At 68.1% G+C, this 113,241-nt stretch carries 103 protein-coding genes and 6 pseudogenes (1 of these 109 only partly in view); 56 read left to right on the top strand and 53 right to left on the bottom strand.

Features of this window, described 5'->3' with window-relative positions:
- The first annotated feature begins 569 nt into the window (after window positions 1-569).
- The 4 genes from DFQ14_RS14885 to istB are packed head-to-tail and all read left to right on the top strand — an operon-like array spanning window position 570 to window position 3,241.
- The gene (locus DFQ14_RS14885; protein ID WP_170206347.1) at window positions 570-788 is read left to right on the top strand and encodes a ribbon-helix-helix domain-containing protein; all 219 of its coding nucleotides are present in this window, start codon (window positions 570-572) and stop codon (window positions 786-788) included.
- Between the two features lie 28 nt (window positions 789-816).
- Window positions 817-1,182, top strand: a complete 366-nt coding sequence (locus tag DFQ14_RS14880; RefSeq protein ID WP_158546707.1) for a Fic family protein — start codon at window positions 817-819, stop codon at window positions 1,180-1,182.
- A 20-nt stretch (window positions 1,183-1,202) separates the two neighbouring features.
- Window positions 1,203-2,432 carry an IS21 family transposase gene (gene istA, locus DFQ14_RS14875; RefSeq protein ID WP_114453879.1) on the top strand — a complete coding sequence of 410 codons (1,230 nt, stop codon included), beginning with the start codon at window positions 1,203-1,205 and terminating at the stop codon, window positions 2,430-2,432.
- Window positions 2,432-3,241 carry an IS21-like element helper ATPase IstB gene (gene istB, locus DFQ14_RS14870; RefSeq protein WP_114453878.1) on the top strand — a complete coding sequence of 270 codons (810 nt, stop codon included), beginning with the start codon at window positions 2,432-2,434 and terminating at the stop codon, window positions 3,239-3,241. The genes istA and istB overlap by 1 nt, the downstream gene beginning before the upstream one ends.
- 485 nt (window positions 3,242-3,726) lie before the next feature.
- Here the strand turns inward: istB and DFQ14_RS14865 are convergent, their stop codons facing one another.
- Window positions 3,727-4,377, bottom strand: coding sequence for a GntR family transcriptional regulator (locus tag DFQ14_RS14865; RefSeq protein ID WP_420810178.1), 651 nt, complete (start codon window positions 4,375-4,377; stop codon window positions 3,727-3,729).
- Between DFQ14_RS14865 and DFQ14_RS22660 the strand changes: the two genes are divergently transcribed.
- The gene (locus DFQ14_RS22660) at window positions 4,330-4,455 is read left to right on the top strand and encodes a hypothetical protein (protein WP_420810176.1); all 126 of its coding nucleotides are present in this window, start codon (window positions 4,330-4,332) and stop codon (window positions 4,453-4,455) included. The genes DFQ14_RS14865 and DFQ14_RS22660 overlap by 48 nt on opposite strands.
- Window positions 4,456-4,573: 118 nt before the next feature.
- Here the strand turns inward: DFQ14_RS22660 and DFQ14_RS14855 are convergent, their stop codons facing one another.
- Together DFQ14_RS14855 and DFQ14_RS14850 are read right to left on the bottom strand one after the other, a co-directional pair.
- A complete protein-coding gene (locus DFQ14_RS14855; RefSeq protein ID WP_114453877.1) occupies window positions 4,574-4,930 on the bottom strand; it encodes a VOC family protein in 357 nt (118 codons plus the stop codon).
- A 428-nt stretch (window positions 4,931-5,358) separates the two neighbouring features.
- Window positions 5,359-6,186 carry a helix-turn-helix domain-containing protein gene (locus DFQ14_RS14850; protein ID WP_158546706.1) on the bottom strand — a complete coding sequence of 276 codons (828 nt, stop codon included), beginning with the start codon at window positions 6,184-6,186 and terminating at the stop codon, window positions 5,359-5,361.
- A 234-nt stretch (window positions 6,187-6,420) separates the two neighbouring features.
- Here DFQ14_RS14850 and DFQ14_RS14845 point away from each other — a divergent pair, with 234 nt between their 5' ends.
- Window positions 6,421-7,107: a DUF899 domain-containing protein gene (locus DFQ14_RS14845; protein WP_114453875.1), complete on the top strand. Its 687-nt coding sequence runs from the start codon at window positions 6,421-6,423 to the stop codon at window positions 7,105-7,107.
- A 100-nt stretch (window positions 7,108-7,207) separates the two neighbouring features.
- On the opposite strand, the pseudogene DFQ14_RS22370 reads toward DFQ14_RS14845, so the two are convergent.
- The 3 genes and pseudogenes from DFQ14_RS22370 to DFQ14_RS14830 all read right to left on the bottom strand — a co-directional run bounded on the left by DFQ14_RS22370 (window position 7,208) and on the right by DFQ14_RS14830 (window position 9,130).
- Window positions 7,208-7,741: pseudogene (locus DFQ14_RS22370) on the bottom strand (putative immunity protein).
- A gap of 139 nt (window positions 7,742-7,880) precedes the next feature.
- Window positions 7,881-8,825, bottom strand: a complete 945-nt coding sequence (locus DFQ14_RS21905; protein ID WP_141921330.1) for an SRPBCC domain-containing protein — start codon at window positions 8,823-8,825, stop codon at window positions 7,881-7,883.
- Window positions 8,822-9,130 carry an ArsR/SmtB family transcription factor gene (locus DFQ14_RS14830; RefSeq protein ID WP_114453874.1) on the bottom strand — a complete coding sequence of 103 codons (309 nt, stop codon included), beginning with the start codon at window positions 9,128-9,130 and terminating at the stop codon, window positions 8,822-8,824. Before DFQ14_RS14830 ends, DFQ14_RS21905 begins: the two co-directional genes overlap by 4 nt.
- Before the next feature lie 333 nt (window positions 9,131-9,463).
- Between DFQ14_RS14830 and DFQ14_RS14825 the strand changes: the two genes are divergently transcribed.
- On the top strand, window positions 9,464-10,393 hold the full coding sequence (locus DFQ14_RS14825) for an alpha/beta fold hydrolase (RefSeq protein WP_114453873.1): 930 nt from the start codon (window positions 9,464-9,466) through the stop codon (window positions 10,391-10,393).
- Window positions 10,394-10,648: 255 nt separating this feature from the next.
- Here the strand turns inward: DFQ14_RS14825 and DFQ14_RS14820 are convergent, their stop codons facing one another.
- The 3 genes from DFQ14_RS14820 to DFQ14_RS14810 are packed head-to-tail and all read right to left on the bottom strand — an operon-like array spanning window position 10,649 to window position 13,692.
- Entirely contained in the window at window positions 10,649-11,446 is a 798-nt protein-coding gene (locus DFQ14_RS14820) for a DeoR/GlpR family DNA-binding transcription regulator (RefSeq protein WP_114453872.1), read from the bottom strand.
- A gap of 18 nt (window positions 11,447-11,464) precedes the next feature.
- Window positions 11,465-12,430: a 4-hydroxythreonine-4-phosphate dehydrogenase PdxA gene (pdxA, locus tag DFQ14_RS14815; protein WP_114453908.1), complete on the bottom strand. Its 966-nt coding sequence runs from the start codon at window positions 12,428-12,430 to the stop codon at window positions 11,465-11,467.
- 35 nt (window positions 12,431-12,465) lie between these two features.
- A complete protein-coding gene (locus DFQ14_RS14810; RefSeq protein WP_114453871.1) occupies window positions 12,466-13,692 on the bottom strand; it encodes a four-carbon acid sugar kinase family protein in 1,227 nt (408 codons plus the stop codon).
- A 188-nt stretch (window positions 13,693-13,880) separates the two neighbouring features.
- On the opposite strand from DFQ14_RS14810, the gene DFQ14_RS14805 reads away from it, so the two are divergent.
- From DFQ14_RS14805 to DFQ14_RS14785, 5 genes are all read left to right on the top strand, one after another.
- Window positions 13,881-14,867: an aldo/keto reductase gene (locus DFQ14_RS14805; protein ID WP_114453870.1), complete on the top strand. Its 987-nt coding sequence runs from the start codon at window positions 13,881-13,883 to the stop codon at window positions 14,865-14,867.
- Window positions 14,868-14,892: 25 nt separating this feature from the next.
- Window positions 14,893-15,654: an HpcH/HpaI aldolase family protein gene (locus DFQ14_RS14800; protein WP_114453869.1), complete on the top strand. Its 762-nt coding sequence runs from the start codon at window positions 14,893-14,895 to the stop codon at window positions 15,652-15,654.
- Window positions 15,651-16,811 carry a sialidase family protein gene (locus tag DFQ14_RS14795; protein ID WP_114453868.1) on the top strand — a complete coding sequence of 387 codons (1,161 nt, stop codon included), beginning with the start codon at window positions 15,651-15,653 and terminating at the stop codon, window positions 16,809-16,811. The genes DFQ14_RS14800 and DFQ14_RS14795 overlap by 4 nt, the downstream gene beginning before the upstream one ends.
- Window positions 16,812-16,836: 25 nt before the next feature.
- A complete protein-coding gene (locus tag DFQ14_RS14790) occupies window positions 16,837-18,240 on the top strand; it encodes an Nramp family divalent metal transporter (RefSeq protein WP_246195624.1) in 1,404 nt (467 codons plus the stop codon).
- Window positions 18,241-18,779: 539 nt separating this feature from the next.
- Complete coding sequence (locus tag DFQ14_RS14785) at window positions 18,780-20,372, top strand: alkaline phosphatase D family protein (protein WP_114453867.1); 1,593 nt, start codon at window positions 18,780-18,782, stop codon at window positions 20,370-20,372.
- A gap of 191 nt (window positions 20,373-20,563) precedes the next feature.
- Here the strand turns inward: DFQ14_RS14785 and DFQ14_RS14780 are convergent, their stop codons facing one another.
- Entirely contained in the window at window positions 20,564-21,490 is a 927-nt protein-coding gene (locus DFQ14_RS14780; RefSeq protein ID WP_114453866.1) for a bifunctional DNA primase/polymerase, read from the bottom strand.
- Here DFQ14_RS14780 and DFQ14_RS21900 point away from each other — a divergent pair.
- Window positions 21,489-21,644 carry a hypothetical protein gene (locus tag DFQ14_RS21900; protein WP_158546705.1) on the top strand — a complete coding sequence of 52 codons (156 nt, stop codon included), beginning with the start codon at window positions 21,489-21,491 and terminating at the stop codon, window positions 21,642-21,644. The genes DFQ14_RS14780 and DFQ14_RS21900 overlap by 2 nt on opposite strands.
- Window positions 21,645-22,045: 401 nt before the next feature.
- The gene (locus DFQ14_RS14770) at window positions 22,046-23,563 is read left to right on the top strand and encodes an MFS transporter (protein ID WP_114453864.1); all 1,518 of its coding nucleotides are present in this window, start codon (window positions 22,046-22,048) and stop codon (window positions 23,561-23,563) included.
- Window positions 23,564-24,278: 715 nt separating this feature from the next.
- Here the strand turns inward: DFQ14_RS14770 and htpG are convergent.
- Complete coding sequence (gene htpG / locus DFQ14_RS14765) at window positions 24,279-26,183, bottom strand: molecular chaperone HtpG (RefSeq protein WP_114453863.1); 1,905 nt, start codon at window positions 26,181-26,183, stop codon at window positions 24,279-24,281.
- A 474-nt stretch (window positions 26,184-26,657) separates the two neighbouring features.
- Window positions 26,658-27,497, bottom strand: coding sequence for an aldo/keto reductase (locus DFQ14_RS14760; protein WP_114453862.1), 840 nt, complete (start codon window positions 27,495-27,497; stop codon window positions 26,658-26,660).
- A 1,223-nt stretch (window positions 27,498-28,720) separates the two neighbouring features.
- Between DFQ14_RS14760 and DFQ14_RS14750 the strand changes: the two genes are divergently transcribed.
- The 5 genes from DFQ14_RS14750 (at window position 28,721) to DFQ14_RS14730 (ending at window position 36,715) form a co-directional block, all read left to right on the top strand.
- Window positions 28,721-29,401 carry an IclR family transcriptional regulator gene (locus DFQ14_RS14750; RefSeq protein WP_114453861.1) on the top strand — a complete coding sequence of 227 codons (681 nt, stop codon included), beginning with the start codon at window positions 28,721-28,723 and terminating at the stop codon, window positions 29,399-29,401.
- 100 nt (window positions 29,402-29,501) lie between these two features.
- Window positions 29,502-31,823, top strand: a complete 2,322-nt coding sequence (locus DFQ14_RS14745) for a cytochrome P450/oxidoreductase (protein ID WP_114453860.1) — start codon at window positions 29,502-29,504, stop codon at window positions 31,821-31,823.
- Window positions 31,824-31,891: 68 nt separating this feature from the next.
- Window positions 31,892-33,238 carry an MFS transporter gene (locus tag DFQ14_RS14740; RefSeq protein WP_114453859.1) on the top strand — a complete coding sequence of 449 codons (1,347 nt, stop codon included), beginning with the start codon at window positions 31,892-31,894 and terminating at the stop codon, window positions 33,236-33,238.
- Window positions 33,239-33,542: 304 nt separating this feature from the next.
- Window positions 33,543-34,523: an SDR family oxidoreductase gene (locus DFQ14_RS14735; RefSeq protein WP_246195671.1), complete on the top strand. Its 981-nt coding sequence runs from the start codon at window positions 33,543-33,545 to the stop codon at window positions 34,521-34,523.
- Between the two features lie 230 nt (window positions 34,524-34,753).
- Window positions 34,754-36,715 carry an FAD-dependent monooxygenase gene (locus DFQ14_RS14730; RefSeq protein ID WP_114453857.1) on the top strand — a complete coding sequence of 654 codons (1,962 nt, stop codon included), beginning with the start codon at window positions 34,754-34,756 and terminating at the stop codon, window positions 36,713-36,715.
- Window positions 36,716-36,981: 266 nt separating this feature from the next.
- On the opposite strand, the pseudogene DFQ14_RS22655 reads toward DFQ14_RS14730, so the two are convergent.
- Window positions 36,982-37,125 (bottom strand): annotated as a pseudogene (locus DFQ14_RS22655) (oxidoreductase); the annotation flags it as partial.
- A gap of 57 nt (window positions 37,126-37,182) precedes the next feature.
- Window positions 37,183-37,340, bottom strand: a pseudogene (locus DFQ14_RS22060) (IS3 family transposase); the annotation flags it as partial.
- On the opposite strand from DFQ14_RS22060, the pseudogene DFQ14_RS22565 reads away from it, so the two are divergent.
- Window positions 37,341-37,610, top strand: a pseudogene (locus DFQ14_RS22565) (helix-turn-helix domain-containing protein); the annotation flags it as partial. It lies immediately after the preceding pseudogene.
- A 50-nt stretch (window positions 37,611-37,660) separates the two neighbouring features.
- Here the strand turns inward: DFQ14_RS22565 and DFQ14_RS14710 are convergent.
- From DFQ14_RS14710 to DFQ14_RS14695, 4 genes and pseudogenes are all read right to left on the bottom strand, one after another.
- A pseudogene (locus DFQ14_RS14710) lies at window positions 37,661-37,798 on the bottom strand (hypothetical protein); the annotation flags it as partial.
- A gap of 67 nt (window positions 37,799-37,865) precedes the next feature.
- Entirely contained in the window at window positions 37,866-38,294 is a 429-nt protein-coding gene (locus DFQ14_RS14705) for a type II toxin-antitoxin system VapC family toxin (RefSeq protein ID WP_114453855.1), read from the bottom strand.
- On the bottom strand, window positions 38,291-38,551 hold the full coding sequence (locus DFQ14_RS14700) for an antitoxin (RefSeq protein WP_114453854.1): 261 nt from the start codon (window positions 38,549-38,551) through the stop codon (window positions 38,291-38,293). The genes DFQ14_RS14705 and DFQ14_RS14700 overlap by 4 nt, the downstream gene beginning before the upstream one ends.
- Before the next feature lie 261 nt (window positions 38,552-38,812).
- On the bottom strand, window positions 38,813-39,229 hold the full coding sequence (locus tag DFQ14_RS14695; protein ID WP_114453853.1) for a CBS domain-containing protein: 417 nt from the start codon (window positions 39,227-39,229) through the stop codon (window positions 38,813-38,815).
- 217 nt (window positions 39,230-39,446) lie between these two features.
- Here DFQ14_RS14695 and DFQ14_RS14690 point away from each other — a divergent pair, with 217 nt between their 5' ends.
- Complete coding sequence (locus DFQ14_RS14690) at window positions 39,447-40,445, top strand: LLM class flavin-dependent oxidoreductase (RefSeq protein WP_246195625.1); 999 nt, start codon at window positions 39,447-39,449, stop codon at window positions 40,443-40,445.
- Between the two features lie 124 nt (window positions 40,446-40,569).
- Here the strand turns inward: DFQ14_RS14690 and DFQ14_RS14685 are convergent, their stop codons facing one another.
- From DFQ14_RS14685 to DFQ14_RS14655, 7 genes are all read right to left on the bottom strand, one after another.
- Window positions 40,570-41,040, bottom strand: a complete 471-nt coding sequence (locus tag DFQ14_RS14685; protein WP_114453852.1) for a hypothetical protein — start codon at window positions 41,038-41,040, stop codon at window positions 40,570-40,572.
- Between the two features lie 303 nt (window positions 41,041-41,343).
- Complete coding sequence (locus DFQ14_RS14680; protein WP_114453851.1) at window positions 41,344-41,973, bottom strand: trimeric intracellular cation channel family protein; 630 nt, start codon at window positions 41,971-41,973, stop codon at window positions 41,344-41,346.
- A 305-nt stretch (window positions 41,974-42,278) separates the two neighbouring features.
- Window positions 42,279-44,501, bottom strand: a complete 2,223-nt coding sequence (katG, locus tag DFQ14_RS14675; protein ID WP_114453850.1) for a catalase/peroxidase HPI — start codon at window positions 44,499-44,501, stop codon at window positions 42,279-42,281.
- Entirely contained in the window at window positions 44,494-44,934 is a 441-nt protein-coding gene (locus DFQ14_RS14670) for a Fur family transcriptional regulator (RefSeq protein ID WP_114453905.1), read from the bottom strand. The genes katG and DFQ14_RS14670 overlap by 8 nt, the downstream gene beginning before the upstream one ends.
- 318 nt (window positions 44,935-45,252) lie before the next feature.
- Window positions 45,253-46,101, bottom strand: coding sequence for a glycerophosphodiester phosphodiesterase (locus tag DFQ14_RS14665; protein ID WP_114453849.1), 849 nt, complete (start codon window positions 46,099-46,101; stop codon window positions 45,253-45,255).
- A 255-nt stretch (window positions 46,102-46,356) separates the two neighbouring features.
- Window positions 46,357-47,259, bottom strand: a complete 903-nt coding sequence (locus tag DFQ14_RS14660; protein ID WP_114453848.1) for a serine hydrolase — start codon at window positions 47,257-47,259, stop codon at window positions 46,357-46,359.
- On the bottom strand, window positions 47,256-48,146 hold the full coding sequence (locus DFQ14_RS14655) for a LysR family transcriptional regulator (protein ID WP_114453847.1): 891 nt from the start codon (window positions 48,144-48,146) through the stop codon (window positions 47,256-47,258). Before DFQ14_RS14655 ends, DFQ14_RS14660 begins: the two co-directional genes overlap by 4 nt.
- 108 nt (window positions 48,147-48,254) lie before the next feature.
- Between DFQ14_RS14655 and bla the strand changes: the two genes are divergently transcribed.
- Window positions 48,255-49,166 carry a class A beta-lactamase gene (gene bla, locus DFQ14_RS14650; RefSeq protein ID WP_246195626.1) on the top strand — a complete coding sequence of 304 codons (912 nt, stop codon included), beginning with the start codon at window positions 48,255-48,257 and terminating at the stop codon, window positions 49,164-49,166.
- Between the two features lie 100 nt (window positions 49,167-49,266).
- Here bla and DFQ14_RS14645 read toward each other — a convergent pair whose 3' ends face one another.
- From DFQ14_RS14645 to DFQ14_RS14630, 3 genes are all read right to left on the bottom strand, one after another.
- Window positions 49,267-49,605: a hypothetical protein gene (locus DFQ14_RS14645; RefSeq protein WP_141921331.1), complete on the bottom strand. Its 339-nt coding sequence runs from the start codon at window positions 49,603-49,605 to the stop codon at window positions 49,267-49,269.
- A gap of 523 nt (window positions 49,606-50,128) precedes the next feature.
- Window positions 50,129-50,920, bottom strand: a complete 792-nt coding sequence (locus tag DFQ14_RS14635) for an SDR family NAD(P)-dependent oxidoreductase (protein ID WP_114453844.1) — start codon at window positions 50,918-50,920, stop codon at window positions 50,129-50,131.
- Window positions 50,921-51,296: 376 nt separating this feature from the next.
- Complete coding sequence (locus tag DFQ14_RS14630) at window positions 51,297-52,433, bottom strand: cation diffusion facilitator family transporter (protein ID WP_246195627.1); 1,137 nt, start codon at window positions 52,431-52,433, stop codon at window positions 51,297-51,299.
- On the opposite strand from DFQ14_RS14630, the gene DFQ14_RS14625 reads away from it, so the two are divergent.
- Window positions 52,424-52,780, top strand: a complete 357-nt coding sequence (locus tag DFQ14_RS14625) for an ArsR/SmtB family transcription factor (RefSeq protein WP_114453842.1) — start codon at window positions 52,424-52,426, stop codon at window positions 52,778-52,780. The genes DFQ14_RS14630 and DFQ14_RS14625 overlap by 10 nt on opposite strands.
- A 240-nt stretch (window positions 52,781-53,020) precedes the next feature.
- On the opposite strand, the gene DFQ14_RS14620 is transcribed toward DFQ14_RS14625, so the two are convergent.
- The 6 genes from DFQ14_RS14620 to DFQ14_RS14595 form a co-directional block, all read right to left on the bottom strand.
- Window positions 53,021-53,797: a zf-HC2 domain-containing protein gene (locus tag DFQ14_RS14620; RefSeq protein WP_114453841.1), complete on the bottom strand. Its 777-nt coding sequence runs from the start codon at window positions 53,795-53,797 to the stop codon at window positions 53,021-53,023.
- 46 nt (window positions 53,798-53,843) lie between these two features.
- Window positions 53,844-56,162, bottom strand: coding sequence for a heavy metal translocating P-type ATPase (locus tag DFQ14_RS14615; protein WP_246195628.1), 2,319 nt, complete (start codon window positions 56,160-56,162; stop codon window positions 53,844-53,846).
- A 148-nt stretch (window positions 56,163-56,310) separates the two neighbouring features.
- On the bottom strand, window positions 56,311-57,327 hold the full coding sequence (locus DFQ14_RS14610; RefSeq protein WP_246195629.1) for a cytochrome c oxidase assembly protein: 1,017 nt from the start codon (window positions 57,325-57,327) through the stop codon (window positions 56,311-56,313).
- Window positions 57,328-57,401: 74 nt separating this feature from the next.
- Complete coding sequence (locus DFQ14_RS14605) at window positions 57,402-58,088, bottom strand: DUF5134 domain-containing protein (protein WP_246195630.1); 687 nt, start codon at window positions 58,086-58,088, stop codon at window positions 57,402-57,404.
- A 123-nt stretch (window positions 58,089-58,211) separates the two neighbouring features.
- A complete protein-coding gene (locus tag DFQ14_RS14600) occupies window positions 58,212-59,432 on the bottom strand; it encodes an FAD-dependent monooxygenase (RefSeq protein ID WP_114453838.1) in 1,221 nt (406 codons plus the stop codon).
- A 22-nt stretch (window positions 59,433-59,454) separates the two neighbouring features.
- Window positions 59,455-60,015, bottom strand: coding sequence for a TetR/AcrR family transcriptional regulator (locus DFQ14_RS14595; protein ID WP_246195631.1), 561 nt, complete (start codon window positions 60,013-60,015; stop codon window positions 59,455-59,457).
- A 212-nt stretch (window positions 60,016-60,227) separates the two neighbouring features.
- Between DFQ14_RS14595 and DFQ14_RS14590 the strand changes: the two genes are divergently transcribed.
- Entirely contained in the window at window positions 60,228-60,608 is a 381-nt protein-coding gene (locus DFQ14_RS14590) for a MerR family transcriptional regulator (RefSeq protein WP_114453837.1), read from the top strand.
- A gap of 169 nt (window positions 60,609-60,777) precedes the next feature.
- Here the strand turns inward: DFQ14_RS14590 and DFQ14_RS14585 are convergent, their stop codons facing one another.
- Together DFQ14_RS14585 and DFQ14_RS14580 are read right to left on the bottom strand one after the other, a co-directional pair.
- Window positions 60,778-62,259 (bottom strand): SulP family inorganic anion transporter, encoded by a 1,482-nt coding sequence (locus tag DFQ14_RS14585; RefSeq protein WP_420810175.1) that lies wholly within the window; start codon window positions 62,257-62,259, stop codon window positions 60,778-60,780.
- A 267-nt stretch (window positions 62,260-62,526) separates the two neighbouring features.
- The gene (locus tag DFQ14_RS14580; protein ID WP_114453901.1) at window positions 62,527-63,465 is read right to left on the bottom strand and encodes an ADP-ribosylglycohydrolase family protein; all 939 of its coding nucleotides are present in this window, start codon (window positions 63,463-63,465) and stop codon (window positions 62,527-62,529) included.
- A gap of 234 nt (window positions 63,466-63,699) precedes the next feature.
- Between DFQ14_RS14580 and DFQ14_RS14575 the strand changes: the two genes are divergently transcribed.
- Window positions 63,700-64,158, top strand: coding sequence for a nuclear transport factor 2 family protein (locus DFQ14_RS14575; protein WP_114453836.1), 459 nt, complete (start codon window positions 63,700-63,702; stop codon window positions 64,156-64,158).
- A 203-nt stretch (window positions 64,159-64,361) separates the two neighbouring features.
- On the opposite strand, the gene DFQ14_RS22350 is transcribed toward DFQ14_RS14575, so the two are convergent.
- Window positions 64,362-64,484: a hypothetical protein gene (locus DFQ14_RS22350; protein WP_257233724.1), complete on the bottom strand. Its 123-nt coding sequence runs from the start codon at window positions 64,482-64,484 to the stop codon at window positions 64,362-64,364.
- A 252-nt stretch (window positions 64,485-64,736) separates the two neighbouring features.
- On the opposite strand from DFQ14_RS22350, the gene DFQ14_RS14570 reads away from it, so the two are divergent.
- Together DFQ14_RS14570 and DFQ14_RS14565 are read left to right on the top strand one after the other, a co-directional pair.
- On the top strand, window positions 64,737-65,717 hold the full coding sequence (locus DFQ14_RS14570) for an exonuclease domain-containing protein (RefSeq protein ID WP_114453835.1): 981 nt from the start codon (window positions 64,737-64,739) through the stop codon (window positions 65,715-65,717).
- 191 nt (window positions 65,718-65,908) lie between these two features.
- Window positions 65,909-66,805, top strand: coding sequence for an SRA domain-containing endonuclease (locus tag DFQ14_RS14565; protein WP_114453834.1), 897 nt, complete (start codon window positions 65,909-65,911; stop codon window positions 66,803-66,805).
- A gap of 488 nt (window positions 66,806-67,293) precedes the next feature.
- On the opposite strand, the gene DFQ14_RS14560 is transcribed toward DFQ14_RS14565, so the two are convergent.
- Window positions 67,294-67,491, bottom strand: coding sequence for a MerR family transcriptional regulator (locus DFQ14_RS14560; protein WP_246195632.1), 198 nt, complete (start codon window positions 67,489-67,491; stop codon window positions 67,294-67,296).
- A 110-nt stretch (window positions 67,492-67,601) separates the two neighbouring features.
- Here DFQ14_RS14560 and DFQ14_RS14555 point away from each other — a divergent pair, with 110 nt between their 5' ends.
- Entirely contained in the window at window positions 67,602-67,847 is a 246-nt protein-coding gene (locus DFQ14_RS14555) for an HC3 family zinc finger protein (RefSeq protein WP_114453833.1), read from the top strand.
- A 7-nt stretch (window positions 67,848-67,854) separates the two neighbouring features.
- A complete protein-coding gene (locus DFQ14_RS21675; protein WP_141921332.1) occupies window positions 67,855-68,055 on the top strand; it encodes a hypothetical protein in 201 nt (66 codons plus the stop codon).
- Window positions 68,056-68,318: 263 nt separating this feature from the next.
- Here DFQ14_RS21675 and DFQ14_RS14550 read toward each other — a convergent pair whose 3' ends face one another.
- Complete coding sequence (locus DFQ14_RS14550) at window positions 68,319-69,680, bottom strand: NAD-dependent succinate-semialdehyde dehydrogenase (protein WP_114453832.1); 1,362 nt, start codon at window positions 69,678-69,680, stop codon at window positions 68,319-68,321.
- A gap of 289 nt (window positions 69,681-69,969) precedes the next feature.
- Between DFQ14_RS14550 and DFQ14_RS14545 the strand changes: the two genes are divergently transcribed.
- The 5 genes from DFQ14_RS14545 (at window position 69,970) to DFQ14_RS14525 (ending at window position 76,752) form a co-directional block, all read left to right on the top strand.
- The gene (locus DFQ14_RS14545; protein WP_114453831.1) at window positions 69,970-71,295 is read left to right on the top strand and encodes a PucR family transcriptional regulator; all 1,326 of its coding nucleotides are present in this window, start codon (window positions 69,970-69,972) and stop codon (window positions 71,293-71,295) included.
- A gap of 134 nt (window positions 71,296-71,429) precedes the next feature.
- Window positions 71,430-72,884 carry a class I adenylate-forming enzyme family protein gene (locus DFQ14_RS14540; protein WP_114453830.1) on the top strand — a complete coding sequence of 485 codons (1,455 nt, stop codon included), beginning with the start codon at window positions 71,430-71,432 and terminating at the stop codon, window positions 72,882-72,884.
- Between the two features lie 73 nt (window positions 72,885-72,957).
- Window positions 72,958-74,772: a DUF3556 domain-containing protein gene (locus DFQ14_RS14535; protein WP_114453829.1), complete on the top strand. Its 1,815-nt coding sequence runs from the start codon at window positions 72,958-72,960 to the stop codon at window positions 74,770-74,772.
- Window positions 74,769-76,232, top strand: coding sequence for a phytoene desaturase family protein (locus DFQ14_RS14530; protein ID WP_114453828.1), 1,464 nt, complete (start codon window positions 74,769-74,771; stop codon window positions 76,230-76,232). The genes DFQ14_RS14535 and DFQ14_RS14530 overlap by 4 nt, the downstream gene beginning before the upstream one ends.
- Window positions 76,233-76,245: 13 nt before the next feature.
- A complete protein-coding gene (locus DFQ14_RS14525; RefSeq protein WP_114453827.1) occupies window positions 76,246-76,752 on the top strand; it encodes a DUF1990 family protein in 507 nt (168 codons plus the stop codon).
- Window positions 76,753-76,863: 111 nt separating this feature from the next.
- Here DFQ14_RS14525 and DFQ14_RS14520 read toward each other — a convergent pair whose 3' ends face one another.
- Both DFQ14_RS14520 and DFQ14_RS14515 read right to left on the bottom strand, forming a co-directional pair.
- A complete protein-coding gene (locus DFQ14_RS14520) occupies window positions 76,864-77,268 on the bottom strand; it encodes a type II toxin-antitoxin system VapC family toxin (RefSeq protein WP_114453826.1) in 405 nt (134 codons plus the stop codon).
- Window positions 77,265-77,534 carry a hypothetical protein gene (locus DFQ14_RS14515; protein WP_114453825.1) on the bottom strand — a complete coding sequence of 90 codons (270 nt, stop codon included), beginning with the start codon at window positions 77,532-77,534 and terminating at the stop codon, window positions 77,265-77,267. The genes DFQ14_RS14520 and DFQ14_RS14515 overlap by 4 nt, the downstream gene beginning before the upstream one ends.
- A gap of 236 nt (window positions 77,535-77,770) precedes the next feature.
- On the opposite strand from DFQ14_RS14515, the gene DFQ14_RS14510 reads away from it, so the two are divergent.
- The 4 genes from DFQ14_RS14510 to DFQ14_RS14495 all read left to right on the top strand — a co-directional run bounded on the left by DFQ14_RS14510 (window position 77,771) and on the right by DFQ14_RS14495 (window position 81,705).
- Window positions 77,771-78,535, top strand: a complete 765-nt coding sequence (locus DFQ14_RS14510) for a crotonase/enoyl-CoA hydratase family protein (protein ID WP_246195633.1) — start codon at window positions 77,771-77,773, stop codon at window positions 78,533-78,535.
- Between the two features lie 109 nt (window positions 78,536-78,644).
- Window positions 78,645-79,790, top strand: coding sequence for a thiolase family protein (locus tag DFQ14_RS14505; protein WP_114453823.1), 1,146 nt, complete (start codon window positions 78,645-78,647; stop codon window positions 79,788-79,790).
- 212 nt (window positions 79,791-80,002) lie between these two features.
- Window positions 80,003-80,815 carry an enoyl-CoA hydratase/isomerase family protein gene (locus DFQ14_RS14500; RefSeq protein WP_114453822.1) on the top strand — a complete coding sequence of 271 codons (813 nt, stop codon included), beginning with the start codon at window positions 80,003-80,005 and terminating at the stop codon, window positions 80,813-80,815.
- Window positions 80,812-81,705, top strand: coding sequence for a crotonase/enoyl-CoA hydratase family protein (locus tag DFQ14_RS14495; RefSeq protein WP_114453899.1), 894 nt, complete (start codon window positions 80,812-80,814; stop codon window positions 81,703-81,705). The genes DFQ14_RS14500 and DFQ14_RS14495 overlap by 4 nt, the downstream gene beginning before the upstream one ends.
- Window positions 81,706-81,769: 64 nt before the next feature.
- Here the strand turns inward: DFQ14_RS14495 and DFQ14_RS14490 are convergent, their stop codons facing one another.
- Together DFQ14_RS14490 and DFQ14_RS14485 are read right to left on the bottom strand one after the other, a co-directional pair.
- Window positions 81,770-82,564, bottom strand: coding sequence for an SDR family NAD(P)-dependent oxidoreductase (locus DFQ14_RS14490; RefSeq protein ID WP_114453821.1), 795 nt, complete (start codon window positions 82,562-82,564; stop codon window positions 81,770-81,772).
- Window positions 82,561-83,433: a crotonase/enoyl-CoA hydratase family protein gene (locus DFQ14_RS14485; protein WP_114453820.1), complete on the bottom strand. Its 873-nt coding sequence runs from the start codon at window positions 83,431-83,433 to the stop codon at window positions 82,561-82,563. The genes DFQ14_RS14490 and DFQ14_RS14485 overlap by 4 nt, the downstream gene beginning before the upstream one ends.
- Window positions 83,434-83,793: 360 nt before the next feature.
- On the opposite strand from DFQ14_RS14485, the gene DFQ14_RS14480 reads away from it, so the two are divergent.
- Together DFQ14_RS14480 and DFQ14_RS14470 are read left to right on the top strand one after the other, a co-directional pair.
- Window positions 83,794-85,059, top strand: a complete 1,266-nt coding sequence (locus tag DFQ14_RS14480) for an acyl-CoA dehydrogenase family protein (protein ID WP_114453819.1) — start codon at window positions 83,794-83,796, stop codon at window positions 85,057-85,059.
- A gap of 389 nt (window positions 85,060-85,448) precedes the next feature.
- Window positions 85,449-86,819, top strand: a complete 1,371-nt coding sequence (locus DFQ14_RS14470; protein ID WP_114453817.1) for a phosphotransferase family protein — start codon at window positions 85,449-85,451, stop codon at window positions 86,817-86,819.
- 223 nt (window positions 86,820-87,042) lie between these two features.
- On the opposite strand, the gene DFQ14_RS14465 is transcribed toward DFQ14_RS14470, so the two are convergent.
- The 5 genes from DFQ14_RS14465 to DFQ14_RS14450 all read right to left on the bottom strand — a co-directional run bounded on the left by DFQ14_RS14465 (window position 87,043) and on the right by DFQ14_RS14450 (window position 92,155).
- The gene (locus tag DFQ14_RS14465; RefSeq protein WP_114453816.1) at window positions 87,043-88,107 is read right to left on the bottom strand and encodes a glutathione S-transferase family protein; all 1,065 of its coding nucleotides are present in this window, start codon (window positions 88,105-88,107) and stop codon (window positions 87,043-87,045) included.
- Window positions 88,108-88,293: 186 nt separating this feature from the next.
- Window positions 88,294-89,517: an MFS transporter gene (locus tag DFQ14_RS14460; protein WP_114453815.1), complete on the bottom strand. Its 1,224-nt coding sequence runs from the start codon at window positions 89,515-89,517 to the stop codon at window positions 88,294-88,296.
- Window positions 89,518-89,605: 88 nt separating this feature from the next.
- Window positions 89,606-90,784 carry a DUF3500 domain-containing protein gene (locus DFQ14_RS14455; RefSeq protein ID WP_114453814.1) on the bottom strand — a complete coding sequence of 393 codons (1,179 nt, stop codon included), beginning with the start codon at window positions 90,782-90,784 and terminating at the stop codon, window positions 89,606-89,608.
- Window positions 90,781-90,909 carry a hypothetical protein gene (locus DFQ14_RS22345; protein WP_257233718.1) on the bottom strand — a complete coding sequence of 43 codons (129 nt, stop codon included), beginning with the start codon at window positions 90,907-90,909 and terminating at the stop codon, window positions 90,781-90,783. Before DFQ14_RS22345 ends, DFQ14_RS14455 begins: the two co-directional genes overlap by 4 nt.
- A 346-nt stretch (window positions 90,910-91,255) precedes the next feature.
- Complete coding sequence (locus DFQ14_RS14450) at window positions 91,256-92,155, bottom strand: LysR family transcriptional regulator (RefSeq protein WP_114453813.1); 900 nt, start codon at window positions 92,153-92,155, stop codon at window positions 91,256-91,258.
- A 97-nt stretch (window positions 92,156-92,252) separates the two neighbouring features.
- On the opposite strand from DFQ14_RS14450, the gene mdlC reads away from it, so the two are divergent.
- Window positions 92,253-93,830: a benzoylformate decarboxylase gene (gene mdlC, locus DFQ14_RS14445; protein WP_114453812.1), complete on the top strand. Its 1,578-nt coding sequence runs from the start codon at window positions 92,253-92,255 to the stop codon at window positions 93,828-93,830.
- Window positions 93,831-93,885: 55 nt separating this feature from the next.
- On the top strand, window positions 93,886-95,127 hold the full coding sequence (locus DFQ14_RS14440; protein ID WP_114453811.1) for an MFS transporter: 1,242 nt from the start codon (window positions 93,886-93,888) through the stop codon (window positions 95,125-95,127).
- A gap of 41 nt (window positions 95,128-95,168) precedes the next feature.
- Here DFQ14_RS14440 and DFQ14_RS14435 read toward each other — a convergent pair whose 3' ends face one another.
- Window positions 95,169-96,167, bottom strand: coding sequence for a carbohydrate kinase family protein (locus DFQ14_RS14435; RefSeq protein ID WP_114453810.1), 999 nt, complete (start codon window positions 96,165-96,167; stop codon window positions 95,169-95,171).
- A gap of 49 nt (window positions 96,168-96,216) precedes the next feature.
- Window positions 96,217-97,215 (bottom strand): LacI family DNA-binding transcriptional regulator, encoded by a 999-nt coding sequence (locus tag DFQ14_RS14430; RefSeq protein WP_114453809.1) that lies wholly within the window; start codon window positions 97,213-97,215, stop codon window positions 96,217-96,219.
- 297 nt (window positions 97,216-97,512) lie between these two features.
- On the opposite strand from DFQ14_RS14430, the gene DFQ14_RS14425 reads away from it, so the two are divergent.
- The 13 genes from DFQ14_RS14425 to DFQ14_RS14365 all read left to right on the top strand — a co-directional run bounded on the left by DFQ14_RS14425 (window position 97,513) and on the right by DFQ14_RS14365 (window position 109,708).
- On the top strand, window positions 97,513-98,994 hold the full coding sequence (locus DFQ14_RS14425; protein ID WP_114453808.1) for a mannitol dehydrogenase family protein: 1,482 nt from the start codon (window positions 97,513-97,515) through the stop codon (window positions 98,992-98,994).
- A gap of 82 nt (window positions 98,995-99,076) precedes the next feature.
- Window positions 99,077-100,426 (top strand): ABC transporter substrate-binding protein, encoded by a 1,350-nt coding sequence (locus DFQ14_RS14420; RefSeq protein WP_114453807.1) that lies wholly within the window; start codon window positions 99,077-99,079, stop codon window positions 100,424-100,426.
- Window positions 100,423-101,325, top strand: coding sequence for a carbohydrate ABC transporter permease (locus DFQ14_RS14415; protein ID WP_114453806.1), 903 nt, complete (start codon window positions 100,423-100,425; stop codon window positions 101,323-101,325). Before DFQ14_RS14420 ends, DFQ14_RS14415 begins: the two co-directional genes overlap by 4 nt.
- On the top strand, window positions 101,325-102,263 hold the full coding sequence (locus DFQ14_RS14410; RefSeq protein ID WP_114453805.1) for a carbohydrate ABC transporter permease: 939 nt from the start codon (window positions 101,325-101,327) through the stop codon (window positions 102,261-102,263). Before DFQ14_RS14415 ends, DFQ14_RS14410 begins: the two co-directional genes overlap by 1 nt.
- A gap of 30 nt (window positions 102,264-102,293) precedes the next feature.
- On the top strand, window positions 102,294-103,424 hold the full coding sequence (locus DFQ14_RS14405) for an ABC transporter ATP-binding protein (protein WP_114453804.1): 1,131 nt from the start codon (window positions 102,294-102,296) through the stop codon (window positions 103,422-103,424).
- 17 nt (window positions 103,425-103,441) lie between these two features.
- Window positions 103,442-104,491 (top strand): NAD(P)-dependent alcohol dehydrogenase, encoded by a 1,050-nt coding sequence (locus DFQ14_RS14400; protein ID WP_246195634.1) that lies wholly within the window; start codon window positions 103,442-103,444, stop codon window positions 104,489-104,491.
- Between the two features lie 313 nt (window positions 104,492-104,804).
- Window positions 104,805-105,485, top strand: a complete 681-nt coding sequence (locus DFQ14_RS14395) for a DUF1990 family protein (protein ID WP_158546703.1) — start codon at window positions 104,805-104,807, stop codon at window positions 105,483-105,485.
- 239 nt (window positions 105,486-105,724) lie between these two features.
- Entirely contained in the window at window positions 105,725-106,381 is a 657-nt protein-coding gene (locus DFQ14_RS14390; RefSeq protein ID WP_114453802.1) for a maleylpyruvate isomerase N-terminal domain-containing protein, read from the top strand.
- Window positions 106,317-106,901 carry a MerR family transcriptional regulator gene (locus tag DFQ14_RS14385; protein ID WP_257233714.1) on the top strand — a complete coding sequence of 195 codons (585 nt, stop codon included), beginning with the start codon at window positions 106,317-106,319 and terminating at the stop codon, window positions 106,899-106,901. The genes DFQ14_RS14390 and DFQ14_RS14385 overlap by 65 nt, the downstream gene beginning before the upstream one ends.
- Before the next feature lie 79 nt (window positions 106,902-106,980).
- Window positions 106,981-107,385 carry an SRPBCC family protein gene (locus DFQ14_RS21890; protein WP_158546702.1) on the top strand — a complete coding sequence of 135 codons (405 nt, stop codon included), beginning with the start codon at window positions 106,981-106,983 and terminating at the stop codon, window positions 107,383-107,385.
- A gap of 22 nt (window positions 107,386-107,407) precedes the next feature.
- On the top strand, window positions 107,408-107,929 hold the full coding sequence (locus DFQ14_RS14375) for a 2'-5' RNA ligase family protein (RefSeq protein ID WP_114453800.1): 522 nt from the start codon (window positions 107,408-107,410) through the stop codon (window positions 107,927-107,929).
- Between the two features lie 102 nt (window positions 107,930-108,031).
- Window positions 108,032-108,361 carry a DUF3140 domain-containing protein gene (locus DFQ14_RS14370; protein ID WP_114453799.1) on the top strand — a complete coding sequence of 110 codons (330 nt, stop codon included), beginning with the start codon at window positions 108,032-108,034 and terminating at the stop codon, window positions 108,359-108,361.
- Between the two features lie 120 nt (window positions 108,362-108,481).
- A complete protein-coding gene (locus tag DFQ14_RS14365) occupies window positions 108,482-109,708 on the top strand; it encodes an FAD-dependent oxidoreductase (RefSeq protein WP_114453896.1) in 1,227 nt (408 codons plus the stop codon).
- 156 nt (window positions 109,709-109,864) lie between these two features.
- Here DFQ14_RS14365 and DFQ14_RS14360 read toward each other — a convergent pair.
- The 3 genes and pseudogenes from DFQ14_RS14360 to exaC all read right to left on the bottom strand — a co-directional run.
- A pseudogene (locus DFQ14_RS14360) lies at window positions 109,865-110,038 on the bottom strand (SDR family NAD(P)-dependent oxidoreductase); the annotation flags it as partial.
- Window positions 110,039-110,344: 306 nt separating this feature from the next.
- Entirely contained in the window at window positions 110,345-110,734 is a 390-nt protein-coding gene (locus DFQ14_RS14355) for a DUF779 domain-containing protein (protein ID WP_114453798.1), read from the bottom strand.
- Window positions 110,734-112,257: an acetaldehyde dehydrogenase ExaC gene (gene exaC, locus DFQ14_RS14350; protein WP_114453797.1), complete on the bottom strand. Its 1,524-nt coding sequence runs from the start codon at window positions 112,255-112,257 to the stop codon at window positions 110,734-110,736. The genes DFQ14_RS14355 and exaC overlap by 1 nt, the downstream gene beginning before the upstream one ends.
- Window positions 112,258-112,515: 258 nt before the next feature.
- Between exaC and DFQ14_RS14345 the strand changes: the two genes are divergently transcribed.
- Window positions 112,516-113,241 carry the beginning of a helix-turn-helix domain-containing protein gene (locus tag DFQ14_RS14345; RefSeq protein ID WP_114453796.1) on the top strand. 765 nt of this gene lie beyond the right edge of the window, so 726 of the gene's 1,491 nt are visible here — the first part of the coding sequence; the start codon lies at window positions 112,516-112,518; the stop codon falls past the right edge of the window.

Raw genomic sequence — 113,241 nt, 5'->3', positions numbered from 1 at the left:
GGTGAGGTTCGCACGGCTTGCATGTCGCCGGTTCCCGGCCTTGTCCGAGTAGGGGCGACGTCCCCAGTCCCGTTCCCCGCGTCGAGTGATCCTGGGGCAACAGTTCGCGAATGCGGTTGCGCAGGCGGGGCGACTCGGCTGCTACGTCGTCATCGAACCCAGCTGGCAGTACCTGCGAGACGAGGGGAGACCTTCGGCGCGACGCCACCGTCATCATCCTCTTTCACAGACAGTCGACCACTACTCTCGACCGTCCGCGCAAGCGGGAACGATATACCGCACGCTTTGTGATCGATTTTCACGTTTTTCAGCGGCGGTGCACTGTGATGTGACCGCCGCTTTTTGCTGCCTACGCGCCTCTGGACGCATTGATCAGGATGGTGGGCATGGCTGTGCTGGCCGCGCCTGTCGTGGTGTCTTCCGAAGTGATGCTGCAGACGTGGATCCTGTGCTGTCGCGTTCGACGGCCGCGCGGCCGATGCCGCTGGCCGGGCGGTGTTGGTGCGACCGGGACTCGACAGAACGGCGGTACCATGAGACCTTGGTGTCACAATGAAGGGTGGTATGTGATGTCCGAAACCACAGGACTGACTCTGCGGCTGCCCACCGAGATGGCCGAGGCGCTGCGCACGACTGCGTTCGCGACCAACACCTCGGTCAACGAGCTCACCAAACGAGCTATTGCCGACTACCTGCAGCAGCATGCCCGCACCGACACGGTTCGGGCTGCATTCGAATCGACACTGCAGCAGCATGCGGTGGCACTGGACAAGCTCAAGGACCTGTGACGTGGCCTGATACTTCTCGGCCGCCGAGGTGCAGGAGACGAATGTGCACTTCGTCGGCCCCTCGGGCCTTCGTGATTTCGGTTTGCTCGATACAGCTGTTGTGCGGCCGCAGTCCAGCGCGTTCGGTGGCGATGCATTTCCGACACTGCATGAAAAAGCTGCTGCACTGCTGCACGGGCTGGCCCGTAATCCTCCGTTCGTCGATGGCAACAAGCGCGCCGCCTGGTCGGCCACCGACGTGTTTTATCGCCTGAACGGGCATCTTCTGCATCCTGCTGAGCAGTGTGATGTTGTCGCGCTTGTCGTCGATACGGCCGAGGGGCAGCTCGATGTGCCGGCGATCACGTGTCGGTTCCGGTTGAATACTGACCCCCTGGTTCCGGGTGAAAGTTGACCCCTCTTGATCGTGAGGGAGTGCTCAACGTGGAGGACTGGGCGGAGATCCGCCGTTTACATCGGGCCGAGGGATTGTCGATCAAGGCGATCACCCGCAGGCTCAGGATTTCGCGGAACACGGTGCGCAAGGCGCTGAGCTCGCATGAGCCGCCGCGCTATGTGCGGGCCGGTGGTGGGTCGATCGTGGATGCGGTCGAGCCTCAGATTCGGGCGCTGCTGTCGGAGTTTCCGGACATGCCGACCAGCGTGATCATGGAGCGGGTCGGCTGGGGCCGGGGAAAGACGGTGTTTTTCGAGCGGGTGCAGCGGTTACGGCCGCTGTATCGGCCACCGGATCCGGCCTCGCGCACGGAGTACCAGCCGGGTGAGTTGGCGCAATGCGACCTGTGGTTCCCGCCGGTCGATATTCCGTTGGGCTATGAGCAGGTGGGGCGGCCACCGGTGTTGGTGCTGGTCAGTGGCTATTCACGGGTGATCGCGGCGGTGATGGTGCCGTCCCGGCAGGCCGGTGACCTGCTGGCCGGGCACTGGCGGCTGCTCAGCGGTTGGGGGCGGGTGCCGAAAGTGCTGGTGTGGGACAACGAGGCCGCTATCGGCAGCTGGCGCGGCGGCAAGCCGCAGTTGACGGAGACGATGGCGGCGTTTCGGGGAACGTTGGGGATCAAGGTGATTCAGTGCCGACCCGGCGATCCCGAGGCCAAGGGGCTGGTCGAGCGGGCAAACGGATATCTGGCGACGTCGTTTCTGCCCGGTCGCAGCTTCGCCGGCCCGGCGGATTTCAACACCCAGCTGGCCGACTGGCTGCAGCGGGCCAATCAGCGCCATCACCGCAGACTGGGCTGCCGCCCGAGCCAGCGGTGGGCCGCCGACCGGGCGGCGATGCTGGCGCTGCCGCCGGTGACGCCGACGGTCGGCTGGCAGCAGGCGGTACGGCTACCGCGCGATCACTACGTGCACGTCGACGGCAACGACTACTCGGCGCATCCGAGTGTGATCGGCCGCCGAGTGCAGGTCACCGCCGATCTCGAACAGGTGGTGGTCACCTGCGACGGCGCCGAGGTCGCCCGGCATGCCCGCTGCTGGGCCAAACAGCACAGCCTCACCGACCCGGCTCATGCCGCCGCCGCAGCACAGCTGCGCCAAGCCCGCCGGCTGAGCCCGGTACGCCCAGCCGAGGCAGCCGTGGAACACCGCTGCTTGGCCGACTACGACCGCCTGTTGGGCCTGGACGACGAGGAGATCGCCTGATGCCAACAAAGAAAACCCCCACCAGCAGCTCCGACGGCCGCAATGTCACCAGCGAACTGGCCTACCTCACCCGCACCCTCAAGGCCCCGTCGCTGGCCAGCGCGGTCGAGCGACTCGCCGAACGCGCCCGGACCGAACAATGGTCCTACGAGGAGTTTCTGGCCTCCTGCCTGCAGCGCGAAGTCGCCGCCCGCGAAGCCCACGGCGGCGAAGGACGCATCCGCGCCGCCCGCTTTCCCGCCCGCAAGTCGCTGGAGGAATTCGACTTCGACCACCAACGCTCGGTTGCCCGCGAAACCATCACTCACCTGGGCACGCTGGATTTCATCGCCGCCAAGGACAACGCCGTGTTCCTCGGCCCACCCGGCACCGGCAAGACCCACCTGGCCATCGGAGTCGGCATCCGCGCCTGCCAGGCCGGCCACCGCGTCGCCTTCGCCACCGCCGCCGAGTGGGTCGCCCGCCTGGCCGAGTCCCACCACGCCGGCACCCTGCAACACGAACTGACCAAGCTCGGCCGCATCCCGCTGATCATCGTCGACGAGGTCGGCTACATCCCCTTCGAAGCCGAAGCCGCCAACCTGTTCTTCCAACTCGTCTCCTCCCGCTACGAACGCGCCAGCATGATCGTCACCAGCAACAAGCCCTTCGGCCGCTGGGGCGAGGTCTTCGGCGACGACGTCGTCGCCGCCGCCATGATCGACCGGCTCGTCCACCACGCCGAAGTCATCTCCCTGAAAGGAGACAGCTACCGCCTCAAAGACCGCGACCTCGGCCGCATCCCCGCGGCCACCAAAACCAGTGACTAACCAACCCAGGGGTCAACATTCACACGGAAAGCCAGGGTCAACATTCGACCGGAGTTGACAATCACGAGCACGCTCAAAACCTGGGCGCATCCGATCGAGCTGCCGCCCCTGTCGTGAACCATCGCACTGTATACGTGAGGCCGCCGTACCCCTGAGCATTTGATCGCCGCGCTGCGCTGTGTCTACCACCATGCGGTGGCCGACGGGATCCTGTCCGAGGCAGACAATCCGGCCCGGCGGGTGGCAGCCGGTGTCACCGACGCTGATGCAGCACCTGCAGTCCCACGCCGAACAGCGCGGCATGACCGGTTCGAGAGCGGTCAGCTGCTGCGCTATCGCAGCGGTGAGCCGACCACCGCTCGGCGCTACGACCACCTGTGGGGGCGCCTCACCCCGCGATCATGCCTGAGTCGCCCCGGTGTGTCTGGAGGTGGTGTGTCCCGGGTTTGGCGGGTGTGGGGTGTTCTGAGCTGGAGCTGTGGTTGTTATCGGACGTTGCGTCGCAGTCGGACGCGGTAGGAGTAGTGCTCGGACAGGAAGTAGCTGACTGCGAGTTCGATGGATTGGTCTGCGGTGGTGTAGTACATGCGGTCGATGCGCAGCAGGGGGCGGTGGGGGCCGCAGCCGAGATGCCGGGCGATGTCGGTGTCGGCTGTGGCGACCGTGATGCTCTGTTCGGCTTCGGCGATCGGGTCGGTCAGCCGCTCGTCGAGCAGTCCGATGATGGTGGTTCGGCTGCGGGCTCCGACCTCGGTCAGTTCGGGAACCGTCTCGATGAGCTTGCCGACCGCCGGCGGGAGGTAGACGTTGGTCAGGCAGAATGCGATGTCCTCGTGCCGGCGGAGGAAGGCGAGCCGGTGCACCCGGTCGGATTGCAGGTGCAGCCTGCCCGCGGCATCGAGTTCGACCTTGCGTTGTAATGGGGAGACCAGTTCCAGGGTCGTGTCCAGGGACAAGCCCATGAGGTCATCGACCGAGCCGAACTGGCGCAGGTACTGCTCTTCGCGGGGCGCGGCGAGGGTGCCGCGCCCCGGCAACCGGTAGACCATGCCCTCGGCCATGAGGTCCTGGAAGGCGCGTCGGACGGTTTGCCTGCTGACCTGGTGCGATTCGGTCAGTTCGGCTTCGGTGGGCAGCCGAACGCCGTCGGGGTGCTCGTGCTGCAGGATCGCCGTGCGCAGCTCGCGCGAGCTTGCGACGAGCGGATCGGGTGAAACGGCACCACGACGCCGTTGCCGCGGGCGATGACCTGGCGGATTTCACCGGTGGTCAGGTCGCAGGAGTCGACCACGAGCGCGACACGGGGATCGGGGCCTCGGTGAGCACCGTTTCTCACGCGAGGTGGGCGAGCACGTTGATGACCGTTCCGCCGGGATCCTGGACGAAGAAGCGACGCACGCCCCAGGGCTCGTCCGTCAGCGGGTAGACGATGTGCAGGCCGCGTTCTACCGCGGCGGTGTGTGCGGTGTCCACGGCGGCGGGGTCACCGACATCGACGCCGAAGTGCGGTTCGGGATTTTCCATGCCCGGTGGCGGGATGATGACCTGTGCTGCCGGGTTGGCGGGCGAGGTGAGCCCGAGCACGGGGTCTTGCATGGCGACCTGCAGTCCGAGCACCTCGACGTAGAAGTCCCGGGAGCCGGCAATGTCGGTTCCCTCGGCATAGGGCACGATCCTGGTTGCTGACATGCGGGTGACCTCCTCGGCTGGTCTGGCAACGATGGGCGAGCGCGGGCCGCGGATGGGATTTGCCGGGGTTTGCCGGCCGGGCTGAGTGGGACGTCGCCCTCGATGCCGCTCGCGACGTCCGCGAAGCCTGCGCCGCGCTGCAATGCTTCGAGCTCCTCGCCGGTGTGTCCGTGGGTGGCTGGCGCCCGGACATGATCGGGCGGCTCCGGCCCGGGCGCGGTCGTGATGGCCAGACGACCACTGGGTGCAGGGACGCGGTCGACGTCGGTGCGCACGTCGAAGAGTTCCTCGAAGAGGAACGTGCTGGCGGTCACCGCGAGCGTGAATTCATCGTCGGGAAGGGGTGCGCGGACGCTGCACCGCTGTCGGTCCATGCCTGCCACGGTGCCGACCGGCAACGCGCGGGTCTTGGACGAATGCGAAACGCGCTACGTCGGAAGTGGCACGTGGTTGAGCTGCTCGCCTCGTTGCTGGAGATATGCGGTGGGCGAGAGCCCGCAGTGGGCGCGGAATTCGCGACTGAGGTGCGCCTGGTCGTAATAATCGTGCTCCAGCGCGAACGCCGACCAGCCGAGCCGTGCGGAGTCGTCGATGTCCGAGAGTGCCGAGCGGAAGCGCTGCAGCCGCTGGTAGGCCTTGGGCGAAAGCCCCACATCGGTGCGAAATACCTGCTCCACGCGGCGTGGGGTCCATCCCAAGCGCTCGCCGAGCCGGCCGATACCGTGCCGCCCCGGAGCGTCGGCGAGGCAAGCAGTCGCGGCGGCGGCCAGAGGGTGTGCGAGCTCGGCAGAACGGGCCAGCCGGTCGCGCAGAGCAGATTCGAGCGTACGGAGCCGTGTTGCGGCATCGGGTGCGGCGAGCACCTGCTCGCGCACCCGTTCCGCGCCGGCACCCCAAAGATCCTCCAACGCGACGTGGCGGCCGCAGAGCTCGTGCAACGGCGCGCCGACCAGCGGCCGCGCCGCACCGGGCCGGAACACCACCCCGAGGACATGCGACTGCTGGGCGGTGTCCAACACGTACGCGCGCTGGTACGGCCCTGCCACGACTACACCCGGATAGACCTGACCCACCCCGACGTTGTCGGGCAGTCGGAAACAATCCGCACGCAAGTTGATCATGAGCTCGACCGCACCGGTCGGCAGGCGCAGCTCCGCTCTCCGCACCGGCCTCTCGCCCTCGTGCAGCCAGAACGACTTCACGAACTTGCCCGTCAGTCCGCCGGGCGTCATCGACGTGAACATGGTGCTGGACACGCTAGCGTCAATCCTCGACCAGGACGAGCTGAGGACCTCTGTAGCTACCTCGACGGCCGCACAGCGTGCGGGCCGGTCCGCACCGCAGCGCATGATCCACGCGGCGACGAGCACGCCTCAGCCGTCGAAGGCCACGCCGCGCGACGTGGCCCGCACGGTGGGGCCCGGCCGATGAGTGTCGGCGTCCCCGGGAGTCCATCCCGGTGGACCCATCCGTAGCACCGGGAGGATGCGATGACGACGCACGCGGTCGGCACGCGCGAACAGTGGCGAGCCGCCTACGAGCGGCAGCTGGCGCAGGAGAAGGAGCTGACCCGACGGGCCACCGAGCTTGCCCGGCAGCGCCGGCAGCTGCCGTGGGTGCCGGTCGACAAGCAGTACTGGTTCGACACCACGGCCGGGCCGCGCACGCTCGCCGAGCTGTTCGACGGACGCTCGCAGCTGATCGTGCGCCACTTCATGCACGGGCCGAACACCCCACAGGGGTGCCCGGGCTGCACCTTCGAAACGGACAACCTGATCGGCGCGGTGCCGCACCTGGCGCGCCGGGACGTGACGTTCCTGCTCTCCTCGCGCTCGCCGCTGCCGGTGCTCACCGCCTACAAGCAGCGGATGGGCTGGGACGTCGAGTGGGTGTCCTCCGGCGGCAGCGACTTCGACGCCGACTTCTTCAGCTACATGCACGTCCCGACGTCACACCGGGACTACGGGACGGGCAGCGGCAGCATGCTCGACGTGATGGAACTGATGGCGCTGAGCTGCTTCGCGCTGCAGGACGGGGTCGTGTACCACACCTACTCGACCTACGACCGCGGCACCGAGGCGCTGAACGCGACCTGGCAGCTGCTGGACCGGGCACCCAAGGGCCGCGGCGAGGACTTCTCCGACTGGCCGCGCAAGCGCGACGAGTACCCCGCGTAGAGAGTCGGGGACACCCCGGTTGGCGGCCGCCGTTCAGCGCCGAACTCCGGCCGTGCGCACGGAAAGGATCTCCCTGCAGGCCGCTGGGATCCGATCGTCCTCAGGCGCGGAGAACGGCGTCGAGATCGCGAAGGAACTCTCCCGCGCGGCCGCCTCCGGGATGTGCGGCGGGCAGACGGCCGAGCACCGCGGTGACCGCTGTTGGCGCGTGATGACGCGCCCACTCAAGCGTCCCCGCAGTGCCACGCCAGCCTTCTCCGGAGGCCAACTCCTCTGCTCGTGCCGCATGTGCTGCCGCACCGAGAATGTGTCTCACCTGATGAGCGCTTGCCCGGGGATGCAGGTATGCAGCGGCGGCCGCATGGCTCGCCGCTCATGCTGCGTCGACCGCAGCGGGTGAAGCGGCTTCTCGTGCCGCTCTGTACACCGCCCACGCGCTCTGCCGCAGAGCGCCCGTGCGCCGGCCGCCCCTAGCGAAAGCGTGTGCTGCCTCGATGGCGTCGCGAGGGCGCGTGTCGACAGGACGGTTCTGCTCGAAGAGCGACAGCGCCCTGCGCGCACAAGCAGCCGCGTAGCCCGCGATCGCACGAAGTTCGTGCTCGCTCAGCTCGATCTTGCCTGGCTCGGTTGGCACGGCTCAATCCTGCCGCAGGTCGCCAATCGGTGCGGAGACGCTCTCAAGCGCTCCTCTCCGGCCACCGTCGACCACCGCCGGAAAGCCGAACCTCGGGCTCATGCGGTGATTGTGCAACTTGGATGGAGGGGTGTCCGGTTCAGGCGTGGGGATGCTGCGCGTAGGCGGCGCGTCCGATGGCGGGGTCGATGCCCCAGGTCGCGGCGTACCGCTCGTGCACGTCCGGCCAGGCGGCGAGTGCGGCGGCTTCGCTCATCGTCTGGCCGGCCACGAGGGCGTCGAGGCGGGCGAAGCAGCGGTCCCAGCCGGCGGCGGTCAGTGCGGCTTGGTCGCGGTCGGTGAAGGTGTGGGTGAACGTGAGCACGCACCCCTGGTCGGCGGGCCGCAGCTCGAACCGCAGTGTCCCGTCGCCGTGCCAGGAGCCGATCAGCACGTGTGGTGGCTCGCTGTGGCGGATCTCGAACTCGCCGGGGAACCAGTGGCGCAACTCGTCGGGCTCGGTCAGGGCGCGCCAGACTCGCTCGACGGGCTGGTCGTAGCGGCGTTCCAGGCGCAGCACCGGGCCGTCGTCGAGGGCGAGTCCGCGAAAGTCCAGGCCGGCGATGAACGCCCGCCCCGGAGCGGGGTCGAGCCCGAACTCGGCGGCGTAGCGCTCGTGACGTTGTCCGATCGGCTGGTGGGCGCGCTGCTCGGACAGCTGTTCACCGACCAGGTGCGCATCGAGCTGGTCGAAGTAGCACTCCCATCCGGCGGCGGTCTGCGCTGCCGGCACCGTCTCGTCGAAGACGTGGGTGAACACGAGCGCACAGCCCGCACCCTCGGAGCGCAGCTCGAACCGGAACAGCTGGTCGGCGAAGGTCCAGGCGATCACGTGCGGCGGATCGAGTTCGGTGATCCGTCCGGTCTGACCTCCCAGCTCGAACACCTCGCCCCTCTCCGGGGTCCAGTCGGCGGCAGCGGGCATCCAGCGTGCGAGCTCGGCCGGGTCGCTGACCGCCCGCCACACCCGCTCGACCGGATGAGCCAGGTGGCGCTCGAAACGCAGCGCAGGGTAGCCGTCGATGGTTTGCAGGATCGCGGTCATTGCGGGTTCTCCTCCAGGTAGCGTTCCAGTGCGTCGAGGCGGTCGGACCAGAAGGCGCGGTACGGCGCCAGCCAGTCGTCGACCTCGGCCAACGGTTCCGGGCACAGTCCGTACCAGCGCCGCTGGGCGTCATGGCGCACCGTCACCAGACCGGCCTCGCGCAGCATCCGCAGGTGCTTGGACACCCCGGGCTGACTCAGCCCCAGTTGGTCGGCCAGCTCACCCACGACACGCTCGCGAGTGCGCAACAGGTCCAGGATCTGTCGACGATGCGGGTCGGCGAGAACGGTGAAGGCGGTGGCCATGGCATTAATATGCTCTTGTAGTTATATAGCTGTCAAGAAATTTAACCAATCATGCGATATCCACGCCGCCCCCGAATTTTCAGCGGGGTCCAAGCCCCGTGCCACGGTGCGGCCGTTCTCAGCAGAGGCGAAGCACCTGCTCGGGCAAGATCTGCGAGAGGTGCTCTGCGGCGGCGACTGGCCGGGCACGGCCTGGTGTCGCCGGGTGCGCAACCGGTGCTCGGTGCTGCGACGTGGGAGAGGCAGGTTCGGCTCGGGGACCGATGAGTTCTCAGTTCTCGGCTGGTCTGCCCGTGATGCGGTTCGAGCTATGACGGGCGGGAGGCAGTCGCCATGACGGAGGACACGGCGCGGCAGCAGGGGTGGTCATCGGAGCAGTCCACCGAGCTGCTTGTGCGTGCTCGTGGTGTCGATCTGGGTGTGGAGACGTTCGGCGAGCCGGCCGATCCGCCGGTACTGCTGGTCGGTACTTCGATGCTGACCTTCCACGATGATTTCTGCCGGCTGCTGGCAGCGGGTTCGCGGTTCGTGCTCCGCTACGACCTGCGCGACACGGGGCGCTCCACGATGGTGGATCCCGACGCTCCGCAGTACACGCTGCGCGATCTGGTCGCCGATGCTGCCGGGCTGCTCGAGGCGCTTGAGGTGCCGCGTGCGCATGTGGTCGGATTCGGGGTCGGTGGCTGGATCGCTCAACTGCTGGCGCTGGACTACCGCGACCGGGTGGCCTCGCTGGCGTTGATGGCTACCCGGCCGACCGCGCCCGGGCCGGCTGATGCGGACCTGCCCGAGCACGCGCCGGAACTGATGGCGTATCTGAGCAGCGCGGCCGAGCCCGACTGGTCCGATCGCGATGCGGTTGTCGCGGCCATGGTCGACTGGGGACGCTGCTGTGCGGGTTCTGGTCCTTTCGAGGAGGTCTCGGTGCGTGAGCGGGCCGGCCGGATCTTCGATCGTGCGGTCGCGGCCGCACCACCGGGGGCGGATCCGCGTGCGGTGCAGCGCGCCAACCAGCTCGCGAGCACGTTCGCGGCCCTGGACTGCGGGCCGCGGTGGCGGGAGCATCTCGGTGCGATCACCGCCCCGACGCTGGTCCTCCACGGTGAGCAGGACCCGTTCTTCCCGATCGGCAACGGCGAGGCACTGGCCCGCGAGATTCCGGGCGCGGAATTGCTGCGGCTGGCGGGGACGGGTCAGGAGCTGCCTCGCCGAGTGTGGGACACCGTCGTGCCCGCTCTGCTGCGGCACACCGCTGCCGGTTGAGACAGTGGACGGGAGCACTTGCTCCGTCCTGTGTTGACTGTTCGGTTCCGTACCAGGTCGGCATCGAGGAAGACCGGCCTCGCAGGGCCCGGCCGAACTGGTCAGCGCCGGCCGGCGTCGTGGCACTCGTAGCGCTGGCGCCGGGTGTTGGATGCCTGAGAGCGGTGCTCGTGCCGAACGTGGCCGCAGGTAGGTGCCCGGAGCTGTCACCGATCCGGTCGCACCGGAGCATGAGTGCGCCCGAATCGGTCTCGATCAGTGCGGCTCCTCCCGTACCCGGCCGTCCGGGTCGACGACGACGACATCGATGCCGCGGGCGTGGAACGGGGCCGTGGCGGCGGAGTCGGCGGCGGTGTCGGTCACGAGGGTCCAACCGGGGCCGAACGGGGCATGTGCGTGGAACGGGTGGTGGCCCAGCTTGGCTGCGTGCACGAGGACGTAGGTGTGCTCGGCGCGTTGGCCCATGAGTTCCTTGAGCCGGGTCTGTTGCAGGTCTGCTTCGCAGATGCCGTGTTCGGCGGTCACTCCGTCGGCGCCGAGGAAGGCGCGGTCGAAGGTCATGCGTTCCAGAGCAGCCTCCGTGAGTGATCCGACGAAGCCCTGGCTGAGGGGCCGCAGGGTTCCTCCGAGGCATTCCACTCGCACGTTGGTCGCCTGGGCCAGTTCCTGCAGCACCGTCAGGCCGGTGGTGACAACGGTCAGGTCCCTTCTGGTGGCGAGTTCGCGAGCAAGGGCGCCGGTGGTCGTTCCCGAGTCGAGCAGGATTGTTTCGCCCGTGCGGACCTGGTCGGCGGCCCAGGTCGCGATCGAGCGTTTGGCTTCGAAGGCCTGTCCGCTGCGTTGGCGCAGTGAGGTTTCGTGGTGAGCATCCAGTGCCATTGCGCCGCCGTAGGTCCGTGCGAGATGTCCGGCGGACTCGAGCTGGGACAGGTCGCGGCGGATGGTCGATGCGGTCACCCCGAAGGTGTTCGACAGTTCCTCGACACTGGTCAGTCCGGAGGTGCTTGCCAGTCGCAGGATGGCAGCACGGCGGTCCCGTGCTCCACGGGGCATCGTTGCCTCCTGGGCTCGTCAGGTGTCGGCGGAGAGTTGCGCGGCCTGGCGGAGGGCCTCGATCATGCTATCGGCGGTCGCAGTGCCTGTGCCTGCGATGTCGAAGGCGGTGCCGTGATCGACCGAGGTTCGGATGACCGGCAACCCGACCGTGACGTTCACGCCCGCCTCGATACCGAGAACTTTGACCGGCCCGTGTCCCTGGTCGTGATACATCGCCACGATCAGGTCGTACTCGCCGCGCGTGGCGAGGAAGAAGGCGGTGTCGGCGGGAAGTGGTCCGCGCACGTCGATGCCGTCGGCCTGGAGCTTTTCGAGGGCAGGGGTGATCTGCTTTTCCTCCTCGCCATAGCCGAACAGGCCATTTTCGCCCGCGTGCGGGTTGATCCCGCAGACCCCGATCCTCGGGTGCGTGATCCCGGAGTCCCGGAGCGTGTGATTGCCGCGGCGAACGGTTCGCTCGACCAGGCCGGGCTCGATCGCGGCGACGGCGTCGAGCAGACCGAGGTGTGTGGTCACGTGGATGACGTTGACGGTGGGCGTGGCCAGCATCATCGACACTTCGTCGGTGCCCGTGAGATGCGCGAGCAGCTCGGTGTGGCCGGGATAGGTGTGGCCTGCCGCGTGCAGTGCCTCCTTGTTGAGCGGCGCCGTGCAGATTCCCTGCACGACGCCACGGGTGGCGAGTTCGCTGGCCTTCCGGACGTACTGGTACGCGGCCTCACCCGCCGACGAGGAGACGGCCCCCCAGGGGAGGTCGGCGGGCAGGAGTTCGAGATCGACAACGTTGATCCGGCCGGGGGCGAACACCGCGTCCGCAACCGATTCGATCGCGACGATGTCGGTGCGCAGCCCGAGGATCTCGGAAGCCCGACGCAGTCGTGCGGCGTCGCCGACGACGATGGGTCGGCAGCGCGACGCGGTGGCGTCGTCGACGAGGGCGCCGACGGTGACTTCGGGGCCGATGCCGGCTCCGTCGCCCATCGTCACGGCGATCACGGGGGTGGTGGACACGCTGCTCACTTGTTCAACCTTCCATTGACGTCGGTGGGGCGCAGATGTTCGACGATGCGGATCAGACTGTCGGTGTCCCCGAAGCTGCCGGGGCGGGTGACCACGGACGTTCCGCTCGGGGTGCGGCTGTGCACGGCACCGTGGTGGATCTGGGCCATCGGGGTGAGGCTGGTGATCGCCAGCGCGTCGAGCGCGCGGCGCGCGGTCTCACCGCCGGTGAGGACGAGATCGACCGGACGGTGGGTGCGCTCGACCGCTCGCGCGACGGTGGTGGCCAGTCCCTGCACGAGGTTCCGTGCGCGGGCGGCGCCGACCTGCTCGGGTGCGTCGATGGTCAAGGCGGCCGGTCCGCGTTCGAGCGCGGTGAGAATCCGTGCGAGGTCCGCATCGCGGGGGCCGCGGTCGATGAGCTCGCCTGCGTCGCAGGTGACGGTGCGTACCCCGCTTGCGGCCAAGGTGCGCACCTGGTCGGTGGCGCCGGGATCGGCGGTGCCGACGACGACGAGCAGCTGATGATCGGTGTTGCTTGCCGGGGCAGAGGGGCTCTCGGGCAGGTGCAGGCTGCGGCCGAGTGCGGCGGCCAGTCCGCCGGCACCGATGAGTCGAGCACCGGACAGGTTCGCGGCGGCGACGATCTCGTCGAGGTCGGAGTCGGTTCTGCTGTCGCAGATCGGGATGTCTCCGGTCTCGGCGCACGCGGCCAGCTCCGTGGACAGCCGTCCCGAGCGGACCGTCTCCAGCGGGATGCTGCGGCAGGGCAGTGGGTGGAACAGCTCGGCGACCGTGGCAGGTGGGTTCGTGTGCTCGGCCTGCCATGCGCCGGTCTCGTGCAGCGGAACCTCGTGCACGTGCAGCACACCGTCGACGACGGTGCGCCCGGCCGCGGGCAGCGCGGGGGCGACCACCACGGGGCGGGTGCAGGCGTTGCGCACCGTGGTGCCGGTGTTGCCGCGGAGCAACGAGTCGATCTTGAAGAAGACCTGCGGGTACCGGGAGGCGTGGTTCTGCAGAGCGGTGCGGGTGAGGTGTGTGGCTGCGGCGCTCGGCATCGCGCGGGAGTCGAGGTCCATGACCAGCACCGAGTGCGCATTCTGCGCAGTGAGCTGGTCGGGAGTGCGCACGAGTTCGATGCGTGCGGTGTGTGCGGGCGAGTGCAGGCAGGCGGCGGTCTCCGCCGCTCCGGACAGGTCGTCGGCGAGAGCGAGAACCCGGGGATGGGGGTGGGTGCTCACGTTCGCTTCCTCCTGATCCGGTCCGGACGGGCAAGTTCTGACCTGCTGTGGTGGCGATGTGCCGACGGTGACTGCCGCTCCATGATTGCGCGAATCACGCTATAGGTATTGCGCGAAGTGCGCAACAGTGTCAGGGTGATCGGCACAACACGGCCCGGGTGGTCGCCACTGTGTCGAAGGAGTCGCTCATGACCGTTGTGCCGGAAAGAACGCTGCCCGGTGTCGCCGTTCCCCTGTCGCCTCTGGTGCTCGGCACGATGACGTTCGGAGACACCGTCGACTCCGCCGGGGCGGCGCGCATGCTCGACACCGCGCTGGACGCCGGGATCTCCGGGGTGGACACCGCCAACGGCTACGCCGGCGGTGCCACCGAGGAGATCCTCGGCAAGCTGCTGCCGACGCGTCGGGACCGGATCGTGCTCGCGACCAAGGCCGGCATGCCGCATCCGGACGCCGGAGAGCATGCACCGCTGTCGCCCGAGGGGCTGCGCGCGAGCGTCGACGGCAGCCTCGTTCGGCTGGGCGTCGAGCAGATCGACCTGTTGTACCTGCACCAGCCGGATCGGAAGACCCCGCTGTCCGAGACGCTGGCGACGATCGCCCGACTCGTCGACGAGGGCAAGATCGCCGCGCTCGGGGTGTCCAACTTCGCCGCCTGGCAGATCGCCGAAATCAACCACTGCGCCGACGAGGTGGGCGCGCCGCGGCCTGTCGTCGCTCAGCAGCTGTACAACCTGCTCGCCCGTCGCATCGAGGACGAGTACGCCGAGTTCGCGGAGACGACGAACCTGCTGACGATGGTCTACAACCCGCTGGCGGGAGGTCTGCTGACCGGCCGCCACAGTTTCGGACACACACCGTCGTCCGGTCGTTTCGCCGATTCCCGCCTGGCGGAGATGTATCGGAAACGCTACTGGGACGAGCGGTTGTTCGACGCCGTCGAGCAGCTCACGCGCGTCGCGGACGACGCCGGAATCACGCTGGCCGAGTTGTCACTGCGCTGGCTGCTCAGCAAACAGGCCACGGCAGCGGTCCTGCTCGGAGGTTCCACGGTCGAGCACCTGCTGGCGAACGTCACCGCGATGTCCTCGGGTCCGCTGCCGCCGGACGTCCTCGACGCGTGCGACGCCGTGGGTGCGTTCCTGTACGGACCCATGCCCGCCTACAACCGCTGAGACTCGTCGAGAGGGAGGAACTGCTATGGCCGCTGCCGAGTTCGCGAGCACGTTGCGCGCCCGCGAGAAACTCATCGGCTACTGGGTTGTGCTGGATGCGCCGGTGGCCACGGAACGGATCGCCCGGCTGGGGTATGACTACATCGCCGTGGACGGCCAGCACGGTCTGCTCGGCTATTCCGGGATTCTGAACGCCATGATGGCCGCCGATGCCGGTGGCTCCTCGGTCGGTCTCGTCCGTGTCGAGGCCAACGAGGCCGGCGTGATCGGTCGCGCCCTGGATGCGGGAGCCGCCGGAGTCATCGTGCCGCTGATCGACACGGCCGCCGACGCGGCCGAGGCCGTCGCCGCGACCCGCTATCCGCCGCGCGGGCGACGCTCCTACGGCCCGATGCGTGCCGGGCTCCGGATCGGCCCACGACCCGCCGACACCGACAACAGCACGGTGGTCCTCGCGATGATCGAGACCCCGCAGGGACTGGCGAACGTGCGCGAAATCTGTGCGACCGACGGCCTCGACGGCGTCTACGTCGGCCCGTCCGATTTGTGCCTGGCCCTGGGCGGCGAATATCCCGGCGATCCCGCCGTCACCGACGCCTTCGAATCGGCCGTCGCCACGATCCGCAAAGCAGCCGAAGACGCCGGGATCGCAGCCGGTATCCACGTCCCCCACGGGGAACTCGCCGCGCAGCGCCTGGCTGAGGGCTACACCTTCGCCAGCGTCGCCTCCGACCTCGTGCACCTGGAGCAGGCCGCCATGACTCACCTGAAGGCGGCGACCTCATGAGCGAATTGACGACCGACGGCGTGCTCCGCGCCACCGACGACCCGTACCGCCACGACGCCTTCCTGCCCGCACCGACTCCCCAGTCGCACGCGGCGAACCTGATGCCCCTGCCCAGCGGTGCTCTTGGCTGCGCCTGGTTCGGCGGCACCCAGGAAGGGCTGCCGGACATCACCATCTGGTTCTCGCGACTCGGCTCCGACGGGGTGTGGTCCGAGCCGGTGCGGGTGTCGTCGGACCCGCACCGCTCCGAGCAGAATCCGGTCCTGTTCCCGCTGCCGAACGGGGCACTGTGGCTGCTCTACACGGCCCAGCACGCGGGAGATCAGGACACCGCCGAAGTGCGCGTGACGAGCTCCACCGACGAGGGACGGACCTGGTCTGCCGCGCGCACCCTGATCCCCGCCTCCGAGGAGTGCGGCGTCTTCGTCCGCCAACCTGTCGTGGTCCTGGAGTCGGGCCGGTGGCTGCTGCCGGTGTTCCACTGTGTCCGCCCGACGGCGGGCAGGTGGCGAGGCGACCACGACACGAGTGCGGTGCTCGTCTCCGACGACCAGGGCGCGACCTGGCACCACCACGACGTCCCGCACAGCACAGGGTGCGTGCACATGAACGTCGTGCCACTCACCGATGGCACTGTGCTCGCCCTGTTTCGCCGGCGCCAGGCCGACGCCATCTACGAGAGCCGCTCGAGCGACGGAGTGCACTGGAGCGCCCCGGCACCGACCGAGCTGCCGAACAACAACTCCTCGATCCAGGCCACGGCACTGCACGACGGTCGACTGGCGCTGGTGTTCAACGCCAGCAGCGCCGAGGACGCCACCGCACGCCGCGCCTCCCTGTACGACGAGATCGACGGCGATTCGATCACCGAGCCCTCGGCCTCGGAGGAGCCCGCCGGTGCCGCGTTCTGGGGTGCTCCCCGCGCGCCGATGACACTGGCGCTGTCCTCGGACAACGGACACACCTGGCCGGTCCGCCGCGATCTGGAGGTCGGCGACGGCTACTGCTTGACCAACAACTCCCGGGACGGCTTGAACCGCGAGCTTTCCTACCCCTCGATCACCCAGGCCGCCGACGGTGACCTGCACATCGCGTTCACCTATTTCCGCCAGGCCATCAAGCATGTGCGCATCGCCCCGGACTGGGCGGGCCTGTAAGCAACGGCATCGCAATGGAGCAGCCATGCGTTTCGATTCCACCGAAGAAGTCCCGTCCACAGCACCAACCGCCGGGGCGGCAGCGTCCGGTGGCCCGCCGAGTACCTTGCCCGGCTACCTCAAGAGCCTGGGGCCGGGAATCGTCGTGGTCATGTCGTGGTTGGGAACCGGGGACTTCATCAGTGCCTCGGTTTCCGGATCCATGTTCGGATATGCACTGATCTGGACTCTGCTGATCGCGGTGCTATCCCGCTACTTCATCGTGTCGTCGATGTCGAAGTACCAGCTGTGCAACGCTGTCGGCGACGAGACGATCATGGACGGCTACGGGCGTGTCTGGAAGGGCTTCCCGATCTACATCGGAGCGACGACCTGTGTGCTCGGATTCGTGTACGTGTCCTTTCTGCTCCTGGCCGCAGGCACCGCGCTCGATCAGCTGTTCAACGGCCTGATCTCGTTCGGCAGCTGGGGAGTCCCGTTCTGGGCTGCGGTGACCATCGCGATGGCTTTTTGGCTGGCTTCCCGCAGGAAGGGCCATTTCCGAGGTTTGGAGATCGTCGCCCAGATCACCATGGCCGTTCTCGTGGGCTGCTTTCTGCTGGCACTGGTCGGCACCGGCCTGGACGTCGGGAAACTGTTCGGGGGTCTGCTGTTTGAACTGCCGCCGGGCGAGGCCGGCTACATCACTGCCGTGAGCACCGCGGTCGGACTCATCGGTGCCGTCGGCGGATCGGCCGCCAACCTGCTCTACCCGTACCTGATGCACGAAAAAGGTTGGCGTGGCCAGGAGTACCGGAAGATGCAGCGGCTCGACCTGCGGTTCGGGACGCTGGTGATGTTCGGGCTCGTGCTCGCTGTCTGGGTGGTCGCAGCGGAAACCCTGCACGGAACGGGCGAGGGGGTGTCCTCGGCCGATGGCCTGGCGAACATGATGGACGAAGCGATCGGTCCGGCGGGGCCGCCCATCATGTGGTTCGCGGTCTTTTTCACGGTGTTCAACAACATCGTGACGCAGCCGCGCGTGTTCGTCCGGATGCTCATCGAATCGGTCCACAAATCGCGTCCCGCCAGGGTGGAGCGCATCAGGGTGAAACGCGACGTGGCCGGAGTGCCGGACAAGGAGATGTTCTCCTACGACCCGCTCTTCTGGGGTCTGCTGACCGTCATCATGACGGTGCCGATCGTCTTCTCGATGCCGTCCATGCCCGGAATGGTCGTCATCACCCTGCTGGGGAACTCGTTCAACGTGTTGACCGTCCCCGCGATCATCATCGGTCTGATCGTCATGACCTCACGACGCGACCTGATGGCGGCGGGCCATGCCAACAAATGGTGGGAGACCGCGATCCTCGTCGCGATCGGAGCGGTCGGCCTGTGGGCCACATACGAGCTCGGTGTCAGCGTCGTCAGCGCGATCACGGGAGGGTAGACATGCCGACCGGTTGTCTGCCCGTGCCGACGGGAGCCGGCGCAAGCACGAACAGGCCGGACGAAAGAGCCCGTGAGCTCCGTGCCGGAACAGCCGCACCCGCCACGATCGGGACACCACTGCGGCGAAGAGCATCCCGGCCGTCGGTCTGGTGGTGGATGGCTGGGGAACCGGCGTCAGTCGGCACGGATCCTCCCGGATGCACTGGCGAGGAAGCGGAAAACCTCGTCCGCGAGGGCGACGGGCATGGTGCTCGTCGCCCTCGCACGCTGGCCCCTCCTGGAAAGCAGTCGGCCTGTGGCCCGGGCGGGGAGTGCGGGTTCGTGCAGCGTGACCACACCGACCTGGATCCAACGGGGCCCGCGGACTGCGCGGCGGTGTCGATGTGGTCTCCCCTGTCGTCTCCGTTCGGTCCCGTGACCGAGAAACCCGAATGTTCACTCTTTCGTGGTTCGCGGATCAAGGTGGGCATGGCGTGATGGGACGTGCCCACCGTGTGTCGGTGGGTGGATGGCTTCAGCGATCTACGGAGGCAGCGCATGTCCGATCCCACCAGTTCCTCCTCGTCTGCTCGGTCGGCGTCCCGCCGGCAGGTGTTGCTGGCCGGCACCGCCGGTGCGGCCGCACTGGGCGCCTCAGCGCTGGGCACCTCGACAGGGTGGGCGAGCGCGCCCCGGGGCCGAGGACCGATCTCTGATCCGTTCCGTCTCGGGGTCGCCTCCGGTGATCCGCTGCCGACTGGTGTGGTCCTGTGGACCCGATTGGCTCCCGAGCCCTTGGCCGAGGACGGCCGTGGCGGAATGCCGGACCGGCCGGTGGCGGTGCAGTGGCAGGTGGCCGCCGATGAGCATTTCCGCGGCGTGGTCGCCGCCGGCACCGAACTCGCCCGCCCGGAGGAAGCGCACTCGGTGCACGTGGAGGTGGAGGGGCTGCGCCCCGACACCGAGTACTTCTACCGGTTCCGCGTCGGTGCGGAGATCAGCCCGGCCGGGCGGACCAAGACGGCGCCGCAGGCCGGTGCCCGACTGGATCGGTTCGCTTTTGCCATCGCCAGCTGTCAGGCGTGGTATCACGGCTATTTCAGCGCCTACCGGCACATGGCCACCGAGGATCTGGATGCGGTGTTCTTCCTCGGCGATTACATCTACGAGTACGGCATCACCGAGGAGAACCTGTGGCGCCACGGGGCCTCGGTCGGGCCGGCACACGGTCGGGAAACCAAGACCTTGGCGCAGTATCGGCTGCGCCATTCCTTGTTCAAAACCGACACCGATTTGCAGGCCGCGCATGCGGCGTTTCCGTGGGCGATCGTTTTCGACGATCACGAGGTGGAAAACAACTGGGCCGATGAGATCTCGGAGAACAACGACGCCCCGCAGAGGTTCCTGCGACGCCGCGCCCGGGCGCTGCAGGCTTACTACGAGCACATGCCGCTGCGCCGCAGCCAACGTCCACAGGGACCGGATGTGCAGCTGTATCGTCGGCTGACCTTCGGTGATCTGATGGACTTCTACCTGCTCGACACCCGCCAGTACCGCAGTGACCAGGTCGGCGACGCTCACCGGGCCGACCCGAACCGCACCTTGCTCGGTGACCGGCAGAAGGCCTGGCTGCGCGAGGCGGTGGCCGGGCCGACCGCGCGGTGGAATGTGCTGGCCCAGCAGGTGTTTTTCTCCCAGCGCGACTTCGTCGCCGGGGCGGACACGAACTTCAGCAACGATGCCTGGGACGGCTACGCCGTCGAACGCAACGAACTCCGCGACCACCTCGCCGCTACCGCCTCCAACCCCGTGGTGCTCACCGGCGATGTGCACGCCAACTACGTCGCCGACGTCAAGGCCGATTTCAACGATCCCGGATCGGCCACTGTGGCCACCGAACTGGTCGGGACTTCGATCACCAGCGGCGGTGACGGTCAGCACCAGCGTCCCGGTGACCAGGTGCAGCTGCAGGAGAACCCGCACATCACATTCCTCAACCGCCAGCGGGGCTATGTGCGCAACATCGTCACCCCCACCGAGTGGACCGCCGATTTCCGCACCGTCGATTACGTGACCCGCCCGGGCGCGCCGGTACGCACCCGCGCGAGCTACGTCATCGACAACGATCGGCCGGGTGCCCGGCCCGCCTGAGCCACCGACCGGGCCCGGCACGGTCGAGGAGCAGTACGCGATCCGACTCTGCTGCGTGCGCAGGACATCGCGCAGGTGCGGTGTCCCAGCGTGCGGTGTCGGGGAGATCGGTCTTCCGGCGCGTGGCGATCAGATGGCCAGAAGGAGGATCGTGGTGGCTCGCACTCGGGTCCGGTGGGCGGCGACGGTGCTTACGCGTGGGCGATGCCCCAGGCCAGCCCGTCGCGCAGGGTGGTTTCGAGCTCGTGGAGGGTGAAATCCTCGACGCCGAGGTGTGCCTGCGCGGCGGTGAGCAGCTGGTTCCAGGCGTCGTCGTAGTGCAGGTGGCCGGCGCCGACGAACCGGCCCAGCCCGGCTGCGGCCGACAGCAGCGTGCTGTGGCGTGTTCCGACCTCGGCCGCGTGGACTGCGGCGACGCGGCGGCGCACCACACCGGCAACGTAGGCATCGACCTGTCCGGGCGGCAGGTCGAGCTGGGCCGGTGGGGGAGGTGGTGGGGGAGTGAGCCGGTCGGCGAGCCACTCGGGCAGCGGCAGCAGCTCCTGCGGCGCGGTGGGATCGCGGCGGTAGTCGCCGTCGCGGCGGGTCGATCCTGCGGCGAGGATCAAGCCGCCCTGGGCGCGCACGTCGATCAGCGGGGCGAGCCCGGACGGGCCGGTGCTGCTGCGGATCGTCCCCGGTGCGGGGGCGTGGTAGTACAGGTGCCGCCCTCCGCTCGGGGTGAGCACGGTGTAGGTGTCCCACGGGGCGGACTGGCCGGCCTCCTCGGCGAGCCGGGCGAACACGGACGTGCCGTGGGTGAGGCCGTGTGGGGTGGTGGCTCCGTGGGCGTGGGCCTCGTCGAGGTCGAGCACGACGAGTGCGGCGGGGCCGGTGGCGATGCCGATGTTGTACGGGCGTCGGTGCCACCACTGGGCCAGCGTGCTCGGATCGGTGGTGGCCCGTTGGGGCCAGCCGCGGTGGCCGTCGGCGCAGACGCCGGTGCCGGGGCAGCGGTCGCGGTGGTGCAGCGCCGGAATCTTCGAGCGGGGCCGGACGGGCACGACGGGCCATCCGCGGTCGGCGGCGGCCAGGGCGGCCGCCAGCAGGCGCGGCGGTGAGCTGGGTGTGGTGGGCATGGCGCGTTTCCTTCCGGCAGCAGACTACGAGTGGGGCCTGACAGGGGCCGGTGGCGCGGCGGACTCGGTGTTGGGGCCGAAAGCCGGCAACCACGGGGACGTGGTCTGCTCACAGCGAGGTGGCGCACTGAGCAAGACGATGGGTCGCCCGTGAGGCGGGTGTTGCGCGGGGACGGTGACGAGGATGTGCCGTGGCCGCGCAAGCGGGCAACGAGCGTGTCGACCATCGCGGTGGTCTCCGCGCTCGCCCGACCGGGTGGGATCGCCGGCAGGCGGGACCTCGCCCGCAGCCGCCTGTGTCGGTCGGAGTGCCCGCCTCCACACCTGCGGGCCGCCGAAGGCAGTGCCGCTGGGCACGCGGGAGCGGCCGCGGCGATGGTTCAGCACCGAAGTGGCAGAGGCACCTCGGAGCTCGAGAACCGAGCACAGCTCCGGACGGTGGGTGTCGAACCATGACCGAATGCCGGCGGATTGACCTCGAGCGCACTCCAAGGTGAACAATCCCGGTCGTGCGCGCCGAGAGCAGGGCGGGCACCGGGCAGAGGAAAGGAACGTATGGATCCGTCGGTGGCCGGTCGGACGCAGGTCGATCGCAGTGCCTCGAGTCCGCCGCCCTGGGTGGTGCTGGCGATCGCCTGCCTGGGCCAGTTCTTGGTGGTGCTCGATGTGTCGGTGGTCAATGTGGCGCTGCCGGCCATGCGGTCCGGTCTCGAGTTGAGCCAGGCGGGGCTGCAGTGGGTGGTGAACGCGTATGTGATCACCTTCGCCGGTTTCATGCTGCTGGGTGGTCGGGCCGCCGATGTGTTCGGCCGCAAACGCACCTTCGTCACCGGGCTCGGTCTGTTCACTGTGGCCAGCCTGGCCGGTGGGATGGCGATGGCACCGTGGCAGCTCATCACCGCCCGCGCGATCCAAGGGGTCGGTGCGGCCGTGCTGGCCCCGGCCACCCTCACTCTGGTCACCGGCTCGTTTGCCGACGAGTCGGGTCGCACCCGCGCGATCGCCGTGTGGACCGCGGTCGGCGCCGGTGGTGGCGCGGCGGGCAGCCTCGTCGGTGGTGTGCTCACCGAATTCCTGTCCTGGCGCTGGGTGCTGCTGATCAACGTTCCGGTCGGGGCGCTGACCATGGCCGGTGCGGTGCTGTGGTTGGCCGAGCGTGGTGATCAGGTCCGCAAGCGGCTGGACCTGCCCGGTGCGATGCTGGTCAGTGCGGGCTTGGCGCTGCTGGCCTACGGCATCGTGCAGACCGAGTCCGCAGGGTGGACGGCGGTCGGCGCGCTGTTGCCGCTGGGCGCCGGGCTGGTGGTGCTGGCCGTGTTCGTCGTGGTCGAGGCCCGCTTGCGGGAGCCGCTGATGCCGTTGCACGTGTTTCGACTGCGTTCGGTGGCCGCGGCCAACGCTGCGATGCTGGCCGCGGGCGGGGTCATGTTCTGCATGTGGTTCTTCCTGACGCTGTACATGCAGCACGTGCTCGGCTACACACCACTGCGGACAGGCCTGTCCTTCCTGCCGCACTCGGTGAGCATCATCCTCGGCGCGCAGGCCGCACCCCGGCTGATGCGCCTGCTGGGCGCCAAGACCCTGGCCGTGGCGGGGGCGTTGATCGGCGCGGCCGGCATGGTCTGGCAAAGCACCATGACCGTGGACGGAACCTATCTCGGCACGATCCTCGGGCCCGGCATCCTCATGGCACTCGGCGCCGGGCTGACCGCCACACCCGTGGCCGCGGTCGCCACCTCGGGCGCCGGGCCAGGAGAAACAGGGTTGGTGTCCGGGCTGGTCAACACCTCCCGCCAGATCGGCGGTGCGCTGTCACTGTCGGTGCTGTCGGCGGTGGGCGCCGCCCACATCCACGGCAGCACCGACCCGGGCGTGCTGACCACCGGCTATGCGGCGGCCTTTGCGACGGGGGCCGCCATCCTGGCCAGTGCCGCCGTGCTGATGCTGGGCATACTGCCGGGCGCGCCGGCACACCAGTCGAGTGCGACCAGCACGGCCACCCGTCGAGACCGCAGCGGATCGGCCGAGCACACCGACTCGGACTCGGCACCGCTGCCCGGCCCGCCACGCTGACAGCGCGGCATACACGAACACTCGTCGACAGACTCCCCGGAAAGAAAGCGAGATCCCGTCGCCGCGGTAGGGATCCGTGCTTCTCGAGTGCCCGGCGTCGCGGTCATCCGGCACCGAGCATGGCGACAGAAAGGTTGGCGAGGCACTGGTCTTGGCGTGGTGGGCATGGGCTGAGCTCGTCGATCCGGTGGCGTTGATCCACGCCGCCACCGGGCGCGGCACTCCGGACGTCTGCCCCGTACTGCGTGGAGTCAGCGCTTCAGCTTCGAGGAACGGTGGCCGGTCGAGTATGGACTGAGAGCTCGACCGGCCACCGCCAAGGTCGTGCTGTGTGCCGTCACCGCTGCAGGCAGACGAGTTCCTCCCGCGGCACTGTGTGCAGTTGGTCCAGTCCGCGACACCTGGCTCGAGGCCTCCTGGCAGGACAGCGACACAGGACATGTCCGGTGACCACCCACAGTTCCCCGAGTCACCCACTCAGCCGTAGCCGGGTGGATAGTGCGCAGCTCACCCCGTGCCTTGCCGGTGGCTGAGCCCACAGCGATTCCTGCCGCGCCGTCGTGGCGATCCGCTCGAGCACGAGCGGGTGGAAACGGTTGGTGCGTGCACAGCCTCATCGGCGGGAACAGCCGGTCGGGGAGGAATGGCCTTGCCGCGGCGCCCTGCCGGGGCCGGGGAGCGACTGCTTTCCGGTCCCGGCAGGAGGCCAGAGCGGTTACAGCGTCCGGGCGAGCCTGTTGGCCAGCAGGGTGGTGAATTCTGCGGGTTCCCGGAGCTCACCACCCTCGGCCAGCAGCGCCATGCCGTGGACGAGTTCGGCCGTCTCCTTCAGCTCCTGACTCTCCCCGTTCTTGTCGTAGGCATCGCGCATCCCGCTCACGAGGGGATGGTTGGGGTTGACCTCGAGGATGCGTTTCACCGGCGGCATCTCGTGGCCCATGGCGCGGTACATCTTTTCCAGCGTCGGCCCCATGTCGTTGGTGTCGCCGACCACGCAGGCCGGTGACGTGCTCAGACGCGAGGACAACCGCACTTCCTTCACGTCGTCGGCGAGCTTGGTCGACATCCAGGACAGCACCTCGGCGAACTCCTGCTCCTGCTCGGCTCGCTCGCTGTTGGAATCGTCCTGCTCGTCGAGGTCGACCTGGCCCTTGGCGATCGACTGGAACGGCTTGCCGTCGAACTCCGGGACCGACTCCACCCACATCTCGTCGACCGGGTCGGTCAGCAGCAGCACTTCCAGGCCCTTGTCCCGGAAGGCCTCGATGTGCGGGGAGTTCTCGACCTTGGACCGCGAACTCCCGGTGATGTAGTAGATGCTGTCCTGGCCGTCCTTCATCCGCTCGATGTACTGGCGCAGCGTCGTCCTGCTCTCCGGATCGTGCGTGGACTCGAAGGAGGAGATCTCGAGGATCTGATCGCGGTTGTCGACGTCGCCCAGCAGACCTTCCTTGACGGCCTGGCCGAACTGGTCCCAGAACTTGGCGTAGCGATCCGGGTCCTCGGTCATCAGCTCCTTGACCGTGGAAAGCACCTTCTTGACCAGTCGCCTGCGCATCATCTGGATCTGGCGGTCCTGCTGCAGGATCTCCCGCGAGACGTTGAGGGAGAGGTCCTGGGCGTCCACCACGCCCTTGACGAAGCGCAGGTACTCCGGCAGCAGCGCTTCGCAGTCGTCCATGATGAACACGCGCTTGACGTAGAGCTGGACACCGCGCTTGGCATCGCGCGTGAACAGGTCGAAGGGGGCCATCGAGGGGATGAACAGCAGCGCCTGGTACTCGAACGTGCCCTCGGCCCGCAGGTGGATGGTCTCGAGCGGGTCGTTCCAGTCGTGGCTGATGTGCTTGTAGAACTCGCGGTACTCCTCCTCGGCGACCTCCTCCTTGGGACGGGCCCAGAGCGCCTTCATCGAGTTGATCGTCTCGATCTGTCGCGTGGTCTCGCCCTCGGAGTCGGTGCGCTCGACCTCCATCCGGATGGGCCACGAGATGAAGTCGGAGTATCGCTTGACGATGGTGGTGATCGTCGTGCTGTCGGTGTAGTCGAGCAGGCTGTCTTCCTGGTCCTCGGCCTTCAGGTGCAGCGTCACCGCCGTGCCCTGCGGAGCTTCGTCGACCCCCTCGAGGGTGTAGGTGCCCTCGCCGGTGGAGTCCCACCGGGTGCCCGTGTCCTCACCCGCCCGGCGGGTCAGCAGCGTCACCCTGTCGGCGACCATGAAGCTGGCGTAGAAACCGAGCCCGAACTGGCCGATCAGCTCCTGCGCGGCCGCGCCGTCCTTCGTGTCCTTCAGCTGTTGGAGGAGTTCGGCCGTGCCCGACTTCGCGATCGTGCCGATGAGCTCCTGGACCTCGTCGCGGGACATGCCGATACCGTTGTCGCGCACCGTCAGCGTGCGGTGCTCCCTGTCGGCCTCGATCAGGATGTGCAGGTCGGAGGTGTCCACCTCCAGGTCCTTGTCGCGGAAGGACTCCAATCGCACCTTGTCGAGCGCGTCCGAGGCGTTGGAAACGAGTTCGCGCAGGAACGTGTCCTTGTTCGAGTAGATGGCGTGGACCATCAACTGCAACAATTTGCGCGATTCCGCCTGGAATTCGAATGTTTCCGCCTGCGTGCTCACTGATCTCCTTTCCGAAAAATCACAATTCCTGCGCGTCGTGTCGCGTCGAACGACGACACCGGCACGGTCAAGATTATAGGAGCTCGCGCGAACGCGACAATCGCTCCGCTCCCGACACGCGTGATGCAGCCTGCGGCCGGCCACGGGGGTCGCAGCAGCGGAACCACCGGAACACACCGGGTGACGGCACGGCCCGATTGCCCGCACCCACGGAGGGATCCCCGACTTCCTGATGCGCCTTCGATGTCGCGCCGCTTCGCCCTTCCGTCGGATCCCAACGCCCAGCACGACTCCACCGCCACCGAACAACTCCGCCACTTTCTCGCCTAACCAGGCGGCGGGGGTCCGTCTGATGAACGGTTTTTCCGGCGGTTTGGTTGGGTGGGTTTCATCCGCCGGACCTGGTCAATGTGGCGTTGGAGGAGCTGGTCCGAGCCCGCTGCGGGCTGCCGGAGCCTTCCCCGGCACGCGCGACTACATCTCCTCGTGAACGTCCGGGTCTCCGCCAAACAGGCGCCCGTCGTCCCTGGCCAGCCCACTGATCGCCACGACTTCGGCATCGGTGAGTTCGAAGCCGAAGAGGTCGAGGTTTTCCCGCTGTCGCTGCGGGTCCGCCGACTTCGGTATGGGCAGCGCACCAAGCTGCAGCTGCCACCGCAGAATCACCTGCGCTGGCGTGACGCCGTGTGCAGCTGCGGCTTCGGCCACCGGCCGCTCGGCAAAAGGGACACTGCGTTCGCCCAACGGGCTCCATGATTGCGTCTGGATTCCCAGCTCGGCATTGACCTGCCGCATCGCGGCCTGCGGAAAGTACGGGTGCAGCTCGAGCTGGTTGACCGCGGGTGTGACACCGCTGTCATCTATGATGGCGCGTAGGTGCTGCTCGGTGAAATTGCTGACGCCGATGGAACGCGCCAGGCCCCGCTCGCGGAGATCGATCAGGGCGCGCCACGCTTCGACGTACCTGCCGACGCTCGGATTGGGCCAGTGGATCAGGCACAGATCGAGGTAGTCGGTCCCCATCTTGCGCAGGGACTCCTCGACCGACTTCACAGCCAGGGAGTGCTCGTGGTGCCGGCCGGGGACCTTCGTGGTGATACGCACGTCCTCCCGAGCCACGCTGGATGCGCGCACCGCCTGGCCGACTGCCTCCTCGTTGCCGTAGTTGACGGCGCTGTCGAGCAGCCGATAGCCGCTCTCCAGAGCGGCGCGCATCACCGCTGCCCCGTCTTCGTCACGCAGCGGGAACGTACCGAAGCCCACCACGGGCAGGGAGTTGCCGTCGTTCAGCTCGTAAGAACCGATCCCAGTCACTCACCCAGCTTAGCTTGACCCGCACTGACGAGGGCGGCGCGGGCTGCAGCGGTGCTGAGTCGGTCGACGGTGTCGCCGCCCTGGATGCGAGGGAATGAAATCGTGCCGCACCACCCCGCAGGTGCGCCTGGCTGTCCGAGCAGGCCACATCTGCCTTGCCGAGTTCGGATATCGGTGTTGTGCACCGCTGCAGCACTGTCCGCACCAGCAGTTCCCCGGTATCCGGCCGCGGTACGGGCACAGCGACACCAGTCGAAACTGTGCTCAGGTCGCTGGGGCCCGTGAAGGAAGGAAGCGGCCACCGGAGCGATGGTCCCGTGGATTTCACGCGCGGAGCAGGGTTTCGCGCAACGCGGCCGGGCTGTGTCCCTGCATCGCTGGCCAGAGATGACGGACGCGCTGGCGACACGCCAGGACCTCGCCGGAGATTCGTCCGCACAGGAGTCCACCTCTTCTTGCGGTACGCGGCCGGAGGCTGTCTCGGGCTGCTCTTCCTGCTGCATCGGCGGAAGGCGGGCGGAGATCCCACAGGATCGACGCACTCGCTCCGATTGGGGAGCGACACCGTTGTCGACGCAGTGTCGGTACTGAGGGAGTTCGTGGTTGTCGCGGGGTCGGCGGCCTTGGCCGGCGAGGTCGCCGGTGTCGGTGTGGCATGCGCGGGCCAGGCCCGCGCGTGGAAAGTGGGCGGTCACCTCCGATCACCCTCAGGCCCTTCTCTTTGTGCGCTGCACCAATCCGTTTGTGCGCCAATGAGGCAGCACAGTGGTGAAAATCGGTTCGCCGGACCATCACACGTGGACAGTGGCGTCAGGCGTTCTGTGGCCGTCGCGGTCAGACGGTTTTGGCTCTTCGACAATCCATGTGGGATCGGCGCGACTGGTCCTGTCGGAGGTGGTCGACGTGCTGGCGGCCAGGGTCGAAAGCTCGTCGTGGTCGCCCGAGTTGTGCGAGCTGCCTGCGACATGGTCCGGCGGTTTGGCCGACGGACGTGGTGGTGGTCCTGCTCGGAAGCAGCTCAGGGCAGGAGCTTTGGAAAATCAGCCCCGGCGGTTCTCCGGAGCGATACTCACCGGTGTTTCCGCTGTCCCGAATGGTCCTCGGACCCTGGCACCCGTTGCGGGTGGCCTCGGGCTCGGTGGCGGTGTTCTGGAGGCGCGGGACCACGCAGGCACAAACCCACCAGTCACTGATATCGCAGGATCGAGTGCGATAGTCGTGACATGTCGACGTTGCAAACCCTGGATCGCGGGTTGCGGACCCTGGACTTCGTGTCACTGCAGCCCAGCGGTGTGCTGGTCAGTGAGATCGCGGATGAGCTGGGCGTGCATCGCGCCATTGCCTACCGGATCGTGGGCACGCTGGAGAGCCACGGCCTTGTCGCCCGGGACGAGGGCGGCCGGGTACGCCTGGGCGCGGCGGTGGCGACCCTGTCCCGCAGGTTCGCTCCGCAGCTGATGACGGTGGGCCGCCCGGTTCTCACCGAGCTCGCCGACCGTACCCAGGCCACCAGCTTCGTGTCGGTGGCCGAGGGGGACGAGTGCGTCGTGGTCATGGTCGAGGAGGCCCGTGGCCAGGCGCTGCGGGTGTCCTATCAGGAAGGGGCTCGGCACCCGCTGCACCGTGGCGCACCGGGGCTGGCGATCTTGGCCACCCGCCCGGAGTCCCCGCACGACAGCGAGGACGTGCGCACCGCGCGGGAGCGCGGCTACAGCCTCACGCACGGCCAGCTGCAGGCCGGTGCCATCGGGGTGAGTGTCGGGCTGGTCGGTATCCCCGCGCTGGAGGCTGCCGGGATCGAGGCCTCGGTCGGGGTCGTGGTCCTGGGTGGGCTGGACACCGAGCGCGCGGTCCGCGAGTCCCGGGCGGCAGCCGTTCGGCTGAGCGCTCTGCTGGCCGGCTGAGCGCTCGGGGTTGACCGCGGGGTGTGAACTCGCTTACTTTCCAGGTGGTTTCGGTTAATGCACAGATGTGTGCGATATGAGAGACACCTGGGAGTTGTGTATGACGGGCGAGTCGGTCGCGCAGGGCTGTCCGGTGACGCCGCAGGGATGCCCGGTGTCGGACCGGGCGGCGGCGTTCACTCCCTTCGGTGACGAGTACCAGCACGACCCGGGGGCCGCGCTGGCCTGGGCGCGCGAGCAGGAGCCGGTCTTCTACTCACCCGAGTTGGGCTACTGGGTGGTGACCCGGTACGAGGACGTGAAGGCGATCTTCCGCGACAACATCACCTTCTCCCCCTCGATCGCGCTGGAGAAGATCACGCCCACGATCACCGAGGCCGACGAGGTGCTGCGCAGCTACGGCTACGCGATGAACCGGACCCTGGTGAACGAGGACGAGCCCGAGCACATGCCGCGCCGCCGGGTGCTGATGGAGCCGTTCACCGCTCCGGCGCTGGTCGAGCGCGAAGACATGGTGCGGCGGATGGCCAGGGAGGCCGTGGACGCCTTCGTCGACGACGGCGAGGTCGACCTGGTCACCGAGATGCTCTACCAGGTGCCGCTCACGGTGGCGATGCGGTTCTTGGGCGTGCCCGAGGAGGACATCGGCCCGCTCAAGGAGTACTCGGTCGCGCACACGGTCAACACCTGGGGTCGCCCGAATCCGGAGGAGCAGGTGCGGGTGGCGCACGCGGTGGGCAACTTCTGGCGGTACGCCGGACACGTGCTCGACAAGATCCGGCAGGACCCGAGTGGGCCCGGGTGGATGCAGTACAGCGTGCGCAAACAGGCCGAGCACCCCGACGTGGTCACCGACTCCTACCTGCACTCGATCATGATGGCCGGCATCGTGGCCGCCCACGAGACCACCGCGCACGCGGCCGCCAACGCCGTCAAGCTGCTGCTGGAGCGCCGCGAGCGGTGGGAGGAGCTGTGCGCCCGTCCCGCCCTCATCCCGAACGCGGTGGAGGAGTGCCTGCGCTACTCCGGTTCCGTGGCCGCCTGGCGCCGCGTCGCCACCACCGACACCGAGGTCGGCGGGGTATCCATCGCCGAGGGGTCCAAGCTGCTCATCGTGCAGGCCACCGCGAACCGCGACCCGCGGCACTTCGAGGACGCCGAGCGGTTCGACCCGCGCCGCGAATCCGCCGGCGAGCACCTGACCTTCGGCTATGGCGCGCACCAGTGCATGGGCAAGAACCTCGCCCGGATGGAGCTGCAGATCTTCCTGCAGGAGCTCACCACCCGGCTGCCGCACCTGGAGCTGGTCGAGCAGGACTTTCAGTACGTGCCCAACACATCCTTCCGCGGGCCCGAGCACCTGCGGGTGCGCTGGGATCCGGCGCGCAACCCCGAGCGGCACGACCCGCGGGTGCTCGAGGTGCGGCACCCGGTCACCATCGGCGAGCCCTCCAAACACGCCATCTCCCGGGCGATGACGGTGACCCGCGTGGAGCGGGTCGCCGAGCGGGTGGTTCGCATCCGGCTCGAGGAGCCGGACGGCAAGCCACTGCCCGCGTGGACCTCCGGCGCGCACATCGACGTGGACTGCCTCGACGGGGACGAGGTCCTCACCCGCCAGTTCTCGCTGTGCGGCCCGCCCGACGACCACCACGCGTATGAGATCGGTGTGCTGCTGGAGACCGACAGCCGTGGGGGCTCCCGCTGGGTGCACGAGAACGCGGTCGAGGGCGCGACCTTCCACGTCCGCGGCCCGCGCAACCACTTCCGCCTCGACGCGGACGCCGAGCGGCTGGTGCTGGTCGCCGGAGGAATCGGCATCACACCGGTACTGGCGCACGCCGACCGGGCGAAGTCGATGGGACTGGACTACGAGATCCACTACGCCGGCCGCGCGGCCGAGCACATGGCCTTCCTCGACCGGCTGCGGCGCGACCACGGCGACCGGCTGCACACCTACGTCCCCACCGAGGGCCACCGGATGGACCTGGCCCGCGTGCTCGCCGACGTATCCGCCGGAACCCAGGTCTACGCCTGCGGCCCGGACCGGATGGTGCAGGCGCTGGAGGAGCTCGCCGAGAGCTGGCCCGACCCCGGTGCGCTGCACGTGGAGCACTTCAGCTCCGCCCTCGGCGCGCTCGATCCCGGCGTCGAGCACGCCTTCGACGTGGTGCTGTCCGACTCCGGCCTCACCCTGCGGGTGCCGCCGGACAAGACCGTGCTGCAGACGCTGCGCGAGCACAACATCGACATCCAGTCCGACTGCGAGGAAGGGCTGTGCGGCTCCTGCGAGGCACCCGTGCTCGCCGGCGACGTCGACCACCGCGACGTGGTGCTCGGCCGCGGCGACCGCGCGGCGCACAGCAGGATGATGACCTGCTGCTCCCGCGCCTGCGGCGACCGTCTCGTACTGCAGCTGTGACCGACACACCGTGAACCCATCGCCTCCGACCAGGACATCGAACCAAGCCAGATGAGCAGGGAAGTGCCATGACACGTTCTGGACCCGAAAGAGCAGCCCCCGACCCCACCGCCGCAGCCGCCGCGGACAGTGGGGCACAACCGGTCACGCCCGTCCGAAGGGTCGCCGCGACCGCGCTGATCGGCTCGGTCATCGAGTGGTACGACTTCTTCCTGTACGGGGCCATGGCAGCGGTGGTCTTCAACCAGGTGTTCTTTCCCACCGCCGACCCTCTGGTCGGGACCCTCGTCGCGTTCGCCACCTTCGGTGTCGGCTTCGTCGCCCGGCCGATCGGGGGCATCGTCCTGGGCAACTACGGGGACAAGTTGGGCCGGAGAACAGTTCTGATGATCACGCTGCTGATCATGGGAATTGCCACGACGTTGATGGGGCTCATTCCCTCCTACGACGTCATCGGGATCTGGGCCCCGGCTCTCCTCGTCGTATTTCGCCTTCTGCAAGGCTTCGGCGCCGGTGCGGAATTCGGCGGAGCCACCCTCATGTCGGTGGAATACGCCTCCCCGTCCCGGCGCGGGCTGACCGGTTCACTGCCGGCCGCCGGAGTCATGGTGGGACTGCTGCTGGCCACCGGAGCGGTCGCCGCCTTCTCCTCGCTGCCCGAGGAGCAGTTCCTGACCTGGGGCTGGCGCATCCCCTTCCTGTTCAGCTTCATCATGGTCGGCGTGGGCCTCTACCTGCGGGCACGCATCAACGAGACCCCTGCCTTCGCCAACCTCAAGCAGACGCACACCGAGGTCAAGACCCCGGTTTTGGAGGCCATCCGCACCGAACCCAAGAACGTGCTCGTCGTCGTGGGCGGACGGATGGCAGAGCATGTCGTGCTCTACCTCTACGCGGTGTTCATGCTGACCTACGTCAGCCAGCAGCTCGATCTGCCCAGGACCACTGCGCTGGTGGGTGTCGTCATCGCCGGGCTGATCTCGCTGGCCACGGTCCCGCTGTTCGGTGCCCTCACCGACCGGGTCGGTCGGCGTCCGGTCTACATTGCCGGTGCTGTTCTCTCGGCCCTGTCGGCATTTCCGATCTTCTGGCTCGTCAACACCGAGTCCACCGCGCTGATCTGGCTGGCGCTCACGTTCGGCATCGCGGTCGGTTGGGCGGCGATGGTGGCCGCACAGTGCGTGTATTTCAACGAGCTCTTCCCGGCCCGCCTCCGCTACAGCGGAAGTGTGTTCGGCCGTGAGATCGCGTCGATCTTCGCCGGCGCCTTGGCTCCCCTGGTCGCCACCGCGCTGCTCGCCTGGGCGGGCGGAGCCGCCTGGCCGATCGCCGTCTACATCATCCTCATGTCCCTGATCACCGCGCTCGCTGTCTATCTCGGTCCCGAGACATACCGGAGGAACATCCTCAAATAGCCCCGGACGCTTTGCTGCAACGGAGAAAGCCGGCTCTTCACGATCTCGCCACCCACGACGCGGCCGGCAAGGCAAGCCGGAGAAGGAGGAGTCCGCCCACGATCTCCAGGAGTGCGGGCCAGCCAAAGCTCGCGCTCCCGGCCACGGAGGCCATGGTCGATGGTTCTCCTGGATGCCGTCACCACGTGGATAGGGGAGACTGCGGGGCGTCGATCGGCTGGGACGAGACGACGCCGGGCCTCCGAGGGGCGCGCGTGCTCGGACCGGACGCGCCGCAGGAACGCGGGTGAGGAGAAAGTTGACCGTGCCACGGAAGATCTCCGAATCGGTTGTGGTCCTCACCGGCGCGTCCAGCGGTATCGCCCGGGCCGCCGCACTCGCCCTCGCCGAACGCGGGGCGCGTGTCGTGCTCGCCGCCCGCAGCGAGGAATCGCTGCGGGCGGTCGTCGTGGAGTGCGAACGCGCGGGTGGCCGGGCACTGGCCGTGCCGACCGACGTCACCGACCAGGACGCGGTGAACGCTCTCGCCGAGCGCGCCGTCGAGACCTTCGGCCGGATCGACGTCTGGATCAACTGCGCCGCGGTGATCGCCTTCGGCGAGTTCGAGAAGACCCCGGCCGAGGTGTACCGACGCGTTATCGAGACCAACCTGTTCGGCACGATCCACGGTGCCCGCGCCGTGCTGCCCCACTTCCGCCGCCAACGCAGCGGGGTCCTGATCAACGTCGACTCGGTATGGGGAAGTGTCAGCTCGCCGTACGTCACCCCGTATGTGACCAGCAAGTTCGGGGTGCGGGCGTTCTCCGAGTCCCTGCGGGAAGCGATGCGGCTCGAACCCGAGACCCGTGACGTCCACGTCTGCATGGTCCTGCCGCAGTCCGTCGACACCCCGATCTTTCAGCACGCCGCCACCTACACCGAGCGTCGACCCAAGGCGATCCCCCCGATCGTCGGTCCAGGCCGGGTGGTGCGGTCGATCCTGCGCAGCATCGAGCACCCACGCCGGCAGCGCACCGTCGCCACCGCCGGTCATTTCCTCGAGTTCGTGCATGCCGCACTGCCCAGCGTGTTCAACCGGGCGGTTCCCAAAGCGATGAACCTGGCGGCATTCAGCCGCGAGCGAGTGATCAGTGGTCCCGGCAACCTCTTCGAGCCCATGCCCGAGTGGAACAGGGTGCAGGGAGGTTGGCGCCGGACACCGGTCCGCATCGCGCTCGGCGCGGGAGCCGCCACCGCCGCTGTCGGAGCCGCCCTCGCCGCCGCGCGGTCGATCCGTCGGTGCTGAACGAGCTGGGGGAGAGGGCATCGAGGAATGAGCAGCGGAGCGGCTGATGTGGGAACTCGGGCTCCGTGGCGTCTCGCGGAGCCCGGAACGAGTTCTTCATGGCAGAACGGTCTGTTCCCCAGGGCGTAACTGCCGCACGATGGGACACATCACCCGGTAGTTCGGGAGAGGGGGCGGCGGCTCTGCAGTCCGTCGGCCCGGGGAGTTCGATGCCCAGAGGAGCCAGATCAGTGCAGTTCTATCTCGACGGTTACAAGCCCGGTGACCCGTTCGTCGCGGACCCTCACCCGTCGGTGGCCGAGCGTCCGACCGGCCTGCCGGAGGAGGCCGATGTCGTGATCATCGGGTGCGGTCCGGCCGGGCTGCTGCTGGCAGCCCAGCTCGCCGAGTTCCCCGAGCTGCGCACCGTGATCGTCGACCGGCGGGACGGGCCGCTCGAGGTCGGCCAAGCCGACGGGGTCGCGTGCCGCACGGTGGAGATCTTCGAGACATTCGGCCTGGCCGACCAGCTCGTCCACGAGGGCTACCAGGTCAACGAGGTGACCTTCTGGCGACCGGACCCCGAGGATCACGGCTCGATCGTCCGCACCGGGCGCATCGACGATGTCGAGGACGATCTCTCCGAGATGCCGCACATGATCGTCAACCAGGCACGGATTCTGACCTATCTGCGCGACCACATGCGCCGCTCCGCCACCCGTGCCGAGCCGTTCTACGGGCTGCACGCCACCGACGTGCAGGTCGAGGACGACACCACCGCCGAACACCCGGTCACGGTCACGCTGCAGCACCTCGAGAACTTCGAGCCGACCGGCGAGAGCTCGACCATCCGCGCCCGCTACGTCGTCGGCTGCGAGGGCGCACGCAGCGCCACCCGGGAGGCCATCGGCCGCACGCTCGAGGGCGACGAGGCCAACCAGTCCTGGGGCGTGCTGGACGTCCTGGCCGTCACCGACTTCCCCGACATCCGGCTCAAGTCCACCATCCAGTCCGAGCAGGGCAGTCTCCTGATCATCCCGCGCGAAGGTGGCTACCTGGTCCGGCTCTACATCGAGCTCGACAACGACCGCGACGCCGAGATGCTGCACAACCGCAGCGTGATCCCGGAGAAGCTCACCGCGGTCGCCAACCGGATCCTGCACCCCTACAGCATCGACGTGAAGCACGTCGGCTGGTGGTCGGTCTACGAGGTCGGTCAGCGCCTGTGCGACCGCTTCGACGACGTCGGCGACTCCGAGGCCGGCACCCGCCTGCCGCGGGTGTTCATCGCCGGCGACGCCTGCCACACCCACAGCGCGAAGGCCGGGCAGGGCATGAACGTTTCGATGGCCGACGCCTGGAACCTCGGCTGGAAGCTCGGCACCGTGCTCAACGGGACTTCGCGGCCGGAGGTGCTGCGCACCTACTCCGCGGAACGCCAGCAGGTCGCCCAGGAACTCATCGACTTCGACCGCGAGTTCGCGGCGCTGTTCAGCGAGCGGCCGGATGACGATGAGGACGCCGACCCGACGCGGTTCCAGAACTACTTCCGCGACAAAGGCCGGTTCACCGCCGGCGTCGCGGTGCGCTATGGGCCCTCCGTCCTCACCGCGGCGTCACCCCGCCAGCACTTGGCGGAGGGCTTCCAGCTCGGGATGCGGTTCCACTCCGCGCCGGTCATCCGGCTGGCCGATGCCAAACCGGTGCACCTCGGTCACGCGGCCCGGGCCGATGGCGCCTGGCGCCTCTACGCGTTCGCCGACCCGGCTCACCCGGGCGCGCCCGACTCCCGGCTGCGGGCGCTGGCCGAGTTCCTGGCCTCGGAGAAGTCACCGATCGCCCGGTTCACCCCGTCGGAGGCCGACCCCGACTCGGTGATCGACGTGCGGGCCGTGCTCCAGCAGGGACATCGCGACGTCACCGTCGAGGATGTGCCACCGGTTCTGCTTCCCCGGAAGGGGCCGTTCGGACTCGTCGATTACGAGAAGGTCTTCTGCCCCGATCCGGCGACCGACATCTTCGAGCGGCGTGGCGTGGACCGGGAGCACGGAGCTCTCGTGGTCGTCCGGCCGGACCAGTACGTCGCGCACGTTCTTCCTCTCGACGCCCACCACGAGCTCGTCGACTTCCTGCGCGGGGCACTGGTCGAGGTCGGCACGCCCACCACCTCGTCCGACCGCGACGACGTCGGCGCGGTGACCGCTTCCCGGTAGCGGGATCCTCGCGCGCCGTCTCGGGTGACTCTCCCGTGGGCCCGGCCACCCGTCGGCCGGATCCGCGGTGCGAGGCTCCTTCTGCTGCCGGTGGCGAGGGACGAGCGGCACCGGGCTCGGCATCTATTCGGTACGTCCCATCGCGAGCATGCCCTTGAGGTCCAAATTGGCCTTGGTGCCGCCGTCGCAGAGAATGTCGACCCCGGCCCGGCGAGGTATCCAGGCTTGTCGCCGGCACAGAAGGCGAGCAGTTCTGCGATTTCCTCCGGGCTGCCGAATCGCTTGAGGGTAGCGTGGTCGAGCAGCTGTCCCGACCCGCTCTTCTCCTCGAGCCTACCCATCGCGATGTCGAAGGACCCCGGTGAGACGGAGAGAAGCCGCGCCCCCTTCGCGCCGAAAGTCGCCGCCATCTGCTGTGAGTACCAGATGACGAAGTTCTTGCTGAGTCGTCCCGGGTGTCCGGAGACTTATCGGTGTGGCAGCTCAGCGGTGGGCTGGGCTTGCTGGTGAGCGTAGTAGGCGGCTTCGAGCTCGACTGGGGGATGTCACCGCAGTGCTCGTATAGTCGGCGGTGGCTGAACCAGTCGACCCATTCGGCGGTCGCGAGCTCGACCTGCTCGACGGTGTGAGTCGTCCCGGGTTGTCCGATGAGCAAAAGCGCGAGGTGTGGCGGCGCTGGAAGCAGGGCGAGTCGCTCAGTGAGATCGGGCGGGCGCTGGGCCGAGTGGCCGGAGTGGTCCACAATGTCGTGTCCACCAACGGCGGCGTTGTGCCTGCCACGCGGACACGCTCGCCCGGTGCGTTGTCGCTGGCCGAGCGCGAGGATATCTCCCGTGGCTTGGCGCGGAAGGAGTCTTTCCGGGCGATTGCGGCTGGGCTGGGGCGCTGGCCGTCGATCTGGCCGGTGTCGATCAGGTGCTGACGCCGCCAGTTGTAGATTGTTTGATCACTGATATCGAGATTCGCCGCGACCTGTGCGACAGGCCTGCCCGCAGCAACGAGGTCGAGCACTTTGCGTCGGAACTCAGGTGGATACCGTCTGGGCACGCTGTCCTCCGTGAAGGTTGCTAGGTGATCAATCATCCAGCAACCCAACTCCGGACAACCCGAGGCAGATCAGACGGAGTCCACATGCCCAGGAGTACAAGACCTATTTGAGTGGGTTGATCCAGGTTATGTCGGGAAAGCGGGCGAAGTCGGTGTCGTTGGAGTGCATTTCGCCGTTGTTTTCGAGGGCGTAGGCGGCCAGTTGCGCGTCTGTGGTGAGGTTTCCGGCTGTTCCTGCTTTCTCGAGAAGGTCGAGTGCGGTCTGCAGGTGATTCGGCCCGGGGGTGAGTAGGTCGATGTTGGGCTGGGCGAGCCAGTCGTTGACGTAGCCGGTCGCGTCCGTGATGGCCAATGGGGATTGCAGGATGCGGGCGTTGGTGGCGATGCGCAGGAAGCCGAACACGGCTGGTTGGGTCAGGCCGATGCGGGTGGGGCTGTTGACGGTGCGCTCCCACCATGCGCGTGCGCGATCGTGGTGGGGGAATCCGGAGATGACGGCGTAGAGCAGGAGGTTGACATCGGGAATGATCATGATGGTTGCTGCGCGATGTGGAGGATCGCCTCGTCGTCGAGTTCGTCGGTCAGGCGATTGAACCCGGCAGGGTCGAACCCGGGCCGTACTGCCGAGTCGTGCGGAGTGAGGTGGTACGGCTCCTGCCGCTCGGGTTGCGGGCTCAGTGCACGCCGCAGTGCGTCGTTGATGACCTGCTTCATCGGCCGCCGGTCACGATGCACGGTGTCCTCGATCAGTTGAGCGACATCCTCGTCGATCGTCAAGGTGGTCCGCATGTATACCATCATGATGCTTTGGAGGTGAAGCGTCAAGGTGACGCGTTGACTCGCCAAAATGCCCGTGGAGGTGAGTCCACGCGCCGCCTGTGCTCTTCCGGACAACCCCATCCAGGCAGTCGTCGTTTTGCTGTGGCGCCGCGCGCCGCCTGCAGAGTACGGCCGCTGCCGATGTGGCGCCCGATCCTGGCCCATCGTCGGCGCTTGGCCTCGGGCAGCATCGACAGATCCCGGGTGTGGGCATCCACCTCGCGTTTGTGGTCAGCGGGAGATGTCGCTGACGACGCTGCCCGTCTGGGTTTCCGGCTGTTCCCGCGCGATGTCGGCTTGGGCGATCACTCCGATCACGCGCTGATCTCGGTCGAGCACCGGGATTCTGCGTATCCGGTGGCGCGACATCAGGGTCAGCGCTTCGTCCGCGGGGTGGCTGGCCCCCACGCACACCGGCTCGGAGTGAATGACATCCTGCACTCGCGTTTGCTCGGGGGCACCGCCGTCGGCCACACAGCCCACCACGATGTCGCGGTCGGTCAGGATGCCAATGGCCCGCTGGTCCTCATCGCAGATCGGTACGGAGCCCACACCGACGTCGCGCATCTTCGCCGCGACCGTGACCAGGGTGTCCTGGCCCTGGGCACACTCCGGATGTTGCGACATCAGCTCGCGCACGGTGGTCATCACCGCACCTCCCTCCCCCTCGGCCTTGTACCGGGGATACCCGGTGCCGCCCAATCACATGCAGATCCGATGTCGAGGCTGGTTGCAGGGTGCGGTAGACGGTCGGCCGGGACGCGGCGAACAGCTCGGTGAGGTCGGTGATGCTGTCACCGCCGACGGTTGAGCGACTCGGCACCGATCGGGAATCCGTGCGGCTTGCGCCGGTGTTGGCGCCGGTGTGACCGCACCATTGCGCTTTTCCGTCCTGGATCGTTCGCTCGTCCGCAGCGGGCGAAGCCCCTCGGAGTCGCTGTGCCGCACCGTCCGATTCGCCGTGGAAGCCGAGGCGCTCGGCTACCACCGGTTCTGGGTGGCCGAGCACCACGGGGTTCCGGGGGTGGCCGCTTCGGCTCCGACTGTGCTGGCCGCGGCGGTGGCATCGGCGACCTCGCGCATCCGGGTGGGCACGGGTGGGGTGATGCTGCCCAACCACCAGCCGCTCGTGGTGGCCGAGCAGTTCGGCGTGCTCGCATCGCTGTATCCGGGCCGGATCGACATGGGGCTGGGCCGATCGCTCGGGTTCACCGCGGCGGTGCGCCGAGCTCTGGGGCACGGCCGGGAATCCGCGGAGCACTTCGGAACGCAGCTCGCCGACCTGCTCGGCTACTTCGTGGGCGACCGGGACCCGCAGGTGCGCGCGATGCCGTCGGAGGGTCTGCGGATCCCGGTGTTCGTGCTGGCCACCGGGGCGGGCGCCGAGCACGCGGCACAGGCGGGGCTGCCGCTGGTGATCGCCGCCGTGCGCGGCGAGGAGGCTCTGCAGCGCTCGATCGAGCGCTACCGGCAGCAGTTCCGCCCGTCGCCGTGGTCGGCGCAGCCCTACGTGGTGCTCTCCCGGTCCGTCGCGGTCGCCGCAACCACCGAGCAAGCCCGTCGGCTGCTGGTGCCGGAAGCGTGGTCGACCGCGTACTCGCGCGTGCACGGTGCCTTCCCGCCCCTGGAGCCGGCCGAGGAGATCCTCGCCCGGCAGATGAGCCGCTGGGAGCAGGAGCAGTTCGATCGGGCGATGCGAGGCCACGTGTACGGCACCGGCGACGAGGTCGCCGACGCGTTGCAGTCGCTTGTGGACGACACCGGGGCCGATGAGGTGCTGGTCACCACCAGCGGTCATGACGAGGACGCCCTGCTCGACTCCTACCGCCGGCTGGCGCGGCTGATTCCCGAGGATCAGGCTTGAGACCGTGCCCGCCGACTCGGTCTCGTCGTCATACGGAGCACCGGTCGGGCCGATGACCGACCCCGGGACTCCACTGTGGAAACGCGTTCCCTCGCGTCTGGGGTCGGTTTCGAACGTACCGGGTCTACGTGCGGGGCAGGGTTTTGCGCAGCGCTGCGAGGCTTTGGCCCTGCATGGCTTTCGAGGCGACCGAGTCCGCGATCTGCCGGGGTGTCATGCGGCCCACCCCGGTGGGAGCGAGGTAGGTTTCCCCGCCGGGGCCGGTGATGTATTCCAGATGGGTCGCGACCAGCTGGAGTCGGGCGCGCCGGCCGCGTCCCGTTGCTTCCCAGCGTTCCACGCGGACCGCCAGAGCGCAGCAGGTGCAGACGAGCCGCCGCACGAACAGACCGTGCTCGTCGATGGCGGTGAACGGTTGATCGTGCACCCGTAGCGCGGGCCAGAGGTGACGGCCGCGTTGCCGACACGCCAGGATCGCCTCGGAGACGCGGTCGACGTAGGAGTCCACGTCCTCCTGGGGTGCGCGGCCGGAGCCGGTCTCCGGCTGCTGCTCCTGCTGAATCGACGGGAGTCGGGTCACGTTGTCTGCTGCCATCGGCCTCAAGGTACCTGCCCGCTGATGATCCGTCCTGGCAGCGGCCGAGTGAGCCTCGTCCTTGCTCCGGCCGGCTTCCGGCGAGCGGCCTGTTCCAGCCACTTGCGGTGGTGGCGTGGGTCAGCGGATGAGCTGTACGTCGATGTCGAGGTGGAGGTCGGCCCACGGCTGCTCGGCGGTGGCGACGGGTGGTGCCTTGCAGCAGAACCGTCAGGACAGCACCCAGGTCGCCGGCACTCTTCCGCCACGTCCTTCGGAAACAGGGCGTGAGCAGGCTGCGAGATCCGCGGACCCTGTTGGAGTTCAGTCGTGGCGGCCGGGCGGTGCGGGAGCCTGCAGGCCGAAGTGGACTCCGATCATTCGCACGGTGAAGCAGGTGGCGACCGCCGCCAGCGCGGCCGGTAATCCGTAGACGTCGGCGTGGATGGTGCCGACCGTGACCGCCGCGCCGAGCAGGGCGGGGATCGCGTAGAGGTCGCTTTGCAGCACCGACGGGATCCGCCGGACCAGGGTGTCGCGGATCGTGCCGCCGCCCACCCCGGTGATCGCGCCCAAAATGATCGCGGGCCCGATGCCCAGGCCGGCCCCGATTGCTTTGCTCGCGCCGATGACGGCGAACGTGCTCAAGCCGATGGCATCGAGCACGTTGATCGGCATCTCCAGTCGGTCCAGCCATTGGCTCAGGGCGAAGGCGAGCAGCCCGCCGCCGAGGGCCAGGGCCAGATACCGCCAGTCGCGGAAGGTGGCGGGAGGGACCGAGTCGATGAGCACGTCGCGCAGGATGCCGCCACCCAGCGCGGTGATCATGCCGAGAGCGACGACGCCGACGATGTCGAGCCGGGCGGCACGCACCGCGGTCAGCGCGCCGTTGAGCGCGAACGCGAACGTGCCGACGAAGTCCAACGCCAGCAGCAACGGCGGTTCGGTCGTCATACGGGCCTTTCCTCGAGGGACCCGCGCGTTCCCGGGCGGTGGCGGGCCGGCAGCAAAACCGGGTCAGGACGCACCGTAAGCCCTCCGGCGCCGGTCGGCGCTGGTGCGGGCCGCGGTTTGCGGCTGTCCCGGCGCGAGGAGAACCCCACGGTGCGGCGGACGTGCTGTACGGCAGTCGTGTTCCAGGGACTGCTCGTGCCGGGCGTACCGATGACACGACCCCGCCCATGCGGGCGGGGTCGTGTGCGCCTCTCCGGGCTGAGGACGTGTGGCTCACCCCTGACCGGGTGAGCCCCACGTCGGGATCAGGCGAGGTCGAACCGGTCGAGGTTCATCACCTTGTCCCAGGCCGCCACGAAGTCCTTGACGAACTTCTCCTCGGCGTCGTCGGACGCGTAGACCTCGGCCAGCACCCGCAGTTCGGAGTTCGAGCCGAAAACGAGGTCGACCCGGCTACCGGTCCACACGACCTGACCGGACGCGTCGCTGGCCTCGAAGGTCGTCGAGGACTCGTCGGCCGGCTTCCACGTGGTGCCCATGTCGAGCAGGTTGACGAAGAAGTCGTTGGTCAGCGTGCCGGGCTTGTCGGTGAGCACGCCCAGCGAGGACTGCTGGTGGTTCGCACCCAGCACGCGCAGGCCACCGACCAGGACCGTCATCTCGGGCGCGCTCAGGGTGAGCAGGTTCGCCTTGTCGATGAGCTGGTACTCCGCAGGCAGCGCGGTGTCCTTGCCGAGGTAGTTGCGGAACCCGTCGGCAGCCGGCTCGAGGTGGGAGAAGGACTCCACGTCGGTCAGCTCCTGGGTGGCGTCACCGCGACCCGGGGTGAACGGCACCTCGATGTCGAAACCGGCGGCCTTGGCCGCCTGCTCGACACCGACGCACCCGGCCAGTACGACCAGGTCGGCGAACGAGACCTGCTTGGCGCCGGACTCGGCGTTGAAGGACTGCTGGATGCCCTCCAGGGTGCTGATCACGGTGGAGAGCTTGTCCGGCTCGTTGACCTCCCAGTTGCGCTGCGGCTCGAGGCGGATACGGCCGCCGTTGGCGCCGCCGCGCTTGTCGCTGCCCCGGAACGTCGAGGCCGCGGCCCAGGCGGTGGAGACCAGCTGCTGCACGGTCAGGCCGGACTCGGCGATCCGCTGCTTCAGCGCGGCGATCTCCGTGGCGCCGACCAGTTCGTGGTCGGGCTTGGGGACCGGGTCCTGCCAGATCATTTCCTCGGACGGGACCTCCGAGCCGAGGTAACGGTCGACCGGGCCCATGTCGCGGTGGGTCAGCTTGAACCAGGCGCGGGCGAAGGCGTCGGCGAACTCGTCCGGGTTCGCCAGGAAGCGCCGCGCGATCGGCTCGTAGATCGGGTCGACCTTGAGCGAGATGTCCGTGGTGAGCATGTTCGGCGTGACCCGCTTCGACGGGTCGTGGGCGTCCGGGGCCGTGCCCTCGGCGGCGCCGTCCTTCGGGCGCCACTGCCAGCCGCCGCCCGGACCTTCGTAGCACTCCCACTCGTAGGCGAACAGGATCTCGAGGAAGCTGTTGTCCCACTGGGTCGGCGTGCCGGTCCAGGTGACCTCGAGCCCGCTGGTGATGGTGTCGGCGCCCTTGCCGGTGCCGTAGGAGCTCTGCCAGCCCAGGCCCTGCGCCTCGAGCGGGGCGGCCTCCGGGTTGGCCCCGAGGTTCGAGTCGGGGGCGGCACCGTGGGTCTTGCCGAAGGTGTGTCCACCGGCGATGAGCGCGAACGTCTCCTCGTCGTTCATCGCCATCCTGCCGAAGGTCTCGCGGATGTCGCGGGCCGCGGCGACGGGGTCCGGCTTGCCCTCGGGGCCCTCCGGGTTGACGTAGATGAGACCCATGTGGGTCGCACCCAGCGGCTTCTCCAGCTCACGCTGCTCTTCGTCGCCCGAGATGCGCTTGTCGCTGCCGAGCCAGGTGGTCTCGGAGCCCCAGTAGACGTCCCCTTCCGACTCCCAGGCGTCCTCCCGGCCGCCGGCGAAGCCGAAGGTCTCCAAGCCCATCGACTCCAGGGCCACGTTGCCACCGAGGACGATCAGGTCGGCCCAGGAGATCTTCCGGCCGTACTTCTGCTTGACCGGCCACAGCAGGCGGCGGCACTTGTCCGTACTGACGTTGTCCGGCCAGCTGTTGATGGGTGCGAACCGCTGCTGGCCGGAGCCCGCGCCGCCGCGGCCGTCGCTGACGCGGTAGGTACCCGCGCTGTGCCAGGCCGTCCGGATCATCAGCGGGCCGTAGTGGCCGAAGTCGGCGGGCCACCAGTCCTGCGAGGTGGTCAGGACCTCCTCGATGTCCCGCTTCACGGCGGCCAGGTCGAGGGTCTTGAACTCCTCGGCGTAGTTGAACTCCTCGCCCATCGGGTTTCGCTCGGCGGAGTTCTTGGCCAGGATCTTCAGGTTGAGGCGGTTCGGCCACCAGAAGTTGTTGCTGTCGCCCTGGGTCGGGTGCGGCAGCCCGTCGCCGTGCACGACCGGGCACTTGCCCCCGCTTTGTTCCGTGTCGGGAGTGTCAGTCACCGGGATTCCTTTCGGGATCAGTGGGGTGTTCGGGAACCATGCTGGGGGAACAGGCGGCGCACGTCCCCCAGAAGATGACCTCGGCTTCGTCGATCGCGAAGCCGTGGGGATCGGACTCGGCCAGACAGGGCGCGGCGCCCACGACGCAGTCGACGTCGGTGATCACGCCGCACGAGCGGCACACGATGTGGTGGTGATTGTCTCCGATGCGCGCCTCGTAGCGAGCCACGGAGCCCATCGGCTGGATGCTGCGCACCAGACCCGTCCTGGTCAGCGCATGGAGCACGTCGTAGACGGCCTGGTGGGAGACCTTGGGCAGTTCTCTGCGTACGGCGCCGATGATCGAATCCGTATCCGCGTGCGGATGATCGTGCACCGCCGACAGCACCGCTACTCGAGGACGCGTCACACGCAGCGCAACCTCGCGCAACATGCGTTCGAAGTCCGCCGTGGTCATTGGCACGCGTTGCAGTGTGGCCGACTTTCTGGATTCGCTCAAGAGTTGACACGGGATTCGTTTCGGGTCCCTCGTCATTCGGCAGTTCACGGCGGTCGCGGCCCTTGTCGGCACCGCGTCGAAAAACCGCGCCCTGTCAGGGCGCGCATACCTCCCCAATCTGAGCCGTGCTCGACCCGACGGCACTGATCCGGCAGCGGTACGGGGTCGGAAAGGGCGCAGTTGCTCCCTCCGCTGAGCACCGTGGCCACCCCGCCCGTTACCGGTGCCGCACCGGTCGCGGTGGGAGCGAACTCAATGCATCACGTCGTAGAGCACGTCCGGGCGGTTGCTGATGATTCCGTCGACACCGCGATCGAGCAGCGTGCGCATCCGGTCCGGATCGTCGACCGTGTACGGACTGATCGTCATGCCGTGCGCGTGCACCTCGGCGATGTATTCCGAACTCGCCTCGGAGTGGTGCGGGTTGACCTGATCGGAATAGGTGGCCACCTCGGCGAGCCGATCGGTGCTCGGGGCACCGAGGACACCGACCTCGACCTGCGGAAGCAGCTCGTGGAAGTGGCGGATGAAGCCCCAGTCGAAGCTTTGCACCACCAGATGCCGTCCGGTCGGATCGGGCCGGACCCAGTGCGGCCGCTGCTGCAGCTCGTCGGCGATTCGCTGCCCGATACCCGGGTACAGGTCGGGTGATTTCACTTCGAGGAGCAGTCCGGCCCGGGTGTGCTCGAGCAGGTCCAGCACCTCCGCCAGAGTCGGGACACGCTCCTCGGCGTACTTCGGGTCCTTCCACGAACCGGCGTCCAGGCTGCGGATCTCCGCGAGGGTGAAGTCGGCCACCCGCCACGGCGCACGATCGGGGTACTTCTGCTCGACGTCGGTGGTACGGGCCAGGGTCGTATCGTGGATCACGACCAGTCGGTTGTCCTTGGTTTGCTGGACGTCGATCTCGACGAGGTCGCTTTTCATCTCGACGCCCAGTCGGACCGCAGCCAGCGTGTTTTCCGGTGCGTAGGCCGAAGCGCCTCGATGGGCGATGTTCATGGCCTTGGTCTGGGGGGCGGTGCCGGCGGAAGCGACCGGTGTGGCAGCTACCAGGGCCAGCAGCGCACTTGCGGCAACGACCGCAAAGCGGTGCAGCATGCCTTTTCCTCTCTTGAGTGACAGTACTGTCGAACCATCCTGCTGATCACTGTTGAACTGTGCATGGTTCGCAGGTGTCATGACAGTGTCAACACCCTGAAGGCAGTACCGGCCGACTCGGGTGATTCGCTCCTGCTCGAGGAGGACCGGTGGGTGTCGCCGGTGGCACCGAGCCGACCCAGGCACCCACAGCTGCACGTCGTAGTGATCGAAGCCCCGGCCGCGGGTTTCCGGGGAGCACGTCCTTCGTCCGGGTCAGCTGTGTCGCAGGTGGTCGCGGAGGGTTCGCGCCACCCAGCCCATGAGTGTGTCGGCTTCGGGTTGGGTGGCCGCAGCCACCTGGGACTCGGTGAGTGCGGCGATGCCGAAGGTTTGCCCGTCGGCATGTTCGACGACGCCGACCTCGTGCCGCAGGTTGAGCAGGGTTCCGGTCTTCGACGACCACGTCGACGCATCGGAGCCGAATTCCGGCGCCAATCGGTGTCGTAGCAGGTTGTTGGCCATGAGTTCGCGGACGCGTGCACCGATGCTGCGATGGATCGGGGAGGGCGTCCACAGTGCCTGCAGCAGGTCGATGAAGGCTCGTGCCGAACCGGAGTTGGCGCGGGTGATGTCGAGCTGGGCCAGCGGGTGTCCGCGCCCGGTGGTGCCGGCGGTGATGGCCAGCGAGTGGGCGAGGGGCACCTCGGTGGCCCCGAAGCGTTCCGCCGGGGTTTCGGTGAGGTCGCGTATCCTGTGACGCGCCGTGATCCCGTGCAGATCCCACTGGTGCATCAGTCGTGTGACCTCGGCGGGTGAGGTGATGTCGAACAGGGCGTCGGCCGCTGCTCCGTCACTGATCGAGGTGCTCAGATACAGCAGATCGTCGATGGCCACGTGGGCTTCGTGACGGAATCGGCTCAAGCCGGTCGGGCCTGGGGTGGTGATGCGGCCGGGCTGCACTGCCACCGTGGTGGAGCCGTCGATGTCGCCACGGTGAATGCGTTCGAGTGTGGCGGCGGCGAGGGGGACCTTGATCAGTGAGGCGATCGGGTACGGCACGTCCGGATCGATGCCGATCTCGTAGCCGGAGCGCAGATCGCGCACGAGGAAGGAGCCTCGCAGCCCGCCACTGTCGAGCTCGGCCCGAAGACCTCGGATCAATGCTTCGGCGTTCACTCCGCCTCCTGCCTGTCCACTGTGACTCCGAGAGAGCGTGCGACGGCGTTGAACAGTCGGCTGCGGATGCGTTCGGCGTCGTCGGTGACAGCAGCCGCGATGCCGAAGCCACGCTCGAGCCGGACCTCGCCGATCGACCGCCACGCCATGTCGAGTTCGCGGGCCTGCGCAGCCGAACACACCAGCAGGTCCGCAGAGCCGAGAACGTCGGCTATCGCCGCGGTCAGCGACTCGGCGACGGCGACCTGAGCGGGATGTAATCCGACGGCGTCGCGGACCCGCATGAGGCGGTCCCGGATGTGCGGCACGTCGTCTTCCGGCTGGATCCAGATCCTGCGCCGTGGCACTCGGCGAGATCGTCCGACGCGCAGGGCTTCCAGGTGGACCGCGCGCGGGGGCATCGCAGCGGTACCGGCGAGACCCAAGGGCACGGTCCACGTTCCGGCATCGGCGGGCACCGCCGTGATGGCTGCCCGCACGTCGTGCGTGCGCACCAGCTCGGCGCGCTCACCCGGTGTGGCCGGGTGGAACTCGAGAAACAGGTCGTGCGCGCGGGCTTCGGAGTCGAGTTCGGCCAGGTCGCGCGTGGTGCAGGTTTCGGGGACGGCGATCCGCAGCGGGCGGGACTTGGCGCGCTGCGCGTCCTGTTCGATCGCGTCGGCGAGCCGCACCAGGCGCTGCGCCGAGGGCAGCATGTCCCTGCCGAACGGGGTCAGAACCGCCCGGCGGCTGGAGCGATCGAACAAGCGCTCACCGAGGTGGCGTTCGAGCGCCGAGATGCGGCGACTGGCCACCGACTGGGGAATGCGGGCGAGGGCGGCTCCGCGGGTGAAGCTGCCCGCCTCGCTCACGGCCACGAACGCTTTGCAGCCACCGACGAGATCCACGCGCGCAGTCTATGCGCTTTCGGCATCGAATCATCCGCTGGTGACTTGGACGGGATGACCCGGGGCTGCCGAGACTGTTCGCGACGATCAACGACGAAAGGAACTCCCGTGCTCATACGGCGCGTCCACCGGGCACTCCTGATCCCCCTGGCCTTCCTCGTGCTCGTCGGGTGCACCGGCGTCGAGGCCGACCCGCCTGCGCCCTCGACGACGTCGGCAGCCACGGCAGCCGAGGTCACAGCACTGCGCGAAGAGTTCGATCGGCTCGAACGCGAATTCGGCGCTCGCCTCGGGGTGTACGCCGTGGATACGGCGACGGGACAGGAACTCGCCTACCACGCTGACGAGCGTTTCGCCTACGCTTCCACCCTCAAGGCGCTGTTGGCAGGCGCGGTCCTGCGGCAGAACACGATCGGGGAGCTGAACAAGAAGATCACCTACGATCGCGGCGCTCTCGTGCCCTATTCTCCGATCACGAAAAAGCACGTCGCCAGTGGTATGACGCTGCGCGCCGTGCTCGATGCCGCTGTGCGCCACAGCGACAACACCGCCGGGAATCTCCTGTTCCGCGAAATCGGTGGCCCGCAGGGCCTGAACGCGGTGCTGCGCAGCATCGGCGACACGACCACCCGCGTCGCCCGGATCGAACCCGAGCTCAACGAGTTCACACCCGGCGACATCCGCGACACCAGCACCCCGCGCGCACTGGCCACCAGCCTGCGCGCGTTCACCGTGGGAGACGCCCTGGCGGCGGACGAACGCGCCCTGCTCAACACGATGCTGCGTACCACCACCACCGGCGATGAGCTCATCCGGGCGGGAGCACCGGCCGGGTGGCAGGTCGGTGACAAAAGCGGCGCCGCCGACTACGGAACCCGCAACGACATCGCCATCCTCCGGCCCCCGGAGGGCGCGCCCATCATGCTCGCGATCCTGTCCGACCGGAACACCCAGGACGCCGAGTACGACAACGCTCTCATCGCCCAAGCCGCCACGGTGGCACTCCGGGCCTTCCGGTGATCCGGGAGTCCAGAACATGGCGCCGACCTCAGCACGGCTGAGCGGTCTCGGTCCGGTGTTCTCGTGCCGGCATGGCCGGAAAGCAGATGCTCGGTCGGAACTACTCGCTGTTTCCGCCGCGACCGCGGGGTGGAGGAATCTCGTCGACCCCGCGGGCGCGGGCGGTTTTTCCGGCGCGCACGCGGGGGGCGGCGGGAAGCACGCGGCTCGGTGGCAGGTGTTCGTGTAGCTGGTGGCGGATGAGTTCGGCATCGGCCACGGTCCAGGTCACCACGATTTCGTCATCGCGTAGCCGGTCGCCGGCGTGGTCGAGCCACCGGTTGGCGTGGCGCACCACGCGGGCCGTTCGGCCGTGCTGACCGGCCAGTTCGGCGGCGATGGCGCACAGGTTGCGCCAGCGGCGGTGTTCGGCGTCGTTGGTGTCGCCAGTGGTCTGCACGGACACGAGCACCCCCAGCTGATCGGGAAACCACCTCCAGTGAAACGGGGACGGGGTCGGCCGAGGTACCGACAAACGGGCCAGACCGGCGTCCCCGCGCGGGCTTCACGGATCGGCTCGGGGGTGGTGCGGTGGCGGCTCAGGCGATGCCGAGGAAGACCACCAGGGCCCGGGACAGCCGCAGCATGTCCTCATCGGCCAGGTGACCGAGCCGAGTGTCGAGGTTCGCCCGCGGCATGGTGGTGGGCGCCGACCATCACCCAAGCCCGGCTGACCGCCATTGACGGTGTTCGAGTTCCCCTGAACCTCGAGGAGTGAATCGTGGCCGGTTCCAGGAGATGCCTGGTGTGTGAGCGCAGGGTGTGCCGACGCGGGGCGATTCCGACCCATCTGATCGGAGTCCTCGTTCCGACCAGGCACGACCCTCGCTGCCGGAGGGTTCTGCACCCCTCTCCTCGGATCCCGAGCCGGCGCCGCCGGTGGCCGTCGAACCGAGGCCACCCGGCGCCTGCCCGAATCCGGGTTACTGCCTGGAGCGCGGTTTGGACATCAGGTTGTGCGCGGCGGCTTTGACCTTGTCCGGCAGGATCGAGCTGGCCGCTCCCATGGCCTTGGTCGTTCCGGAGCCGGCGACGATCTTCTGCCTGCCCGCCATGAGCGCCTCGAATCCCTGCTGGGCGACCTGTGCGGGGTCGTCCTTCGGCCCCCGACCGATACGCGCGCTCTCCAGCCGGGCACGCCGGAAGAAGTTCGTGTCGGTCGGCCCGGGCTCCAGCGAGGTGATGGTGACCCGGGTTTCCTTGAGCTCGTCGGCGACCGCTTCGGCGAACGACTGCACGAACGACTTCGACGCGTTGTAGACCGCCTGGTACGAGCCCGGCATCATCGAGGCGATCGAGGAGGTGAACAGCATCTTGCCCTCGTTGCGGGCCACCATGTCGGTCAGCAGGCGCTTGGCCAGGTGCACGGTCGAGATGACATTGAGGTTGAGGACCGTGAGTTCGTCGGCGAGGTCGTTGTTCACGAACGAGCCGCCCTGGCCCACGCCGGCGTTGAGCGCGGCGGCGTCCACCGGCCGCCCCGTCGCGCCGATCGCGGCGTAGAGCTTTTCCACACCGTTGTAGTCGGTCAGGTCCGCCTGTACGGGTGTGACTTCGGCGCCGGTTTCCCGGAGCTTCTCGGCGGCCCCGTCCAAGCCAGTCTCCTCGGCGTTGATCAACAGATCGAAGCCGTTGTGGGCGAACTGCCTGGCCAGTTCATAACCGATGCCGCTGGAGGCGCCGGTGATCACGGCGAGTTGTTTGGTGTCTGCCATTGCTCGTGGATACCCACCACCACGGCCCGGTACTCCGAAGAGGTATGTCCCGGGGTTCGCGGAGTCGCGTTCCCGGCTCACATGCCACGCTGAGCATCCTGCGTTCGTAGTATCTCCTGGCGTCGTCAACAGCATCGAAAAGCAGAGGAACTGTCTGCCGAAGGGGTGGATCGAGTGAGCGGACACAAGTACGCGGCCACCGCAACGCGGGAAGGCAAGTGGTGGGTTGTCGAGGTCGACGATCTCGGAACAACTCAAGGGCGTAGCGTTTCCGAAGCTCGCGCCATGGCCCAGGATCTGGTGGCGACCATGCTCGATGTTCCGGCTACCGACGTCGAAGTTTCCGTCACGGTGGCGCTCTCCCCGGGCGGAGCGGTCAGTGGTGGTGGGCCAGTTCGGCGTGCGGGTCGTGTTCGGTGGTGGGGGCGGGGTCGGTGTGCACACCGGCTCGTCTCAGGCGGGGTACGGCGTGCAGCAGGCGGTGTTCGGCGTCGACGGCGATGGCGTGTGCGTCGATGACGGAGAGGTTCGGGTCGACGACCAGGTCGGTTTCGGCGTGTAGCTGGTGGCCGACCCAGCGCATCCGCACCGTGTCCACGGCCAGCACCCCCGGGGTGGCCCGCAATGTCTGTTCGGCGTGCTCGATCAGGGCGGGGTCGACGGCGTCGAGCGTGCGGGCGAAGACTTCCTTCGCGGCGCCGTAGAGCACGGAGACGATCGCCGCGGTGATCAGCAATCCGATCACCGGGTCGGCCCAGGCCCAGCCCAGCCAGGCGCCGCCGGCGGCCAGCAGCACGCCCAGGGAGGTGAACCCGTCGGTGCGGGCATGCAGCCCGTCGGCGACCAGGGCGGCCGAGCCGATCCGACGCCCCACGATGATGCGGTAGCGGGCCACGAGCTCGTTGCCGGCGAATCCGACGAGTCCGGCCGCGGCGACCCAGCCGATGTTGCTCATCTGCTGCGGATGAACCAGGCGGTCGATCGCGGTCCAGGCGGCCAGCACCGCCGAGGCGGACATCACCAGCAGGATCACCAGCCCGGCGAGGTCTTCGCTGCGCCCGAGCCCGTAGGTGAACCGGCGGGTGGCTGCTCGCCTGCCCAGCATGAACGCGACCGCCAGGGGAACCGCTGTGAGCGCGTCGGCGACGTTGTGCAGCGTGTCGCCCAACAGCGCCACCGAGCCGGTGAACGACACCAGGACAGCCTGGGCCACTGCGGTGACCATGAGTCCGGCAAACGAGATCCACAGCGCCCGCATCCCGACCCGGCTGGTCCGCACAGCTTCGTCGACGATGTCGGTGCTGTCATGACTGTGCGGGGTTACCGCGTAGACGACGCGCGACCACCAGTGCGCCACCCGGTTGCCCTCGGGACCGTGTCCGTGGTCGTGGTCGTGATGGTGGCCGGAGTTGTGCTCGTGGGGGTGCGCGGTCTCGTCGGTCACGGCGGCATCGACTCCCAGTGGTGGACAGCAGGCACCGAACAGCAGCACCATATGTGCCCATGTACGCACGCGACAATGCTGCAGGTGCCAGTACCGGGCAACAACTCCCCGCCGATGAGCTGGTGGAGGCCGCGGGCACGGCGCTGCGGATGCTGGCCGATCCCACCCGGTTGCGGATCGTGTGGCTGCTGCGCGAAACCGAGATGGACGTGGCCGGCCTGGCCGCTGCCACCGGGGCGGCCCGGCCTGCGGTCTCACAGCACTTGGCCAAGCTCCGCCTGGCCGGGCTGCTGCGGATGCGCCGGGAAGGACGCCGGGCGATCTACACCGTCCGCGGCGGCCACGTGCGGCGTCTGATCGAGGAGGTGGTCTCGGCCGCCGAGCATCACCTCACCGGAGCCCCCGACCACGACTGAACACGGCAGAACAGTGCACCGTGGCCGGTCAGGGCGAGACGGTGGTGCTCTCGGACCGGGTGGCGAGCCGCCATGCGGCTTGAGAGGTGCCGGTCGGCTGAGGTCGGCGACCATGCGGGCGTCGTCGATCCGTTCGGCACCGACTGCGCGAACGTTCGGCGGTCGTCCCCGTTCGGCGAGAGCCGAGCTGTTCGGAGAGCTCGAGGGCCGGATGCGGTCGCGCTCCGCGAGCACGGGCGCTCATGCGCTTTCGCGATGCCTCGCCGAGGGCGGTGCCGAACGTCTCCGTCGCAGGACCACCGGCTCGGGCGCCTCGTCGCCGTCGATGTCGGTGGACTGCTCGGGACGCCTCGCCTGCGGAATATCGGGACCGCTTTCCTCGCTGCGCAGCACCGCCAGACCGGCCACCAGCAGGACGCCGAGCAGTATCGGCAGGTGCGAGGCCACGCGGGCCGTGCTCACGTTGTCCAGCACCAGGTCGAAGCCGGACAGTCCGAACAGCACGCACGCGAAGCTGAGCAGGACCGGCAGGTGTGCGGTGGCGTGGTGGGCGCGCAGCGCGACCCATCCCAGCGCCACCGCGATCGCCGCGTTCCACGCCCCCGTCTCGTGGCTGATGTGCGGCATCGTCCCCCTGAAGGCGGGGCCCGTGTGCACGCTCACTCCCATACCGGTGAGCTGCAGCAGGGCCACCAGCAGCTGCACCGCCGCCACCAGTGCCAACATCCCGCGCAGCACCATCCGCAGCCGCCGCCCCGCCCGCCCGCGCAGGCGGTCGAGCCGGCGCGGCTGCCAGGCGGGCAGTACCGAGGCGGTCACGTCCGGCCCCGGCTCGGCGGGCAGCAGCCGGACCGACCGGGTGATGGCGGTCATCGCCTCGTAACGCTGCCGGCAGTCGGCACAGCCGTCGAGATGCGCTTCGGCCGCGAGCCACTCCTCCTCACCTGCCTCTCCGTCGAGCTCGGCGGAGAGGATCTCGGTCGTTTCGAGGCAGTCCACACGGTTCTGGTCGTACACGGCAGCCTGCGAGTTCCTTTCCCGCCTTGGAAAGTTCTGCGAGAACTCAGGGTTGTGGGGTGCTTTCGGGTCGGTTTCGCCGTGGCCGGGTGGGCTCCTCGGTCGGGGACGGTTCGGTGCCGAATTTGCGCAGGCGCAGGCTGTTGGTGACCACGAACAGCGACGACAGGGCCATGGCCGCGGCGGCGATCAGGGGATTGAGCAGGCCGAAAACGGCCAGCGGCAGGGCGGCGAGGTTGTAGCCGAAGGCCCAGGCGAGGTTGCTGCGGATGGTGCGCAGGGTGCTGCGGGCCAGTGTGATCGCGTGGGGCACGACGTCGAGCCGGTCGCGGACGAGGAGGACATCGGCGGCGTCCAGGGCGACGTCGGTGCCGGAGATCACGGCGAGGCCGAGGTCGGCGCGGGCGAGCGCGGGGGCGTCGTTGATGCCGTCGCCGACCATGGCCACGGTGCGGCCCTGGGCTTGCAGGGCGGCGATGGTGGTGGACTTGTCGGCGGGCAGGACTTCGGCCCGGGTCTCGTCGATGCCGACCGTGTCGGCGACGGCTCGTGCGGTGGCCGCGTTGTCGCCGGAGAGCAGCACGGTGCGCAGCCCGAGGCGGTGCAGCGCCGCGACCATGGGGGTCGCCGAGGGCTTGACCGTGTCGGTCAGGGCGAACACGCCCCGGGCTTGCCCGTCCACCGCCACGGCCACGGTGGTGCGCCCCTGGCGTTCCCAGTCGGCGCGTTGGGTGTCGAGTTCGGGGGGCAGGGCGCTGCCGCGCTCGCGCAGCAGCCGGGCCGATCCCACCAGCACCGCGTGACCGTCCACGGTTCCGCCGGCGCCCAGTCCGGACAGGCTGGTGAAGTCCTCCACCGCTGCCGGGGGGCCGAGTTCTTGCCGGGCCAGGGCGCTGATCGCGTGGGCCACGACGTGCTCGCAGGCGTCCTCGACGGCGCCGGCCTGGTGCAGCAGTGTGGCGGCGTCGGTGTCCGCGGTGGTGTGCAGGTCGACCACAGCCATGCGGCCGGTGGTCAGCGTGCCGGTCTTGTCCAGCACCACGGTGTCGATCGCCCGGGCCGACTCCAGCGCCTGGTGGCCCTTGATGAAGATCCCCAGCTGGGCTCCGCGCCCGGTGGCGGCCAGCAGCGCGGTCGGGGTGGCCAGGCCCAGCGCGCACGGGCAGGCGATGATCAGCACGGTCAGGGCTGCGCTGAAGGTCTGCTCGAGTGGCGCCTCGAGCAGCCACCAGCTCAGGAAGGTCAGCGTGGCCAGCAGGCACACGGCGGGCACGAACCATCCGGAGATCCGGTCGGCAAGCCGCTGCACCCGGGCCTTGTCGGTCTGGGCCTGCTCGACCAGTCGCCGCAGCTGGGCCAGCTGGGTGTCGGCGCCCACGCGGGTGGCGCACACCACGATCCGTCCGCTCGTGGCGATCGTGCCGCCCACGACCGAATCTCCCGTCGAGGCTTCGACGGGGACCGATTCGCCGGTCATCGTGCTGGTGTCCACGGTGCAGTGCCCGTGCAGCACGTCGCCGTCGGTGGCGATGGTCTCTCCGGGGCGGACCACGAAGTGGTCGTCGAGGCGCAAGTCGCCGATCGGGATGCGGTGTTCGTGGCCGTGCTCGTCCAGCACGGTCACGTCCTTGGCGCCGAGAGAGGCCAGTGCTCGCAGGGCTCCGCCGGCGCGGTGCTTGGCCTTGGCTTCGAGCATGCGTCCGGCGAGCATGAAGATGGTCACCGCGGCGGCCACGTCGAGATAGACCGATCCGGCCGGCTGCAGGAGCAGACCGACGAGGTCGTTGCCTGCGGTGGAGGTGTGGCGGTAGGCGAAGATCGTGTACACCGACCAGCAGGCGGCCGCGGTGATGCCGAGGGAGACCAGGGTGTCCATGGAGGTGGCACCGTGGCGGGCGTGCAGCAGGGCTTGGCGGTGAAACGGCCAGGCGGACCAGGTCACCACCGGCAGGGTCAGCGCCAGCAGCATCCACGGCCACCCGGGGAACCGCAGCGAGGGCACGAGGGCCAGTGTGATCGACAGGTTGGTCAGCGGCACCCCGCAGAGCAGCGCCACCATGAGGCGGCGCCACAGGTACCGGACCCGCTCCTGCGGGTCGGCCTCGTCCGGTGTGTCGGGTTCGACGACCTCGGCCTGGTACCCGGCTGTTTCGACCTGCTTGAGCAGCCGCTCCACGGGGACCTCGTTCGAGGTCTCGATGGTGGCCTTTTCGGTGGCGTAGTTGACGCTGGCCGACACGCCGTCGAGCTTGTTGAGCTTGCGTTGCACCCGCGTCGCACAGGAGGCGCACGTCATTCCCGCAACAGCCAGTTCCACCGAGCGCATCTCGGATCGGGACTGCTCGGGTGGCGACATCGAGGTCATCCGCATCTCACTTCCTTCGAGCTCTCCGTGGGCGAAGCGTGGCACCACGCGTCGCCCACGGCGCTCGTCACTGTGTCCGTCCCGACCGGCCGCGTCGTGCCGACGGTGGCGCTGTCCCGGGGCGCCGCACCGATGTGCGGGGGCGTCGTCACGGCTGGTTCTCCTGCTCGGAGCGGTGTGGGGAGGAGTGTCCCGGGCTGTGGTGCAAGCGGGCGAGCATGGCGTTGTAGTCGGCCAGTGCCTGCTCGTCGGCGTCGACGTCGTCGGCGTTGTCCAGCGCGGGCGCGGTACCCGTTGCGGTGTGGGTCAGGGCGCTGCGGCGGGCCGACTCCAACCACGAGCCGAATCCGGTTTCCGGGCCGCTGGTGCGCAGCCAGATCCTGACGGTGATCAACGCCAGGACGGCCATGGTGGCATCGCCGAAAAACCACATGATCGCTCCGGCGAGGTGTTGGTCGGCCAGCAGCGTCGGGCCCCATTCGGGCCGCGCCAGGCGGTAGGCCGGGGCGAAGGGCTGCGGGGCCATCATGAGCACGACCCCGACCAACGTGTCCGGCAGCATTCCCGCCATGAGCACCACCACCCGCAACGCGTGCGGGAAGTGCTGCCACCGGGTGGGTTCCCCTCCGAGCAGGGGCAGGAAGAGCAGGTAACCGCTGACCAGGTACAGCGCGATTTCGAGATGTTGTAGCCACGGGTGTTGCAGTCGTGCTTGGGCGAAGACCGTCAGGTGGGTGATCACCAGCACGGCGGCGTAGAACACGAACGAACTCGCGGGATGCGTGACCATGCCCACGGCGCGGGAGCGCAGGAACCGTTCACGTCGCTGCGAGGAGTCCCCGCCCGCGGCGACCCACAGCGACAAGGGGCGTCCCGCGATCAGCAGGATGGGCACGGCCATGATCAGCATCAGGTGCTGGACCATGTGCACCCAGACCAGAGCCTCGCTGTAGACGCCGATCCCGCTGTTGACCGCGAGGACGAACACGGCCAGCCCGGACAGGAAGGCCACCGTGCGCCACGCGGGCCACCGTCCATGACGGCGGTGCCTGGCCACGCCCGCCAGGTAGACCGCGGCCAGCACGGCCACGAGCACGTCCCACGGGGAGAGTTGCCAGGAGGTGAGCCCGGTGGCCCACGTCAGGGGCGGCAGATGCTGCGTCACGATACTCAAGCCTCACGGGTCTGTCGGGTCCGGCCGCGTCCGCTGCGAGCCCTGCTCGGCTACGGCTGTGGTGGCTACATTATGGCCAGCATGTAAGCCATGCCGGCTGCCATCACCGCCAACGTGACGCGCACCGCAACGGTGGAATGCGCGGTCAGCCCCACCACGGGGCCCGACGCGGTCTCCGGCGCGGGATCGTCCGCCAATGGTGTCACCGCGTGCTCGTGCTGCTGTGTCCGCTCCACCGCGGTCGGCGGCCCCCCGGCCGCGGCAGGGGCGGGGGCAGGGATCCGACGGGCAAACACCGGCAGTCGATCCCACACCCCGAAGGCCCATCCCAGGACCTGACCGCCCAGGTAGGCGACGAGCACCCAGGTCAACCACACCGGCCGGGCCGCCGGCGCCAGCAGCATGTACGCCATCGCGAACATGTCCACTGCGGACAGCAGCCACAGGGGGTTGAGCATCCCTTCGCGGCGCCGGAACACGGCGGTGGCGGCGGCCTCAGCGACCATGATGAACACGAACAGCACCAGTCCTGCCTGGTACAACGCGGGGTGCTGCATGCGGGGCAGCAGGTACATCAGCGCCATGCCCGCGGCCATCGCCGTATGCCCGATGTGCCACCAGCGGCGCTGTCCCGGCATCGCCACGGCGTGACCGACATGCGTCACGATCACGCCGCACAACGCCACCACCCACACGATCCGCAACCACATCGGTAACAGCGGCATGCTCATTGCTGCCATATCGCCGTGCACGTTCCGCTCCCTCGCCCCGGTTACTGCTCCGCAAGATGAACTCCGTCCGTCATACCCGTCGTGGGATGCGGCCGTTCAGTTCCCGGTGCGCTCCCATGAGCTGGGTCACGGCACGAGCCGGGTTCATGCGTGTCGTCCCCGGCTCAGTTCGGCGCCGGTCAGTTGCGGTGTGGCGCCGGCCTGGTGCAGCTTCGCGCGGAGCGAGGTGGTTTTGCCCGCCAGGGCCGTGGTGACACGGCGGTTGATCAGCGGGAGGCGCGACATCCGCAGCACGGCCCGGCGCATCTGCAGCTGCAGTGCTGTCTCGGGTACGAATGTGCGGGCGCCGGCACGGCCGACCTGCTGTTTTTCTTCCGCCACCGGGCGCCACAGTTCCTCGTACCGAGCCAGCGCATGGCCGATCGAGGGTGACCGGGCCAGCTGGTCGGCCAGCAGGTACGCACCGGCGATGCCCAGCGAGGCGCCTTGGCCTGCCACCAGCGAGACGGCAGAGCAGGCATCGCCGAGCAGCACGACTCGCCCTGTGCTCCAGCTGGGCATCTCGATCTGGGCGACCTGGTCGTAGTAGATCTCCGAGGGTGGTGGGCACCGGTCGAGTGCCTCGGGCACCACCCATCCCAGACCGCGGTAGGCATCGAGCACAGCTGCCCGGGCGTCGTCCGGCAATGCCGGATTCGGTGTGCGGTGCACGCCGAAGGCCACGACGCGTTCGTCGCCGAGAGCGTAGAAGCCCATCTGCCTGCCGGTGGTGTCGGTGAGGCAGGCCCGGTCCTGAACCGCTGCGTGGATGTTCGGGGAGTCGAACGAGAACGCCGCGGTGTGGAAACCGAGGTAGCGGAAGAACCGTGCCTCGTCGCCGAACACCATTCGGCGTACGGTCGAATGGATGCCGTCGGCTCCGGCGAGGAGGTCGGCCTCGAGTTCCGTGCCGTCGTCGAGCGTGATCCGGACTCCGTCGCCGTGATCGGTCACGGCGGTCGGGCCGGTGCCGAACCGCAGGTCCACTTCCGGGGGCAGCTGTTCGCGGAGCACGTGTTCGAGGTCGGGGCGCATGATGTTCAGCAGCGGCCCGGTGGTGAACTGCGTGGGCCGCACAGCGGCGCGGCGGCGCCCGTGCTCGTCGACGAAGTTCGCCTCGGCGATGTGGTAAGCGACCGCCTCGATCGCAGGAACCAGGCCCATCAACTCGGCCGCGTCGTAGCCCGGGCCGAAGAAGTCGATCATGTATCCCTGTTTCCGGGGACCGGGTGCCCGCTCCAGCAGCACGACCTCACCGCCGAGCGTCGAGATCCGGTTCGCCAGGGCCAGACCGGCGATCCCGGCGCCGCAAATGACCACCTTCATCAGTGTTCCTCCGTGGAAGTGCTCAGCTGACGAGCCTGCGCAGGACGGCCGTGACGGGGCCGAGGTCCGGTCCGGCACCCAGGCCGCGGTGCAGGATCAGACCGTCGACCGCAGCCAGCAGCACCTCGGCGGTCTCCTCGGGTGCGGACACCCCGTGCTCGCCCAGCCGGCGGCCGAACCGCTGCCGGAACCCCGTGATCATGCCGCCGATCTCCTCGCGGAGCCGCTCGTCCCGGGTGGCCGCCAGGTATGCCTCGATGAACAGCAGTGAGGCCGGATCCTCTCCGGTGTACTGGCCCGCCGAGGCGAGGATCGACTCGATCGCCTGAGCAGGGCTGCGTGCGGTGTCCAGGACATCCTCCACCTCGGCCAGTACCTGCCGCATGGAGTCGACCACGGCCTCGTTGAGCAAGGCGGACAGGGACGGGAAGTGGTAGTGCACCACGCTCGGAGTCACCCCGGCACGCTCGGCGAGGCTCCGGGTGCTCACCGCCGCCCAGCCACGCTCGGGAATGAGCTCGACCGCGGTGGCCAGCAGCCGTTGCCGCACCTCACGCCCGCGCTCCGCCGCCGGAGAAGTCACGTGCCCTCCTTGCAGGGCGATCGTCCTGAACAGTTGCCCTGTACGACTGCCCTGATACTAGGGTGTGGGTACGCCGAGAGCAACTCGTCGTGGATCGCCGGTCGTCGAGCGGGGGGCGTCCTGTGGTGGACGGACTTTCGAGGTAGGCGACAATCGGTGGCCGATGCGGTTGGCACGGGCATCGGTGTCATGGGTAGCGAGGAGAGGACGCGATGGTGAACGGGCACGTGCAGATCGGTGAGGTCGCTGAGCGCACCGGCCTGTCGTTGCGGACGATCCGCTACTACGAGGAGGTCGGCCTGGTGGTGCCGAGCGCGCGCAGCCAGGGCGGCTTCCGGCTGTACGCCGAGTCCGACATCGAACGGCTGGGTGTGATCAAGCGGATGAAGCCGCTGGGATTCCAGCTCGACGAGATGCGGGAGCTGCTGGGCATCCTCGACGCCGCCCCCGACGCCGAGTCCGGGCAGGAGCAGCGGCGCCGTCTGCGGGAATTCCGGGAGAAGGCCGAGCAGCAGTGCCGCAGCCTGCGGGAGCAGCTGGACATCGCCGAGGACTTCGCCGCCACGTTGCGCAAACGCCTGGCCGAGGACTGACCCCGGCAAGGCGTCTTCGTCGGTTGCCCGCAGCGTGCTTGGCCGCTGCCTGCGTATCCGAATGATCGGACTTCGGAGATGTGCGTGTCCACGCTGCCGGGCACGGCGGCGCGGGAAGGGACCGCACGGGCGGCAGCGAGAACGCGGTACCGCCCGTGCGGCGATCCGGTCAGTGGCCGCCGAGGGTGCCTGCCAGCGCGGCGTGGCGCTTCTCGCTGGACTTGTTCATGCCGGTGATGGTCAGCGTGGTGCCGCGGGACTCGTACTTGGTGGTGATCGCGTCGAGCGAGGCCACGGTGGAGGCGTCCCAGATGTGCGCCTCGGACAGGTCGATGACCACGTTGGCCGGGTCATTGGCGTAGTCGAACTGGAACACCAGGTCGTTGCTGGAGGCGAAGAACAGCTGCCCGGTCACCCGGTAGATCTTCGTGCTGCCGTCGGGGTCGAGCACGCTGTCCACGGACACCAGGTGGGCGACCCGGCGGGCGAAGAGCACCATCGCCACCAGGACACCGACGACGACGCCGATGGCGAGGTTGTGGGTGAACACGGTGACCGCCACGGTGGCGACCATGACCGCGGTCTCGCTCTTGGGCATCTTGCGCAACGTTTTCGGCTGGATGCTGTGCCAGTCGAAGGTGCCCACCGAAACCATGATCATGACACCGACCAGCGCGGCCATCGGGATGAGCGCGACCACCTCGCCGAGCGCGAGCACGAGGACGAGCAGGAAGATCCCGGCGAGGAAGGTGGACAGCCGGGTGCGGGCACCGGATTTCACGTTGATCATCGTCTGGCCGATCATGGCGCAGCCGCCCATGCCGCCGAAGAAGCCGGTGACGATGTTGGCCACGCCCTGACCCCAGGATTCGCGGGTCTTGTCGGAGTGGGTGTCGGTGATGCTGTCGACGAGCTTGGCCGTCATCAGCGATTCCATGAGACCGACCAGTGCCATCGCCAGTGCGAACGGAGCGATGATGGTCAGGGTCTCGAAGGTCAGCGGCACGGCGGGAATGCCGAGCACGGGCAGGCTCTCGGGCAGCGTGCCCTGGTCACCGACGGTGGGCACGGTCACGCTCGCGATGATGGTGAAGGCGGTGAGCACGACGATCGCCACCAGCGGCGCCGGGATCGCCGTGGTCAGCCGGGGCAGGCCGACCATGATGGCCAGACCGCCCGCGAGCAGCGCGTAGACGCTCCAGGGCACGTCGGTCAGGTAGGGCAGCTGGGCGGTGAAGATGAGAATGGCCAGGGCGTTGACGAACCCGACCATGACGCTGCGGGGCAGGAAGCGCATCAGCCGGGCGACGCCGGCCGCGCTCAGCAGTACCTGCAGGACTCCGCCGAGGATGACGGTGGCCACCAGGTACTCGACACCGTAGTCGCGGGCCACGGGGGCCAGGACCAGCGCGATCGCGCCGGTGGCTGCCGAGATCATCGCCGGCCGCCCACCGGCGAACGCGATCGTGACGGCCATGGTGAACGAGGCGAACAACCCCACCCGCGGGTCCACCCCGGCGATGATGGAAAACGAGATGGCCTCGGGAATCAGCGCGAGGGCGACGACGAGCCCGGACAGCACCTCGGTGCGCAGGACTCGGGGCGACAACCACGAGGGACGGGTACGCAGGACAGCAGGAAGCGACATCATCTTCTTTCGTCAGGTGGTGGAAGCGGAAAAGATCCCCAGGGGGAGCCACACCGACGGGGCTCCCAGCGAACGCGATCGACTCTACCCTGACGTCAGCGCAGGGATGGGAAAAATGTGATCCACGTCGGTCTGTGACGCATCTCCCCGTGTGCTCTGCAGATCCCTCTGGAGGGACGTGGCATGTCCCTGCGTGGAGCTCCATGATCGAGGCCCGGTTCGGTTCGCCTCGCGAGCGGTCCGGCCGGATCTTGGTAGTTGTGCGGTGAGTTATTGGGACGGGGACATGCGCTCGGCGAGGGTATCGGCGAGTTCGCCGATCTCGGTGGCCTGTTCGAGGCGCTCCAGCCACGCCGAAGGCAGCGCTTGGATGCCGGTGCGGGCCGTGGTCAGGGCGGCGGCCATGGAGGCGATGGTGTCGGTGTCGCCGCCGGCACGGAGGGCGTAGCGGATCGTTTCGGCGGGTTGGTCGGGGTACTGCAGGAAGGCCAGCAGGGCCAGCGGTACCGAAGTGAAGGCGGCGGCGTCGTTGCCGAGGTGACTTGCGGCGACGGCTGGTGAGGCGCTGTCGAGCAGGGTGCGCACCGTGTTCAGCCGCGTTCGCCAGTCGGTGCGTTCGACGGTGCGGGCGAGGTGGTCGAGGAAGGCTTGCCGGTCCAGGGGTGTGCCCGGATCGCTGTTCAGAGCCAGGAAGGCTGCGCAGGCCTGCAGCATGGCCCCGTGCCGGCCGTGGTGGTGGGCGTGGGTGACCACGGCGCTGCGGCGGGCGAGTTCGATGGCGTGGCTGGGGCCGGTGGCCACCAGGGCGATCGGGGCCACGCGCATGGCCGCCCCGTTGCCGTAGGAGCCTTGCCCGCCGAAGCAGTCCTCGGAGGCCTGCCGCCACGGGGTGCCGGTCAGGATGCGCTCGAAGATTTCGCGGCTGCCCGCGCCGTAGCCGCGCCAGGGTTCGCGGTGCCACTCCCGGGCCAGTTCGGTGGCCAGGGCGTCCTCGTCGACGGATACCAGGTTCGAGCGTGCGGCGAGATGGCGTGCCAGGACCAGCGTCAGCGCGGTGTCGTCGGTGTAGCGCAGCCGAGTAGTGGCACGTTCCTGCCGCACGAGATCATCACCGTCGACGCTGCGATGGCCTTCGAAAGCCGCTCCCAGGGCATCGCCGACGGCGACGCCGAGCAGGAGTCCGCGGGCCTTTCGCAGGCTGTCACTCATGCAAGTATTGTGCGCCGCTCGGGTGAGCAGCAGCAGCGGCCGATGCTGCAAACCCGCAGCAGCCCTCCCGGAGGGAGCTACTGGCAGACTCGGTGTTGCGGGCTGCAGTGGGTGTCGATCAGTGTCTGTGCGGCGGTTTTGGCGTGCTTGCCTGCGCGCTGTGGAGGACTCTGCAGGGAGGCTGCCACGATTGCGCTGTCTGCGAGAACGAGCGTTCTCTGTCGAGGGAGGATCATGACGGAACGGCCCCCGCTTCCACCGTTCACCGAGGCCACGGCTCGAGAGAAGGTCCAGACGGCCGAGGACGCCTGGAACACCTGCGATCCCGAACGGGTCGCGCTGGCCTACACCGAGGACTCGGTGTGGCGCAACCGTGACCGGTTCGTGACCGGCCGCGCCGAGATCGTCCGGTTTTTGCAGGACAAGTGGAGCCGCGAGCTCGACTATGCGTTGCGCAAGGAACTGTGGGCGTTCCAGGGCAATCGGATCGCGGTGCGGTACCAGTACGAATGTCGCGATGGGCAGGACCAGTGGTGGCGCTGCTACGGCAACGAGCTGTGGGAGTTCGCCGACGACGGGCTGATGCGGCGCCGCGAGTCCAGCATCAACGACGTGCCCATCGACGAGGCCCAGCGGCGCATTCACGGCCCGCGCCCACAGGCCGAACACGGAGCACCTCTCCCGCTGCAGTAGCCGCGTTCTGCGCAGGTGCACCGGGCGCAGTGGTGCAATGCCCACCCAGCTCCTGCACGCGTTGTGCGGGAGCGAGGCACCGGCTGAGCCGGGGACTCGGCCGTCGGCTCGGATGTGTTCGCACCGCCACTCGGGTCACTGTGGAATCCGGCGCCCGTCTCGGGCTCTGAACGTGGAACTGCGCCGTGGCTCCTTTGGGTGGTTCAGGTGCGGTGGATCTCTTCGACTTCGGCTTCGGCGGCTTCGGCTTCTTCCTGGGCGATTTCGGCGCGAATCGCAGCGTGCCTGGTGCGGCGAGCGGCCCGGGAATCGTCGAAGTGGGTCATGATCCGGCCTCCTTGTTCTCGAGGTGGTCGCGCAGGTCGGCCCCACGCGTCTTCACACGCTGTGACGCCGGAGAAGTCTTCCTGATCGACGATGACGGTGCGCGGCCGGCGGTGACGCGGACGCGCCGGCCATTCCGTCATGTCGTGCTGGTTCGCCGGTCGGCGTAGTGGTTTCGTTACCCGCCGGCTGCAATGCTGCGACGCCTCACCTCGAGGATGCCCATAGTGCTGCCTGCGCCCTCTGGAGGAGTGATGACCGGTCTCGACTTCGTCGCTGTCGATGTCGAAACGGCCAATGCCCGGCGTGGCTCCGTCTGTGCTCTCGGGCTCGCGGTGGTGCAGGGCGGGCAGGTGACGGACACGCACTCGTGGTTGTGCCGGCCGCCCGAACAGTTTGATCACTTCGATCCGCACAACATCGCCATTCACGGCATCCACCCCGAGCACGTCGCAGGCGAGCCGCCGTTTCACCAGCGCATGAGTGAAGCTCTTGCGGTGATCGGCGACCGGCCGGTGGTGGCGCACAACGCGGCCTTCGACGTGGGAGCACTGCGGGAGGCCTGTGACGCCGAAGGGCTGCGGTGGCCCACCCTGCGGTACGGCTGCACCCTCGTGTGGTCCCGGCGCGAACTGCAGCTGGCCAATTACCGCTTGCCCACGGTGGCCGGCGAACTCGGCATTTCCCTCGAGCGGCATCACGAAGCGTCCGAAGACGCCGCAGCGTGCGCGCAGATCCTGCTGGCCCTGGCCGGCAAGCGCGGCAGCCGGACGGTCGAGGACTTCGCGACCACCACGGGAACCCGGCTCGGCACCCTCACCTCGGAGAAGTGGCGCGGATGCGGAGTCGTGCCCACGAGCAACGGCCGCGGTGACTGGATCCGTCGGGATCCGGACATTCCCCCGGCCAACACCGAGGCCGATCCCGCCCATCCTCTCTACGGCCAGGTCGTCGTGATCACCGGGGACCTGAGCATCTCCCGGCAGGAAGCCTGGAGCGCCGTGGCCGAGACCGGCGGGATCCCGAACAAGGACGTCACCAAACGCACCACCCACCTCGTCATCGGCGACGGATTCACGGGCGGCTCCCTAGACGGGTTCACCACCGGCAAGGTGACCAAAGCACTGACATGGCAAAGCAAAGGACAGAAGATCGAAATTCTCACCGAAGCCGAGTTCACCGCGCTCCTCACCGGACGAAGCACTTCGGAGAACCACCAGGGCATGTCAGGGTGATCCTTCGGGGAAGAGCCATTCCACGAATGGAAGGCATGTGCAAAGTACAGGTGGTTGTGTTGGGCAATTCCACTTCTTATGAACCGGTCCTTGTTTCGTGGGATCGCGCCCGAATTACTCGGAGAGCTCGATAATGCTAGCACTTCCTGTATAGGTATGGGGAAGTCGATCAGAGAGGATGTCACGTGACAATGGGAGCACATGCATATCCGTGGGACATCACGGTTGGTGAAGTTGTTCGCCGCAGTCAGGTGCACGAGCGATTTGGTGGATCAAGGCAGTCAGGGATAGCGCCCGCGCCAAAGACGGGAAACATCTTACTCTTTACTGGAGAAGTGGGTAAGGAGTACGGCTACAACTTTGACGAATCCCGGGTCGATGGGTCCTTTATGTACACGGGTGAGGGTCAGGAGGGTGATCAGCAGCTGACACGAGGAAATAAGGCAATTCTTCGAGATGGCGTGGCATTGCGCCTCTTCGAGTCAGCCGGTCATGCACAAGTTCGATACTTAGGAGAGTATCAGCCGGATCCTGTTCAGCCATACTCTGTTGAGCAAGCCCCTGACCGCAACAGCGAAGTGCGCAACGTTCTCGTCTTCAGGCTCTGGCCGATTGACCAGGTCCCCTCTGTTGTCTCGGCCGAGGAACCTCAGGTCACAGAACTTCCCGTCGAGAGCCAAGATGCTGAGGCGCTTAATTCCAGCTCCATTGCTGGCGCCACGGAAGCAGAGCTCCGTAAAGCTGGACTTGTTCGGCGTTACCAATCGTGGTTAACCCAAAATGGTGGAGAGCTCGTCCGTCATGAGATCCAAGTACCTGGCACGGTGCGACCACTGTACACTGACCTTTTCGACAAGGTTACCGGCGAACTCATCGAAGCAAAAGGCTCAGCAGCGAGGCACTACATGCACCTCGCTCTTGGTCAACTCCTTGACTACGCGCGCTTTGTTGAGCACACAAGCTTGGCTATTCTCGTGCCCTCGCACCCCTCGAATGACCTTGTGCAACTGCTGGAAAAGCAGGGTATTAGCTGCATCTACGAATTGCCGAATGGCCACTTTGCTCGAGCGAGTTCACTCCCTGATTAGACACTGACCGTGCTGATGGGGCCGAGCACGGGTCCAGCACCACGGATGAAGCAAACAACGGAAGCTGGTCTGCATCCGCGTTGTCCGGTCCCTCGTTTGCCGGCTTTTGTGAGCAACTGACCCAAGGTCAGCTTGCGAGCCTTCGGGTTCGGAGCTCTGATCGCGCTCTCGGTGGTGCTCGTACTGTCCCCACTCGTGGCGACCGTGCACCGTGTTCCCTTCCGGATGATTGCTTCGCACTGCACGGCTGGATCGTGCACGTGGCAGAACCCGGAGGGCCGAGCTTCGATCGGGCATGGCTTACCGGCCTTCGTGGTTGCGGCGCACGTCATGCGTTCAGCTTGGCACAGCGGGGAACTTCCCGAAGGGAACGTAGCTTGGCTCTCCGGCCGGTCGCTTGGCTTCAGCTCTGGCAGGTTGCTATCGCCTGCCCACCTGCCTTCTGTGCTGCTTTCAGCGAGCTATGAGAAACGGTTACGAGGTGCGACCTACTCTCGGTCCTCACGCATCCTTCGGGAATGCTCCCGGAGTTGCTCCCTCGCCGTCTCCAGTCTGAACCGAGCCTGCCCGCCCGGTGTGTACAGCTCAGGCTCCAAAATCCCCGCACTGACATAGCGAGCGATCGAGCGGCGGCTTACGCCCAGCTCGTCGGCAAGCTGGCTGCTCGTCAGGAGTTTAGGTGCCACATGGCGACCGTGGCACGAATGGCTCAATTGCGCGTCGTTGTCTGTCCCCGTCCAGCGCTGTTGCGTTATGATGGCTCACATAAGTCACGTTGTCTCAGTTTGGAGAACTGGTGGCCAGCACGGACGCGAGCGCACTGCATTACTGGCATCCGATCCCTGCCGATGGCAGGCGGCACGCCTTCCGGGGTGGCCGCCGGTGGGATGGCAGGGCATCGGCCACAACCGTGTGCGGTGCCGAGGTCGCCATGGCGGCGGTGAGTGAGATGGATTGGATCTACCGGCCCACCTGCGGGTATTGCTGGCAGCGGCTCATCGACGAGCAACGCGAGCGCGACCGCGCGGCCGGTCGTGGATAGTGCGGGCATGACCAGCCGAGCAGCGCGTCTGGCGGTTCTGCTGCGCCGGGCGCAATGGGAACTCGACGATGTGGCTCATGCCTTGCCGGAAGGTCGGGTGAGTGGTGCGCAGTGCCGGACGTTGGCCGAGGGCTTGGAGCAGTTGGCCGGAGCGCTCCGGGACCATGCCGCAGACACATCGGAGAGCGCAGGCGTTCGTTCGCACTGATCAGGCAGCTCAGCAGGGCAGGAAAACACTCCGTTGGAGCGGCGAAACGGTGGCCGCTCCGGCGGACGGCAGTGCCATCGCCGTACTCGGCAGTTCTCGTGCCGCCGCCGTCTCTCACTCCGCAGTCGAACGAGGTCGCGCTGCGCAGCACGGAGGAACCGAGGTATGCCTGTGGGCAGATCCCCGTGGTAGCAGGATGACCGTGCTGTTCGTCCTCTCGGCAGGGCCGGCTCGGCAGAGCCGGCCCCGCCGGCCGATGTTGCCTACAGGCGGATGGACTTCTTGTTCATGAATTCCTCCATGCCGAGCGGGCCGAGCTCTCGACCGATGCCGGAACGCTTGATGCCGCCGAAGGGAAGATCGGCCTGCGAACCGCCGGCTCTGTTCAGATACACCATGCCCGCCTCGATCTGCTCGGCGACGCGGCGTGCTCGCTCCCGGTCGGTGCCGAACACGCTGGCGCCCAGCCCGAACGGTGTGTCGTTGGCGAGCGCGACCGCTTCGTCCTCGGTTCGTGCGCGGAAGACCAGCACGACCGGACCGAAGATCTCCTCGGTGTAGGCATCCATCTCGGGAGTCACGTCGGTCAGCACGGTGGCCTCCAGGTAGGCACCGGGCCTGTCGACGCGGTGGCCACCGGTGCGCAGCGTCGCGCCCTGACTGACGGCTTTCTCGACCTGAGCGGCCACCTCGTCGGCCGCCTCGGCGGAGGCCAGCGGCGGCAGCTTCGTCTCCGGGTCCGCAGGGTCACCCGGCAGGTAGTGCTCGGCCACGTGCTCGGTCAGCCGGTCGACGAACTCCTCGTAGATGTCGTCCATGACGATCATCCGCTTCGGCGCGTTGCACGACTGGCCACAGTTGCGCATCCGCGCCGTCGCGGTGGTCTTCACGGTGGCGTCCATGTCGTCGGTGTCCAGCACGATCAGCGGGTCGGACCCGCCGAGCTCCAGGACCGACTTCTTCAGATTCCTGCCCGCCTCGGCGGCGACGGAGATCCCCGCCTGCTCACTGCCGGTCAGCGACACCCCCTGGATGCGCGAGTCCGTGAGTATCCACGGGATCTGCGAGCTGGAGGCGAAGGTGTTCACATACGCGTCTTCGGGCACTCCCGCATCGTGCAGGATCTGCGCGATCGCGGTCGCCGACCGCGGGCAGATGGACGCGTGCTTGAGCAGGATCGTGTTGCCGAGCACCAGGTTCGGCGCCACGAATCTGGCGACCTGGTAGCACGGAAAGTTCCACGGCATGACACCGAGCAGCGCGCCGATGGATTCCTTCCTGATGACCGCCTCGCCGCCGTTGATCGGCAGCGGCTCGTCCGCCAGCAGCGTCGGACCGTTGTCCGCGTAGTAGTTGAAGATGTCGACGACGATGCCGATCTCGCCGCGGCCCTCGTTGATGCGTTTGCCCATTTCCTGCGTCATGATCGCGGCCAGCTCGTCGGCGCGTTCGGCGAACAGTTCCGCCGCACGCGAGGCGATCTTCGCGCGCTCGGCGACCGGTCGACGCCGCCACGACGCGTACCCGTGGTGGACGCGCTCGATCGCCGCCCGGACCTCCTCATCGGTGGAGTTCTTGATCTCCTCGACCAGTTCGCCCGTGGTCGGGTTGGTGACTGTGTACATGGAGCGTAGGCCTCCATTCTCTGCGGCACAGTGCGCGGATCAACACTAGCTCAGTAATAGCATACTGTATACACATTACGGTTGGTTCTGTGCGACCCGCCGGCTCGGGGGAGTGGTGTGCCTGCCCGCCGAGGCGCTGTCGCTCGCGGCGGACAATCTCGAGGAGTGCGTGAGCCGTTCTGCGAGACCTGTTCCAAGAGCGTTGTCGATGATGCACAATGCTCGTGCGAGGAACGCCGGGAAGGAGCGTCACCATGCACAGCGTGCCGCCGGTTCCGCGAGGTGCCGAATGAGCGGTGCGCTCGAGCGGCGCCTGGTTCCGGCCGACGATCCCGGCGCCGAGGAAGTGTTCTCGCTGGCTGCGCTGGTCAGCGCCCGTCTTCAGCACCGCTTCGCCGAGCTGAACGCGAGCATGAACACGGCGATCGAGGACGCGATCGAAAGCCTCGACGATCCCGAGCTGACCGACATGCTGCACGCCAGCGTCGAGGGCAACATCGCCACGATCCTGCACATGATCGGGAACAACATTCCGCTCGAGCACATGCAGCCGATCACCGCCGCGACCGAGTACGCGATCCGCCTGGCCCGCGCCGGTGTGCCCTCGGCGTCGCTGCGACGCGCCTACCACATCGGCTCCGACGACATGCTGGCCAACATGTTCGAGGAGATCCAGCAGCTGGATTGCTCGTCCGATCTGAAGCTGCGGCTGCTGCACCACCTCGCGGGGTGGATGCACAAGTACGTCGATTGGATCACGGGTGTCGTGCTGGACGCCCACGAGCAGGAGCGACGGGCACTTCTCGAGCGGGCTGCCAGTGAGACCTCGACACTCGTGCACCGGGTGCTCGAGCGCCACACGATGAATGCCGCCGAATTCGCGGCGAAGACGGGATACCGGCTCGATCAGACGCACATTGCGGCGGTCCTGTGGATCGAGGGGATCAGCCAGGGAGCCGACCAGGCCGACGTTCTCTCGTCGCTGGCCACCACGGTGGCCACGGCGCTGGGCAGCGTGGTCCCGCCCTTGTGCACGCCTGTCGACCGCAGCACGGCATGGGTCTGGATCGGGGGAGTGAACGCACCGTCGATCGATGCCGTCCGGTCGCACCCGGCCGTGCGCAAGATGCGCGGCATTCGGCTCGCGATCGGCAAGCCCGCACCGGGGGTCGAAGGGTTTCGCCACAGCCACGAGCAGGCCGAAGCGATCAAGGGCGTGGCGAGCGTTGCTTCCCCACCGCAAGGTCGCCTTGCGTACTACGGCGACGACGGCGTGGTGATCGTGGCCATGCTGGCCAGGGATCTCTCGGCGACGCGCCGCTGGGTGGGAGAGGTCCTCGGACCTCTGGGTGCCGACACCGAGGCTGCCGAGCGGCTGCGCGAAACCGTGCGCGTCTTCCTGCGCACCGGCGACAACTACGTGAAGACCTCCAAAGAGCTTGCGCTGCACCGCAACACCGTCAAGTACCGCCTCGAGAAGGCCGAGAAGGAGCGCGGTCGCCTGCTCGAGGACGGCCGGTTCGACCTCGATCTGGCGCTCCAGGTGTGTCACCTGCTCGGACACGTGGTGCTCAAGCCGCAGCCTGACTCGGCCGGTGTCACTCGGATGACTTGACCACCCGGTCTTGTGCATTTTCGCCAAATCGGCTGCTGAACTTCGTCGAAGCAGGCCGTAGGCGGACGTCCTGCCGCCCCTTAGTGTCATGTGCCACAGAGAATGCGGTGCACATCACACCGAGGAGTTGCACGATGTCTTTCGACTACCTGCCGTGGAACGCTCCTGCCGACGCGCAGGGGCATGTGGCGGTACGCGACGCTCGGGTGGAGCTGACCTACGCCGAGCTCGATGATTGGACTCGCGCGGTAGCCGGACAACTGGCCGGGCACGGGTTCGGCGCGGGCGACGTCGTGGCGATCATGCTGCCGAACCGGGTCGAGCTGCTGGTCACTTTGCTTGCCGCGTGGCGCCTGGGCGCGGCGGCGACGCCGGTGAACCCCGCGTTCACCGAGCAGGAGGCCACCTACCAGATCCATGATTCCGGCGCGAAACTCGTGGTCAACCTCGACGCCGACGCGCCCAGTGGCGGATGCCCGAGCATCGCCGTGGACGACCTGGTCCGCAACGGCGAGGGCCCGGACCCGGTCGCTGTGGTCGGCGACGAACTGAGCTTGCTGATCTACACCAGTGGTTCGACCGGTCGTCCGAAAGGCGTCATGCTCGATCATGCCAACGCCGAGGCGATGTCGTCGACGATGGCCGCGCACTTCGGTCTGACCAGCGATGATCACTGCCTGCTGGTGCTGCCGCTGTTCCACGTCAACGCCATCATGGTCAGTGCACTGTCGATTTGGCGTTCGGGCGGTCAGCTCAGCGTGGTGGGACAATTCTCGGCCGGTCAATTCTTCGACCACGTGGAAAAGCTGCGTCCGACCTATTTCTCGGCCGTTCCGACGATCTACGCCCTGCTCGCATCGCTGCCCGAGGACGTCCGCCCCGATACCTCATCGCTGCGGTTCACCGTTTGTGGTGCGGCTCCGGCATCGGAGGAACTGCTGCATCGTTGCCAAGAACGATTCGGCTTCGTCATGGTCGAGGGTTACGGCCTGACCGAGGGAACGTGCGCGTCCGCCTGCAACCCGATCGACGGAGTTCGCAAACCCGGCACCGTCGGGCCGGCGTTGCCCGGTCAAACGATCGGCGTCATGTCCGAGAGCGGAGAACTGCTGCCGGCCGGCCAACGCGGTGAGGTCGTCGTCGCGGGACCCACCGTGATGCGCGGCTACCTCAACCGCCCCGACACGACCGCCGAGACGATCCGGGACGGCTGGCTGCACACCGGCGACGTCGGTGTCCTCGACGAGGACGGCTATCTGCGCATCGTCGACCGCGTCAAGGACATGATCATCCGTGGTGGCGAGAACCTCTACCCCAAGGAGATCGAGACGGTCCTGACGAGCCTCGAGGGCGTGCTCGAAGCCACCGTCGTCGGCCGCCCCGATCCTGTCTTCGGAGAAGTACCCGTGGCGTACGTGTCGCTGTATCCGGATTCGTCGCTGACCGCGGATGACGTGCTCGAGCACTGCCGCCTGCAGTTGATGCGCGCCAAGGTTCCCGAGCACATCGAGATTCTCGAGGACCTGCCGAAGAACTCCGTCGGAAAGGTCGACAAACCTGCTCTCAGGAGCAGGCTGCAGCACATCTGACATTTCACTCCGCCTTCGACGACAACGCGAGCGTTCCTCGCGGTGACACCCCCTGCGCAATCGAGGAGCAGCAATGGGTTTCAAGACGGCAGACATGCCACCGGTCGACCCTGCGGCCTACGGCGACATGCCTTTCATGGATCGGATGCGTCTGCAGGCGACGCACTGGGCCGAATACGGATTCGGCAGTCCGAAGACGATGAACATGCTGTACGTGTACAAGCTGATCTTCTACGTTCTGGCCGGCGTCGCCATCGTCGGGATCACCACTCCCGGTCTGAGTTTCGGCGAATTCGGCGCCTGGTGGGGCGAACTGATCGTCTACCAGAAACTGATGGTCTGGACCATTCTGTTCGAAATCACCGGATACGCGTCATCGTCCGGCCCGCTGGCTTTCAAGTTCTCGCCGTTCACCGGTGGTTGGCGGTACTGGACGCGGCGGGGCACCCTGCGACTTCCTCCCTGGCAGAGGGCCGTTCCTTTCACCAAGGGCGACCACCGCACCACCTTCGACGTTGCGCTGTACTTCGCACTGCTGGCGACGTTGCTGTTCCTGCTGGTCAGTCCCGGTGTGACGACCGGTGCGCTGCCGGGCAGCGACGTGGGACTGCTGCCCCAGTGGGGTCTGCTGACCTACGTCGGCCTCATCATCGCGATGGGGCTGCGCGACCGCGTCGTGTTCCTCGCGGCCCGTTCCGAGCAGTACCTCGCGGTGATGTTCTTCTTCGGCCTCTTCAGCAGTCACGTCGACATGGTTCTTGCGGCCAAGGTCGCTCTGGTCACCGTTTGGTTCGGTGCCGGTGTCTCGAAGTTCGGGCGTCACTTCACCAATGTGGTCCCGCCGATGCTGAGCAATACGCCGTGGCTGACGTCCAAGCGGTTCAAGCGTTCGCTCTACCGCGACTTCCCCGACGACATGCGCCCCTCGAAGGTCACCTGGACCTTCGCGCACATCGGCGGCACCGTCGTCGAGCTGGTCCTGCCGCTGGTCCTGCTGTTTTCGACGAACATGGCCGTCACGTGGCTGGCGATTGCCGGCATGATCCTGTTCCACATCTTCATCACCTCCACCTTCCCGCTGGCGGTGCCGCTGGAGTGGAACGTCTTCTACATGTTCGCCCCCGTCTGGCTCTTCGCCGGTTTCCCGGCCGGTGACGGCTACGGCCTTGCCGATGTGAGCTCGCCGTGGATCCTGCTGCTGGTCTTCGCGGCCTTCGTGGCCTTCCCGATCCTCGGCAACCTGCGTCCCGACCTGGTGTCGTTCCTGCCGTCGATGCGCCAGTACGCAGGCAACTGGGCGTCGGCCCTGTGGGCATTCCGCGGTGACGAGGTCGAGAACAAGCTCAATCAGCACCTGACCAAGTTCAACGACAACCAGGTCGATCAGCTCTCCGCCGCGTACGGCAAGGAGGTCGCCGAGATCTTCATGCAGAAGGCGGTCGCGTGGCGCACTCTGCACAGCCAGGGCCGCGCGTTGATGTCGCTGATGATGCGGCACCTCGACGAGCTCGAGAACTATCGCATCCGGGAAGGCGAGTTCACCTGCACGACCCTCGTGGGGTGGCAGTTCGGGGACGCCCATCTGCACAACGAGCAGACCATCACGGCCGTGCAGCAGCGTTGCCACTTCTCCCCCGGCGAGTGCGTCGTCGTCTGGATCGAGTCGCAGCCCATTCACAGGAAAACCCAGGACTACAAGGTCATCGACGCGGCCGTCGGTGTCGTCGAGCGCGGGTACTACCATGTCGACGCCGCCGTCGAGGAGCAGCCGTGGCTGCCCAACGGGCCGATCGAGCACACCGTGACCTGGCGGATGCCCGGATACGAGCCGGCCGGGACGGCCTACTCCCACCCTGCGGTCGCCATGGATGCCAAGGAGAGTGCATGACCGACGCAGTGGTGGTGGGCAGCGGGCCCAACGGGCTCGCTGCCGCCGTCGTCCTCGCCTCCGAGGGCGTGCGGGTACGGGTACTGGAAGCGGCCGACACGATCGGCGGCGGCACCCGCAGCAGTGAGCTGACGCTGCCGGGGCTGCTCCACGACGAATGCAGCGGTTTCCATCCGTTGGCCGTCGATACGCCGTTCAGCCGGCAGTACGACCTGCAGGCTCACGGTCTGAGGTGGTTGTGGCCCGACGTGCAGTACACCCATCCACTCGACAACGGGCGAGGTGGCGCGGTCTACCGCTCTGTGGAGGAGACGGCCGCCGAGATCGGTGCCGACGGTGCTGCCTGGCGCTCGGTCTTCGGAGCACTGACCGAGCGCTTCGGCGGCATCACCGAGGACTTCCTGCGTCCGATGCTGCACGTGCCTGCGCATCCGCTGTTGCTCGCCCGGTTCGGAGCCTACGCGGCGATGCCCGCAACCCTCCTCGGGCGCCGCTGGTCCAGCCCGGAGGCGCGGGCACTGTTCGGCGGCGTCGCGGCGCATGCTCTGCGCCCCTTCGGCTCGCCGATGTCCTCGGCCATCGGGGTCGCGCTCGGCACCGCCGCCCATGCCTGCGGTTGGCCGGTCGCGCAGGGTGGATCGCAGGCGATCGCCACGACCATGGCGTCTCTGATCGAGAAGAGCGGTGGGAGCGTCGAAACCGGCGTGCGCGTCGAGTCCCTTGCCGAACTCGGCGCGCCCGACCTCGTTCTCCTCGACACGTCCCCGGCCGATGCCGTGCGCATCACCGGCGACCGGATGCCCCGGAAAACCGCCCGCGCCTACCGTCGCTACCGTCACGGGCCGGGCGCCTTCAAGGTGGACTACGCGGTCGAGGGGGGCGTGCCGTGGGCCCACGAACCGTCGCGCCGTGCCGGCACCGTGCACGTGTGCGGCTCGTTCGCCGAAACCGCCGCGGTGGAGCGGCAGGTGAACCAGGGCGTCATGCCCGACCGCCCGTTCGTGCTCGTCGGCCAGCAGTCCGTCGCCGACCCCTCTCGCTCGGCCGGAAATCTGCATCCCGTCTATACGTACGCGCACGTACCCAGTGGCTACACCGGCGACGCCACCGAGGCGATCACGGCACAAATCGAGCGCTTCGCACCGGGTTTCCGCGACACCGTGCGCGCCACCCACGTGCGCAGCACAACGGACATGTCCGTCCACAATCCCAACTACGTCGGTGGCGACATCGTCTCCGGAGCGAACAGTGCGTGGCAGCTCGTGTCCCGGCCGCGCGTGGCGCTCGACCCCTATGCCACCGGCATACCTGGCGTCTACCTCTGCTCGGCCGCGACACCTCCCGGTGCGGGCGCGCACGGCATGTGCGGATTCCACGCAGCCCGATCGGCACTCGAGTATCTGAAACACGGCACAGCCGGATCTGCGCGTGAAGCCCGAAAGAGCGCGCCGTCCGACTGAAAGGCAGACGACCATGGACCTCGAGCACTACCGGAGTCTTCCGCTGACCTATCGGGAACGGGGAGCAACGGAGGGTCGATTACCGCACGGCTATCGTCATCTCTCCGTACGACGCCGTGTGGGAACCGGCCGTGAGCTCTTCGAGACGCTTTCGCAGCATCTCATGCGCTGGGGCATGCAACGGGGCCTCGGGGTGGAGGTCGACACCACGAGTGCGCAGGTAGTACCGGATGCGGAACTCGTTCTGCGACGCGGCCCGCTGCGGATTCCGTGCCGGGTCGTCTACGTCGTGGACGAGCTCGACCGGCGCGGGTTCGCCTACGGAACGCTGCCCGGTCATCCGCTGGTCGGAGAAGAGCTGTTCGCCATCACGTACGATCCCGCCTCGGGAGATGTGTACGCCTCGGTCACCTCCTTCGCTCGCCCTGCCCACGCTTTGCTGAAAGCGTTGGGGCCTTTCGTCGGACTCGGGCAGAAACTCATGGCGCGGCTGTACCTGCGGAGGCTGGCCTCCACGTGACTGAATCGCCGTGGAAGCAACCGAGGTGTGCCAATGTTCTGAGGAATCCGAGCTGCACCGCTTTTCCGGCACTCCCCGTCACCGGGATGCGTGTCCCGGACAGTCCTGTTGCTACTCGCGTGGATCGATGATGGTGCACTGGAGGTCCGGGTGTTTGGTCAGTGCTTGGTCGCTGGTCAGCAGTGGCACCTGGAGGTATTCCGCGGCAGCGGCGTAGGCGGCGTCGTAGGCGGTCAGAGTGTGCCTGAGTTGCCAGACCCGCTCGTGCATCGCGGTCACGGGCACGAGGGTGATGTTGAGCTCGACCAGTGTGCGTCGTGCTGTGATCAGGGTGGGGGAGGGTTGGGGTTGGTTGTTGGCCATGCGCCGGAGGACGTTGAGCACCTCCATGCGGAGATGCTCGGGTCCGCTGAACTCGGTGAGCTCGCTCAGGCAATCGCGAACCGGGTCATTGCCCGGTCCGGGCAGCAATGCGTCGACCAGGGTCGAGGCGTCGATGACCGCATTGGTGATCACGAGTTCGTGCTCCGGTGTTGCTCGGCATCGCCGGCGTCCTGCTCGTCGCGCATCGCGCGGACTTCGGCGACGGAGTCCACGGGCGACATGTCGGGTTCCTGCGCGGCGATCCGGGCGAAGAGTGCGCGGTGGTGCTCACGCTGGGCCTGTTCGTGCAGAAGTGCGGTGACGTAGCGGTTCAGCGACGTGCCCTGGTTGCGTGCGGCTGTTTTGAGGATGTCCAGGTCGCTCTCGTCGACGTCACGGATGGTGAGCTTGCCAGTCACCTCTCCACAGTAGCAGGCATGGAAAGCAGTCACATAGTAGTGGCATAGTCTGACGGTATAGAATGCTGTCATCTGTCTCGCTTGGTTGCGCTCCGAGCCTGGGAGCACACACGGGGATGAGCGGTCGAACCGCCCCCCGGCGCCGAGTAGCAGTCTGCCTTGACTGTTTCGGGGGGTGGGGTGAGACTGAGGCGGCCGTTTCCGGAGGGCCCTGTGGGCGACAGAGGGGATGCCGCGTGAGTGACAGCGTGTTGACCGAATTCGGTGATGGTCTGGCCGTGATCACCCTCAACCGTCCGGAGGCGCGCAACGCCGTCGACGGCGCGGTGGTCGAGGGCATTGTCGCCGCGGTGGACGAACTCGAGTCCCGCTCCGATGTGACGGCCGGGATCATCACGGGAGCGGGTGGCACTTTTTGTGCCGGTATGGATCTCAAGGCGTTCTCCCGGGGAGAGCGCCCGTCGCTTCCCGGTCGGGGGTTCGGTGGTTTGACCGAGTGTCCGCCGTCGAAACCGTTGATCGCCGCTGTTGAGGGGTGGGCCCTGGCGGGAGGGTGCGAGTTGGCGCTCAGTGCCGACCTCATCGTGGCGGCCCGGGATGCACAGTTCGGCCTGCCCGAGGTCAAGCGTGGTCTTGTGGCCGCGGCCGGGGGTTTGCTGCGGTTGCCCAAGACGTTGCCGTACCAGCTGGCGATGGAGGCCGCGCTGACCGGTGATCCGTTCACGGCCGAGCAGGCGCAGGCGCACGGTGTGGTGAACACGGTGACCGAGCCGGGGCAGGCGCTGGCCGGTGCGCGCGAGCTGGCGGCGCGCATCGCCGAGAACGGCCCGTTGGCGGTGCGGGCGACCAAGCAGATCGTCTCGGGGGCCGTGCAGTGGACCGACGCCGAGGCGTTCGCGTCGCAATCCGAGATCGCCGCCCCGGTGTTCGCCTCCGCGGACGCGCAGGAGGGTGCCCGTGCTTTCGCGGAGAAGCGCCGACCGGTCTGGCGGGGCGAGTGAGCACGGAAGGAATCGAGCAGGCAGGGCGGCAAGTTCGGCGTCGGCGCGGTAGCGGCCGGGCCCGGATGGCCTCGGCCCGTGTGCAGGGGTTGCGAGCAAAGGAGGCGGTATGCGTGATGCGGTGATCGTGGAAGCGGTGCGGACTCCGGTGGGCAAGCGCAACGGTGCGCTGTCGGGGGTGCATCCGGTCGAGTTGTCGGCGCAGGTGCTGAGCGGATTGACCGCTCGGGCGGGGCTGGATCCTGCCGAGGTCGACGATGTGGTCTGGGGCTGTGTGGGCCAGGTCGGTGAGCAGACCATGGACATCGCCCGCAACGCGGTGCTGGCGGCGGGGTGGCCGGAAAGTGTCACCGGGGTGACCGTGGATCGGCAGTGCGGATCGTCGCAGCAGTCGGTGCATTTCGCCGCGGCCGGTTTGGTGGCGGGCCATTACGACGTGGTCGTGGCCGGCGGGGTGGAGTCGATGAGCCGGGTGCCGATCGGCTCCTCGGCGCAGGGGGCCGATCCGTTCGGCGAGCGGATGCTGCAGCGCTACGAGGGAGTCGTGCCCAACCAGGGTGTGGGTGCCGAGATGATCGCCCAGCGGTGGGGACTCAGCCGGGCCCGGGTCGACGAGTTCAGCCTGGCCTCGCACGAGAAGGCCGCGGCCGCCCAGGATGCCGGGGCCTTCGATGAGCAGATCCTCCCGGTGAGTCTGCCGGACGGCGGCGTGGTCGACCGCGACGAGGGGGTGCGTCGGGGCGGCACCGTCGAGGGGCTGGCCGGGCTCAAGCCCGCCTTCTGCGAGGACGGTGTGATCACCGCGGGCAACAGCTCGCAGATCAGCGACGGGGCGGCCGCGCTGTTGATGACCACGAGTGAGAAGGCGGCCGAGTTGGGGCTGCGTCCGGTGGCGCGGGTGCACACCGTGGCCCTGGCCGGTGACGACCCGGTGATCATGCTCACGGCGCCGATCCCGGCCACCCGTAAGGTGCTGGCCCGCAGTGGCCTGTCGCTGGAGCAGATCGGGGCCTTCGAGGTCAACGAGGCGTTCGCGCCGGTGCCGATGGCCTGGCTGGCCGAGATCGGGGCCGAGGCCAAACTGCTGAATCCGCATGGCGGGGCGATCGCGCTGGGGCACCCGCTCGGCGGTAGCGGTGCGCGGTTGATGACCACGCTGGCTCACCACATGCGCGCTGCTGGGGTGCAGTACGGGCTGCAAACCATGTGCGAGGGCGGCGGACAGGCCAACGCCACCATCCTCGAACTGCTGTGACGGTGTGCGCAGGAGAACCGGCCGGGGGCGAGCAGCGCTGCTCGCCCCCGGGTGAGGACGTCGAGGTGTACGGCTCCTTTTCTGCCGGGCCCGCACTCCGCGGAGCGGCCCGGCGCGACAATCCTCCACTCAGGACACCCGCCGGGTGAGGACTGCCCGGGGTCCGAGAGTGCTGCCGTGGGTGATGCCAAAAGGATCGGAGTGCGGAGGTCATGGCCATCAAGCCCGAGGAGCGAGCAAGCACGGAGCAGCCGGTCCTGACGGAGCGGGACGGGGCGGTGCTGACGGTGACGTTGAACCGGCCGCATCGCAAGAACGCGATCGATCGAGGGATGTGGTCGCTGCTGCACGAGGCGGTGTGCACGGCCCGGGACAGTGCCGAGGTGCGGGTGGTGGTGCTCACCGGTGCCGGTGGGGACTTCTGCGCCGGAGCCGACCTCGGCGGTGACGACGACACCCAGCACCCGTTGGACCGGATGGGCGGGATCAATGACGTGGCCATGGCCCTGCACGAGCTGGGCAAGCCGGTCATCGCGCAGGTGTCCGGGGTGGCGGTCGGCGCCGGGTGGAACCTGGCGCTGGGTTGTGACCTGGTGGTGGCCTCGCCGGAGGCGCGGTTTTCCCAGATCTTCGCGCGGCGGGGACTGTCGCTGGACTTCGGCGGTTCGTGGTTGCTGCCGCGCATCGTGGGGTTGCAGCAGGCCAAGCGTCTGGCGTTGCTGGGTGATTTCGTCGAGGCCGAGGAAGCTCGTGGGCTCGGTTTGGTGACCTGGGTGAAAAACCTCGAGGACATCGACGGTTTCGTCGCCGAGCTGGCACAGCGACTCAGCCACGGCCCACCGGTGGCACTGGCCCAGACCAAGGCGTTGCTCAACGAGAGCGTGGATCAGACGTTTCAGCAGGCACTGGCCGGTGAGGCACGGGCGCAGACGGTCAACTTCGCCACCGAGGACACGACCGCAGCATTTGAGGCCTTCCGAACCAAAACCGAACCGGAATTCACCGGACGTTGGGCGGTGCGATGAGTACCTACGAGCACATTTCCTCCGAGACCGCCGACGGAATCGCCACGATCACTCTCGATCGTCCGGAACAGCTCAACGCCTTCACCACGACGATGCGCCGGGAGCTGATCGAGGCCTTCGACGCGGTCGACGCCGACGACGAGGTCCGCGCGGTGATCGTCACCGGCGCCGGACGTGGTTTCTGCGCGGGCGCCGATCTCAGCGACGGGGCCGAGACCTTCAACGCCGATACCGGCGATGGGCAGCATCGGGCCGTGCGGTGGGAGACGGGCGAGATCGACGGGGTGCCGCGTGATGGCGGGGGCACGGTCGCGTTGCGGATCGCGGCCGCGCGCAAGCCGGTGATCGCCGCGATCAACGGCCCGGCCGTGGGGGTCGGTGCGACGATGACGCTGCCGATGGACATCCGGTTGGCCGGTGCCTCGGCCCGGTTCGGGTTCGTGTTCGCCCGGCGCGGCCTCGTGCCGGAAGCGGCCTCGGCCTGGTTCCTGCCGCGGGTGGTCGGGATCTCGCAAGCCATGGAATGGGCTGCCACCGGCCGGGTGTTCGACGCCGCCGAAGCCCGCGAAGGCGGGTTGGTCTCGCGGGTGCTCGACGACGACGAGTTGCTGCCTGCCGCCCGGGGCGTGGCTGCCGAGATCGTCGAGAACACCTCCGGGGTCTCGGTGGCGGTGTCCCGGCAGTTGCTGTGGAGCATGCTCGGTGCGTCCACGCCGTGGGAGGCCCATCGGCTGGATTCGAAGGCCATCCACGAGCTCGGCGCGGGCGCCGATGCAGCCGAAGGAGTGTCGTCGTTTCTGGACAAGCGCCCGCCGCGGTTCCCGATGCGGGTGAGCACCGACTATCCCGAGTTCATGCCGCACTGGCCGCAGCGGCCGGATGGGATGTGACCGCGCACAGCAGTGGGTCGATCAGCGCTCCGGCCACGGACGAAGGTCGCTGATCGACCCGGTGTCAGAAAGCCGAGTAGCCGCCGTCGACGGTGATGGTGTCGGCGGTGTGGAAAGCGGTGGCCGGACTGGCCAGATACACCGCCAGAGCTCCGAAGTCGTCGGGTTTGCCCCATCGGCCCACCGGCATTCGCGGAAGCACCCGGCGCTGGAACGGCTCCGACTCCAGTGCCGGATCGGCCATCGGGGTGCTCACCCAGCCGGGCAGGATCGCGTTGGCGCGGATGTGGTGTCGGGCGAGTTCGATCGCGATCGACTTGATCATCGAGATCAGCGCGCCCTTGCTCGAGGCGTAGCCCTGCCCGCGCGGCTGTCCCTGCACGGCGGCGAGGCTGGCCGTGCCCGCCAGGCTGCCGCCTTCACCCTGGTCGACCAGCTGCCGCGCGGCGGCGCGCAGCGTGAGAAACGCGCCGTCGATGTTGACCCGGGTAACCCTGCGGAACTCGTCGAGGTCGGTGTCCAGGAACCGGGTTCCCGCGCCTCCCACACCGGCGTTGGCAAAGCACGAGTCCAGTCGGCCGAAGTGCTCGACGGTGCGGCCCATCGCCTGCTCGACCTGGCCTTCGTCAGCGACATCGCAGGCCAGCGCCAACACGCCCGTGCCGTGTGAGCGCAGCTTCTCGGCGGCGGTGGCGTTGCGGTCCTCGTTGGTGCCCCAGATGCAGACGTTCGCTCCGGCGGCGGCCAGCGCCTCGGCCATGGCCAGGCCGATGCCGGAGTTGCCGCCGGTGACCACGGCGACGTGGCCGTGCAGATCGAACGGGTTGCCGCCGGCCTGCGTGTGCTCGGCGCTGGTCATCGCCGCTCCTGTGCGGGTCGGTACGGAGACGGGTCGGTGAACGACGGCGCGCGCCGGGCGAAATTGGCCTCGACGGCCTCTGTCTGGTTGGAGCTGCCGATCAGTGCGCGGATGGAGTCCTGCTCGGCGGCGAAGCCGGTCTCCAGGCTCACGTGGCCGGCCGAGTCGAGCAGGTGTTTGGCATGGCGAATGGCGTCGGGGCTCTTGGCGGCGATCTCGGCGGCCAGTGTGCGGGCGGCAGCGAGCGGATCCGCTTCGACCCGCGTGGCCAGTCCGAGAGCGACTGCTTCCTGCCCGGTGACCACTCGTCCGGTGAAGGTGAGTTCCTTGGCGACATCGCGCCCGACGAGTTCCGGAAGCAGCTGAGTTCCCGTCATGTCGGGGATCAGGCCCCACCGAACCTCCATCACCGACAGGTGGGCATCGGGAGCCACCAGTCGGATGTCGGCACCCAGCGCCACCTGCAACCCGCCGCCGAGCGCCACACCGTGCACCGCCGCGATCACCGGTATCGGCAGGTGCGCCCAGACATGGGCGGCCTGCTGCCCCGGAGCGCGTGCCGGCCCGATCGGTTCTGCCGGTGCCGCCTGTTGCCGGTCCGGCTCGTGGTCACCGGTGACCATGTCCCGGAACGAGTCGACATCCAATCCCGCGCAGAAGCCGCGGCCGGCGCCGTGCAGGACCACGGCCCGTACGCGGGGATCGTCCCGGATCCGGAGGCCGGTGGTCACCAGGGCGGAGAACATCGCCGGATCGAGGGCGTTGAGCTTGTCCGCTCGCGCCAATCGCACTTCTGCCACCCCGTCCTCGACGGTGCAGGCCACTCGATGGTCGACATCGTTGGTGGATTCCTCGACGAGATCGGTCACGGTGCCTCCTCGCGATGGCGATGTGCGAACGGATGATGCCGGTGACGCAGCGTTCCGGCGACGATCGTCGACGTTAGGTCGCCCGCCATGGGCAGTCAAGACTGACTGCCATGTCGATTCGGGCCACTGCAGTCCACAGTGGCCGGCTCGCGGCGAGCATCGCGCCCATACCGAGTTCGACGAGCGGGTGACGCGTTTGACGTGGGCGCTGCAGCAGAGCGGAGTCGGACGGGCGACCGTGTGGCGCTGTCATGGGCCGGACGCTTGGTCCGACGACCCGCGAACGCATGCTCCGCGCTCCTTCTTGTATTCGCCGTCACAGCGCCCTTACCGTAGCTGAACAATCGTTGAGGAGGGTGTATGGATTTCGAACTGCCCGCCGAACTCGTACAGCGTCTTGCCGACCTGGATGCGTTCATCGACGCCGAGATCCGTCCCCTTCAGCAGCAGGACGACAACGAGCGCTTCTTCGACCATCGGCGCGAGTTCGCCCGCACCGACTTCGAGGCCGGGGGCACACCGCGTCCCGAGTGGGAGGCGTTGCTCGGGGAAATGTTCCGCCGTGCCGACAAGGCGGGCTGGCTGCGCTACGGCTTGCCCGCCGAAGCCGGCGGCAGCGGTGGGTCCAATCTGGACATGGCCGTCATCCGAGAGCATCTGGCGGCCAAAGGGCTCGGTCTGCACAACGACCTGCAGAACGAGTCCTCGGTGGTGGGCAATTTCCCGTTCGTGCACATGTTCCTGGCGTTCGGCACCGCGGAGCAGAAGGACGAGTTCGTGGAGGGCATGCTCACCCGGGAGAAGCGGGTCGCCTTCGGGCTGACCGAGCCGGACCACGGCAGCGATGCCACCTGGCTGGAGACCACCGCCGTCGCCGACGGTGACGACTGGATCCTCAACGGCGGCAAGCGGTTCAACTCCGGGCTGCACTCGGCCACCCACGATGTCGTTTTCGCGCGGACCTCCGGCAAGGACGGCGATGCCACGGGCATCACCGCTTTCCTCGTGCCCACCGACAGCGCGGGATTCTCGGTCGACTTCCACTGGTGGACGTTCAACATGCCCACCGACCACGCCGAGGTCACCCTGCGCGACGTGCGGGTTCCCGGCTCCGCGGTGTTCGGCGAGGTCGGCGAGGGACTCGCACTGGCGCAGCACTTCGTGCACGAGAACCGCATCCGCCAGGCCGCTTCCGGTGTCGGTGCCGCCCAGTACTGCATCGACCGCAGCGTCGAGTACACCCGGCAGCGCAGTACGTTCGGGCAGCCGCTGGCCGACCGCCAGGCGATCCAGTGGCCGTTGGTGGAGCTGCAGACGGAGGCCGAGCTGCTGCGCACCCTCGTGCGCAAAACGGCCTGGGAACTCGACCGTACCGAACACGTGGAGATCAGCGACAAGGTCTCGATGTGCAATTACCGTGCCAACCGGCTGGTGTGCGACGCGGCCGACCGGGCGATGCAGGTGCACGGCGGACTCGGCTATACCCGGCACACCCCGTTCGAGCACATTTATCGGCACCATCGCCGCTACCGGATCACGGAAGGATCCGAAGAGGTGCAGATGCGCAAGGTCGCCGGTTACTTGTTCGGATTCGCCGGTCCCCGTCGTGCCGGTCGCAACGCCTGACCGCGCTGCTGCGTGTTCTGCCTGTTCCTGTCGCGCACCGTTGGCCACCCGACCGACAATCCTCGATCAACGACGAGTCACCGGAGATGCTCATGCACGACTTTCGGGAGATCGGACAGCAACTCGGCAACTGGGGGCGTTGGGACACGCAAGACCAGCGCGACGAGCGAGGTACGACGAACTCCCGCACTCCCGAAGTGGGATCGTGCGCGCAGGAATCGGCCGGTGGATACGTTCGGGGCGCAGCACCGGCGACTTCCGGCGAGGACGCGATCACAGCCGCGACGATCGAGGCCATGGTCGAGCACGGGTACCACGGGATTTCACATCGGGTGAGTGATCCCTGCGGTCGAGCCTCGGACATGTGCGGATCCGGGAGGTGAGGCCGGATGGACGAGGATGTGCCGCGCGAACTCGCCGGAGGGCTTCGGGACCGGCTCGGTACCGTGCTGGGCGGGCCGGTCGAGATTTCGGACCTGCACCAGCTCAGTGGCGGGGCGAGCCGCGAAACCTGGGCGTTCGGAGCGCAGCACCGGCAGGACGCACCGCGTCGGCTGGTGTTGCGGCGAGACCCGCCCGGATGCGGACGGCCCGAGTCGATGGCGCTGGAGGCGGCCGTGATCGCGGCGGCACAGGAATCGGAAGTTCCGGTGCCCGCGTTGGTCGACCACAGCACCGATGAGTCCATCCTGGGATCTCCGTACCTGATCACCGCCCAGGTGGACGGCGAGACCATTCCCCGGCGACTGCTGCGGGAACCGGAATTCGAGCCGGCCCGGGCCACGCTCGCGCGCGAGCTGGGAGGTGTGCTGGCCCGGATTCACAGCATCCCGCCGTCGTCGGTGCCCGGGCTGCTCGACCACGACCCCCTCGAAGAACTCGTGGCCACCTATGACGCGCTCGAGGAACCACTGCCCTCGGTCGAGCTCGCGTTGCACTGGCTGCGGGCGAATCGGCCGGAGCGTGCGGGCACCACGGTGGTGCACGGCGATTTCCGCAACGGCAATCTCATCGTCGATCCCACCGGGCTTCGGGCGGTGCTGGATTGGGAGCTCGTCCACCTCGGTGACCCGCTGCAGGATCTGGGCTGGCTGTGTGTGAAGGCTTGGCGGTTCGGCTCCCCGCATCCTGTCGGCGGTTTCGGTTCCCGGGAGGATCTCTTCGCCGGCTATGCCGAGGTCGCCGGTGCAAAACCGGACCCCGAGGCGGTGCACTGGTGGGAGGTGTTCGGCACCGCGAAATGGGCGGTGGGGTGCCGCGCTCAGGCGCAGCGCCATCTCAGCGGGGAGACGAGGTCGGTGGAGCTGGCCGCGATCGGGCGCCGGGTGTGCGAGCAGGAACACGACCTGCTGCTGGCGCTCGGGGTCCCGCCGCCGGAGGCCGACGGTGCAGCCGTGCCGGAGCACCCGACTTCGGATCTGCACGGTCATCCCTCGGCGGCCGAACTGGTCGCGGCGGTGGGCGAATTCCTGCGTACCGAGGTGCTGCCTGCCCACGAGGGACGGTTCCACTTCCACACGCGGGTGGCGGCCAACGTGCTCGCCACCGTCGAGCGGGAACTGACGCTCGGCGAACAGCAGCAGAACACGCATCAACAGCGACTGGCCGAACTCGGCTTCACCGACCAGGCCGGACTCGCCGCGGCGATCCGCGCCGAAACGGTCGATCCCGACGATCCTGCGGTGATCGCCGCCGTGCGCGCGGCGGTGACCGACAGACTCACCGTGGCCAATCCCCGCTATCTCTCCGATCCGGCCTGATCCCCTCGAGCGTTCGTGCCTCGATGACTCCAAGATGATCCATACCGCCTTGTGGTTCGAGGGGAAAACGTATTCCTACCGGCAGCTCGAAGCCGCCTTCGAAGCGGTCCGGGAACTCGGTTTTCTGTGACGCACCGCGTCGACGGAGTGGATTCGGTGACTCGCGGAGCTGTTCGTGGTCCGGCAGGTCTGCGTTTCGGCCGGCTGGCGGTGCGTGAGTCGATCAGGGCAGGGGAGTGTGGGCCGGGTTCACTCGCTCGTTCTCGTCGGCGGGACCGGGCGGTGTGCCGGTGCCGAACGGGTGCCCGCCGAGAGACTCGCGCCCGTGGGGTGTGATCCATCCGGACAGGTCGGGCCCGGCCGGAACGATCCCGGTGGGATTGATGTCGCGGTGGACGATGTAGTAGTGCTGCTTGATCTGCTCGAAGTCCACCGTGTCCCCGAATCCGGGGGTCTGGAACAGGTCGCGCGCATATGCCCACAAGGTGGGCATCTCGGTGAGTTTGTTGCGGTTGCACTTGAAGTGCCCGTGGTAGACGGCGTCGAAGCGCACGAGGGTGGGAAACAATCGCACGTCGGCTTCGGTGATCGAGTCACCGACGAGGTAGCGCTGGTTGCGCAGCCGGTCCTCCAGCCAGTCGAGCGCGGTCCACAGGCGCTCGTAGGCCTCGTCGTAGGCACGTTGGTCTCCCGCGAATCCGCACCGGTACACGCCGTTGTTCACCTCGGTGAACACGCGCTGGTTGACCGCGTCGATCTCGTCCCGGTGCTCGTCGGGCAGCAGGTCGGGGGCGCCCTCGCGGTGATGGTCGCGCCACTGCGTCGACAGGTCGATCGTGATCTGTGCGAAGTCGTTGGTCACCACCGCGCCCGTGGTGGTGTCCACGATCGCCGGAACCGTGATCCCCCTCGAGTAGTCCGGGTCGCGCCGGAAGTAGGCCTCTTGCAAGCGTGCGATCCCCAGCACCGGGTCGCGTCCGCCGGGATCGAGGTCGAACGTCCACGAGCGGGCGTCATGCGTCGGGCCTGCGAGGCCGAGCGAGATCGCGTCTTCCAGTCCGAGCAACCGCCGAACGAGGATCGCCCTGTTCGCCCACGGGCAGGCACGCGCGCCGATCAGCCGGTACCGGCCGGGCTCAACGGGAAAGCCGTCGCGGCCGTCAGCCGTGATGCGGGTCGAGATGTAGTGGGTGTCGCGGGTGTACTCCGTGCCCGTGCCCGAGGAGACCCCGGCCTGGCTGTGCTCGGGCCTTTCGGTGCTGTGCGCGGCCTTCGAACTCTCGCTCACGCCTGCGACCCTACGTCGATCCGCCGAAACCTGCTGCTTCGCGAACTCACCGTTGGATCGGGGTGTCCGAGGTCGTTGTGGTGGGAGGGGAGCTGATCGCGGAAGTCGCTGCTCGTCGGCAGGGACGGGGCGATCGGCAGCGCCCGGCGGCTACGCCGCCCGCGGTCGGCTCCGGGCCGCAGGAGTTCACGGTCTCGCGGGCAGCATCCTGCGGCCGGTGAGGATGATCCCGCTGGCCAGCAGCAGGGTGAGCCCGGCTGTCATCCAGGCCGTGGGATAGCCGGTGTGGCCCAGCATGGCCCCGAAGGCCAGCGGCCCCAGACAAGCCCCCGTGCCGGCACCTGCCTGGGTGATCCCGGTGGTGCTGCCGGGCCGGTTGGGGGAGGTGCGGACGATGGCGTAGTTGAACAGTCCGGCCCAACCCCAGCCGATGCCGTAGCCGATGACCGCGGCGAACAGGAAGGACCACTCCCGCCCGGTGGCCAGCAGGGCCACGCTCACGGCTCCCACGGCGCTCATCGCGGCCACCACGCCGAGGTTGGTGCCGCTGCGCTTGTCGGCGAGCATCCCCATGCCGATGCGGGCGCTGATGCTGGACAGGGAGCCGAGCACGGCCAGCAATCCCGCCGTCACGGTGAGGAATCCTGCATGGACGGCACCGAGGACGAAGAAGGCCCCGAGCGCGTTCGCTCCGGCAGAAGCCAACCCCCACCCGGAGGCGAGCACGATCAGCGCGGCACGGGGCAGCGGGTTGGCGGTGTGCTCCGGGGTGGCCGCGGCCGTGGTCGCCGGTGGGGTGCTGCCGTGCCCGCCGGAGGAGGGGGCTCGCAGGGTCAGGGCCACGCCGAGGGCACAGGCCACTCCCACGTAGTAGATGCTGCGCCAGCCCGATACGTAGGCCGCGGCCGGTACGGCCAGCCCGCCGAGCAGGATGGCCATCGGGATGGCGGCCTGCTTCACCCCGAACGCCAGCCCTTGGCGTTGTGGGGAGACCAGTCGGCTGACATAGCGGTTGGTGGAGGGCTGGATCGCCCCGTTGGTCGCTCCTGCGCAGCCCAACGCCACGGCGAGCCCCTGCCACCCCTGCACCACGGTGGCCACGGCCAGCAGTGCCGCGGCGGCGACCATCAGCGCCACGCGGATGACGCGCAGGCTGCCGAAGCGGTCGGCCAGGCGCCCGCCCAGCGGAGCGATGACCGCGCTGACCCCGAAGAACACCGCCGTGGCGATCCCGAGGCCGGCAGGGGTGACGATGCCGTCGTCGCGCAGCAGCGGCGCCAGCGCCGAGGTGAGAAACACGCCCAGCAACCCGCAGGTCGTCGCGGCGATCGCACCTACAGCGGCGCCGAATGATCCGCCACCGGATCCGAAACGTCCCGTTCTTTCCGTTCGAACCCGGTCAGCACTCATAGCCGTCGAGTATGGTGCACCTCTTCGGCTGCGGGTGGGTTCACCGGTCAACGTCACACTGCACGGCACGCTCCGGAAGGCACCCGTTTCATCCGCCTTCCCGCCGGGAAGCACCCGGTGGGTGGTGGGTGGCTCGGTGCTGGGCGAGCACGTCGAGACCGAAGTCGCCGGTGGGGTCTCGCCACACCGAATGGGCGTGGTTGACACCGCGTTGGGTGTGGTCCCATTCCGCGAGCAGCCGGGGACCCTGCAGGCGGTAGTAGTGTGGCTCGCCACGCTCGGCGCCGCCGGCCCACGCGAAGTGCACCTCGTCGAGCTGGTCACCGTCGAAGCGGGATCGCTCGCGTTCGACCAGACCCGGCGGCATCCGGCCGATGTAGACCTCGAGCAGGTCGCGCAGGTGCTTGCGCTGGTTCGGTGTCAGATCGCGTGCGGCGACGCCCTTGGGTGCCTCGGTCAGTTCCACCGCGCGGTGGTCGGATTCGGTGACTCCGAGATGGGCCTCGAGATCGTGGTGCATCGACCACAGCCGGTCCTCGAGGGGCTGGTCGTCGAAGTGACCCCGCCACAGGTCGGGCAGCGGGATCAGGCGGTCGCCGCCCGACAGGCGTATCCGGTTGCCGCTGACGATGTCGGCCGGCGCGGTCGTGCTCAGCGTCGCCCGGGCCCGTTGCTGGGAGTCCAGCGAGTGCAGCAGCTCGCGGGCGATGTCCTCGACCCCGCCCAGGGGACGCAGCTCCCGGCCGCCCAGCAGGGGAGAGACCGCGGGATCGGCACCGAGGAAGCACGGCGTGCCTGCTGCGACCTCGCGATCGACCACGAGGTGGTTCACCGACACGTGGTGGCCTCCGTAGCGCCATGCCCACGGCTGACCGTTTTCCGGGTCGCCGAAGATCCGCAGGTAGTACATTCCCGGATCGCGGCCCCGGTCGCGGGCGAAGCCGGCGGAGAAGTTCTCGGTCCGGTCGAGAACGTTTTCCAGACCCATGATCGTGGTTGCCGTGACGTAGCCGGCCTCTGACAAGCCGGTGGCCAGCAGCCGCATGGCGGCGCGCTGCTGGTGCGGAGTCATCCGGTGCAGAGTGAGCCCGCCGTGATCGGTGGGAGTGTAGTACCAGCGCACGCGCTCGTGGTCGGCCGCGGGTGAGCCCGGCCAGTGCCACACTCCGTCGGCTCGCTGGACGTCGTCGAGAGTGGCGATCCACTCGATCGCCGCCTGTGCCATCGCGGCGGCGACATCGCGCGGGCTGCGCTGCTCGGTGCTCATCCGATGCGCTGGAGCCGCCGGTTGTGCAGCTCGCCGCCGTGGAGCTCCGCCGCTTTGCCCGGCTCGGCCCGCAGCGCGGCGATTCCGGTCAGCAGGCTGCGGTCCTCGGCGGTGGGCGTGGTCACAAGGCGGTCCTCTCGGCGCGGTGGGTGAGCCGATCGTAGGTGGTGCGTGCGGACCGACGCTCGGGGAAATGGCCCGTCCGAGGGTCCCTCGTTACCGTGCTCGTGCTCCCCGCCGGCAAGCACTGGTCACCTCGTCCGACATGGCCGATGCTCGTGTCGCAGGCATGATCCGAGATGGTGCCACCGGGCCCAGAGGAGCCAGCGGGCCGTTGAACGGCGCTTCTGTGTGGCAAGCGGCTGTGGTGAGGTGATCGCGGTGGTCGCGTCAAGGGGGCGGTGGACCACCGTGGACAAGTGCCGTTCGAGTTTCGACGGGTTTCGGTAGGGCTTTCCCCCGGTGATCGTCTCACTGTTCGGCGAGGGTCCGGTGCAGGAAGTCGACCAGCCAGCGCTGGGCGGGACCGCGGAAACGTTCGGGCAGCGCGTACAGGGCGATCTCCAGCGGTTCCAGGCTGATCGGCAGCTGCAGCAGGCGCACCGGGTGGCTGGCGGCGTAGGCGTGACCGGCGTATGCGGGCACGATGGCCACCATCTCGGAGCGTTGCACCAGGTAGGGCAGCACGGAGAACTTGGCGACCTGCAGCGCTACGTGGTCGAGCAGTTCCAGAGTTTCCAGGGCGAGTTTGGGGCCGACGTGGCCGGAGGGACCGTCGACGAGGATGTGTCGCTCGGTGCGCAGTTGCGCGGCGCTGACCGACTCGCCACGCAGGCGCGGATGGTTGCTCGCGACCATGGCGAAGTAACCCTCGGAGAACAGGGGGATCCGTCGGATCTGCGGTGAGGACAGGATCGGCGTCGCGATGAACGCGTCCACCTCGCCTCGGCTCAGCTGACGAGGGGAGTCGCTCGTGTCCAGCGAGCGCACCATCAGCGAGACCCCGGGTGCCTGCTGTTGCAGCGGACCGAGCAGCCGGGGCAGCAGGGACGCCTCGCCCAGGTCGGACAGGCCGATCGTGAAGCGTGCCTGCGAGGTGCCGGGGTCGAAGGCGCGGGTGGGGGCGATCGCGTGCTGGATTCCGGCCAGCGACTGCTGCAGCGGCTCGTACAGCCGGTCGGCCACCGCGGTGGGCACGAGCCCGTGCCTGCTGCGGCGAAACAGCTCGTCGTCGAAGTGCCGACGCAGCTTGCCGAGGCTGTAGCTCACGGTCGGTTGACTCACGTGCACGGCCTCGGCGGTCGCGGTGACGCTGCGGGTCTCGTAGAGCAGCACGAAGATCCGGATCAGGTTGAGGTCGAAATCAGTCATATCGAGCAGATCAATATTCCGGGAGAGAACTATCTATTGGATTAGTAGTACTCCTGGTCCCTACGGTGGGGCAAGCCACAGACGCCAGGAGGCTGCAATGCTGGTTCGCGACGTCGCGCACGAGGTCATGCGTCGGCACGGGATCACGACGATCTTCGGCAACCCCGGTTCCAACGAGCTGCCCTTCCTCACCGGTATGCCCGAGTCCTTCCGCTACGTCCTCGGGCTGCACGAGGGCGCCGTCGTGGGGATGGCCGACGGATACGCCCAGGTCACCGGCCAACCCGTGATGGTCAACCTGCACGCCGCCTCGGGCTCGGGCAACGCCATGGGGGCGTTGACCAACGCGGTCTACTCGCGGACCCCGCTGGTCGTCACCGCAGGACAGCAGGTGCGCCCCGCGATCGGGCCGGAGTCGATGCTGGCCAACGTGGAGGCCACCCAACTCGCCAAGCCCCTGGTCGGCTGGGCGGGCGAACCCAGTTGCGCCGGCGATGTGCCGCGCTCCCTGACGCAGGCGATCGTCGAGGCGAAGCTGCGGCGGCGACCGACCTATTTGTCCGTCCCCTACGACGACTGGGACGTCGAGGCGGACCCCAACGCGCAGGCGGTGCTCGCCCGCTCCGTCGAACGAGCGGCACACCCCGGGCCGTCGCAGATCGCGCGGCTCGTCGGCGAGGTGCGGTCGGCGAAGCGGCCGGCGTTGGTCCTCGGAGGGGACATCGACACCGACGGGCTCTTCGACGAGGCCACCGCACTCGCCGAGCGGCTGGGCGCCCCGACCTGGGCGGCGCCGTCACTGTTCCGGCTGCCCTTCCCGAACCGGCATCCGCTGTTTCGGGGTGTGTTGCCCGCAGGCATCGCCCCGCTCGCCGACGCGCTGGCCGGCCACGACCTGGTGCTGGTGCTGGGGGCACCGGTGTTCCGGTACCACGAGTACCTGCCCGGCGAGTACCTGCGGGAGGGCACGCGACTGCTCCAGATCACCGACGACGCCGAGGCCGCGGCACGCGCCCCGTTCGGTGAGGCCCTGGTGACCGAACCGGGCGCGGTGATCGGTGAGCTGCTCAAGGCGCTTGCGGACAGCCCCACCGAGACCTCCACGTACACCGTGCCGGCCGCACCGGCCGAGGGCACGGGCACCGCGCTGCACCCCGAACAGGTCTTCGCGGCACTGCGCGACACGCAGCCGGCCGAGACCGGCTACGTCGTCGAGTCGACGTCGACCAACGGGTCGTGGTGGCGCCAGATGGATCTGCGGCGAGGGGGCTCCTACTTCTTCCCGGCCTCCGGGGGTTTGGGTTTCGGCATCCCCGCTGCCGTGGGGGTGGCACTGGGTCGGCCGGATCGGCCCGTGGTGGGCGTGATCGGAGACGGCTCGGCCAACTACGGCATCTCCGGCCTGTGGACCGCTGCACAGCTGGGCCTGCCGGTGACCTACGTGCTGTTGCGCAACGGCAGCTATGGCGCGCTGGAGTGGTTCGCCGACCTGCTCGATGCCCCCGATGCTCCGGGGACGACGATCCCCGGCCTGGATTTCACCCGTATCGCCGAGGGATACGGTGTCTCCGCGACCCACGTCCGTGATCTGGAGCAGTTGCGGGCTGTGCTGGCCGAGCCGCCCACCGGACCACGCCTGGTCCAGGTCGACACCGTGACCACCACCCCCGCCTGATCGGGCGAGCCTGCTGTCCCTGCTGATCTCCTTCATCGATTCCCCGGGAGACTCCATGACATCCAAGTCACGCCTTTCCTGGCCGGCAGCCCTGTGCTGGTTGACGGTCATGCTGGAGGGCTTCGATCTGGTCGCGCTCGGCGCGGTCGGCCTGGCACTCCAGGATCCGGTGGGCCTGCAGTTCAGTGCGGCGGAGTTCACGATGGTCGCCACGATCTCGCTCGTCGGTGTGATGATCGGTGCGGCCTTCGTGACCCCGCTGGCCGACCTGGTCGGGCGCCGCAAGGTGCTGATCGCGTCCGTGGCGAGCTTCTCGCTGTTCACCCTGCTGATTCCGCTGTCGCCGAACGTCGAGGTCTTCGCGGCGCTGCGGCTGCTGGCCGGAATCGGTCTCGGTGCCTGCATGCCGACCGCGCTGGCCGCGATGTCCGAGTACCTGCCGGCCGAGCGTCGCGCGCGGGCGAACACCACCACCATGACCGGCTACCACTGCGGGGCCGTGGCAGCGTCCTTGATGGCCCTGGCGGCGCGCGACGCCTGGCAGGTGCTGTTCGTCGCCGGCGGCGCGGCCGGGCTGATTCTCGCGGGGGTCATGTGGCAGAAGCTGCCGGAGACCGCATCGGTGCATGCGCCGGCCGAGAAGGCCGAGAAGGTCACCGTGCTGGATCTGCTGCGACCGCGGTTCCTGCGGACCACCCTGGCGGTCTGGGTGGGCACGTTCATGGGTCTGCTGCTGGTCTACGGGCTCAACACCTGGCTGCCGAGCCTGATGGAGACGGCCGGCTACAACGTGTCGACCTCGATCACGCTGCTGTTCGTGCTCAACGCCGGTGGCATCCTCGGGATGTTCCTGGCCGGTCACGTGGGTGACACGCGGGGGATTTCGCGCACCATCCTGATCTGGTTCGGTGCCGGTGCGGTTCTGCTGGCGGCACTGAGCATCCGCATCCAGACGAGCCTGCTGCTCAACGCGGTCATCTTCCTGGCCGGTGTCTTCGTCTTCTCCGCGCAGGTGCTCGTCTACGCCTACATCGCCCAGTCCTACCCGGAACGGATCCGCGGCTCGGCGCTGGGCATCACCTCCGCTGTCGGGCGGTTCGGTGCCATCGCCGGACCGCTCGTCACCGGGATGCTGGTCAGCACCGGTGTGGCCTACCCGTGGGGCTTCTACTTCTTCGCGGGCGCCGCGTTGCTCGGGCTGCTGGCCATGGCCGCGGCACCGTGGGTCTCGCGGCAGGTGGGTACCGAGAATGCCGCGGAGAGTGCCTCTCGGACTCCGGCGTCCGGCCGGGTGTGACGAGCACCGGGCTCCCAGATCGGCCCACCCGGGAGCCCGGTTCACGAAGCCGATGTTCCGGTTCCGCACGGGTAGGCGACACGGGTCTCGGTAAGTTCGGTAAGGCCGATTTCGGTGCTCCTCGGGGGTTCGGCCCCTGCCCGTGAGCAGGTCACCGCCGCAGCCCGCGCGGCGAAATCCAGCGCCGCTTTCCACTGGTGTTCGGAGAGGCCGTCGACGGCAGCGGCGCTCAGGGCGCCGTTGCGTTCCAGCCAGTGGAGCAGGGCGGCTTGTACCGTGTCGCCGGCGCCGATGGTGTCCACGACCGTCGAGTGTTCACCTGGGACGTCGACCTGCATGCCACGGCGGGTGATGACCGACATGCCGTCCTCGCCGGAGGTGAGCACCACTGCCGCCGGTCCCGTCGTCGCCCACCGGCGCGCTGCGGGCAGCGGGTCGTCCTGGTGGTCACCGTCGAGCCAGCAGGCGTCCTCGGTGGAGAGTTTGAGCAGGTCCACGTGCGGCAGCCACCGTTCGAACCGCTGCCGGTAGGCCACGGGGTCCGCGATCAGCGCGCTGCGCACGTTCGGATCCAGGGCGACGAACACGCCTCGCTCGCTTTCGCGGTGCAGCACCCTTTCGTAGGTGCCCGCGCCGGGTTCGAGCACCAGGGACAGCGTTCCCAGTGACAGGGCGCGGGTCTGCGGTGGTAGCGGCCCGGGGTCGGTGACCAGTCGGTCCGCGGTGCCTTCGACGTGGAAGGTGTAGCACGCCGAGCCGCCGGGTCCCGGTGCGACCACGGCGAGCGTGGTCGGTTCCGGACCGCGCTGCACCAGCGAGGAATCGACACCGGCGGAGACCATGCGCTCCAGCAGAGCCTCCCCGAAGGGGTCCTGTGAGACCCGGGAGAGGAAGGAGACCTCCGAGTCGAGACGCGCCAGCGCGATGGCGACGTTGTAGGGACCGCCTCCCAGCCGGGGAGTCAGCGCAGCGAGGGCCGGATGGGTCCCGGACTCCTGCGGCACGAGGTCGACCAGCGCCTCGCCTCCGACGACGATCATCTCGGACTCCTTTCCACGAGGACCGGCGCCCCCGCGTGGGTCGTTTTGCTCAGCGGTGGCAGCCGCACGAGTCGCGGTGCACGAACCGGGATTGCAGACGCCGCTCGACGGGCATGCGGTGTGGTTCGTCGAGGCGGTTGAGCAGCAGGCGCACGGCTTCGGCGCCGATCTCTCCGCTGGGTTGGGCGATCACCGTCAGCCGCGGGGCGAACAGGCCCGCCCAGGGGAAGTCGTCGAAGGCGACCAGGGCCACGTCGTCGGGCACGGCGAATCCGAGATCGCGCAGACCCTGCATGGTTCCGATGGTCATGGCGTTGTTGGCGGCGATGACCGCGCTGGGTGGCTGCGGCAGCGTGAGCAGTTCCTTCGCGGCGTGCCGAGCGCCCTCGGATTCCGAGGCCCCCTCGCGATACAGGTCCGGATCGGCGTGCAGGCCGTTGCGTCGCAGCCCTTCCCGATATCCGGCGAGCCGCTCGCCGGTGGTGCTCAGCCCTTCGATCCCGGCGATGAACCCGATGCGGCGATGCCCGAGCTCGGCCAGGTGATCGACGAGCGAGGAGGTGGAGTCGGTGTTCTCGGCGCTGACCTGGTCGTAGCCTTCCCCGAGCACGCGGTCGGCCAGCACGGTCGGCACGTCGTGCTCGGCGAGGTAGCGCATCGTGCGCGCCGGCTCTGCCGAGGGGGCGAGGATGATGCCGTCGACCCGGCGCTGGTGCAGGTTCGACACAACCGTGAACTCGTGCTCGGGATGGTCTCGGGGATCGGCGAACAGCAGGGTGTAGCCGTGCTGGATCGCCTCGGCCACGATGCCCTGCAGGATCTCGCCGAAGTAGGAGTTGGTGATCGCCGGGACGGCCACGCCGAGCGAGTAGGTGCGCGTGGCGGCCAGCGAGCGGGCCAGGGTGTTGTGGATGTATCCGCACCGCTCGATCGCTTCGCGCACCGCATTGCTCGTCTCGGGGAGCACCGTGCGGGTGCCGTTGAGCACGTGGGAGACCGTGGCCGCTGACACGCCGGCCTCCCGAGCGACATCGGCCATGGTGACCACGCACTGACCCCTTTGCTGATTCCGAGTGCTCCGTATCACGCAACCTAGCACGTGGTGAAGCGCTTGCGTAAGCGCTTAACCGAGCCGTATGGTTCCCGCCAACCCGACGGGTGAGCGGGGACACAGTGAGGCGCGGCACTGCCGCCGGCGGACCGGCCCGCCGCGGCCGGGGTCGACTGCGACGACGTCATCGCCGCCTTCGAGCAGGAAGGAACCGAGAGGTACGCGGCCCCGGGAAACGAGCTCGTCGAGACCGTCCGCACCGATCCGCAGGCAAACCGTATGAGGACGCAGGGGATGACACAGCTGAACGCGCAGGCACTGTCCGAACTCGACGGGAAGGTCTCCGTGCCGGCCTACGACCGCGCGCAGGTGCGCGGCGGGATCGTGCACCTGGGGGTCGGCGGTTTCCACCGTGCGCACCAGGCGATGTATCTCGACGCGTTGATGAACCGGGGCCAGGCCCTCGACTGGGGCATCACGGGGGTGGGCCTGCTGCCGTCCGACCGCCGTATGCAGGAAGTGATGAGCGCTCAGGACTGCCTGTACACGCTGGTGCTCAAGCACGCCGACGGATCCATGGAGCCCCGCGTCGTCGGCTCCGTCGTCGACTACCTCTTCGCCCCGGACGACCCGCAGGCCGTACTGCGGCGGCTGGTCGATCCGGCGACGAGGATCGTGTCGTTGACGATCACCGAAGGCGGCTACCACCTCAACCAGGCCACGGGCGCCTTCGACGCCGCGGACCCGGCCATCCAGCGCGACCTGCAGACCGGGGCGGTGCCCGAGACCGCTTTCGGCTACCTCACCGAGGCGCTCGCGCGCAGGCGCGCCGACGGCGTCGAGCCCTTCACGGTGCTCTCCTGCGACAACATCCAGGGCAACGGCGAGGTGGCGCAGCGCATGCTCGACGCGTTCGCCCGGCTGCGGGACCCGGAGCTGGCGAGCTGGATCGAGCAGCAGGTGAGCTTTCCCAACTCGATGGTCGACCGGATCACGCCGACGACCACGGACGCCGACCGAGCGTTGCTCGCCGAGCGGTTCGGGGTCGACGACGGCTGGCCGGTGGTCTGCGAGCCGTTCGCCCAGTGGGTGGTGCAGGAGAGCTTCCCCGGGGGCCGGCCGCCACTGCAGGAGGTGGGCGTGCAACTCGTCGAGGAGGTCGAACCCTACGAGCTGATGAAGCTGCGCCTGCTCAACGCAAGCCACCAGGCGCTGTGCTACCTGGGACGTCTCAGCGGTTACCACTACGCGCACGAGGTGTGCGCCGACCCGTTGTTCGTGAAGTTCCTGCTGGGCTACATGGACGCGGAGGCAACGCCCACGCTGGCACCGGTCCCGGGAATGGACCTGCAGCGCTACAAGCACCAGCTGATCGAACGGTTCGCCAACCCGGAGATCGCCGATCCGCTGTCCCGGCTGTGCGCGGAGAGCTCGGACCGCATTCCCAAGTGGCTGGTGCCGGTGATCGACGACCAGCTCGCAGCCGGGGGGCCGGTCCGCCGCTCGGCCCTCGTCGTGGCGAGCTGGGCCCGCTACGCCGAGGGGGTCGACGAGTCGGGCGGCTCCATCGACGTGGTCGACCGGCGCCGGGAGCAGGTCATGGCCCGGGCACGGCGGCAACGGCAGGAGCCGCTGGCGTTCCTCGCCGACCGGGACCTGTTCGGCGACCTGGCCGAGAACGAGACCTTCACCTCGGCCTACCGCGAGGCACTGGAATCGCTGCACGCACGCGGTGCCCGCGCCACGCTCGAGAGGTGGGAGGCGGAGCAGCAGTGAACTCCCCGACGCTTTCGGACCCGCCGGAAACGGCACCGACTCGACGCAAGCTCATCCTTTTCGCACGAAAGCACCGAGCACTATGAGGAAATCCCTCCGGATTTATGCAAGTCTGGTCGCCGTGGCCTGCCTGGCGCTGTCGGGATGTGCCGGTGCCGGCGCACTGGGTTCCTCCGCGGCCAAAACCGTGACCATCGCGATGGTCTCGAACCCGCAGATGCAGGACGCGATCAAACTCGCCTCCCACTTCGAGGAGCGGCACCCCGGCATCGACCTGAAGTTCGTCTCGCTGTCGGAGAACGAGGCGCGGGCCAAGATCACCGTGTCGACGGCGATGCAAAGCGGTCAGTTCGACGTGGTGATGGTCAGCAACTACGAGACGAGGATGTGGGCCGAGAACGGCTGGCTGCGCGACCTGTCGGGCTACGCTGCGAACACGCCCGGCTACGACGTGGGCGATTTCGTCCCGAGCATCCGCGAGTCGCTGTCGTACCGGGGCGACATGTATTCGATGCCGTTCTACGGCGAGTCGTCGTTCCTGATGTACCGCAAGGACCTGTTCCGCAAAGCCGGCATCACGATGCCCGAACACCCCACGTGGCAGCAGATCACCTCGTACGCGAAGAAGCTGCACGAACCGGGCAACCACGTCGGGATCTGCCTGCGCGGCAAGCCCGGCTGGGGTGAGGTGCTCGCGCCGCTGGACACCGTGATCAACACTTTCGGCGGTCGCTGGTACGACGAGAACTGGAACGCCCGGCTCGACAGCCCCGCGGTCAAGCGGGCGGTCGGGTTCTACGTGAACCTGGTCCGCAAGTACGGCGAACCGAGCGCGGCCACGACCGGCTTCGCCGAGTGCGGAACCCAGTTCTCCCAGGGCAACGCGGCGATGTGGTACGACGCGACGTCGGCCGTGTCGATCGTGGAGAACCCGAAGTCCAGCCGCGTGGCCGACGAGGTCGGCTACGTCGCGGCTCCGACGGTCAAGACCGAACATTCCAACTGGCTCTACACCTGGTCGCTGGGCATTCCCACGGCCAGTGACAACCCGGACGCCGCCTGGGAATTCATCTCCTGGGTGACCAGCAAGGACTACATCAAACTGGTCGGCAGGAAGCTGGGCTGGTCGCGGGTGCCACCGGGCAGCCGGATGTCGACCTACGAGATTCCGCAGTACCGCAAGGTCAGCGAGGACTACGCGGCCCTGACGCTGCAGGCGCTGCGTCGAGCCGATCCCGAGAACCCGACGGTGAAGCCGGTGCCCTACAGCGGGGCACAGTTCCTGCAGATTCCCGAGTTTCAGGACCTCGGCACGCGCGTGAGCCAGCAGATCAGTGCCGCGATCGCGGGCAAGAAGAGCGTGGCAGCGGCACTGGAGCAGGCCCAGCAGTACGCCGAGGCCGTCGGCAAGACCTATCAGGAGCAGCCATGACCAAGCACTCGACGCTCTCGCGCGCCGAGGGGTGGCGGCGTCGGGCACCGCTGTTGCCTGCGCTGCTGTTCACCATCCTGGTGACCCAGGTGCCGTTTCTGCTCACGGTGTACTACTCGACGCACTCCTGGAACCTCGTCCGACCGGGATCGTGGGAGTTCGTCGGACTGCAGAACTACCTCTACGTGTTCCGCGACAGCCAGTTCCGCGAGGTCGCGATGAACACGGTGATCCTGATCGTGGGCACGGTGCTGATCTCGGCGCTGCTCGGGCTGGGGCTGGCGCTGCTGCTCAACCGCAGTTTCCGCGGCAGGGGTGTGGTGCGCACGCTGCTCATCACCCCGTTTCTGATCACGCCCGTGGCCGGTGCCCTGCTGTGGAAGACCGCGATGTTCGATCCGGTCTTCGGAATCGTCAACTTCGTGCTGCAGCCGTTCGGCGTCGGAAACTTCGCGTGGGTGAGCCAGTTCCCGCTGGCGACGGTGATGGTGGACCTGATCTGGCGGTGGACGCCGTTCATGATGCTGCTGATCCTGGCCGGACTGCAGAGCATGCCGGAGGACGTCCTGGAGGCGGGTCGTGTCGACGGGGCAGGGCCGATCGCGCTGTTCCGCGAGCTGACACTGCCGCACCTGCGCCGTTTCATCGAGCTGGGCGTGGTGCTCGGGGCGATTTACCTGGTCAACACCTTCGGCGCGATCTACATGATGACCTCGGGCGGTCCCGGAGTGGAAAGCGCCAACCTGCCGTTCTACATCTACCAGCGCGCCTTTCTGGGCTTCGAGGTCGGGCAGGCGGCGGCCATGGGCGTGGTCACGGTCGCGGCCACCATCGTCATCGCCATGCTCGCACTGCGGCTGATCTTCAAGAGTTTCATGGGTGCACAGGAGGCAGCCTGATGACCGATCCCGCCCTTTCCGGCGACACCACTTCAGCGACAGTGCGGGATACTCCGGTGGCCGGCAGCGCCGCGCAATCCCGCAGTTCCGCCGACGAGACGAGGCCACGGCAGCGCGCCCGGCGCAAGCACCGCGGCGCGGCGGTGATCTGGGCGGTGCTGGCGTGGCTTGCCGCGCTGGTGTTCTTCTTCCCCGTGCTGTGGATGGTGCTGACCGCTTTCAAGTACGAACGCGCCGCCTACACCGACCCGCCCACGCTGTGGTTCTCCCCCACGCTGGAGCAGTTTCAGGCGGTTCTGGCCAGCGGGGTCGGGACTACCCTGCTGAATTCGGCGTTCGCCACGCTCGTGTCGACCACCTGTGTGCTGGTGCTGGGCATCCCGGCGGCGTTCGCGCTGTCGCTGCGACCGGTGAAGAAGACCAAGGACGTGCTGTTCTTCTTCCTGAGCACCAAAATGCTGCCGATCGTGGCCGTGATCGTCCCGCTGTACGTCATCGTCAACCGGATCGGTCTGCTCGACAACATCTGGACGCTGATCATCCTCTACACCGGCATGAACCTGCCGATCGCGATCTGGATGATGCGCTCGTTCTTCCTGGAGGTGCCCGCCGAGCTGCTGGAGGCGGCCAGTATGGACGGAGCGAGCCTGTGGACGGCGGTGCGGCGAGTGATCCTCCCGCTGGTCTCGCCCGGTATCGCCGCGACCGCGCTGATCTGCGTGATCTTTTCCTGGAACGAATTCTTCTTCGCGGTCAACCTCACCGCGGTGCGCGCGCAGACCGCCCCCGTGTCGCTGGTCGGGTTCATCACCGGCGAAGGCCTGTTCTGGGCACGGCTGTCGGCTGCCTCGACGCTGGCGGCGCTGCCGGTCGTCATCGCCGGCTGGGTCGCGCAGAACAAGCTCGTCCGAGGGCTGTCCTTCGGAGCCATCAAGTAAGCCGTCACACCGCCCATCCCGGGAGCCACCATGGCCACGATCGCCTACCAAACCGCATCCTGCCTGTACGAGGGCGCCGCGAACCCCGCCGTCGACAGGCTCACGCTCGAAGTCGACGACGGGGAGTTCATCGTCCTCGTCGGCCCCTCCGGGTCCGGCAAAAGCACGGCGCTGCGCATGCTCGCCGGTCTCGAGGACATCGACGAGGGCAACATCACCATCAACGGCAAGGACATGGTCGGCGTGCCCTCCAAGGACCGCGACATCGCGATGGTGTTCCAGAACTACGCGCTGTACCCGAGCATGACCGTGGCCGAGAACATGGGGTTCGCGCTCAAGATGCGCGGTGTGCCCGCCGGTGAACGACGCCGGCAGGTCGAGCAGGCCGCGGAGCTGCTCGACCTCAGCGACTTCCTGGACCGCAAACCCGCCAAGCTCTCCGGAGGTCAACGACAGCGCGTGGCCATGGGGCGGGCCATCGTGCGTGAGCCGCAGGTTTTCTGCATGGACGAACCGCTGTCCAACCTGGACGCGAAGCTGCGCGTGCAGACCCGCACCCAGATCGCCGCGCTGCAACGGCGGTTGGGCACCACCACGGTCTACGTCACCCACGACCAGGTCGAGGCGATGACCATGGGAGACCGCGTCGCGGTGCTCAAGGACGGAAAGCTGCAGCAGTTCGCCGCCCCCACCGAGCTCTACGACGCCCCGGTCAACGCGTTCGTGGCGGGCTTCATCGGCTCGCCCGCGATGAACCTGGTCCCTGCGCTCGTCACGTCCGAGGGTGTGCAGCTCGGGGAGAGCACGCTGCCGCTCGAGCGGGACCGGCTGGCCGCACTGCACCGGCAGGAGCTGAGCTCGGTCACCGTCGGTCTGCGCCCGGAGCAGCTCGAGGTGGTGCCCGCGGGCCAGGGCATCGACGTGCGGATCGACCTGGTCGAGGAGCTGGGCAGCGAGTCCTATGTGCACGCCCACCTCGTCGACGACCGGGGCGGTGCGTCCACGCGGCTCGTGGCTCGCTCACACCGGCGAGCCCCGGGGCGCTTGGGCGAGACGATCGGGCTGCGGCACGGTGCCGGCAGCGTGCACGTGTTCCATCCCGACACCGGGGCCCGCATCGACGGCGAGGAGATGTCCGCGCGCGTCGGGACAGGTGTCTGAAGGCGAGGAGGACTTCCATGTCACGCGAGGAAGAAACCACGATTTCGGAGACCATGCGCGCTTCGGTGCTGCGCGGTATCGAGGACATCGTGGTGGAGCGGCGACCGGTGCCGCAGCCGGGCCCGTACGAGGTGCTGATCGAGGTGCGTGCGGTCGGCACCTGCGGATCGGACACCCACTACCTCGAACACGGCCGGATCGGCGAGCACGTCGTGGAGGCACCGCTGGTCCTGGGGCACGAGGCCAGCGGTGTCGTCGTGGCCCGTGGTGCGCGGGTCACCCGGCTCGAACCGGGGCAGCGGGTCTCCTTGGAGCCGGGAGTGCCGTGCTTCACCTGCAGCCAGTGCCGCGCCGGGCGCTACAACCTCTGCCCCGGGATGCGGTTTTTCGCCACACCCCCGGTCGACGGGGCGTTTTGCGAGTACGTCACGCTGCACGAGGAGTTCGCCCACCCCGTGCCCGAGACGCTCTCCGACGAGGCCGCCGCACTGTGCGAGCCGCTGTCGGTGGGGGTGTGGGCCTGTCGGAAAGCTCGAGTGGGACCGGCTTCCCGGGTGCTGGTGACCGGAGCCGGGCCGATCGGGCTGGTCGCCGCTCAGACCGCCCGCGCGTTCGGGGCCCGCGAGGTCCTCGTCAGCGACGTCAAGCCGCACCGGCTGGAGCTGGCCGCGGAACTGGCCGCGACCGCGACGCTGGACGTCGGCCGCACCCCGTTGGGACAGTCGGGTTTCGAGCCGGACGTGCTTCTGGAGTGCTCCGGTTTTCCGCCCGCGATCAACGAAGCCGTTCGCACGGTGTCCCGTGCCGGTCGAGTGGTGTTGGTCGGCATGGGCGGCGACGAGATCCCGTTGCCGCTGAGTCATGTGCAAAGCCGCGAAATCGAGCTCACCGGAACGTTCCGCTACGCCAACACCTGGCCCACGGCCATCGACCTGGCAGCCTCCGGCACGGTGGATCTCGATCGTCTCGTCACCCACCGCTTCGGCCTGGAGGAGGTGGAACGCGCACTCACCGTCTCCGCCCGCGAGGACACGGCGGTGAAGGCCATCGTGCTTCCGCACGAGTAGCCCGGGCAGGGCAGGAGTTGTGTGAGCGTCGACAGGCGTGGCCAGCGCCCCAGAGGACAGGGGGAGCGCTGCACAGAGCGGTGCGCCTGCTGGCCGGGATGTACGGCACCGAGCACGAACGGGTCGGCGTGCGCAGCTACGACGAAGCCGACCGCGGCATCACGGAGGCCCTGTAACGGGGTGGAGCGCGAACGCGCCACCCCTCTCAGCGCATACACCCGGCGCATCGGGGAAACCCTTCGAGCATGGCCACATGCTCCCGCGAGCATGGGACCGATCTTACCGACACCGACCGGCCTCGACGGGGTGCACGATGGTGAGTTCGGGTATGCGGTGGCACTGGGCGTACCGGTGGCCTCCCGGAATCGTGCTGACCACGCTGCGCTACTTCCTGTGCCCGCCGCCGATCCACCGCGTCGACGAGCACGAAGCCGTGCTCGCCCCCGAGCTGCCCGACGCCTGTGGACGGGGCATTCAAACGATCGAGCAAGGAACGGGTCGATCCTTTCACCGGCGCTATGGTGTGTTCATCACCGCGAGCCGACTGGAACCCGAACAGATCATGGGGCGGTTGATGGCCGATCCGAACGCGGCCGTCCCCCCTGAAATAGCGCTGTTCGAAACCGAGGACGGCCACGACACCATGCGGGTCGGCGACGAGCTCGTCGTCCGGATGCCCGGCCCGTGGGAAGGCCCCGTCCGCGTCATCCACACCAGCTCCACCTCCTTTCGTTTGGCCACACTGGCCGGCCACTTCGAAGCCGGCCAGATCGAGTTCCGCACCGTCGGTGACGGCGAGCAGCTGCGTTTCGAGATCGAGTCGTGGGCCCGCTGCAGCGACGAGGTGGTCAACCTGCTTTACGACCGGCTCACCCTGCTCAGGGAGATGCAGACGTACCTGTGGGCACGCTACTGCGAACAAGTGTGCGCGCTCTGCGGCGGCGACCCGCCCCGGAGCGTGGACGTCTACACGGGCTGTGAGTCACAGCCATGACCTGACCGAGCCCACGCCGGGCCGTGCCGAGACATGTCGACCAGGCACACGAGGATCGCCTACTGGCTTGACGACCAAGGCACTGCACGAGCAGGCGAAAGGGGGGCGGCGAGGCCGAGACCGAGCTGAGGGCGACGGTGCGGCGATGCCCGCGTTCCGGTTGCGCATGGGGTCGCCGGTTTCTCCGCCCGCCGTCACGGGCAGGGGGTGGTCTGTCCTGCTGTCGGTATGGTCCTGTCATGTCCCGATCACCCGAGAGTGGTTCACCCTGGTCTCCTGTCACCGCGGACGACCTCGGCCTTGCCCTGCAACTCGCTGTGGAAGTCCTACGCGGAGCGGACTCGGCGGCCTGGGACGGCAGGGCCGGTCCGCTGGAATGGGACTGCTGGGAGACTGTCGAGCACCTCAGTGACGACCTGTTCGCCTACGCCGTCCAACTCGGCCCCACAACACCGCCGGTGGATGGTGAGGTGCCCATCGTGTGGGAGAGTTGCCGACCCGGCGGCCCGGAGACCACCGTTCACGCGGACCGTGCGGCAGGGCCCGCCGGCCTGTTGCAGGTGCTGGAGGCGAGCGGTGCGCTGCTGATCGCCATGGTGCGCACGACGTCTCCGCAGACCCGTGCTTACCACGTCTTCGGTGTCTCCGACCCCGAAGGCTTTGCCGCGATGGGCATCGTGGAAACGCTGGTGCACACGTATGACCTGGCGCAAGGGCTCGGGCTCGTCTGGAATCCACCTGCCGAGCTGTGCTCGCGAGTGCTCGTCCGGCTGTTTCCGCACGCGCCGAGCTCCACGGATCCGTGGAGCACTTTGCTGTGGGCCACGGGACGTGCCGAACTGCCCGGACACCCTCGCCTCGGCACATGGCGCTGGGACGGCACACCCCGGGCGTAGTCCCGGGGACCTGCAGTGGCGAGGAGAGGTTCGCCGAACCCGGTGGCTCGCTCGGCCGATCGGCGCGGTCGCGCAACGGCTGGGCATCGCCGTGTCGACGCTGCGCAGCTGGGGCCGCCGTTACGGCCTCGGCCACACCGGGCACTCCCCGGGGCGACATCGCCGCTATGCCGCGCAGGACCTGCAACGCCTGCATCGGGTAATTTCTCCGACCCACGACGGAGTGCCACCGGCCGCCGCGGCACGCGTGGCGCTCGACACGGACAGCACCCCGCCTCCGACTCGGGATGGTGGTGGATCCGGCTCGGTGGCCGCTGGCCGCACGGCAACGCGCACCCGTCCCCCGAGGAGGACGAGATCGTCTTCGGCTCTCCTCACGAGTCGGAAATACGAAGATCGGAAATGTCACGGTGTCGGCCTGCCCGTCGATATTTTCGCCGAACATTCGCTCGGGCGCCGGTCGCGACGATTCGCGACGATTCACGACGATTCGCGACGAATCGATCGAATTGTGTGGTGAGCAGGACCGTGGTGATTCGTTGCCGCACAATGCGGTGGTCGAGATGCGGGGCGTTCCCGGCGGTGCTACAACGGTGAACATGGGTGATTACGAACACAGCGCCACCGTGCGCACGTCGCCGTCCGCACTGTTCGACTATCTCTCCGAGGTGCGAAATCTGCCCGAATACTTCGAGGGAATGGTTTCCGCCGAATCCGTCGGGGCCGGCGCCGTGCATGTCGTGGCAGAGGTGGAAGGCGAACGGCGCGAGGGTGAAGCATGGATGGAAACCGACGAGGGTGCCCGCACCATGCGGTGGGGCTCGGAAGGGCCGAACCGGTATCGCGGTGAACTCCGAGTCACCGGGGAAGGCGACGACTCCGCGACCGTGACGGTCACGCTGCACACCGAGCGTGCCGACGGCCCCGGTATCCGCAGCGGCCTCGAGGCAACCCTGGCCAACATCAAACGTCACGTCGAAGGCCGCAGCACCGCGCGCAGCTGAGCACCGAGGTGCGCACAGCCCTGTGGCACGAACGATCGAGCTTCTCCCCGGCCCGGGACTGGATGCGGCGCTGCGCCGGCTGTGGTGGCTGCTGCTCGAGGCCGGTCTGCCCAGCCAGGCACGCCACACCCATGCCAGCAACCGTCCCCACGCGACCATGACCCGGTGCGAACTCGATCAACGAACGCTCGACAGCGTCCTCGCCGAAGCCGGGCAATGGCTTCCCGCCACCGCTCCACTCGGCGAGATGCGGTTCTTGGGGCGAGGTGAGCGGCAAGCCCTCGTGGTGAGCATCCGCCCGGTGCCATGGCTGACGGCGCTGCACCGCCAGGTGCACGAGCGGGTCAGCGCAGCGAACGGCACACCGCACCCGCTGCACCGGCCGAGCAGATGGGTGCCCCACGTGACACTCGCCCGCGGTCTCGACAGCAGCCGGCGTCGCAGCGCGATGCGCTCACTGGTCGGAACACACGTCACCGAGCAGGAATGGGTGGGTGTGCGCAGCTATGACGAAGCCGATCGCAGCATCGCGGAAGTCTCGTGAGCGGGCAGGGCGCAAACAAGCCCCCGCAACGTAGGTGCCCGGTTCACCGGGGAGCCCTCCGCGCATGACCGTACGTTCCAGTCGGCAGTGAGGTGGTCGAACGTGGAGGAACAACAGCGAGGCGAGATTCGCAGCCAGTTCGACGAGGTCGTCAACATGACCGCCGAAGAGCTCGAGCGGTGGCTGGAGACCGAGGAGTCGCAGTCCGTCGGCGAAAGCGAGCACGGGGAGTCCAAAGGTCACCAATCGGGGCGTCGGATCGTGCGCATCCTCCGAAGTTCCCGGGGAGAGCTCGACGAGCAGGACTACGAGCACATGCGCAAAGTCATCGGCTATGTGCATCGGCATCTCGCCCAGCCGCCCTCCGGCGATACGCGTGAGACGCGATGGCGCTCTTCGCTGAAGAACTGGGGCCACGACCCCCTCAAATGACGGCAGATCTCCTGCCGAGCAAGCCGGCGCCCCACCTTTCGGCGTGTGGGCCCGATCCGGTCGTGCGCAGGATCGGAGACCCCCGGGGTGCGGGTCTGTGGTGACGCGAGCGGGGTGGCGATGAACCGAGTGCAGTGTTGTGTGGTCGGTGGCGGCCCCGGCGGGATGGTGTTGGCCTATCTGCTCGCGCGGGCCGGGGTGTCGGTGACAGTGTTGGAAACGCACCGGGACTTCGATCGGGACTTTCGGGGTGACTCGCTGCACCCGGCGACGTTGGAACTCATGGACGAGCTCGGTTTGGCCGAGGAGCTTCTGGAGTTGCCACACCACAAGGCCCGGTGCTTTCGATTCCGGACTTCACAAGGGATCTTCACCACCACCGATTACTCGCGCCTGCGATCCCGTTTTCCCTATGTGGCCCTGATGCCGCAGTCCCGATTTCTCGACTTCCTGGCCCAGCAGGCCACGGCAATACCGGAGTTCCGGTTGCGGATGGGGTCGAAGGTCATCGGGCTGCTCGGTCGGGACCGGGTGGCCGGGGTGCGTTTCCGGGACGAGACCGGTGAGCACGAGTTGCGGGCGGACATGGTCATCGCCGCCGACGGGCGGTTCTCCCGAATGCGTCGACTGGCCGACATGCCGGTGCAGTCCCTGGGAGCGGGCTCCGACGTCGTGTGGTTCCGGCTGCCTCATCGACCCGAGGACCCGCCCGATGCCGATCTCGACCTGTATTTCGGTCGCGGGCACTACGCGGCCGTGCTCGGTCAACCGGCTTCGTGGCAGGTCGGTTACACGATCGCCAAGGGCAGCTATCCTCAGGTGCGCGCTGCCGGGGCGGAACCCGTGCGCGCGTTTCTCGCCAGGCATGTGCCCTGGCTGGCCGATCGGGTCGAGCTGCTGACGGATCTCAACCAGACCACGTTGCTGTCGGTCGACATCGCCCGCGTGAGTCGTTGGTATCGGCCGGGTCTGTTGCTGCTCGGCGATGCCGCCCATGTGATCTCGCCGGTGGGCGGCAACGGGATTCTCATGGCGATCCAGGACGCGGTGGCATCGGCGAATGTGCTCGTGCCCGCGTTTCGGGCCGGCGGGCCGATCGCACAGGACTCGCTGGCCGAGGTTCAACGTGTCCGCGAACCGGCGATCAAGCATGTCCAACAGCAACAGGTTCGCACCGAGCAGCGCGTGGCCCCCTTCCTCGGCTCGGAGCAGGAGTTCGATCCGGGAGTGGTGTTCCGGATGGTCACCTCGATCCCGTTCCTGCGGCGCCGCTCGGCCCGCAGCAACGCCTACGGGCCCTTTCCGCCGACGTTGGACCCCGCCGTCCTGTCCGGAGCCCGACAATGATTTCGTCGCCGGCGCGCTGCGGGTTCAGGGATGCCGGATTCCGTGCCCGGCCAGGATGACGCGGTATCCCTCCCGGTAGGTGGGGTAGGTCAATCGGAATCCGGTCGCGAGCAGGCGGCTGCTGTCGCAGCGCTTGCCGCGGCTGCCTGCGTGCTCGTCCGGACTGATCGCGGGAGGCGCCACACCGAGCTCGTCGGCGAGGAGTCCTTCGATCGCGGCGGGCAACCGCTCGGGAGTGCGCCTGAGCCCGACGACGCGATGCCCGAGGTCGGCGAATCGCTGCCCGATCTCGGTGCCGAGATCGCCGCATCCCGCCATCAGTACCGTCATCGTTGCCGCTCCGTTCGGCGGTTCGCCGTGTTCGTGCAGCCTCACCAACGGGGGACCCGCCGATCGTGGAAGAGCCGCACGGTGCCGTCCGAAGACATCCGCGCGTATCAAGCCCGACCTCACTTGGACCTTCGCAGCGTACAAAACGGTTCATAACCGATTCAACTCGTTACCGGTCGGCATCTGTTGAAGCAGCGGTTGTCGGGCGAGTCGCCGGGCTCCTGCACCGGTGCGCACATCGGTGCAGGAGCCCGGCGGTTGGCCTCCGACTGCGGTCCGTCCCGGAGTTCCGAGCTCCGCTGCCGGTCAGAGACGATCGAGTTCGTCCTCGGTGAGCAGGCGGGAGCGGATGAGGAACCGCACACCCTCCGGTGCCTCGAGGGAGAACCCGCTGCCCCGGCCGGGGACCACGTCGATGGTCAGATGGGTGTGGCTCCAGTACTCGAACTGCGGCCCCGACATCCACACCGGTACCGGCTCGGCGATCCCGCCGACGTGCAGGTCGCCGAGGTGCACGTCCGAGGCTCCGGTGCGGAACTCTCCGGCCGGGTAGCACATCGGGGCGCTGCCGTCGCAGCATCCGCCGGACTGGTGGAACATCAACGGCCCGTGCTGCTCGGCCAGGCGGCGGATCAGCTCCGCCGCCTGGCCGGTGACGGCCACCCGTTGCGCGGGCCCGGTGTCCGTGCCGCTCATCAGAACAGTCCCGGCCCGCTGTCGGAGTAGTTGACCAGCAGGTTCTTCGTCTGCTGGTAGTGATCCAGCATCATCTTGTGGGTCTCTCGCCCGATGCCGGATTGCTTGTAACCGCCGAAGGCGGCGTGTGCGGGGTAGGAGTGGTAGTTGTTCACCCACACCCGGCCGGCCTGGATATCACGGCCGGCGCGGTAGGCGGTGTTGCCGTTGCGCGACCACACACCCGAACCGAGCCCGTAGAGGGTGTCGTTGGCGATCTTCATGGCGTCGTCGTAGTCGTCGAAGGACGTCACCGACACCACGGGTCCGAAGATCTCCTCCTGGAAGATGCGCTGCTTGTTGTGTCCTTCGAAGATCGTCGGCTCGACGTAGTAGCCGCCGGACAGTTCCCCGCCCAGGTCGGCCCGGTTGCCGCCGGTGAGGACCTTGGCGCCTTCCTGCTTGCCGATGTCGATGTAGGACAGGATCTTTTCCAGCTGGTCGTTGCTGGCCTGCGCACCGACCTGGGTAGTGGTGTCCAGCGGGTGTCCCTGCTTGATCGCCTTGGTGCGTTCGACCGCCTCGCCGAGGAACTCCTCGTACATCCCGGCCTGGATCAGTGCCCGCGACGGGCAGGTGCACACCTCGCCCTGGTTGAGGGCGAACATCGCGAACCCTTCCAGCGCCTTGTCGTAGAAGGCGTCCTTGCTCGCCGCGACGTCGTCGAAGAAGATGTTCGGGCTCTTGCCACCGAGCTCCACCGTCGCCGGGATGATGTTCTCGCTGGCGTACTGCAGGATCAGCCGTCCGGTCGTGGTCTCGCCGGTGAAGGCGACCTTGCTGATGCGCGGATTCGACGCCAGTGGCTTGCCGGCCTCGACACCGAACCCGTTGACCACGTTGAGCACCCCGGCGGGCAGGAGATCGCCGATGACCTCCAGCAGGACGTGGATCGAGGCCGGTGTCTGCTCGGCCGGTTTGAGCACGATCGCGTTGCCCGCGGCCAGCGCCGGCGCCAGCTTCCACGTCGCCATCAGGATCGGGAAGTTCCACGGGATGATCTGGGCGACCACGCCCAGCGGCTCGTGGAAGTGGTAGGCGACGGTGTTCTCGTCGATCTGCGAGATACCGCCTTCCTGGCCCCGCAAGGCGCCGGCGAAGTACCGGAAGTGGTCGATGGCCAGCGGGATGTCGGCTGCCAGGCACTCCCGGACCGGCTTGCCGTTCTCCCAGGACTCGGCCACGGCGAGCTTTTCCAGGTTGGCCTCCATCTGATCGGCGATGGCCAGCAGTACCCCGGAGCGCTCGCCGGGGGAGGCCTTGCCCCAGGCGGCCGCGGCTCCCTCCGCGGCATCGATGGCCCGCTCGACGTCGTCGGCCGTGCCTCGAGCCACCTCGGTGAAGGTCTGGCCGGTCACCGGAGTCGGGTTCTCGAAATACCCGCCCTTGCTCGGAGCCACGTACTCCCCACCGATGTAGTGGTCGTACCGAGAGCGGAACTCCACCACCGAACCGGCTGTCCCCGGCGCTGCGTACTGAGTCATGTTCGTGCCTCCATGCGACGCGAATGTCGACGAGTGTTCGCGATCGGCGCACCCGGCCGATCCGTGGTGCCGCAACCTAGAACCGGCACCGTTGCAACGACGTTTCTTGCGATCGCCCGGAAGCAGGGGGCCCGACCCGTTCGGACGGTCAGGCTTGTGTGTTGTGCACATCACCCGGCATGATGGATCAACTTGCACCGGAGCGAACCGACGCCGGGACAACATTCGAGGTAGGCCGATGTGGCCGATTAATGTCCTATGAAGCAGATCAACGAACGTTTCGACGACCCGGTCGAGCAGGCCCGACTACTGGAGCAGGTGCATGCTGCCGTGCTCGCCGGTCAGAAGGGACCGCGCTCGCCGCGCCCGGTCGTCGTCGAGTCCTGGAGGCGGTCGCTGGCGGCGGAGATCGACCCGGACGCCTGGGAGCCGCCGGTGGTGTTCGCCGACGACCGGATCCCCGACGTCCGCGAATCCCATCCGCTGGCGGCGTGCGTGCCGCTGTTGCGGCAGACGTTGCTCGATGCGGCCGGGGACACGACGCACATCATGATCATCACCGATGTGGAGGGGAACATCCTCTGGCGCGAGGGGCACCCCGAGGTGTGCCGCAGGGCCGATGACGTGCGGTTGAGCGAGGGGACCCGCTGGGCCGAAAGTGCCATCGGCACGAATGCCATGGGCACCACGCTCGCCACTGATGCTCCGGTGCAGATCCACTCCGCCGAGCACCTGGTGCGCACCTACCATTCGTGGACCTGCGCGGCCAGTCCGGTGCACGACCCGGAAACCGGTGAGACGGTGGGCTCGATCGACATCAGCGGACCGCTGCACACGATGCACCCGGCGCTGATGGCGCTCGTCTCGGCCGCCGCGCGGCTGGCCGAGGGCGAGCTGTACCGGTCCATGACGCAGCGCCACGAGCGGCTCCGCGAGCGGAACATGCGGCATCTGCACGCCTTGCGCGGGGAACCCGGAGCACTG

It is taken from the genome of Halopolyspora algeriensis, assembly GCF_003337235.1.
Lineage (GTDB): Bacteria > Actinomycetota > Actinomycetes > Mycobacteriales > Pseudonocardiaceae > Haloactinomyces > Haloactinomyces algeriensis.
This window is presented reverse-complemented; position numbering and strand designations above follow the sequence as displayed.

Excerpts from the sequence above, each read along its gene's own strand:
- DFQ14_RS14885 (WP_170206347.1), top strand. The coding sequence starts at position 570 with ATGTCCGAAACCACAGGACTGACTCTGCGGCTGCCCACCGAGATGGCC.
- istB (WP_114453878.1), top strand. The coding sequence starts at position 2,432 with ATGCCAACAAAGAAAACCCCCACCAGCAGCTCCGACGGCCGCAATGTC.
- DFQ14_RS14855 (WP_114453877.1), bottom strand. The coding sequence starts at position 4,930 with ATGTCAGCAACCAGGATCGTGCCCTATGCCGAGGGAACCGACATTGCC.
- DFQ14_RS14845 (WP_114453875.1), top strand. The coding sequence starts at position 6,421 with ATGACGACGCACGCGGTCGGCACGCGCGAACAGTGGCGAGCCGCCTAC.
- DFQ14_RS21905 (WP_141921330.1), bottom strand. The coding sequence starts at position 8,825 with ATGACCGCGATCCTGCAAACCATCGACGGCTACCCTGCGCTGCGTTTC.
- DFQ14_RS14830 (WP_114453874.1), bottom strand. The coding sequence starts at position 9,130 with ATGGCCACCGCCTTCACCGTTCTCGCCGACCCGCATCGTCGACAGATC.
- DFQ14_RS14825 (WP_114453873.1), top strand. The coding sequence starts at position 9,464 with ATGACGGAGGACACGGCGCGGCAGCAGGGGTGGTCATCGGAGCAGTCC.
- DFQ14_RS14820 (WP_114453872.1), bottom strand. The coding sequence starts at position 11,446 with ATGCCCCGTGGAGCACGGGACCGCCGTGCTGCCATCCTGCGACTGGCA.
- pdxA (WP_114453908.1), bottom strand. The coding sequence starts at position 12,430 with ATGGGCGACGGAGCCGGCATCGGCCCCGAAGTCACCGTCGGCGCCCTC.
- DFQ14_RS14805 (WP_114453870.1), top strand. The coding sequence starts at position 13,881 with ATGACCGTTGTGCCGGAAAGAACGCTGCCCGGTGTCGCCGTTCCCCTG.
- DFQ14_RS14800 (WP_114453869.1), top strand. The coding sequence starts at position 14,893 with ATGGCCGCTGCCGAGTTCGCGAGCACGTTGCGCGCCCGCGAGAAACTC.
- DFQ14_RS14795 (WP_114453868.1), top strand. The coding sequence starts at position 15,651 with ATGAGCGAATTGACGACCGACGGCGTGCTCCGCGCCACCGACGACCCG.
- DFQ14_RS14790 (WP_246195624.1), top strand. The coding sequence starts at position 16,837 with ATGCGTTTCGATTCCACCGAAGAAGTCCCGTCCACAGCACCAACCGCC.
- DFQ14_RS14785 (WP_114453867.1), top strand. The coding sequence starts at position 18,780 with ATGTCCGATCCCACCAGTTCCTCCTCGTCTGCTCGGTCGGCGTCCCGC.
- DFQ14_RS21900 (WP_158546705.1), top strand. The coding sequence starts at position 21,489 with ATGGCGCGTTTCCTTCCGGCAGCAGACTACGAGTGGGGCCTGACAGGG.
- DFQ14_RS14780 (WP_114453866.1), bottom strand. The coding sequence starts at position 21,490 with ATGCCCACCACACCCAGCTCACCGCCGCGCCTGCTGGCGGCCGCCCTG.
- DFQ14_RS14770 (WP_114453864.1), top strand. The coding sequence starts at position 22,046 with ATGGATCCGTCGGTGGCCGGTCGGACGCAGGTCGATCGCAGTGCCTCG.
- DFQ14_RS14750 (WP_114453861.1), top strand. The coding sequence starts at position 28,721 with ATGTCGACGTTGCAAACCCTGGATCGCGGGTTGCGGACCCTGGACTTC.
- DFQ14_RS14745 (WP_114453860.1), top strand. The coding sequence starts at position 29,502 with ATGACGGGCGAGTCGGTCGCGCAGGGCTGTCCGGTGACGCCGCAGGGA.
- DFQ14_RS14740 (WP_114453859.1), top strand. The coding sequence starts at position 31,892 with ATGACACGTTCTGGACCCGAAAGAGCAGCCCCCGACCCCACCGCCGCA.
- DFQ14_RS14705 (WP_114453855.1), bottom strand. The coding sequence starts at position 38,294 with ATGATCATTCCCGATGTCAACCTCCTGCTCTACGCCGTCATCTCCGGA.
- DFQ14_RS14700 (WP_114453854.1), bottom strand. The coding sequence starts at position 38,551 with ATGCGGACCACCTTGACGATCGACGAGGATGTCGCTCAACTGATCGAG.
- DFQ14_RS14695 (WP_114453853.1), bottom strand. The coding sequence starts at position 39,229 with ATGACCACCGTGCGCGAGCTGATGTCGCAACATCCGGAGTGTGCCCAG.
- DFQ14_RS14685 (WP_114453852.1), bottom strand. The coding sequence starts at position 41,040 with ATGGCAGCAGACAACGTGACCCGACTCCCGTCGATTCAGCAGGAGCAG.
- DFQ14_RS14680 (WP_114453851.1), bottom strand. The coding sequence starts at position 41,973 with ATGACGACCGAACCGCCGTTGCTGCTGGCGTTGGACTTCGTCGGCACG.
- DFQ14_RS14670 (WP_114453905.1), bottom strand. The coding sequence starts at position 44,934 with ATGTTGCGCGAGGTTGCGCTGCGTGTGACGCGTCCTCGAGTAGCGGTG.
- DFQ14_RS14665 (WP_114453849.1), bottom strand. The coding sequence starts at position 46,101 with ATGCTGCACCGCTTTGCGGTCGTTGCCGCAAGTGCGCTGCTGGCCCTG.
- DFQ14_RS14635 (WP_114453844.1), bottom strand. The coding sequence starts at position 50,920 with ATGGCAGACACCAAACAACTCGCCGTGATCACCGGCGCCTCCAGCGGC.
- DFQ14_RS14625 (WP_114453842.1), top strand. The coding sequence starts at position 52,424 with ATGTACGCACGCGACAATGCTGCAGGTGCCAGTACCGGGCAACAACTC.
- DFQ14_RS14615 (WP_246195628.1), bottom strand. The coding sequence starts at position 56,162 with ATGACCTCGATGTCGCCACCCGAGCAGTCCCGATCCGAGATGCGCTCG.
- DFQ14_RS14600 (WP_114453838.1), bottom strand. The coding sequence starts at position 59,432 with ATGAAGGTGGTCATTTGCGGCGCCGGGATCGCCGGTCTGGCCCTGGCG.
- DFQ14_RS14590 (WP_114453837.1), top strand. The coding sequence starts at position 60,228 with ATGGTGAACGGGCACGTGCAGATCGGTGAGGTCGCTGAGCGCACCGGC.
- DFQ14_RS14585 (WP_420810175.1), bottom strand. The coding sequence starts at position 62,259 with ATGATGTCGCTTCCTGCTGTCCTGCGTACCCGTCCCTCGTGGTTGTCG.
- DFQ14_RS14580 (WP_114453901.1), bottom strand. The coding sequence starts at position 63,465 with ATGAGTGACAGCCTGCGAAAGGCCCGCGGACTCCTGCTCGGCGTCGCC.
- DFQ14_RS14575 (WP_114453836.1), top strand. The coding sequence starts at position 63,700 with ATGACGGAACGGCCCCCGCTTCCACCGTTCACCGAGGCCACGGCTCGA.
- DFQ14_RS22350 (WP_257233724.1), bottom strand. The coding sequence starts at position 64,484 with ATGACCCACTTCGACGATTCCCGGGCCGCTCGCCGCACCAGGCACGCT.
- DFQ14_RS14570 (WP_114453835.1), top strand. The coding sequence starts at position 64,737 with ATGACCGGTCTCGACTTCGTCGCTGTCGATGTCGAAACGGCCAATGCC.
- DFQ14_RS14565 (WP_114453834.1), top strand. The coding sequence starts at position 65,909 with ATGGGAGCACATGCATATCCGTGGGACATCACGGTTGGTGAAGTTGTT.
- DFQ14_RS21675 (WP_141921332.1), top strand. The coding sequence starts at position 67,855 with ATGACCAGCCGAGCAGCGCGTCTGGCGGTTCTGCTGCGCCGGGCGCAA.
- DFQ14_RS14550 (WP_114453832.1), bottom strand. The coding sequence starts at position 69,680 with ATGTACACAGTCACCAACCCGACCACGGGCGAACTGGTCGAGGAGATC.
- DFQ14_RS14545 (WP_114453831.1), top strand. The coding sequence starts at position 69,970 with ATGAGCGGTGCGCTCGAGCGGCGCCTGGTTCCGGCCGACGATCCCGGC.
- DFQ14_RS14540 (WP_114453830.1), top strand. The coding sequence starts at position 71,430 with ATGTCTTTCGACTACCTGCCGTGGAACGCTCCTGCCGACGCGCAGGGG.
- DFQ14_RS14535 (WP_114453829.1), top strand. The coding sequence starts at position 72,958 with ATGGGTTTCAAGACGGCAGACATGCCACCGGTCGACCCTGCGGCCTAC.
- DFQ14_RS14530 (WP_114453828.1), top strand. The coding sequence starts at position 74,769 with ATGACCGACGCAGTGGTGGTGGGCAGCGGGCCCAACGGGCTCGCTGCC.
- DFQ14_RS14525 (WP_114453827.1), top strand. The coding sequence starts at position 76,246 with ATGGACCTCGAGCACTACCGGAGTCTTCCGCTGACCTATCGGGAACGG.
- DFQ14_RS14505 (WP_114453823.1), top strand. The coding sequence starts at position 78,645 with ATGCGTGATGCGGTGATCGTGGAAGCGGTGCGGACTCCGGTGGGCAAG.
- DFQ14_RS14500 (WP_114453822.1), top strand. The coding sequence starts at position 80,003 with ATGGCCATCAAGCCCGAGGAGCGAGCAAGCACGGAGCAGCCGGTCCTG.
- DFQ14_RS14495 (WP_114453899.1), top strand. The coding sequence starts at position 80,812 with ATGAGTACCTACGAGCACATTTCCTCCGAGACCGCCGACGGAATCGCC.
- DFQ14_RS14490 (WP_114453821.1), bottom strand. The coding sequence starts at position 82,564 with ATGACCAGCGCCGAGCACACGCAGGCCGGCGGCAACCCGTTCGATCTG.
- DFQ14_RS14480 (WP_114453819.1), top strand. The coding sequence starts at position 83,794 with ATGGATTTCGAACTGCCCGCCGAACTCGTACAGCGTCTTGCCGACCTG.
- DFQ14_RS14470 (WP_114453817.1), top strand. The coding sequence starts at position 85,449 with ATGGACGAGGATGTGCCGCGCGAACTCGCCGGAGGGCTTCGGGACCGG.
- DFQ14_RS14460 (WP_114453815.1), bottom strand. The coding sequence starts at position 89,517 with ATGAGTGCTGACCGGGTTCGAACGGAAAGAACGGGACGTTTCGGATCC.
- DFQ14_RS14455 (WP_114453814.1), bottom strand. The coding sequence starts at position 90,784 with ATGAGCACCGAGCAGCGCAGCCCGCGCGATGTCGCCGCCGCGATGGCA.
- DFQ14_RS14450 (WP_114453813.1), bottom strand. The coding sequence starts at position 92,155 with ATGACTGATTTCGACCTCAACCTGATCCGGATCTTCGTGCTGCTCTAC.
- mdlC (WP_114453812.1), top strand. The coding sequence starts at position 92,253 with ATGCTGGTTCGCGACGTCGCGCACGAGGTCATGCGTCGGCACGGGATC.
- DFQ14_RS14440 (WP_114453811.1), top strand. The coding sequence starts at position 93,886 with ATGACATCCAAGTCACGCCTTTCCTGGCCGGCAGCCCTGTGCTGGTTG.
- DFQ14_RS14435 (WP_114453810.1), bottom strand. The coding sequence starts at position 96,167 with ATGATCGTCGTCGGAGGCGAGGCGCTGGTCGACCTCGTGCCGCAGGAG.
- DFQ14_RS14425 (WP_114453808.1), top strand. The coding sequence starts at position 97,513 with ATGACACAGCTGAACGCGCAGGCACTGTCCGAACTCGACGGGAAGGTC.
- DFQ14_RS14420 (WP_114453807.1), top strand. The coding sequence starts at position 99,077 with ATGAGGAAATCCCTCCGGATTTATGCAAGTCTGGTCGCCGTGGCCTGC.
- DFQ14_RS14415 (WP_114453806.1), top strand. The coding sequence starts at position 100,423 with ATGACCAAGCACTCGACGCTCTCGCGCGCCGAGGGGTGGCGGCGTCGG.
- DFQ14_RS14410 (WP_114453805.1), top strand. The coding sequence starts at position 101,325 with ATGACCGATCCCGCCCTTTCCGGCGACACCACTTCAGCGACAGTGCGG.
- DFQ14_RS14405 (WP_114453804.1), top strand. The coding sequence starts at position 102,294 with ATGGCCACGATCGCCTACCAAACCGCATCCTGCCTGTACGAGGGCGCC.
- DFQ14_RS14400 (WP_246195634.1), top strand. The coding sequence starts at position 103,442 with ATGTCACGCGAGGAAGAAACCACGATTTCGGAGACCATGCGCGCTTCG.
- DFQ14_RS14395 (WP_158546703.1), top strand. The coding sequence starts at position 104,805 with ATGGTGAGTTCGGGTATGCGGTGGCACTGGGCGTACCGGTGGCCTCCC.
- DFQ14_RS14390 (WP_114453802.1), top strand. The coding sequence starts at position 105,725 with ATGTCCCGATCACCCGAGAGTGGTTCACCCTGGTCTCCTGTCACCGCG.
- DFQ14_RS21890 (WP_158546702.1), top strand. The coding sequence starts at position 106,981 with ATGGGTGATTACGAACACAGCGCCACCGTGCGCACGTCGCCGTCCGCA.
- DFQ14_RS14365 (WP_114453896.1), top strand. The coding sequence starts at position 108,482 with ATGAACCGAGTGCAGTGTTGTGTGGTCGGTGGCGGCCCCGGCGGGATG.
- DFQ14_RS14355 (WP_114453798.1), bottom strand. The coding sequence starts at position 110,734 with ATGAGCGGCACGGACACCGGGCCCGCGCAACGGGTGGCCGTCACCGGC.
- exaC (WP_114453797.1), bottom strand. The coding sequence starts at position 112,257 with ATGACTCAGTACGCAGCGCCGGGGACAGCCGGTTCGGTGGTGGAGTTC.